General features: G+C 32.1%; 106 protein-coding genes and 2 pseudogenes (2 of these 108 only partly in view). 44 read left to right on the top strand and 64 right to left on the bottom strand.

Annotated features, from left to right (window positions below; all coding sequences use genetic code 11):
• Both Q0921_RS11735 and Q0921_RS11730 read right to left on the bottom strand, forming a co-directional pair.
• A protein-coding gene (locus Q0921_RS11735; protein ID WP_299256994.1) for a glycosyltransferase family 9 protein crosses the window boundary here: on the bottom strand, positions 1-657 show its 5' portion. 408 nt of this gene lie to the left of the window's left edge; only the first 657 of its 1,065 coding nucleotides appear in the window; it begins with the start codon at positions 655-657; its stop codon lies beyond the left edge, outside the window.
• A 78-nt stretch (positions 658-735) separates the two neighbouring features.
• Positions 736-1,551: a 2,3,4,5-tetrahydropyridine-2,6-dicarboxylate N-succinyltransferase gene (locus tag Q0921_RS11730; protein ID WP_299256992.1), complete on the bottom strand. Its 816-nt coding sequence runs from the start codon at positions 1,549-1,551 to the stop codon at positions 736-738.
• 126 nt (positions 1,552-1,677) lie between these two features.
• Between Q0921_RS11730 and ruvX the strand changes: the two genes are divergently transcribed.
• The 6 genes and pseudogenes from ruvX to Q0921_RS11700 form a co-directional block, all read left to right on the top strand.
• The gene (gene ruvX, locus Q0921_RS11725) at positions 1,678-2,088 is read left to right on the top strand and encodes a Holliday junction resolvase RuvX (RefSeq protein ID WP_299256990.1); all 411 of its coding nucleotides are present in this window, start codon (positions 1,678-1,680) and stop codon (positions 2,086-2,088) included.
• 47 nt (positions 2,089-2,135) lie between these two features.
• Positions 2,136-2,726 (top strand): peptide deformylase, encoded by a 591-nt coding sequence (def, locus tag Q0921_RS11720; RefSeq protein ID WP_299256988.1) that lies wholly within the window; start codon positions 2,136-2,138, stop codon positions 2,724-2,726.
• Between the two features lie 94 nt (positions 2,727-2,820).
• A complete protein-coding gene (locus Q0921_RS11715; RefSeq protein ID WP_299256986.1) occupies positions 2,821-3,240 on the top strand; it encodes a DUF5606 domain-containing protein in 420 nt (139 codons plus the stop codon).
• Positions 3,241-3,461: 221 nt separating this feature from the next.
• On the top strand, positions 3,462-5,105 hold the full coding sequence (locus tag Q0921_RS11710; protein ID WP_299256984.1) for a CTP synthase: 1,644 nt from the start codon (positions 3,462-3,464) through the stop codon (positions 5,103-5,105).
• Between the two features lie 89 nt (positions 5,106-5,194).
• Positions 5,195-7,075, top strand: coding sequence for a membrane protein insertase YidC (yidC, locus tag Q0921_RS11705; protein ID WP_299256982.1), 1,881 nt, complete (start codon positions 5,195-5,197; stop codon positions 7,073-7,075).
• A gap of 189 nt (positions 7,076-7,264) precedes the next feature.
• Positions 7,265-7,684: pseudogene (locus Q0921_RS11700) on the top strand (transposase); the annotation flags it as partial.
• A gap of 47 nt (positions 7,685-7,731) precedes the next feature.
• Here Q0921_RS11700 and Q0921_RS11695 read toward each other — a convergent pair.
• Positions 7,732-8,715: a fasciclin domain-containing protein gene (locus tag Q0921_RS11695; RefSeq protein ID WP_299256981.1), complete on the bottom strand. Its 984-nt coding sequence runs from the start codon at positions 8,713-8,715 to the stop codon at positions 7,732-7,734.
• 256 nt (positions 8,716-8,971) lie between these two features.
• Between Q0921_RS11695 and Q0921_RS11690 the strand changes: the two genes are divergently transcribed.
• The 13 genes from Q0921_RS11690 (at position 8,972) to Q0921_RS11630 (ending at position 29,971) form a co-directional block, all read left to right on the top strand.
• Positions 8,972-9,658 (top strand): hypothetical protein, encoded by a 687-nt coding sequence (locus Q0921_RS11690; RefSeq protein WP_299256979.1) that lies wholly within the window; start codon positions 8,972-8,974, stop codon positions 9,656-9,658.
• Between the two features lie 145 nt (positions 9,659-9,803).
• Entirely contained in the window at positions 9,804-11,000 is a 1,197-nt protein-coding gene (mnmA, locus tag Q0921_RS11685) for a tRNA 2-thiouridine(34) synthase MnmA (protein ID WP_367183343.1), read from the top strand.
• Between the two features lie 29 nt (positions 11,001-11,029).
• The gene (locus tag Q0921_RS11680; protein ID WP_299256977.1) at positions 11,030-12,655 is read left to right on the top strand and encodes a S8 family serine peptidase; all 1,626 of its coding nucleotides are present in this window, start codon (positions 11,030-11,032) and stop codon (positions 12,653-12,655) included.
• The gene (locus Q0921_RS11675; protein ID WP_299256975.1) at positions 12,655-13,599 is read left to right on the top strand and encodes a nitronate monooxygenase; all 945 of its coding nucleotides are present in this window, start codon (positions 12,655-12,657) and stop codon (positions 13,597-13,599) included. Before Q0921_RS11680 ends, Q0921_RS11675 begins: the two co-directional genes overlap by 1 nt.
• Before the next feature lie 38 nt (positions 13,600-13,637).
• Positions 13,638-14,381 carry a glycosyltransferase family 2 protein gene (locus tag Q0921_RS11670; protein WP_299256973.1) on the top strand — a complete coding sequence of 248 codons (744 nt, stop codon included), beginning with the start codon at positions 13,638-13,640 and terminating at the stop codon, positions 14,379-14,381.
• Positions 14,382-14,405: 24 nt separating this feature from the next.
• The gene (locus Q0921_RS11665) at positions 14,406-15,827 is read left to right on the top strand and encodes a hypothetical protein (RefSeq protein ID WP_299256971.1); all 1,422 of its coding nucleotides are present in this window, start codon (positions 14,406-14,408) and stop codon (positions 15,825-15,827) included.
• Positions 15,828-15,920: 93 nt separating this feature from the next.
• The gene (gene mazG, locus Q0921_RS11660; protein ID WP_299256969.1) at positions 15,921-16,694 is read left to right on the top strand and encodes a nucleoside triphosphate pyrophosphohydrolase; all 774 of its coding nucleotides are present in this window, start codon (positions 15,921-15,923) and stop codon (positions 16,692-16,694) included.
• Positions 16,695-16,970: 276 nt separating this feature from the next.
• Positions 16,971-18,488 carry a helix-turn-helix domain-containing protein gene (locus Q0921_RS11655; protein WP_299256967.1) on the top strand — a complete coding sequence of 506 codons (1,518 nt, stop codon included), beginning with the start codon at positions 16,971-16,973 and terminating at the stop codon, positions 18,486-18,488.
• A 190-nt stretch (positions 18,489-18,678) separates the two neighbouring features.
• The gene (locus Q0921_RS11650; protein ID WP_299256965.1) at positions 18,679-20,211 is read left to right on the top strand and encodes an AraC family transcriptional regulator; all 1,533 of its coding nucleotides are present in this window, start codon (positions 18,679-18,681) and stop codon (positions 20,209-20,211) included.
• 246 nt (positions 20,212-20,457) lie between these two features.
• Positions 20,458-23,490: a TonB-dependent receptor gene (locus tag Q0921_RS11645; RefSeq protein WP_299256963.1), complete on the top strand. Its 3,033-nt coding sequence runs from the start codon at positions 20,458-20,460 to the stop codon at positions 23,488-23,490.
• A 25-nt stretch (positions 23,491-23,515) separates the two neighbouring features.
• On the top strand, positions 23,516-24,922 hold the full coding sequence (locus tag Q0921_RS11640) for a RagB/SusD family nutrient uptake outer membrane protein (RefSeq protein ID WP_299256961.1): 1,407 nt from the start codon (positions 23,516-23,518) through the stop codon (positions 24,920-24,922).
• Between the two features lie 587 nt (positions 24,923-25,509).
• Complete coding sequence (locus Q0921_RS11635) at positions 25,510-28,542, top strand: TonB-dependent receptor (RefSeq protein ID WP_299256959.1); 3,033 nt, start codon at positions 25,510-25,512, stop codon at positions 28,540-28,542.
• Between the two features lie 25 nt (positions 28,543-28,567).
• Positions 28,568-29,971, top strand: a complete 1,404-nt coding sequence (locus Q0921_RS11630; protein ID WP_299256958.1) for a RagB/SusD family nutrient uptake outer membrane protein — start codon at positions 28,568-28,570, stop codon at positions 29,969-29,971.
• A gap of 1,019 nt (positions 29,972-30,990) precedes the next feature.
• On the opposite strand, the gene Q0921_RS11625 is transcribed toward Q0921_RS11630, so the two are convergent.
• From Q0921_RS11625 to Q0921_RS11560, 14 genes are all read right to left on the bottom strand, one after another.
• Positions 30,991-34,440: a starch-binding protein gene (locus Q0921_RS11625; RefSeq protein ID WP_299256956.1), complete on the bottom strand. Its 3,450-nt coding sequence runs from the start codon at positions 34,438-34,440 to the stop codon at positions 30,991-30,993.
• A gap of 268 nt (positions 34,441-34,708) precedes the next feature.
• A complete protein-coding gene (locus Q0921_RS11620; protein WP_299256954.1) occupies positions 34,709-35,335 on the bottom strand; it encodes a class I SAM-dependent methyltransferase in 627 nt (208 codons plus the stop codon).
• Positions 35,336-35,344: 9 nt separating this feature from the next.
• Entirely contained in the window at positions 35,345-37,402 is a 2,058-nt protein-coding gene (locus Q0921_RS11615; protein WP_299256952.1) for a DUF349 domain-containing protein, read from the bottom strand.
• A 141-nt stretch (positions 37,403-37,543) separates the two neighbouring features.
• On the bottom strand, positions 37,544-38,272 hold the full coding sequence (locus Q0921_RS11610) for a shikimate dehydrogenase (RefSeq protein WP_299256950.1): 729 nt from the start codon (positions 38,270-38,272) through the stop codon (positions 37,544-37,546).
• Positions 38,269-39,297, bottom strand: a complete 1,029-nt coding sequence (locus tag Q0921_RS11605) for a DUF368 domain-containing protein (RefSeq protein WP_299256948.1) — start codon at positions 39,295-39,297, stop codon at positions 38,269-38,271. Before Q0921_RS11605 ends, Q0921_RS11610 begins: the two co-directional genes overlap by 4 nt.
• Before the next feature lie 3 nt (positions 39,298-39,300).
• Positions 39,301-40,266, bottom strand: a complete 966-nt coding sequence (locus tag Q0921_RS11600; protein ID WP_299256946.1) for a DUF368 domain-containing protein — start codon at positions 40,264-40,266, stop codon at positions 39,301-39,303.
• A 135-nt stretch (positions 40,267-40,401) separates the two neighbouring features.
• Entirely contained in the window at positions 40,402-41,802 is a 1,401-nt protein-coding gene (locus Q0921_RS11595; RefSeq protein WP_299256944.1) for a tetratricopeptide repeat protein, read from the bottom strand.
• 414 nt (positions 41,803-42,216) lie between these two features.
• Positions 42,217-43,410, bottom strand: coding sequence for an aspartate aminotransferase family protein (locus tag Q0921_RS11590; protein WP_299256942.1), 1,194 nt, complete (start codon positions 43,408-43,410; stop codon positions 42,217-42,219).
• Between the two features lie 103 nt (positions 43,411-43,513).
• Positions 43,514-45,403, bottom strand: a complete 1,890-nt coding sequence (locus tag Q0921_RS11585; protein WP_299256940.1) for an OstA-like protein — start codon at positions 45,401-45,403, stop codon at positions 43,514-43,516.
• 239 nt (positions 45,404-45,642) lie between these two features.
• A complete protein-coding gene (locus Q0921_RS11580; protein WP_299256938.1) occupies positions 45,643-49,452 on the bottom strand; it encodes a M48 family metallopeptidase in 3,810 nt (1,269 codons plus the stop codon).
• 510 nt (positions 49,453-49,962) lie between these two features.
• Positions 49,963-50,481: a hypothetical protein gene (locus tag Q0921_RS11575; protein WP_299256936.1), complete on the bottom strand. Its 519-nt coding sequence runs from the start codon at positions 50,479-50,481 to the stop codon at positions 49,963-49,965.
• 434 nt (positions 50,482-50,915) lie between these two features.
• Positions 50,916-51,533: a hypothetical protein gene (locus tag Q0921_RS11570; RefSeq protein WP_299256934.1), complete on the bottom strand. Its 618-nt coding sequence runs from the start codon at positions 51,531-51,533 to the stop codon at positions 50,916-50,918.
• 136 nt (positions 51,534-51,669) lie between these two features.
• Positions 51,670-52,014 (bottom strand): 5-carboxymethyl-2-hydroxymuconate Delta-isomerase, encoded by a 345-nt coding sequence (locus tag Q0921_RS11565; RefSeq protein WP_299256932.1) that lies wholly within the window; start codon positions 52,012-52,014, stop codon positions 51,670-51,672.
• 139 nt (positions 52,015-52,153) lie between these two features.
• A complete protein-coding gene (locus Q0921_RS11560; protein ID WP_299256930.1) occupies positions 52,154-53,125 on the bottom strand; it encodes a nitronate monooxygenase family protein in 972 nt (323 codons plus the stop codon).
• Between the two features lie 751 nt (positions 53,126-53,876).
• Here Q0921_RS11560 and Q0921_RS11555 point away from each other — a divergent pair.
• From Q0921_RS11555 to Q0921_RS11520, 8 genes are all read left to right on the top strand, one after another.
• Positions 53,877-54,713: a phytoene/squalene synthase family protein gene (locus Q0921_RS11555; protein WP_299256928.1), complete on the top strand. Its 837-nt coding sequence runs from the start codon at positions 53,877-53,879 to the stop codon at positions 54,711-54,713.
• A gap of 21 nt (positions 54,714-54,734) precedes the next feature.
• Positions 54,735-55,433, top strand: a complete 699-nt coding sequence (locus Q0921_RS11550) for a lycopene cyclase domain-containing protein (protein ID WP_299256926.1) — start codon at positions 54,735-54,737, stop codon at positions 55,431-55,433.
• Complete coding sequence (locus Q0921_RS11545) at positions 55,430-55,600, top strand: hypothetical protein (protein WP_299256923.1); 171 nt, start codon at positions 55,430-55,432, stop codon at positions 55,598-55,600. Before Q0921_RS11550 ends, Q0921_RS11545 begins: the two co-directional genes overlap by 4 nt.
• Positions 55,597-56,256, top strand: coding sequence for a carotenoid biosynthesis protein (locus Q0921_RS11540; protein ID WP_299256919.1), 660 nt, complete (start codon positions 55,597-55,599; stop codon positions 56,254-56,256). The genes Q0921_RS11545 and Q0921_RS11540 overlap by 4 nt, the downstream gene beginning before the upstream one ends.
• A complete protein-coding gene (locus tag Q0921_RS11535) occupies positions 56,253-56,873 on the top strand; it encodes a 1-acyl-sn-glycerol-3-phosphate acyltransferase (RefSeq protein WP_299256917.1) in 621 nt (206 codons plus the stop codon). The genes Q0921_RS11540 and Q0921_RS11535 overlap by 4 nt, the downstream gene beginning before the upstream one ends.
• 107 nt (positions 56,874-56,980) lie before the next feature.
• Positions 56,981-57,973 (top strand): glycosyltransferase family 2 protein, encoded by a 993-nt coding sequence (locus tag Q0921_RS11530; RefSeq protein ID WP_299256914.1) that lies wholly within the window; start codon positions 56,981-56,983, stop codon positions 57,971-57,973.
• Between the two features lie 92 nt (positions 57,974-58,065).
• The gene (locus Q0921_RS11525; protein WP_299256912.1) at positions 58,066-58,695 is read left to right on the top strand and encodes a hypothetical protein; all 630 of its coding nucleotides are present in this window, start codon (positions 58,066-58,068) and stop codon (positions 58,693-58,695) included.
• A 17-nt stretch (positions 58,696-58,712) separates the two neighbouring features.
• Entirely contained in the window at positions 58,713-59,813 is a 1,101-nt protein-coding gene (locus tag Q0921_RS11520; RefSeq protein WP_299256910.1) for a DUF4056 domain-containing protein, read from the top strand.
• Between the two features lie 161 nt (positions 59,814-59,974).
• Here Q0921_RS11520 and Q0921_RS11515 read toward each other — a convergent pair whose 3' ends face one another.
• The 5 genes from Q0921_RS11515 to Q0921_RS11495 form a co-directional block, all read right to left on the bottom strand.
• On the bottom strand, positions 59,975-60,817 hold the full coding sequence (locus tag Q0921_RS11515) for a hypothetical protein (protein WP_299256908.1): 843 nt from the start codon (positions 60,815-60,817) through the stop codon (positions 59,975-59,977).
• Positions 60,818-60,997: 180 nt separating this feature from the next.
• On the bottom strand, positions 60,998-61,555 hold the full coding sequence (locus Q0921_RS11510) for a carboxymuconolactone decarboxylase family protein (protein ID WP_299256906.1): 558 nt from the start codon (positions 61,553-61,555) through the stop codon (positions 60,998-61,000).
• 57 nt (positions 61,556-61,612) lie between these two features.
• Positions 61,613-62,176 carry a TetR/AcrR family transcriptional regulator gene (locus Q0921_RS11505; protein WP_299256904.1) on the bottom strand — a complete coding sequence of 188 codons (564 nt, stop codon included), beginning with the start codon at positions 62,174-62,176 and terminating at the stop codon, positions 61,613-61,615.
• A 295-nt stretch (positions 62,177-62,471) separates the two neighbouring features.
• On the bottom strand, positions 62,472-63,665 hold the full coding sequence (gene fabV, locus Q0921_RS11500; protein ID WP_299256902.1) for an enoyl-ACP reductase FabV: 1,194 nt from the start codon (positions 63,663-63,665) through the stop codon (positions 62,472-62,474).
• Positions 63,666-64,456: 791 nt separating this feature from the next.
• Positions 64,457-65,077: a trimeric intracellular cation channel family protein gene (locus Q0921_RS11495; RefSeq protein ID WP_299256900.1), complete on the bottom strand. Its 621-nt coding sequence runs from the start codon at positions 65,075-65,077 to the stop codon at positions 64,457-64,459.
• Positions 65,078-65,272: 195 nt separating this feature from the next.
• On the opposite strand from Q0921_RS11495, the gene trxB reads away from it, so the two are divergent.
• Positions 65,273-66,241: a thioredoxin-disulfide reductase gene (gene trxB, locus Q0921_RS11490; RefSeq protein ID WP_299256898.1), complete on the top strand. Its 969-nt coding sequence runs from the start codon at positions 65,273-65,275 to the stop codon at positions 66,239-66,241.
• A gap of 74 nt (positions 66,242-66,315) precedes the next feature.
• On the opposite strand, the gene Q0921_RS11485 is transcribed toward trxB, so the two are convergent.
• The 7 genes from Q0921_RS11485 to Q0921_RS11455 all read right to left on the bottom strand — a co-directional run bounded on the left by Q0921_RS11485 (position 66,316) and on the right by Q0921_RS11455 (position 72,396).
• Positions 66,316-67,176, bottom strand: a complete 861-nt coding sequence (locus Q0921_RS11485) for a DUF2807 domain-containing protein (protein ID WP_299256896.1) — start codon at positions 67,174-67,176, stop codon at positions 66,316-66,318.
• 223 nt (positions 67,177-67,399) lie between these two features.
• The gene (locus tag Q0921_RS11480; protein ID WP_299256894.1) at positions 67,400-68,182 is read right to left on the bottom strand and encodes a DUF4440 domain-containing protein; all 783 of its coding nucleotides are present in this window, start codon (positions 68,180-68,182) and stop codon (positions 67,400-67,402) included.
• A 232-nt stretch (positions 68,183-68,414) separates the two neighbouring features.
• A complete protein-coding gene (locus Q0921_RS11475) occupies positions 68,415-69,134 on the bottom strand; it encodes a head GIN domain-containing protein (protein ID WP_299256893.1) in 720 nt (239 codons plus the stop codon).
• 62 nt (positions 69,135-69,196) lie between these two features.
• A complete protein-coding gene (locus tag Q0921_RS11470) occupies positions 69,197-71,008 on the bottom strand; it encodes a PspC domain-containing protein (protein ID WP_299256892.1) in 1,812 nt (603 codons plus the stop codon).
• Positions 71,005-71,346, bottom strand: coding sequence for a PadR family transcriptional regulator (locus tag Q0921_RS11465; protein WP_299256891.1), 342 nt, complete (start codon positions 71,344-71,346; stop codon positions 71,005-71,007). Before Q0921_RS11465 ends, Q0921_RS11470 begins: the two co-directional genes overlap by 4 nt.
• 57 nt (positions 71,347-71,403) lie before the next feature.
• Complete coding sequence (locus Q0921_RS11460; RefSeq protein WP_299256890.1) at positions 71,404-71,937, bottom strand: hypothetical protein; 534 nt, start codon at positions 71,935-71,937, stop codon at positions 71,404-71,406.
• A 6-nt stretch (positions 71,938-71,943) separates the two neighbouring features.
• Positions 71,944-72,396, bottom strand: coding sequence for a DUF4870 domain-containing protein (locus Q0921_RS11455; RefSeq protein WP_299256889.1), 453 nt, complete (start codon positions 72,394-72,396; stop codon positions 71,944-71,946).
• 154 nt (positions 72,397-72,550) lie between these two features.
• Between Q0921_RS11455 and Q0921_RS11450 the strand changes: the two genes are divergently transcribed.
• From Q0921_RS11450 to Q0921_RS11440, 3 genes are all read left to right on the top strand, one after another.
• On the top strand, positions 72,551-73,006 hold the full coding sequence (locus tag Q0921_RS11450; RefSeq protein ID WP_299257238.1) for a DUF4442 domain-containing protein: 456 nt from the start codon (positions 72,551-72,553) through the stop codon (positions 73,004-73,006).
• 127 nt (positions 73,007-73,133) lie between these two features.
• Complete coding sequence (locus tag Q0921_RS11445; protein WP_299256887.1) at positions 73,134-73,934, top strand: TIGR00266 family protein; 801 nt, start codon at positions 73,134-73,136, stop codon at positions 73,932-73,934.
• A 132-nt stretch (positions 73,935-74,066) separates the two neighbouring features.
• A complete protein-coding gene (locus Q0921_RS11440; protein WP_027392192.1) occupies positions 74,067-74,264 on the top strand; it encodes a hypothetical protein in 198 nt (65 codons plus the stop codon).
• Positions 74,265-74,280: 16 nt separating this feature from the next.
• Here the strand turns inward: Q0921_RS11440 and Q0921_RS11435 are convergent, their stop codons facing one another.
• Positions 74,281-75,231 (bottom strand): LysR substrate-binding domain-containing protein, encoded by a 951-nt coding sequence (locus tag Q0921_RS11435; RefSeq protein ID WP_299256885.1) that lies wholly within the window; start codon positions 75,229-75,231, stop codon positions 74,281-74,283.
• Between the two features lie 162 nt (positions 75,232-75,393).
• Here Q0921_RS11435 and Q0921_RS11430 point away from each other — a divergent pair, with 162 nt between their 5' ends.
• Positions 75,394-75,699, top strand: a complete 306-nt coding sequence (locus tag Q0921_RS11430) for a hypothetical protein (protein WP_299256883.1) — start codon at positions 75,394-75,396, stop codon at positions 75,697-75,699.
• Positions 75,700-75,775: 76 nt separating this feature from the next.
• Here Q0921_RS11430 and Q0921_RS11425 read toward each other — a convergent pair whose 3' ends face one another.
• From Q0921_RS11425 to Q0921_RS11395, 7 genes are all read right to left on the bottom strand, one after another.
• A complete protein-coding gene (locus Q0921_RS11425; protein ID WP_299256881.1) occupies positions 75,776-76,195 on the bottom strand; it encodes a DUF2141 domain-containing protein in 420 nt (139 codons plus the stop codon).
• 222 nt (positions 76,196-76,417) lie between these two features.
• Positions 76,418-77,749 carry a DUF58 domain-containing protein gene (locus Q0921_RS11420; RefSeq protein ID WP_299257237.1) on the bottom strand — a complete coding sequence of 444 codons (1,332 nt, stop codon included), beginning with the start codon at positions 77,747-77,749 and terminating at the stop codon, positions 76,418-76,420.
• A gap of 5 nt (positions 77,750-77,754) precedes the next feature.
• Positions 77,755-78,846, bottom strand: coding sequence for a MoxR family ATPase (locus tag Q0921_RS11415; RefSeq protein WP_299256879.1), 1,092 nt, complete (start codon positions 78,844-78,846; stop codon positions 77,755-77,757).
• A 43-nt stretch (positions 78,847-78,889) separates the two neighbouring features.
• Positions 78,890-80,107 carry a DUF4350 domain-containing protein gene (locus Q0921_RS11410; protein ID WP_299256876.1) on the bottom strand — a complete coding sequence of 406 codons (1,218 nt, stop codon included), beginning with the start codon at positions 80,105-80,107 and terminating at the stop codon, positions 78,890-78,892.
• 1 nt (position 80,108) lies between these two features.
• Complete coding sequence (locus Q0921_RS11405; protein WP_299256874.1) at positions 80,109-80,861, bottom strand: DUF4129 domain-containing protein; 753 nt, start codon at positions 80,859-80,861, stop codon at positions 80,109-80,111.
• A 1-nt stretch (position 80,862) separates the two neighbouring features.
• Positions 80,863-81,741 (bottom strand): hypothetical protein, encoded by an 879-nt coding sequence (locus Q0921_RS11400; protein ID WP_299256872.1) that lies wholly within the window; start codon positions 81,739-81,741, stop codon positions 80,863-80,865.
• Positions 81,731-82,702 (bottom strand): stage II sporulation protein M, encoded by a 972-nt coding sequence (locus Q0921_RS11395; RefSeq protein WP_299256870.1) that lies wholly within the window; start codon positions 82,700-82,702, stop codon positions 81,731-81,733. The genes Q0921_RS11400 and Q0921_RS11395 overlap by 11 nt, the downstream gene beginning before the upstream one ends.
• 36 nt (positions 82,703-82,738) lie before the next feature.
• On the opposite strand from Q0921_RS11395, the gene Q0921_RS11390 reads away from it, so the two are divergent.
• Both Q0921_RS11390 and Q0921_RS11385 read left to right on the top strand, forming a co-directional pair.
• A complete protein-coding gene (locus Q0921_RS11390) occupies positions 82,739-83,452 on the top strand; it encodes an RDD family protein (RefSeq protein WP_299256867.1) in 714 nt (237 codons plus the stop codon).
• 88 nt (positions 83,453-83,540) lie between these two features.
• Positions 83,541-83,702, top strand: coding sequence for a hypothetical protein (locus Q0921_RS11385; protein ID WP_299256865.1), 162 nt, complete (start codon positions 83,541-83,543; stop codon positions 83,700-83,702).
• 48 nt (positions 83,703-83,750) lie between these two features.
• On the opposite strand, the gene Q0921_RS11380 is transcribed toward Q0921_RS11385, so the two are convergent.
• On the bottom strand, positions 83,751-84,509 hold the full coding sequence (locus Q0921_RS11380) for a peptidylprolyl isomerase (RefSeq protein ID WP_299256864.1): 759 nt from the start codon (positions 84,507-84,509) through the stop codon (positions 83,751-83,753).
• 38 nt (positions 84,510-84,547) lie between these two features.
• On the opposite strand from Q0921_RS11380, the gene Q0921_RS11375 reads away from it, so the two are divergent.
• Both Q0921_RS11375 and Q0921_RS11370 read left to right on the top strand, forming a co-directional pair.
• Positions 84,548-85,147 (top strand): CoA pyrophosphatase, encoded by a 600-nt coding sequence (locus tag Q0921_RS11375; RefSeq protein WP_299256863.1) that lies wholly within the window; start codon positions 84,548-84,550, stop codon positions 85,145-85,147.
• 167 nt (positions 85,148-85,314) lie between these two features.
• Positions 85,315-86,118, top strand: coding sequence for a 1-acyl-sn-glycerol-3-phosphate acyltransferase (locus Q0921_RS11370; RefSeq protein WP_299256861.1), 804 nt, complete (start codon positions 85,315-85,317; stop codon positions 86,116-86,118).
• 112 nt (positions 86,119-86,230) lie between these two features.
• On the opposite strand, the gene Q0921_RS11365 is transcribed toward Q0921_RS11370, so the two are convergent.
• From Q0921_RS11365 to Q0921_RS11285, 17 genes are all read right to left on the bottom strand, one after another.
• Positions 86,231-86,413 (bottom strand): hypothetical protein, encoded by a 183-nt coding sequence (locus tag Q0921_RS11365; RefSeq protein WP_299256859.1) that lies wholly within the window; start codon positions 86,411-86,413, stop codon positions 86,231-86,233.
• 278 nt (positions 86,414-86,691) lie between these two features.
• On the bottom strand, positions 86,692-86,892 hold the full coding sequence (locus tag Q0921_RS11360) for a hypothetical protein (RefSeq protein WP_299256857.1): 201 nt from the start codon (positions 86,890-86,892) through the stop codon (positions 86,692-86,694).
• 134 nt (positions 86,893-87,026) lie between these two features.
• Positions 87,027-87,179, bottom strand: coding sequence for a hypothetical protein (locus Q0921_RS11355; RefSeq protein WP_299256855.1), 153 nt, complete (start codon positions 87,177-87,179; stop codon positions 87,027-87,029).
• A 205-nt stretch (positions 87,180-87,384) separates the two neighbouring features.
• Complete coding sequence (locus Q0921_RS11350) at positions 87,385-87,546, bottom strand: class I lanthipeptide (protein WP_299256853.1); 162 nt, start codon at positions 87,544-87,546, stop codon at positions 87,385-87,387.
• Positions 87,547-87,554: 8 nt separating this feature from the next.
• Positions 87,555-87,722 carry a class I lanthipeptide gene (locus Q0921_RS11345; protein WP_299256851.1) on the bottom strand — a complete coding sequence of 56 codons (168 nt, stop codon included), beginning with the start codon at positions 87,720-87,722 and terminating at the stop codon, positions 87,555-87,557.
• A 146-nt stretch (positions 87,723-87,868) separates the two neighbouring features.
• Positions 87,869-89,359: an AraC family transcriptional regulator gene (locus Q0921_RS11340; protein ID WP_299256849.1), complete on the bottom strand. Its 1,491-nt coding sequence runs from the start codon at positions 89,357-89,359 to the stop codon at positions 87,869-87,871.
• Between the two features lie 261 nt (positions 89,360-89,620).
• Entirely contained in the window at positions 89,621-90,376 is a 756-nt protein-coding gene (locus Q0921_RS11335; RefSeq protein WP_299256847.1) for a LytTR family DNA-binding domain-containing protein, read from the bottom strand.
• A 13-nt stretch (positions 90,377-90,389) separates the two neighbouring features.
• A complete protein-coding gene (locus Q0921_RS11330) occupies positions 90,390-91,529 on the bottom strand; it encodes an amidohydrolase family protein (RefSeq protein ID WP_299256845.1) in 1,140 nt (379 codons plus the stop codon).
• 123 nt (positions 91,530-91,652) lie between these two features.
• Positions 91,653-91,958, bottom strand: a complete 306-nt coding sequence (locus Q0921_RS11325; protein WP_299256843.1) for a 2TM domain-containing protein — start codon at positions 91,956-91,958, stop codon at positions 91,653-91,655.
• A 29-nt stretch (positions 91,959-91,987) separates the two neighbouring features.
• Complete coding sequence (locus Q0921_RS11320) at positions 91,988-92,302, bottom strand: 2TM domain-containing protein (protein WP_299256841.1); 315 nt, start codon at positions 92,300-92,302, stop codon at positions 91,988-91,990.
• 140 nt (positions 92,303-92,442) lie between these two features.
• Entirely contained in the window at positions 92,443-92,757 is a 315-nt protein-coding gene (locus tag Q0921_RS11315; protein WP_299256839.1) for a 2TM domain-containing protein, read from the bottom strand.
• Between the two features lie 12 nt (positions 92,758-92,769).
• A complete protein-coding gene (locus tag Q0921_RS11310) occupies positions 92,770-93,102 on the bottom strand; it encodes a 2TM domain-containing protein (protein WP_299256837.1) in 333 nt (110 codons plus the stop codon).
• Positions 93,103-93,114: 12 nt separating this feature from the next.
• Positions 93,115-93,459 (bottom strand): 2TM domain-containing protein, encoded by a 345-nt coding sequence (locus Q0921_RS11305; RefSeq protein ID WP_299256835.1) that lies wholly within the window; start codon positions 93,457-93,459, stop codon positions 93,115-93,117.
• Complete coding sequence (locus tag Q0921_RS11300; RefSeq protein WP_299256833.1) at positions 93,452-94,813, bottom strand: 2TM domain-containing protein; 1,362 nt, start codon at positions 94,811-94,813, stop codon at positions 93,452-93,454. The genes Q0921_RS11305 and Q0921_RS11300 overlap by 8 nt, the downstream gene beginning before the upstream one ends.
• A 46-nt stretch (positions 94,814-94,859) precedes the next feature.
• Positions 94,860-95,480, bottom strand: coding sequence for a hypothetical protein (locus Q0921_RS11295; protein WP_299256831.1), 621 nt, complete (start codon positions 95,478-95,480; stop codon positions 94,860-94,862).
• Positions 95,481-95,578: 98 nt separating this feature from the next.
• Positions 95,579-96,001 (bottom strand): DUF2141 domain-containing protein, encoded by a 423-nt coding sequence (locus Q0921_RS11290; RefSeq protein WP_299256829.1) that lies wholly within the window; start codon positions 95,999-96,001, stop codon positions 95,579-95,581.
• Positions 96,002-96,077: 76 nt separating this feature from the next.
• On the bottom strand, positions 96,078-98,231 hold the full coding sequence (locus Q0921_RS11285) for a TonB-dependent receptor (RefSeq protein WP_299256827.1): 2,154 nt from the start codon (positions 98,229-98,231) through the stop codon (positions 96,078-96,080).
• Between the two features lie 198 nt (positions 98,232-98,429).
• Between Q0921_RS11285 and Q0921_RS11280 the strand changes: the two genes are divergently transcribed.
• Both Q0921_RS11280 and Q0921_RS11275 read left to right on the top strand, forming a co-directional pair.
• Entirely contained in the window at positions 98,430-98,783 is a 354-nt protein-coding gene (locus tag Q0921_RS11280) for a hypothetical protein (RefSeq protein WP_299256825.1), read from the top strand.
• 88 nt (positions 98,784-98,871) lie between these two features.
• Positions 98,872-99,189, top strand: a complete 318-nt coding sequence (locus Q0921_RS11275) for a GLPGLI family protein (RefSeq protein ID WP_299256823.1) — start codon at positions 98,872-98,874, stop codon at positions 99,187-99,189.
• A 96-nt stretch (positions 99,190-99,285) separates the two neighbouring features.
• Here the strand turns inward: Q0921_RS11275 and Q0921_RS11270 are convergent, their stop codons facing one another.
• Positions 99,286-100,584, bottom strand: coding sequence for an NAD(P)/FAD-dependent oxidoreductase (locus Q0921_RS11270; RefSeq protein ID WP_299256822.1), 1,299 nt, complete (start codon positions 100,582-100,584; stop codon positions 99,286-99,288).
• 207 nt (positions 100,585-100,791) lie between these two features.
• Between Q0921_RS11270 and Q0921_RS11265 the strand changes: the two genes are divergently transcribed.
• Together Q0921_RS11265 and Q0921_RS11260 are read left to right on the top strand one after the other, a co-directional pair.
• The gene (locus Q0921_RS11265; protein ID WP_299256820.1) at positions 100,792-101,286 is read left to right on the top strand and encodes a sigma-70 family RNA polymerase sigma factor; all 495 of its coding nucleotides are present in this window, start codon (positions 100,792-100,794) and stop codon (positions 101,284-101,286) included.
• Positions 101,287-101,288: 2 nt separating this feature from the next.
• Positions 101,289-101,912: a hypothetical protein gene (locus Q0921_RS11260; protein WP_299256818.1), complete on the top strand. Its 624-nt coding sequence runs from the start codon at positions 101,289-101,291 to the stop codon at positions 101,910-101,912.
• Positions 101,913-101,956: 44 nt separating this feature from the next.
• On the opposite strand, the gene Q0921_RS11255 is transcribed toward Q0921_RS11260, so the two are convergent.
• Positions 101,957-103,138, bottom strand: a complete 1,182-nt coding sequence (locus tag Q0921_RS11255) for an LETM1-related biofilm-associated protein (RefSeq protein ID WP_299256816.1) — start codon at positions 103,136-103,138, stop codon at positions 101,957-101,959.
• A 172-nt stretch (positions 103,139-103,310) separates the two neighbouring features.
• Between Q0921_RS11255 and Q0921_RS25075 the strand changes: the two are divergent.
• The 4 genes and pseudogenes from Q0921_RS25075 (at position 103,311) to Q0921_RS11230 (ending at position 109,700) form a co-directional block, all read left to right on the top strand.
• A pseudogene (locus Q0921_RS25075) lies at positions 103,311-104,624 on the top strand (DUF4331 family protein).
• A 133-nt stretch (positions 104,625-104,757) separates the two neighbouring features.
• Positions 104,758-106,050 carry a tetratricopeptide repeat protein gene (locus Q0921_RS11240; RefSeq protein ID WP_299256812.1) on the top strand — a complete coding sequence of 431 codons (1,293 nt, stop codon included), beginning with the start codon at positions 104,758-104,760 and terminating at the stop codon, positions 106,048-106,050.
• Between the two features lie 38 nt (positions 106,051-106,088).
• On the top strand, positions 106,089-108,320 hold the full coding sequence (locus Q0921_RS11235; protein WP_299256809.1) for a TonB-dependent receptor: 2,232 nt from the start codon (positions 106,089-106,091) through the stop codon (positions 108,318-108,320).
• 378 nt (positions 108,321-108,698) lie between these two features.
• On the top strand, positions 108,699-109,700 hold the full coding sequence (locus Q0921_RS11230; RefSeq protein WP_299256807.1) for a hypothetical protein: 1,002 nt from the start codon (positions 108,699-108,701) through the stop codon (positions 109,698-109,700).
• Between the two features lie 130 nt (positions 109,701-109,830).
• Here the strand turns inward: Q0921_RS11230 and Q0921_RS11225 are convergent, their stop codons facing one another.
• From Q0921_RS11225 to Q0921_RS11195, 7 genes are all read right to left on the bottom strand, one after another.
• On the bottom strand, positions 109,831-111,423 hold the full coding sequence (locus tag Q0921_RS11225) for a hypothetical protein (RefSeq protein ID WP_299256805.1): 1,593 nt from the start codon (positions 111,421-111,423) through the stop codon (positions 109,831-109,833).
• A gap of 228 nt (positions 111,424-111,651) precedes the next feature.
• Positions 111,652-112,452, bottom strand: coding sequence for an anti-sigma factor (locus tag Q0921_RS11220; protein ID WP_299256803.1), 801 nt, complete (start codon positions 112,450-112,452; stop codon positions 111,652-111,654).
• 2 nt (positions 112,453-112,454) lie between these two features.
• Entirely contained in the window at positions 112,455-112,985 is a 531-nt protein-coding gene (locus tag Q0921_RS11215) for a sigma-70 family RNA polymerase sigma factor (RefSeq protein WP_299256801.1), read from the bottom strand.
• 88 nt (positions 112,986-113,073) lie between these two features.
• The gene (locus Q0921_RS11210) at positions 113,074-113,664 is read right to left on the bottom strand and encodes a superoxide dismutase family protein (RefSeq protein WP_299256799.1); all 591 of its coding nucleotides are present in this window, start codon (positions 113,662-113,664) and stop codon (positions 113,074-113,076) included.
• 86 nt (positions 113,665-113,750) lie between these two features.
• Positions 113,751-114,494 (bottom strand): hypothetical protein, encoded by a 744-nt coding sequence (locus Q0921_RS11205; RefSeq protein WP_299256797.1) that lies wholly within the window; start codon positions 114,492-114,494, stop codon positions 113,751-113,753.
• A gap of 10 nt (positions 114,495-114,504) precedes the next feature.
• Positions 114,505-115,017 carry a hypothetical protein gene (locus Q0921_RS11200; protein WP_299256795.1) on the bottom strand — a complete coding sequence of 171 codons (513 nt, stop codon included), beginning with the start codon at positions 115,015-115,017 and terminating at the stop codon, positions 114,505-114,507.
• 78 nt (positions 115,018-115,095) lie between these two features.
• A protein-coding gene (locus Q0921_RS11195; protein ID WP_299256793.1) for a YdeI/OmpD-associated family protein crosses the window boundary here: on the bottom strand, positions 115,096-115,343 show its 3' portion. Its footprint extends 235 nt past the window's final position; only the last 248 of its 483 coding nucleotides appear in the window; the start codon falls outside the window, past its right edge; the stop codon is at positions 115,096-115,098.

Below are 115,343 nucleotides of genomic sequence, written 5' to 3'. Positions count from 1 at the left end.
ATAATTAAATAGAATATTTGCAGAGGTGGTTGTTACAATTTCATCAATAACCTTTGCCATATAATTGAAAGGTAATGTTTTTCTCATTTCACTTCCCAAAACACTAATCATTATAAGAGGCGTTTCTGAAGTAATTCCATTGTTTTTTAGATATTGTTTTGATGTGTTTTTCTCCTCTTCTGTTAAGAATATTTTTGGACGAATAATATTTGCAGTAATTTTATTTTCAGAGTATACAAGTCTCAATCTATTTTCAATTGCTATAGAAGCATTGGTAATAGGTTCTGATTTTCTGTAAATAACTTCCGAATATAAAAATCTAGTGTACCATTTGTAAAAAGATATCTTTTTCGGAGCTTTGGAGAAATAGGAGATGAGATTGCTTTCTAATTTTCCATATGCGTCAATGACCAAATCATATTTTAACTTTTTGATTTCTTTTAAAAAAGAATAGAATTCTTTTTTACTGTCACGATATTTGTTCTTGAATTCTATAATATCATCGAAAAATGGATTTTCCTGAATAACAGGTTTTGTGCTAGAGTTTACAAGATAATCAATAGTGGCTTTTGGGTATTCTTTCTTTAGTGCTTCACAAATAATAGTGCTAGTAAGCACATCGCCTATCATTTTTTGCTGGATGACTAGTATTTTCATTTACTGAACTATTAATTAAAAAAGAATGAGCCTGTCTAAAAAAAAGACAAGCTCACAAGTATACATATTTATTTCTAATTATACAGCTACGTCGTGCTCTCTCAATGCATCATTAAGAGAAGTCTTTTTGTTAGTGCTTTCTTTTCGTTTACCAATAATTAGTGCGCAAGGAACGTTATACTCACCTGCAGCAAATTTCTTTGTGTAACTACCAGGAATAACAACCGATCTGGCAGGTACTACTCCTTTTCGTTCTACAGGAGTATCACCGGTAACATCTATAATTTTAGTCGAGGCGGTTAACACTACATTAGCGCCAAGTACAGCTTCAGTTTCTACGCGAACACCTTCAACGACGATACATCTGGATCCAATAAAAGCATTGTCTTCAATAATGACTGGAGCTGCTTGTAATGGTTCTAAAACACCACCAATTCCAACACCACCACTTAGGTGTACATTTTTTCCGATTTGAGCACAACTACCAACAGTTGCCCATGTATCAACCATGGTTCCTTCATCTACATAAGCACCAATGTTTACATAACTGGGCATTAAGATAGTTCCCGGAGAAATATAGGCCCCGTGACGCGCAACTGCATTAGGAACTACTCGAATTCCCTTTTCTTTGTATCCTTTTTTTAGAGGAATTTTATCATGATATTCAAAAATACCTGCTTCTAACGTTTCCATTTTTTGGATAGGAAAATAAAGTACGACTCCTTTTTTTACCCATTCGTTTACTTGCCATCCACCTTCTATTGGTTCTGCTACACGAAGTTCTCCAGCATCTAATAAGTCTACAACTTTTCTGATAGCATCCTGAGTACTTGATTCTTTTAAAAGCTCTCTATTATCCCAAGCTTTTTCTATGGTTTCTTTTAGTTGGTTCATTTATTAAAAAATTTTCGTAAAGATAACAGCTTCATCGGAAAAACATACGCTGATTACATATTTTAGGATACTCTTAATAATTCTTACTATTTTATAATAATGTCATACTTTTGCACAAAATAAATTATGGCAAGGATTTTAGCAATAGATTATGGAGGAAAGCGATGTGGGATTGCGGTTACAGACGAATCCAAGATCATTGCTTCTGGATTAACAACGGTAGATACTAAGGAGCTATTAGGTTGGTTGCAAAACTACGTAACGGAGGAAGAAGTAGAATTATTTGTAGTTGGCGAGCCAAAACGTTTGCACGGAGAAGCTTCAGAAAGCGAAAAGTTGATTAAACCGTTTTTAGAAAAACTAGTAAAATTGTTGCCTGATATTCCTGTAAAAAGGATGGATGAACGATTTACATCTAAAATGGCCTTTGATACTATGATTGCAAGTGGAATATCAAAAAAGAAAAGAAGAGATAAAGCATTAGTAGACCAGATTAGTGCTACTATTATACTACAGGATTATCTTTATAATTTATAAGGAAATTCAATAATAACAAAGAATAGAAAATATAGAATATTTATCAAATGATTTTACCAATTGTAGCATACGGTGATCCGGTATTGAAAAAAAAAGCAAAGGAGATTACAAAAGACTATCCTAAGCTATCAGAATTGCTCGAAAATATGTTTGAAACCATGTACAATGCACATGGTGTTGGGCTGGCTGCTCCACAAATAGGACTTCCAATACGCTTGTTTTTAGTAGACGCGGAACCTTTTGCAGATGATGAGGAACTTTCTGAAGAAGAAAGAGAAGTGCTTAAAGGATTTAAAAAAGTCTTTATTAATCCCACAATTGTAGAGGAAACTGGAGAAGAATGGTCTTTTTGTGAAGGATGCCTAAGTATTCCTGAAATTAGAGAAGATGTGTTTAGAAAAGAAACAATCAAGATTAATTATTTTGATGAGAACTTGGTAGAATATACTGAAACATATAGTGGTCTGGCAGCAAGGGTTATTCAACATGAATATGATCATATAGAGGGAGTTTTGTTTACTGACAAGCTATCCAGCCTTAAAAAACGTTTAATTAAAGGAAAACTTGCTAATATTTCTAAAGGTAAGATAAATGCAGAGTATCGAATGAGATTTCCGTTAGCTAAAAAAGGACGTTAAAAAGATCAGTAGCATTAATACAAATAATTATATTAGTTAATGTTTGATTTTTAAAAATGAACTACTGATATTTGCCAACTTTGAAAAGAAATTTATGAGCTTAGACAAAATATTATCAATTTCTGGAAAACCAGGTTTATACGAATTAAAAGCACAAACTCGTAACGGATTTGTAGCAGAATCACTTGCAGACGGAAAAAGATTATCTGTTAGTATACAAAACAATGTGAGTATTCTTAGTGAAATTGCTATTTATACTTTTACAGAAGAAGTTCCTTTAAGAGAAATTTTTAAAAGAATTCAGGAAAAAGAAAATGGTGGAAAATCTATCAATCATAAAGAATCTAAGAATAAATTAGAAGCATATTTTAGTGAAATATTGCCTGACTATGATGAGGATAGAGTGTATGTTAGTGATATGAAGAAAGTAATACAATGGTATAATATTTTACAAGCCAAAGAAATTACTGATTTCAGTGAGCCAGAAGAGGTAGCTTCTGAAGAAGAAGAATAAAATTTAATTATTGTTATCATAAAAAAATCCTGTCTTTTAGAGACGGGATTTTTTATTTACGACTTTAAGAATTCGTTTTCAGTTTTTTATGCTCTTATAGAATTATGAATAAGTTATGTAAATATTGCCTTATTTTCAATAAACTCAATGCCCTGTTTGGGTACTTCTTTGTATTTTTGCGCAAAATTTAAACACAACATAACAAATAGTTAAGTTTACACATGGCTAATACCAAATATGTTTTTGTAACTGGAGGGGTGTCTTCTTCATTAGGAAAAGGAATTATAGCAGCTTCTTTGGCAAAATTACTTCAGGCAAGAGGATACAGAGTTACGATTCAGAAATTGGATCCGTATATCAATGTTGATCCAGGAACATTAAACCCTTACGAGCACGGCGAGTGTTATGTGACTGATGATGGAGCAGAAACAGATCTTGATTTAGGACATTATGAGCGATTTCTTAATACTCCTACATCACAGGCTAATAATGTAACTACAGGTAGAATTTATCAGAGTGTTATTGAAAAAGAACGTCGTGGTGAATTTCTAGGAAAAACAGTTCAGGTCGTACCGCATATTACGAATGAGATTAAGGAAAGAATTCAGATTTTAGGAAAAAGTGGGGATTATGATATCGTAATTACTGAGATAGGAGGAACTGTTGGTGATATAGAATCTTTACCATACATAGAATCTGTTCGTCAGCTTAAATGGGAACTAGGAGATACAAATGCTCTAGTAATTCATCTTACATTGATACCTTATCTCTCTGCTGCCGGAGAATTAAAGACTAAGCCGACTCAACATAGTGTAAAAACCTTAATGGAAAGTGGTATCAAAGCTGATATTTTGGTATGTAGAACAGAACACGAGTTATCAGAAGATCTACGTAGAAAACTAGCTTTATTCTGTAATGTAAGACAAGAAGCTGTTATAGAATCTATAGATGCTTCTACTATCTATGACGTTCCTAATTTAATGTTAGAAGAAGGTTTGGATACAGTGGTGCTTAAACAGCTGGTTTTGAGGGATGATGATGCTCCTAATTTAGATAAATGGAATGATTTTCTTAAGCGACATAAAAACCCAAAATGCGAAATAACCATTGGTTTAATAGGTAAATATGTAGAATTACAGGATTCTTATAAATCCATTCTCGAAGCTTTTATACATGCTGGAGCTGAAAATGAGGTAAAGGTAAATGTAGAAAGTATACACTCAGAGTATATTGACGACAAGACGATCGCAAATAAAATTGCTCACTTAGACGGTATTCTAGTTGCTCCAGGATTCGGAGAACGAGGTATTGAAGGAAAGATAAAGGCGGTTCAATATGCTAGAGAAAATAAACTACCCTTTTTTGGTATTTGTTTAGGGATGCAAATGGCTGTAATAGAATATTCACGTAATGTTCTAGGATTAAAAGACGCGTGTTCTGTAGAAGTAGATGAAAACACAGCTAATCCAGTAATCAGTTTAATGGAAGAGCAAAAGAATATCACAGATATGGGTGGGACAATGAGACTTGGTGCCTGGGATTGCGAATTGACGGATTCTAGTAAAGTTTCTGAAGCTTATGGTAGACCTTTAATTACCGAACGTCATCGCCATCGTTATGAATATAATAATGAATATAAAGAACAGTTAGAAAAAGCAGGATTAAATACTACTGGGATCAACCCTAAGACAGGATTAGTAGAAATTATAGAAATTCCTGAACACCCTTGGTTTGTTGGAGTGCAATATCATCCAGAGTATAAAAGTACCGTAGCCAATCCTCATCCATTATTTGTTGCTTTTGTAAAAGCGGCTGTAGAATATTCTAATTGTAAGAAAGATGCCAAAGTGGCACAAGGATCTTAAGTGGCTAGATAATTGACAATAAAAAAAGTAATATAATTTTAGAAGGCCTTTCTGAATAATGAGATATAGGCTTTTTTATACACATATCAATGGAAGAAAAGAAATTTGACCTTAATACTGTAATTGGATTTGTACTGATATTTGGAATTTTTGCGTGGATGTTTTATGTAAATAAGCCTACTCCGGAAGAGATAGAGGCAGAAAAAGCAAAACAAGAGCAGGTTGAAGCTGAACAAAATACCGAAGAAAATAAAACAACTAATTTTATAAAAGAAAGTGAAGCTATTGTTGCTAACCCACAAGATTCGTTAGCGTTAGTAGCGGCGAAGTCTCAGTTAGGAGCATTTGCATATGCAGCAAGTTTACCTTCAGCTAAAGAAAACATTACAAAAATTGAAAACGAAGTTTTAAGTTTAAAAATTAATAATAGAGGAGGTTATATTGAAGAAGCTTTGCTTAAAAACTTCAAAACATATGATTCAGTTCCATTGTATCTTATCAAAGATGGAAAAAATGCTTCTTTTAATATTAATTTTGGAACAACAGACAATAGGATTCTGAATACAAAAGACCTATTTTTTGAACCTACTGTGACTAAAAACGGTGATAATACCGTTTTATCTATGAAATTGAAGGTTTCAGAATCTAAATTCCTAGAGTATCGCTATGAATTGAAGCCTAATGATTATATGTTAGACTTTTCAATTAAGTCTCAGGGATTACAGCAGGTAATTAATAGTAGCCAGGCTATCAATTTAGATTGGAAACTTCAAGCCATTAGACAAGCTAAAAGTGCTTCTTATGAGAACAGGTATACAGATATTCATTATGAATATGATAATGGTAAGGATGATTTTACTGGACAAGGAGAGTTCGATGAAGATCAAGAGGAGCAAGTAAGTTGGATAGGTTTTAAACAACATTTCTTTACTTCTGTTTTACTTTCAGATACACCTTTTAAAACGGCTACATTTGCATCAAAGAATGTTGCCAATACCAGTGAATTAGATGATAAGGATATAAAAGTAACTAAAGAGTTTGCTGCATCTGTACCATTAGAATTAACAGGAGGAGAGCTTAGTTATAATATGAATTGGTATTATGGTCCTACAGATTATAAAATATTAAGTTCTTATGAGCGTAACTTGGATGAGATTGTACCATTAGGTTGGGGGATATTTGGAGTAATAAATAGATATATATTTATCCCATTTTTTGGATTTTTAAGTGGTTTTCTTCCTTTTGGTATTGCAATTGTTGTAATGACGATTGTTGTAAGAATTGTATTGTCACCAGTTACTTATAAATCATATGTTTCTCAGGCAAAGATGAAAATATTAAAGCCTGAAATAGCAGAGATTACAGAGAAGTATAAAGATAATGCTATGAAAAAGCAGCAGGAAACTATGGCTTTATATAGCAAAGCAGGGGCGAGCCCAATGAGTGGTTGTTTGCCTGCATTGATGCAGATTCCTGTTTTTTATGCATTGTTTAATTTCTTTCCTAGTGCTTTTGATTTGAGGCAAAAGAGTTTCTTATGGGCTGATGATTTATCGAGTTATGATACCATAGCAAAATTACCTTTCGAAATTCCTTTCTACGGTGATCATATTAGTTTATTTCCAATTTTAGCTTCTATTGCGATATTCATTTATATGATGATGACAACTGGGCAAACTATGCAAACACAACAACCAGGTATGCCTAATATGAAATTTATTATGTATCTATCTCCGTTAATGATGTTAGTATTCTTTAATAACTATGCAAGTGGATTGTCATTATATTATTTCATTTCTAACCTAATTACAATTGGTATTATGCTAGTGATTAAGAATGTAATTATTGATGAAGATAAAATTCATGCTAAGATCCAGGAGAATAAGAAAAAACCAAAAAAACAAGGTAAATTTCAGAAGAAAATGAAAGAGTTAATGGAACAAGCAGAACAGCAAAAAGGAAAAAAATAAGTTTAAATCTTATTCATAAATAAAGCCTCGGTTTCTAATGAAACCGAGGCTTTTATTTTTTTAAAATTTGTCCCGTCCTGAAATAAGTTGACACAAAATCAACTTATTTATGAAGTATTCAGAAAATCCACAGAAGAAGCGTACTCAATGTGATTACAATTTGGGCTTTAAATTAGCTGTAATATCTCAAGTAGAAAAATAATGGGATATCATTTAAGTGATGATATGAGTGCTGAAAATGTAGTGATGGCAATGAAAATGGCCAATAAGAACAGAACAAACTCTAAAGGCCTTATATATCATTCTGATAGAGGTTTACTGTATTGTTCTTATGTATATCAAAGTGAATTGAAGAAATCCAATGTTATACCTTCAATGACTGATGGATATGACTGTTATCAAAATGCTTTGGCAGAGCGTATAAATGGTATTTTAAAAGCTGAGTTTCTTCTAAATAAATGTAACACAGGTCAAGAACTAAAACAACTAATCAAAGAATCAATAAGAACTTATAATGAGAAAAGACCACATTTGAGCCTTAACTATAAAATACCTAATTTTATACATAACAAAAAATCCAGCGAAGATAGCTTCGCTGGATTGATCTAATTATGTAATAACTGTCAACCTATTTTAGGACGACTCAATTCTTTGTTTTACCTATTTGGAACTATTGGAGATAATAAAACATTATCTATTTCGTGTATAATACCATTAGTCGCTTGTATATCTGTTGTGATTATAGTAGCTACATTAGCTGGATCAGCTCCATCAGAAACTGTTTTCGCAGTGGCATCTATAGTTACATTTCCACCTATTGTGTTTACTACTCCATCAGTTAAATCAGCTTCAGTTACATTAATATTTTCAATTACATGAAGATCTAAAGCCGTTTGTAGTATTGTTTCCGGAATATCACCAGTGGCAGTCCACATCGGGTCAGTTGCTAATAAAGTATCGAAAGCAGCATTATTAGGAGTAAATACAGTGAAAGGACCAGTTCCTTTTAATGTAGTTACATAGTCAAAACTATAAGCAGTTAATCCCTCTACAAGTCTTGATAAATTAGGATCAACAGTAGCAAATGTAGTTATATCAGGTAATCCAATTACAGCATCTATTTTATGTATAATACCGTTTGATGCAGCAATATCAGGAGTTGTAACAGTAGCTACTCCATTAAAAACTACTCCATTAGTAGTGTTATAGTACGTACTAATCGATGCTCCATCAGGACCAGCAGTAGAAGCAGTTGTTGCATAACCGGCACCATTGTTAGTTAATGCTGTAGAGGTAATTTCTCCAGGAATAACATGGTTTAATAAAAGTTGTTGTAGAGCGTCTGTTGGTACAGCAGCAATATCAGCATAATTGTTAGCAGCGAGATAAGCTTCTATAGCTGTATTTGTTGGAGCTAATAATGTAAAAGGTCCTGTTCCGTTTAGAACGGATACTAAATCTCCATCGGCTGCACCAAGTGCAGCGACAAGTAATGACAAATCTGTATCCGCAGTAGCAGTTACTACAATGTTTTCTGTTGGAATAATAATGTTCCCATCATCGTCATCGCCACAAGATGAAACGCCTAACACTAATGCTGCAATAATTACAGCGTTGGTGATTTTTGAAATAATTTTCATGTTTTTGAGTTTTAAAAGTTATAATTTGTTCGAGTGCTGTAACGCAGGATTAAATTTATATATTTCCAATATTTCGTTAAAGAAAAGTTAACAGTGTGTTGTTTTAATATAGATTGGTTGTTTTTTTGGAAGTTTTAATGTTTTTTTTGTAGGATTTACAAGAATAAAAAGAGCTGAGATTTTCTTTAGATTGTATTTTTGCTAAATATTGGTATACTTTTTGGATTATAAAGTTACCCTAAAATTAAATTAAACTATGCGAAGTAAATTTTTGTTTTTCTTTTTGGTTTCTAGCTTAGCGCTTGTAAATGCACAGGAATTTAATGCTTTTGATACAGAGGGAAAGCGACACGGAAAATGGCAGAAAAAATATGAGGGCAGTGACCAGATCCGATACGAGGGAACATTTGATCACGGAAAAGAAGTAGGTAAGTTTAAATTCTATAAGCCAAATAGTGGAAAATCACCTACAGCTATTAAAACATTTTCCAATAAAACCGATACAGTTAATGTGAAGTACTTTACTAATAAAGGAAAGGTAATTAGCGAAGGAAATATGATAGGTAAAGGAAGAGTTGATTTATGGACTTATTATCATAAAGGATCCTCTAAAGTAATGATGACTGAAGAGTATAATTCAGGAAAACTTCACGGAGAACAAAAAACATATTTTGAAAATGGTCAATTAACTGAAAGAATAATATATGTGCAAGGTAAAAAAGAAGGGAAACGTTTAGTGTATTCTGATAAAGGTATTATTATTAAAGAATTTACATACGTAAATGATAAACTGCACGGTATTACTAAATATTATGATGCTCAAGGAAAAGTAAAAATAGAAGGGAATTATAAGAAAGATCGTAAAGATGGATTATGGAGTTATTATGAAAATGGGAAGTTACTAGAGAGAAAACAATTTCCTATAAGCAAAAGAGGTTTCTAATATAAGTTTTTTGAATCCTTTCATAGAAAAAACCTTAAAGCAATGCATCGGCATTGCTTTTTTTATTTGCTATTTTTGCAAATAATTTTAAACGGAAGTTGTATTGTTTTCTTCCACTTAAATTATAACAAAGAATACAGACAAAATAGGAGTAATGAAAAGAGTTATTGTAGGTTTATCAGGAGGAGTGGATTCTAGTGTGGCAGCATATCTATTAAAAGAGCAGGGATATGAGGTAATAGGCCTTTTTATGAAAAATTGGCACGATGATTCAGTGACAATTTCTGATGAATGCCCTTGGTTAGATGATAGTAATGATGCATTGTTGGTTGCCGAAAAACTAGGTATTCCGTTTCAAACTGTTGACTTGAGTGAAGAATATAAGGAACGTATTGTAGATTATATGTTCAATGAGTATGAGAGAGGAAGAACGCCTAATCCAGATGTATTATGTAACCGAGAAATTAAGTTTGATGTTTTCTTGAAAATAGCATTATCGCTGGGTGCAGATTATGTAGCTACCGGACATTATTGCCGAAAAGATACAATTACTAAAGATGGTAAAGAAATCCATCGCTTACTGGCAGGAAAAGATCCTAATAAAGATCAGTCCTACTTTTTGTGTCAATTATCACAGGATCAATTAGCAAAAACACTTTTCCCTGTAGGTGAGTTGTTAAAACCAGAAGTTAGGGAAATAGCTAAAAAACAAGATCTTGTAACTGCTGATAAGAAGGATTCTCAAGGATTATGTTTTATAGGGAAGGTGAGATTACCAGAATTTCTTCAGCAAAAATTGAAACCTAAACAAGGAGATATTATTGAAATCCCAGCTATAGAAGAAATGTACAAAAAGGGTGTGCCTGATTTTAATTCTAAAAAGCAAGAATTAGAATTCCTTTCCTCGAAATTCATATATGACGTTAATGATGGTAAAGTAGTAGGAAAACATCAAGGAGCACATTATTTTACAAAAGGACAAAGAAAGGGGTTGGCTGTTGGCGGAACTCCAGAACCACTTTTTGTTATAGAAACTGATGTAGAAACGAATGTAATTTATACAGGGCAAGGTAAAAACCATCCTGGTTTATATAGAAAAGCACTTTTTATTAGTAATGAAGAATTGCACTGGGTAAGACAAGATCTAAAGTTACAGATTGATGAAGAATTAAATGTAATGGCTAGGATACGATATAGACAATCCTTAGATAAGGCTACTTTGCATCAAGTAGATTCCGGTATGTATATAGTTTTCGATAATGCTCAGAGTGCGATTACAGAAGGACAGTTTGTTGCTTGGTATATAGATGATGAATTAGTTGGATCTGGAGTAATTTCGTAACTTGTCAAGGTTACCAAACTACTGATGATATGAAAAATATAATTACTACTCTTTTGTTTTTTTGCATAACTCAATTAGGAACTGCCCAGACAGAAGAAGATGCTTGGGTTTATTTTACGGATAAAGAAAATGTGGCAAGTTCTATTGCTAATCCATTAATTATTCTTAGTCAAGAATCTATAGATCGAAAAAATCTTCACAATGTTGCTATTGATGAAAAAGATGTTCCTGTTAATGAAGCTTATATCGCGCAAGTTAAGAATACCACCGGAATAACTGTACTTGCAAAATCTAAATGGTTTAATTGTATATATGTTAGAGGAACTCAAGCAAATATTAGTGATCTGGTAAGTTTAAGTTTTGTGGATAGTATAGACTACGCAGATAATTCATTGGATTCTAGGAAATCTATATTTCATACAGAAGATCGTACCCCTATAGAAAAAAATAAGTTCGGAGTAAAAACCACGTTTAACTACGGAAGTGCTGCACAACAAATCCAACAGTTAAATGCTGATTATCTCCATGAACAAGATTATACAGGGTCAGGAATGACGATTGCGGTTATGGATTCGGGTTTTCCTGGAGTGAATACTATTGAAGGATTTAAACGTATAAGAGATGAAGGTAGATTACTGGATGGATATGATTTTGTAAGGAGAGATGATAATGAATTTGCTTTTTCAGGTAGCAGCCACGGAACTCAAACATTTAGTGATATTGCAGGATTTATTGATGGAGAATTTGTAGGAACTGCTCCAGATGCCAAATATTATTTATTTATAACAGAAGATGTGGCTACAGAGGGACCTAAAGAAGAAGCCTTGTGGGTAGAAGCTGCTGAACGAGCAGATAGTTTAGGAGTACATGTGATTAATACTTCTTTAGGGTATTCTAATGGTTTTGATAATCCAGCTTATGACTATACTACCTCTGATATGGATGGGCAAACAACTTTTATTTCCAAAGGAGCGAATATGGTTTTTGAGAAAGGAATGTTATTAGTTTCTTCTGCAGGAAATTCAGGAAACAGTAGTTGGGGTATTATTACGGCTCCTGGAGATGCTCCTGGAGCATTAACAGTAGGTGCTGTTGATGTTTTTGGTAGCTATGCTTCATTTAGTTCCAGAGGGCCTACAGCTGATAATAGAGTAAAGCCCGATGTCGTAGCCAAGGGATTAGGAGCCGCGGTTATACGTTCGAATAATGCAGTGTCTACTAGTAATGGTACATCTTTTAGTTCGCCAATAATGGCAGGTGCTGTTGCTTGTTTATGGCAAGCTTTTCCATCCATGACGAATGCAGAAATTATGCAATTGGTAAGAGAATCGGCATCATTATATAATAATCCAACAATTCAATTAGGTTATGGAATTCCTAATTTTAAGGCAATGTTCGAAAGTTTATCAATAGATGAAAATTCTGTCGAAAATATTAAAGTATATCCAAACCCAGTACGGGACAGATTATTTTTTGATTTAGCTACTAAAGAATTGCTTGAAATTCGCATTTTTACTACAGAAGGAAGAATTGTGAAATCTGAAACATTAAAAAATTTGAATTCTATCTCCTTAAACAGTTTGTCAAAAGGTTTATACCTGGTAGAATTGATTTCAGATACCTCACGTTACACATTGAAGATATCAAAATACTAATGAATAAAGTTAAAGAACTTTTTAAGATCCAATATCCTATTATACAAGGAGGGATGATTTGGGCAAGCGGCTGGAAATTGGCAAGCGCTGTAAGTAATTCAGGTGGTTTAGGACTTATAGGAGCTGGTTCTATGTATCCGGATGTTTTAAGAGAACATATTCAAAAATGTAAGGAAGCAACAAATCAACCTTTTGGTGTTAATGTTCCAATGCTATATCCTAATCTTCAGGAAATTATTGAAATTATTATCGAAGAAGGAGTAAAGATCGTCTTTACATCGGCAGGAAACCCTAAAACGTATACTTCTTATCTTAAGGAAAAAGGAATTACTGTTGTTCACGTGGTGAGTAGTCTAAAATTTGCTCTAAAAGCTCAGGATGCAGGTGTGGATGCTGTGGTTGCTGAAGGTTTTGAAGCTGGTGGACATAATGGAAGAGATGAAACAACCACTTTGGCTTTAATCCCTATAGTTAAAGAGAAAATAAATATACCACTAATTGCTGCAGGAGGTATAGCTACGGGTTCATCAATGTTTGCAGTTATGTCATTAGGAGCCGATGGAGTTCAGATAGGGAGTAGATTTGTCGCTAGTGAAGAAGCTTCTTCTCATATCAACTTTAAGAAAATGGTTGTGGATGCTAAAGAGGGGGATACGCATCTTACTTTAAAGGAATTAGCTCCGGTACGTTTGCTAAAAAATAAATTTTATCAGGATGTGGCAGAGTTGTATACTAAAGGCCCTACTGTAGAAGAACTTAAAACATTATTAGGGCGTGCAAGAGCAAAAAGAGGAATGTTTGAAGGAGATCTAGAAGAAGGTGAACTAGAAATAGGACAGGTATCGGGTTTGATTCATGAGATTAAACCAGTAGTAAAAATAATAGAAGATTTGATTACTGATTTCCAATCTACAAAACAAAAGATGAATGAAGTTAATTTTTAATTACATTTATAAGTTATCCATCCGTATAAAAATTAAAAGTGATATTTGAAAAAAAAGTAGTTGTAGTTTTACCGGCATATAATGCAGAAAAAACATTGCAAAAAACTTATAAGGAAATCCCATTTGACATTGTTGATGAGGTTATTTTAGTTGATGATAACAGTACAGATGAAACTTATGAAGTTGCAAGAAGCATAGGTGTTAATCACGTTATTAGACACGAAAAAAATTTAGGATACGGAGGAAATCAAAAAACTTGTTATAATAAGGCTTTAGAATTAGGAGCAGATATAGTGGTTATGTTGCATCCTGATTATCAATATACTCCGAAGCTAATACACTCTATGTGTTATTTGGTTGCTAACGATGTATATCCGGTGATTTTGGGTTCTAGGATACTTGGTAATGGTGCATTAAAAGGTGGAATGCCGCTTTATAAGTATTTTTTTAATCGAGTTTTGACATTGATTCAAAATATTTTGATGGGACAGAAATTATCAGAATATCATACAGGATATCGAACATTTTCTTCTTCGGTTCTAAGAGATATTTCTTTTGAAAGCAATTCTGATGATTTCGTATTTGATAACCAGATGATAGCACAAATATTTTATGAAGGCTATGAAGTGGCTGAAATAACTTGCCCAACAAAATACTTCGAAGAAGCCTCTTCTATAAATTTTAAACGCAGCGTGACGTATGGATTGGGGGTCGTGAAAACTTCTTTTCAGTATTATTTTGCTAAAAATATAGGATTTAAAAGTAAAATATTTAAAAAATAACATATTCAGAATTATATTTTAGATATGCGAAAAATTTTCACAATATACTGGCCAGTAGTACTTAGTAGCTTGATTTTTTTTATTGCGGTATTATTAAACGCCGATAATGCTTTTTTTTGGGATACCATACAATTAGGTTCACATCACGCTGATCATTATTTCAAAACTAACTTTTCTGTTCTATTGCTTCCTGATGATATAGACAGTGGACATATACCTGCTTTTGGTGCTTATATTGCTATGTTTTGGAAGTTGTTCGGAAGGAATCTATGTGTAAGTCATCTAGCTATGTTACCCTTTGGTTTTGGACTTATTTTTCAATTGTTTAGATTAACAAAAAGATTTATTCTTCCTAAATATTTGAGTATTGCTTTTGGATTAATAATAATAGATCCTTCGTTAATGAGTCAAATGCTTCTTGTTTCGCCTGATGTGCCGTTACTGTTTTTTTTCTTACTCGCTGTAAATTCGGTATTGGATAACAAGAAAATATTTTTGATGATTGCTATTGTTTTGTTGTTTCTGACGAGTATGAGGGGGATGATGTTATCCGTATGTGTTTTGATTTTTGATTTATGCTGTAATGTGTCATCTAGAGAAAATATCAAGGAATTATTTACGGCTCTTATGAAAAGAAGTCTTATTTATATTCCTGCATTTTTAATTTTTATTGTTTTTAGTTTGATCCATTTTCAAGAAAAGGGGTGGATTGGATTTCATCAGGACTCACCTTGGCAGGAAAGTTTCGAAAAAGTTGAATTCACTGGAGTTATTTTCAATATAGCAGTTTTGGGATGGAGGATATTAGATTTTGGTAGAATAGGTATTTGGATTGTACTTTTTATATTGTTTGCTAAATATAGAAAGCAAATAATTAAAGATCCTCGAATACGACAGATTTCATTCTTTTTTGCGTGTATTCTTTTTCTTTTACCTCTTAATATGTTGTGGGCAAAAGGGTTGTTAGGAAATAGGTATTTAATTCCGATATATCTTTTTTGTTCACTCTTATGTGCAACTATTTTATTTTCTGACTTTGTTACACGAAAGTTAAGGGTTGTATTGATTTTGACTTGGGCTACAATTATTATCTCTGGAAATTTTTGGATTTATCCGCCAAAAGTTTCTCAAGGATGGGATGCTACTTTGGCACATTTACCTTACTATAATCTTAGATTGAAAGCAAAGGAGTATCTAGATGATCATAAAATAGATTTTCATAGTGTTGCTTCGTTTTTCCCTAATGATGCAGGGATAGATGCGATAGAATTAAATGGAGAAAAACGATCTTTTGCAGTATTTGATGGGAATAATGATTTTGTGTTTTATTCGAATATCTTTAACATTAGTGATCAAGAATACGATGATATTATAAGTAATTACGAAATAATACAAAGTTTTGAGAAAAATGGTGTTTTTGTATGGATTTGTAAAATGAAAAATTAAAAGCACTACTGGAGATCTTCTTTAAATTTGTCTGAAGTAATCAAATTATAGGTTAGATCTTATTATCCTTACTTTTGATGTAAAATGATATTTATGAATTCCAGAGAAAACCAGCTAAAAGCTTTTGATCGGTTGCTTACAATTATGGATGAACTGCGAGAACAATGTCCTTGGGATAAAAAACAGACTTTGCAATCACTTCGCCATCTCACCATAGAAGAAACCTACGAATTAGGAGATGCTATTTTGGATGATGACCTTGAAGAAGTCAAAAAAGAACTTGGGGATTTATTACTACACATTGTTTTTTATGCCAAAATAGGAAGTGAAACTGGAGATTTTGATATTTCTGATGTATCCAATGAAATATGTGAAAAGCTTATTAATCGTCACCCGCATATTTATGGTGATGTAAAGGTTGCCGATGAAGAAGATGTAAAACGAAATTGGGAAAACTTAAAACTTAAAGAAGGTAAGAAAAGTGTTTTAGAAGGAGTTCCAAAATCCCTGCCTGCATTAGTAAAGGCTACTAGAATACAAGATAAAGTTGCCGGAGTTGGATTTGATTGGGAAGAACCACAACAAGTATTTGAGAAATTACAAGAAGAACTTGAGGAATTACAACATGAAATTAATGAACATAATCAAGATAAAATAGAAGCAGAATTTGGTGATGTGCTATTTTCAATGATCAATTATGCACGGTTTTTAAATGTAAACCCGGAAGATGCCTTAGAACGAACCAATAAAAAGTTTATAAAACGATTTCAGTATTTAGAAGAAAAAGCAAAAGAAAAAAGTAAGAGTTTGAAAGATATGACACTGGCTGAAATGGATGTGTTTTGGGAAGAAGCGAAAAAAATATGAGCATAGTAGGTTTTTGATATACTTCCTTGCTAAAATTATAAATATGATATTCTATATAGTTTTTTTCTTACTTTATTGATGATAAAGAGCTGTGATTTATTTGGTTTTTATCTAATTCTTATGGTTTAACCATATTTTTTTTAATTTATTTTATATTGAAGACCCCCTTGTTTTACTATGTTTTTTGGTAAGATATTATCGGGAAACCCATTGTTTCTCGGAATTTATGAAAAAGTTATCGTAAATTAGGAAGTGTAATTATTTAGTGATAATTGTGTGGCTAACTCAAAAAAAATAATATTAAAACCATTTTTTGGTGCCTTTATTTTTCTATTTATTTCATCATCTTTGTTTAGCAATTATGATAAAACAAATATTTTAAATAATTGGAATACCGAATCTGATGAACTCATAATTTCCGCGACGAAATATTATGATAGTAATCAGTATGCTTTAGCTATTACAAATTATCAAGAAGTTTTAAAACAAGGAACGGGAGATTCTATTGTCATATTTAAAAAATTAGCATTTTCATATGCTAAGAGTAATCAACCAGAACTTGCAAGTAAATACATCCATGAATATGTTATCGCAAGTTTAGATCCTTCTTTTGTAGGGCACAGTTACTTTGATGGAATCGTTGATTCTGAAGCATATCAATTACTAGCGGACACGTATCTCAAACAAGTTGGGTTATGGTCAATTTTCTGCTTTTATGTTGCATTTATAGGTTTTTTTATATCTATAGTTTTGAATTTTAGAGAAAAATCGGATAGAGTTGCTAATTTGTTGATGAGTGCCTTTATATTGATACATTCAGTTTTTATAATTCATATTGGCTTATATTTTTCTAATTATCAATACTATCTACCCCATGTATTTTATATATCTACATTATTTTCTTTCTTATATGGACCTCTTATATATTTTTATTTTAAAAGAGTTACGATAAATTATAGATTTAAACGTCTTGATTTATTGCATTTAGTACCATCTATAGTATTAATAGTGTTATTGTTTCCAATTTACAGTTTACCTTCGGATGAAAAACTAAAGATCATATTAAATAAAGAGCGACCTTATATAAATTTAATATCAATTTCTAAATTAATATCATTATTAATATATGGGGGATTAGTTATAAAAATGTATTTGAATTCTATTAAAATAAATACATATTTTTCCAAAATAGTATTTAACTGGCAAAGAAATATTGTTTATTTCTGTTCTATCTATATAATTTCCTATGGTATATATTCAATATTAATTCTAAAAAAAATATCAAGTGGTTTTTTGTTTTACATTCAGGTTGTATCTATGGCCTTACTCGTTTTATATGTAAGCTATACTGCTTTTGTTCAACCAAGTGTTTTTGGTGTTTTAAGGCTGATTAAAAATAATATACAACCAGAAATTGATAAGTATAAGAAATCAGGTCTTACAGAAAGTTTATCATTAGAGTTAAAAGAGAAGTTGCAATTTCTTCTAGAAGAAAAGAAGATTTATAAGCAAAATGATATTACCCTTCAGAAATTAGCACAGTATTTGGATACTACAAGACATAATACTTCTCAGATTATAAACGAACATTTTAATCTAAACTTCTTTGAATTAATAAATAAATCTAGAATTGAAGAAGCAAAAGAATTATTAAAAGAAGAAAAACATAAAAACTTTAATATTATCGATGTGGCCTATGAAGTAGGTTTTAATAACAAAGTTACTTTCAATAAATCTTTCAAAAAATATAATCAGACAACTCCGTCTGAATATGTTAAATCCTTGGTAGCTTAGTCTATATCTATGCATAATATTAATCTAAAATAGTATGTATTATTTAGCTATACAAGCTAATTATATGAATTTAAAAATATTTAAGAGAGCTGTAAACCTTTTTAATTAACATTTTTTTTTGTTAATATTTTGGTATATAAATAAAAAACATATTGTAAATTTGGAAATTAGGTATTTGTTTAACTCAACCATGTGGCTAACTCAACTAAACACTACCATATTAATATCATTATTTAGGGCTTTGTTTTTTCTATTAGTTTTAATTTCTTCATCAGCTTATGCTGAAAATGAAGAAAGTTTAAGATCGAAAAGTATAGAATCTAAGATTGATAGTTTGTTTTATTCTGCAGAAGATAATTTTCAGAATGAACGATTCCTTATGGCTATTTCGGAATATAAAAGAGTATTAAAAAGAGGAACAACTGATTCTTCGGTTGTCTATAAAAAAATAGCATTTGCCTTTACTAAATTAAATCAACCTGAACTGGCTTGTAAGTATATAGAAATATATATGAAAAGGAGTTTAGATGTAGGGTTTGTTGGACATAGTTATTTTAATGAAATAAGCTCTTCTAAGTCATATCAGACATTATCTAGTAAATATCTTAAAAAAATAAATTTTTGGGCTTTATTTTGTTTGTATGTAGGGTTTATAGGTGTGTTTATGTATACCGTTTTGAATTTAAGAAAGGGGCCAGATAAGATAGCGAACTTTTTGATAAGTACCTTTTTACTAATACATTCTTTTTTCATTATTCGGATTAGTATTTTAATAGCTAATTATGAATATTACTTACCTCATACGCTTTATTTATCTGCTTCATTTTCTTTTTTATATGGTCCACTTATTTATTTTTATTTTAAAAGAGTAGTAAAAAAGTATCAATTTAAGTTGCGGGATTTACTGCATTTAATACCAACTGTCATATTTTTTATCATTTTATTTCCTATTTATTCTTTACCCCAAGAAGAGAAATTGAGAATGATATTAAATAATGAAAGACCTTACTTAAGTGTATTAGTGATATTCAAAATAACATCACTAGTAGCATACATAACCTTGATGGTAATAATGTACGTTACTTCAATCAAGAAAAATGAAAATTTAGCCAAAAGAGAACGTAATTGGTTACGAAACATAGTAGTTTTATGTGCTGTTTATGTTGTTGCATACGCTGTTTATGCAGTTCATATAAACCAATTTATTTTAAGAGGTTTTTTGTTTTATTTGCAGATAATTTCTATGTCTCTATTGGCTTTGTACATAAGTTATACTTCATATGCTCGTTTACTTCTTTTTGAGAATTCAAAAGGAATAATAAAACGTAAAACTAAAATAAAGTTTGATAAGTACAGGAAATCAAACCTAACAGAGAGTTTATCTGTAGAGTTAAAAGAGAAATTGTTAGTACTTTTAGACGAAGAGAAAGTTTACCTCCAAAATGATATTACTCTTCAAAAGCTAGCAGATTATTTAAATACAACTCGTAATAATGCTTCTCAAATTATAAATGAACATTTTGGCCTTAATTTTTTCGAACTAATTAATACGTATAGAATAAGGGAAGCAAAAGAAATTTTGAAAAACGAGAAATCAAAAAATCTGAACCTTATTGAAGTTGCTTATGAGGTGGGTTTTAACAATAAAGTTACATTTAATCGATCTTTCAAGAAATATAATCACACCACTCCATCTGAGTATGTAAAATCACTTATCACTTAATATTTTACTTTCAAAAATGAAATGTTTTTAGGTAAACTTATGTAGGGTTTACCCTTTTTTAATGACATTATATGTTTTTTTATTAACATAATCATAACGTAAGGAAGGGAGAATATAGTTATAATTTCTACGGAAATTTTATTCTAGTTTTGTAATACATATACCTTGAGTTCGCCTTCTTTTATTCTAGCCTTCCTTCTTATGATTATACTAAGCTAATTTATTATAATCTTGAAAATTTTATTTATGAGAGTACGTCATTACAAATTGCTCATGTTCATGTTTTGGATGTCCAGCATTGCATTTGCTCAACAAAAAACAATCTCGGGTGTTGTAACCGATGACAAAGGTTTGCCATTGCCAGGTGTAAATGTATTAGTAAAAAACACTGATAATGGTACCCAAACTGATTTCGATGGTAATTATTCTATTAATGCAGCAAGAGGAGCTGTTTTATCATTTAGTTATGTAAGTTTTACTACTAAAAGTATCGTAGTGGGTGATTCTGATACTATCAATGTGCAACTAGTAGTCTCAGCAGCGGAGCTAGAGGAGGTTGTAGTAGTTGCTTATGGATCACAGGTTAAAAAGAAATTAGTAACTAGTATTAGTACAGTTTCAGGTGATGATCTCGAAAATATTATTGCAGATTCTCCGCAAAACATATTACAAGGACAAGCATCGGGGGTTCAGGTATTTTCTAGTTCGGGAGGTTTAGGCGCGGCACCCACTATTAATATAAGAGGTTCTGCCTCCATAACAAGTAATACTAGGCCATTATTTGTTATTGATGGGGTAACTCTTGGGGATAGTTTTACCACCTTTAATCAAGGTACTGGAGCAGGTATTAACCCTTTGGCTAGTATTAATCCTAATGATATTGAGAGTATATCCGTTTTAAAATCAGCAGCAGCTTCGGCATTGTATGGTTCTCGAGGTGCGAATGGAGTTGTACTTATTACAACCAAACGAGGAAATAAAAATGGAAAAGTAACGGTTGATATAGATATTAATACTTCCTTTTCTACCATTACAGATACACCAGACCTATTGAATGCTCAGGAATATATTGACTTCACAACAATCGTAAGAAATGGTTCTGCTGTATCAGCAAACCCATTAACTAGTGCAGGAGGGGAGTTTGATGCGTTAGATGCAATTTTGAGAACGGCTGTTAGTCAATCCTACAACTTTAGTATAAGAGGTGGTACCGAAAAAAGCAATTATTTTATTGGAGCTACCCGTGAGGATGTAGAAGGTATAAGAATAGGTGATAATCTTGAGAGAACTAGTTTTAGATCTAACATACAGGTCAAAGCTACTGATTGGTTAACAGCTACTTTGAATGCTAATGTATCACATAATCGATTCGATAGGGTTCCCAATGAAAATAGTTTTGCTTCTCCGTACACGATTGCTTTACTACAAAGGCCAGATGTAGAGCCATTTGATGATGAGGGTAATTTTACAACAGCCGGTAATGTAGGTGGAGGTAATGTAATAGCCCAAGAAGCATTAAATCTTAACCTAGCTACAACCACCCGTATTATTGCAAATGGATCTCTAGATTTCAATCTATCTTCTTTAATAGATGGTTTAAGTTTTAAACAAGATATAGGAATTGACAGAACGTTTACCGAAAACCAAACAAGAAATGTTGAGCTATTAACTCCTGGTGGATCGGCAGCAAACTCTGTTTTTCAACAAAATAGGTATATTCTCAACAGTTTACTTTCTTATAACAAAACTTTTGGAGATGCACATAACCTAAATCTTTTGGCAGGATATTCTTTTGAAGATAATCAATTAAGGAATGTTCAAACACAGGGTACAGGGTTTTTATCCGATGCACAATTAAATATTGAGTCGGCTTCAACATTCCCTCTGACTTCTTCAAGTGGTGACGCAACAAGGCTAGTGTCTGCATTAGGTAGAGCCATATATGATTACGCAGACGGTAGATATATTGTAGAAGGTTCCATAAGAAGAGATGGTTCATCTAGATTTGGTGCAAATAACAGATTTGGAATATTCTGGTCAGCGGCAGTGGGATGGAATATATCTGATGAAGCTTTTATGCAGAATGTAGATTGGATTCAGGGACTTAAACTAAACGCAAGTTATGGTACAACCGGAAACGATAGAATTGGAACTACTAATGTTTTCCCAGCATTGGGCCTTTTTGCAGGAAATAATTATAATGGTAATCCAGGTCTAACACCCTCAACATTAAGTAATCCAGATTTACAGTGGGAAAGTACTACAACTAGAGATATAGGATTAACAGCAGCTTTTTTTAATAGAAGGCTAACTTTTAACGTAGAATATTATAACAACGTAACGGATGATTTAATTTTAAATGTTCCTAGAGATCCAACGTTTAATAATGGGTTGAATTCGGTAAGTGAAAACATTGGAGAATTAGAAAATAGAGGTGTTGACTTCACGTTGGATGCTGTTATTTTTGATGGTGCAAACGATGGTTTTAAATGGACTTCAAGTTTAAATCTTGGATTTAATGAAAATGAAGTAACCAATCTTCCTGAAGGAACTAGTGTAGATGAGAATGGAAATAAATTTGTTGATCGTACTGGTGGATCTCTAGCCTTTTCAGGACAGAGAGCTGTAGAAGGTTTTTCTGTTAATACTTGGTATTTAATTCCATATTTAGGAGTTAACCCTCAAACAGGAGATGCGGAATGGTTAGATGCTGACGGTAACGCAACGACCACTCCAGTAGCTGCAGATAGACGTATAGTAGGTCAGGCAAATCCTGATCTAGTCGGAGGATTTACGAATGTGTTTACCTTTAAAAACTGGTCATTAAATACATTATTTAACTTTTCTTTTGGGAATGATATATTACTAACATCAAGAGCATTTAGTGAAAATCCGATAAGTGGATTTAACAAAACGACAAGAGTGTTAAATGTTTGGCAACAACCAGGTGATCAAGCTTTTATACCAAGTCCTGATAGCGCAACTATAAATACTTTTAGCCAAAATTCAACAGCTCAACTCGAGGATGGATCTTTTGTTAGATTAAAAAATGTAACGTTAGCGTACACACTTTCTAATGAACATTTAGAAAAAACTTTTATTAATAAAATTAGGTTATATGCTACAGCAACAAATTTATTAACTTTTAAAAGTGATGGATTAGATGGATATGATCCTGAAGTATCTAACGGTTCTGATGGTTTTGATGCGGCTGGTCAAGATTTCTTTACTTTGCCACAAGCATCAACATATACTTTTGGAATTAATGTTTCTTTCTAACAGTTTAACGAGATAATACATATATATGAAAACAAGTATAAATAAAAACAATAAATTTAGTGCACTAATACTTTTATTAGTAGTACTACTAACAACTTCTTGCGAAGATAAGATAGAGTTACTACCCGAAGATCTTACGGTTAGTGATGTTGTATTTTCTAATGGAGCCTTAGCTTTAGGAGCTGTAACAGGAATATATAATAGAGCACAACAGGATGATGTATTGAACGGGACATTACAATTTAGTTCAGAATGGCAAGCTGATAATGTAGATTTTATAGGTACGTTTACTACATTTGGAGAGATAAGAGATTACGCAACATTAGCTGCTAATACTTCAATTTTTGGTATGTGGGATGACAATTATGAAGTTATCGGAGCTGCAAATTTAGTTATTGATAATGTTCCTTTAATTGAAGATGTGAGTTTCACAACAGCGCAACGTAGTCAAGCGATAGCGGAAGCCAGGTTTTTAAGAGCCTTGGTATACTTTAATATCGCTACAGTCTTTGGTCAACCTTTACAGGTTGGAGCAGGTGAAAATAATTTAAGTGTTCCTCTTGTAACGTCGTCAGAACTTGGTCAAGAATTGCCAAGAGCAACGTTAGGCGAAGTATATGATTTTGTAGAATCTGAATTTTTAGCAATTATTCCTGATTTAGCTGCTGGCACTAGAATATTAGCTAATCCTGGAGCTTGTAGAGCATTTTTGGCTAAATTATATCTATACCAAGAGCGTTGGGATGATGCTGCAAATTTTGCAAACGACGTGATCAATGATTCTTTTTATAGTCTAGCCACAGATTATGCGTTCTATGATTCACCTGATGCAACAGAGCATATATTTACATTAATAAATGATGCGGTAAATGGTCAGGATAGTGGGCAAGGTTTTTCTGGATTAAGTAATCCTGTACCAGGAGGTAGAGGTGATGTTCCTTTTTCCCAAAATTTGTTAGATGCATTTGCGGAAGAAGCTGGAGATTTAAGGTTTGATTTAATTCAAACAGGGCCTGGAGCTGAAGGTGCGGATAGAATTTTTACCAATAAATTTCCTGAGGATGTTAATAATTCAGATGATGCCCCTGTGATGAGAGTTACCGAAATGTATCTAACCAGAGCAGAAGCTAATTTAAGAGGTAATACATCTATCGGTGCTACACCACTTGATGATATTAATGACCTTAGAAACAGAGCTGGATTATCTGATTTAGTTAGTGTTGATTTAGATATTATTCTAAATGAACGCAGAAAAGAGCTAGCCTTCGAAGGCCAAAGACGAATGGATCTTTTAAGAAATAACATGAGTTTGAGAAGACCTGGTCAAGTAAACGAAGCTAATTCAGCACCAGGTGCAGATAGAACTATATTTCCTATACCTCAAGGAGTTAGAGATTTATCTCCATTTCTTGATCAAAACCCTGGTTACTAATAACAATAAAATATTTCACAAAAGTAAAGGTCTACTGAAAAGTAGGCCTTTTTTATTCTCATATTTCAAGACTTATCTTTTTAGCAAGTGGTTAAATTTCGAAAGAAATGATCTTTTCCTATACTACAGAATGAATTAGATAATAATATAGCATTGTCAGGGAGTGATCAAAATGCGGGTTACTGAATTAATTAAATATTTTTGTGTCAGATAGAGCAACCACCTAATCTAAAAATTAGGTGGTTTTTTATATCAGATAGTAAAGGATACCTTCAATAAATATAATCAGGAAATTTTTACCTAAACGATATTAAATTCTTTACAACCTATTTTTTCTAGCCGTTTAAGTAAGTTTTCTTCGGAAAAAGTAAAGTTTCTTCGGAAAAAGTAAATACTGATAAGGGTTGCCTTACTTCATAAATTCTATTACTTCTTTTACAATGTAATCATAACAAGGGTGAGCAATTTCTACATAAACTTTGTTCAAGTTTTATGAAATGTAATATTTGAGTTAGCCATCAAGATATTCTAGCCATCCTTTTATGATTATACTAAGCTAATTTATTATAATCTTGAAAATTTTATTTATGAGAGTACATCATTACAAATTGCTTATGTTCATGTTTTGGATGTCCAGCATTGCATTTGCTCAACAAAAAACAATCTCGGGTGTTGTAACCGATGACAAAGGTTTGCCATTGCCAGGTGTAAATGTATTAGTAAAAAACACTGATAATGGTACCCAAACTGATTTCGATGGTAATTATTCTATTAATGCAGCAAGAGGAGCTGTTTTATCATTTAGTTATGTAAGTTTTACTACCAAAAGTATCGTAGTAGGCGATTCTGGTACTATCAATGTGCAACTAGTAGTCTCAGCAGCAGAGCTAGAGGAGGTTGTAGTAGTTGCTTATGGATCACAAATTAAAAAGAAATTAGTAACTAGTATTAGTACAGTTTCAGGTGATGATCTGGAAAATATTATTGCAGATTCTCCTCAAAATATATTGCAAGGGCAAGCATCTGGAGTTCAAGTGTTTTCTAGTTCGGGAGGTTTAGGAGCGTCACCTACCATTAATATAAGAGGTTCTAGTTCCATAACAAGTAATACCAGACCATTGTTTGTTATTGATGGAATAACTCTTGGGGACAGTTTTACGACCTTTAATCAAGGTACTGGAGCAGGTATTAACCCTTTGGCTAGTATCAATCCAAATGATATTGAGAGTATATCCGTTCTAAAATCGGCAGCGGCTTCGGGATTGTACGGTTCTCGAGGTGCTAATGGAGTTGTACTTATTACAACTAAGCGTGGAAATAAAAATGGAAAAGTAACCGTTGATATAGACGTCAATACTTCATTTGCTACGATTACGGATACACCCGACCTATTGAACGCTCAGCAGTTCATAGATTTCACAACACTGGTAAGAAATGGTTCTGCTGTATCAGCAAACCCATTAACTAGTGCAGGAGGTGAGTTCGACGCATTGGATGCAGTATTGAGAACGGCTGTTAGTCAATCCTACAACTTTAGTATAAGAGGTGGTACCGAAAAAAGTAATTATTTTATTGGAGCTACCCGTGAGGATGTAGAAGGTATAAGAATAGGTGATAATCTTGAGAGAACTAGTTTTAGATCTAACATACAGGTTAAAGCCACTGATTGGTTAACAGCGAGCTTAAATGCTAATGTATCACATAATCGATTTGATAGGGTTCCTAATGAAAATAGTTTTGCATCACCATATACCATAGCTATACTGCAAAGGCCAGATGTAGAGCCATTTGATGATGAGGGTAATTTTACAACAGCTGGTAATGTGGGCGGAGGTAATGTGATAGCCCAAGAAACATTAAATATTAACTTAGCTACAACCACCCGTATTATTGCAAATGGATCTCTAGATTTCAATCTATCTTCTTTAATAGATGGTTTAAGTTTTAAACAAGATATAGGAATTGACAGAACGTTTACAGAAAATCAACAAAGAAATGTTGAGTTGTTAACTCCAGGAGGATTCGCAGCAAACTCTGTTTTTCAACAAAATAGATATGTTCTTAACAGTTTACTCTCCTACAATAAAACTTTTGGAGATGCACATAATCTAAATCTTTTGGCAGGATATTCTTTTGAAGATAATCAATTAAGGAATGTTCAAACAACAGGTACAGGGTTTTTATCCGATGCACAATTAAATATTGAGTCAGCTTCAACATTTCCTATTACTTTTTCAAGTGGTGATGCAACTAGGTTAGTATCCTCTTTAGGTAGACTAACATACGATTATGCAGACGGTAGATATATTGTAGAAGGTTCCATAAGAAGAGATGGTTCATCAAGATTTGGTGCAAATAATAGGTTTGGAACATTCTGGTCAGTAGCAGTGGGATGGAATATATCTGATGAAGCTTTTATGCAGAACGTAGATTGGATTCAGGGACTCAAACTAAACGCAAGTTATGGTACAACTGGAAACAATAGAATAGGAGTTACTAATTTTTTCCCGGCATTAGGTCTTTTTGCAGGAAATAATTATAATGGTAATCCAGGTCTAACACCTTCAACATTAAGTAATCCAGATTTACAGTGGGAAAGTACCACAACTCGAGATATAGGATTAACGGCGGCCTTTTTTAATAGAAGGTTAACTTTTAATGTTGAATATTATAACAATGTGACAGATGATTTAATTTTAAATGTTCCTAGAGACCCAACATTTAACAATGGGTTGAATTCAGTAAGCGAAAACATTGGAGAATTAGAAAATAGAGGTGTTGACTTCACTTTGGACGCTGTGATTTTTGATAGTGTAAACGACGGTTTTAAATGGACTTCAAGTTTAAATCTTGGATTTAATGAAAATGAAGTAACTAATCTTCCTGAAGGAACTAGTGTAGATGAGCTTGGAAATAAATTTGTTGATCGTACTGGTGGATCTCTAGCATTTTCAGGACAGAGAGCTGTAGAAGGTTATTCTGTAAATACTTGGTATTTAATTCCATATTTAGGAGTTAACCCTCAAACAGGAGATGCGGAATGGTTAGATGCTGACGGTAATCCAACGACAACTCCAGTAGCTGCAGATAGACGTATAGTAGGTCAGGCAAATCCTGATCTAGTCGGAGGGTTTACTAATGTATTCACCTATAAAAATTGGTCATTAAATACATTATTCAATTTTTCTTTTGGTAATGATATATTACTAACATCAAGAGCATTTAATGAAAACCCAATAAGTGGATTCAACAAAACAACAAGAGTACTGAATGTTTGGCAACAACCAGGTGATCAAGCTTTTATACCAAGTCCTGATAGCGCAACTATAAATACTTTTAACCAAAACTCAGCTGCTCAGCTCGAGGATGGATCTTTTGTTAGATTAAAAAATGTAACGTTAGCTTATACACTTTCTAACAAACATTTAGAAAAAACTTTTATTAATAAAATTAGATTATATGCTACAGCAACAAATTTATTAACTTTTAAAAGTGATGGATTAGATGGATATGATCCTGAAGTATCCAATGGTTCTGATGGTTTTGATGCGGTTGGTCAAGATTTCTTTACGTTACCACAAGCATCAACATATACTTTTGGAGTTAATGTTTCTTTCTAACAGTTTAATGAGATAATATATACATATGAAAACAAGTATAAATACAAACAATAAATTTAGTGTACTAATACTTTTATTAGTAGTGCTATTAACAACTTCTTGCGAAGATAAAATAGAATTACTACCCGAAGATCTTACGGTTAACGAAGTTGTATTTTCTAATGGTGCTTTAGCTTTAGGAGCTGTAACGGGAATATATAATAGAGCACAACAGGATGATGTATTGAACGGGACATTACAATTTAGTTCAGAATGGCAAGCTGATAATGTAGATTTTATAGGTACGTTTACTACATTTGGAGAGATAAGAGATTACGCAACATTAGCTGCTAATACTTCAATTTTTGGTATGTGGGATGACAATTATGAAGTTATCGGAGCTGCAAATTTAGTTATTGATAATGTTCCTTTAATTGAAGATGTGAGTTTCACAACAGCGCAACGTAGTCAAGCGATAGCAGAAGCCAGATTTTTAAGAGCCTTGGTATACTTTAATATCGCTACAGTCTTTGGTCAACCTTTACAGGTTGGAGCAGGTGAAAATAATTTAAGTGTTCCTCTTGTAACGTCGTCAGAACTTGGTCAAGAATTGCCAAGAGCAACGTTAGGCGAAGTATATGATTTTGTAGAATCTGAATTTTTAGCAATTATTCCTGATTTAGCTGCTGGCACTAGAATATTAGCTAACCCTGGAGCTTGTAGAGCATTTTTGGCTAAATTATATCTATACCAAGAGCGTTGGGATGATGCTGCAAATTTTGCAAACGACGTGATCAATGATTCTTTTTATAGTCTAGCCACAGATTATGCGTTCTATGATTCACCTGATGCAACAGAGCATATATTTACACTGCTAAATGACCCAGTGGATGGCCAGGATTCAGGAGAAGGTTTTTCTGGATTGAGTAATCCTGTGCCAGAAGGTAGGGGAGATGTTCCTTTTTCCCAAAATTTATTAGATGCGTATGCAGAAGAAGCTGGAGATTTAAGATTTATAACTCAGACAGGACCTGGAGCTGAAGGTGCGGATAGAATTTTTACCAATAAATTTCCTGAGGGGGATAATAATTCAGATGACGCTCCTGTGATGAGAGTTACCGAAATGTATCTAACCAGAGCAGAAGCTAATTTAAGAGGTAATACATCTATCGGTGCTACACCACTTGATGATATTAATGACCTTAGAAACAGAGCTGGATTATCTGATTTAGTTAGTGTTGATTTAGATATTATTCTAAATGAACGCAGAAAAGAGTTAGCCTTCGAAGGCCAAAGACGAATGGATCTTTTAAGAAATAACATGAGCCTGAGAAGACCTGGTCAAGTAAATGATGCTAATTCGGCACCAGGAATGGACAGAACTATATTTCCTATACCTCAAGGAGTTAGAGATTTATCTCCATTTCTTGATCAAAACCCTGGTTATTAATCATAATAAAATATTTCACAAAAGTAAAGGTCTACTGAAAAGTAGGCCTTTTTATTCTCATATTTCAAGACTTACCTTTTTAGAAAGCGGTGGAGTTTAGAAATCATATTGTTATAATGTTTAAATACTTACCTAGAAGAAATCGACTTACACTTGATTTTATTATTCAGTTAAAGCTACTTGATTTAATTCTGGACACTTTGTTAGCTATAATTTTTATTATTGGGTTATTGTTCTATACCTGTTTTGATATCCATTTTGCTTGTTAAATAGATTTCTGACTGTTCAGAAATAACAATTTTATATTAGAAAGAACTGTTCGTTTTTGGCATCTAATCATTTATTGATTTCCTTTTAAAAAACTAGCTGTAAAACAATACAATAACACCTTTATAATTTATAAAATACTCTTCTATATTTCAATAGTGAAATATTGATCGGTAAAGGTAAATTTTGATCAGGTTTACCTCTTTTTTTAACTTCTATAACGTCCTTTGTAAAATCAATAATAAAAAAATAGGCAAGAGATCGCCGATGATAAGTGTATAGTTTATTCTTATTGGTGATGTTATTGTTGAGTTAGCCTTCAATATACTCTTGCCTTCATTTTAAGATATTATTAATGAACGTAAGCGTGAACTGGCTTTTCAAAGTTTTGGTTTACATCATATAAAAAACTCACAAAGCATAATGAGGCTATTCAATTATAATGATAACTTTTTGATGATGCCAATTTTTCGAAGAGAGCGAGATGTAAATCCTAATTTAATGCAAATTTTAGGTTACGGAAATTAATCAATTAAGGTTGTGTTTTTAAATTACCTAAAAAGTGGATTAGATTTCTTTTTATGATTGAAATCAAGAAACTTAATTTTTCTTCATAGTGAATTAAAAATTCAAAAGATATTATTGGTAGCATAAAGGTGTAATTCCTTTTAATATCACAAAAAAATTACCCACTTGAGTCGTTATCTTAAGTGGGTAATTATATTTTAATAGAAATATTATACTACTATAGTTTATTGCTTTATAATTTTTCTGGTAGAGGTTTTTCCATCGATATTGATTCTACAGAAGTAAATTCCGTTCGCTAAAGATTTTTCTCCTAGTGAATATTGGTGTTGTCCTTGATTGACTTTTTTATTAATGATGGTTTGTGATGCGCCATAAACATTAATAAGTTCAACTCTAAGATCACTAGTTAATTTTGTAGTGTACAATTGTAATACAGAATTTTCTGTTATTGGATTTGGAAATATTGTGATTTTCCCTTCAGAAATATCATCTTCTGAGGCAGTATTATTCAATCTCATAGTATCGGGATTTTGATCATACCAGGTGCCATTATAATACCATCCGTTTTGGCATCTGTTAAGGTCTGACGTTTTTGAAGTTCCATTATTACTAAATATAAGATTGGTACAAGATATATTCGACAGTGTATATCGATACCAACCATTTGTATCAACTGTCATAGATTCTCCAGGCCAAGAAGTCGTTACTCCTGATGGAGTAGTATTCCAAAAATAAATAACTGGCGAAGTATAAGAGTCAGTTTTAAAGTAAACTGTTAAATCTTGATTTTGACTTTCTTCAGGATTACTGTCATACCAAACTCCGTTATAATACCATCCGTCTCCACATCTTTGAAGATCTACAGTTTGATTCGCTCCATTACTGTTAAAAATTATGTTGGTGCAGTTAATACCACTAAATGTAGATGAATACCAGCCATTGCCAATATCGATCATGGCGGCTCCTGGCCAAGGAACTGTTGATGCTATTGGAGTTGTATTCCAATAATAAATATTTGGATTAGATAGTTGTCCTTTATAATAAACCGTCATTGAATCAGTTGCATTAGAAAAAGAGAATGAATTACTAATCATTGTTGATGATAAACCTTCTGTATCAAATGCAATGGCTTTTATCGTGGTGTCAGAAGAAAGTATTATTTCCGATGTATATCGTGTAGAAGATGTTGTCGGTTGGTCTCCATTCAAAGTATAATAAATCTCTATTCCTTGAGGAGAATTATCAGTTGCACTTAGTGATACGGTTACAGTTTCTCCTTCCACAAAGGATCCTCCCTCTGGTGACATTAATATTGTTGGAGGAGTATTTTCGGTATTTCTAGGATCTGTATCATACCAAATGCCATTATCAAACCACCCATCTCTATCTCTTGTTAAGTCATCAGTTTTTGTACCGCCGTTATCATTAAAGAGTAGATTAGTACTCTGAACTCCTTCAAAAATATATTCATACCAATCAGAGTTATTAATTTGGTTCATTTGTGGACCTGGCCAATCACTAGGTGGTAAAACATCAGGTGATTCATTCCAATAATGTACATTAGCTTGTGACCAAGAAGATGGTTTCTTAAAATAAACGTGTAACCCTTCTATTGGACCGATTTGATAATTTTTTGTAATGATGTCAGATGCTGTACCATCTTTATCAAAAGCAATAGCTTTGATAGTAGTAGATGTTGCAATAGTAAATGAACTCATATATTGAGAGCTGGAAGTACTTGGATTTGATCCATCGATAGTATAGTAAATATTGTAAGGAGCTCCAGCACCACCAATACCTTCCATTGTAACTTGAATTGGATCTTCAGAGTTTGTAGTGTTTGGGTTAATAATTACAACTGGATTACTTGGACCGTTCACACAATTTTCAAAGAATCCTTCTCCACAACCTCCGATAAGACCTGGTCCATTCAATACATAAATTCCGGCTGATCCAGACGTTACGGTAAAATTTAATACTCCGTTTTGCGTTGCAATTTCACGACCTGTTGCGGCGTCTCTATATAATCCATTGGTCATTCCTGAAATACTAAATGAGGCATTCCCATCTTTGGCTAACCCAACAGCAACTTCGCTACCTTGATGTACCCTGCGATAAGAAACGGCATTACCAGGAGCCTCTTTCCAATTCCAGCTTCCCTTTTGTAATGCCGGAACAGCTTTTCGTATTGCGTTTAATTTTTTAATATGTTGGTATATTTTATGGTTTGGAGCTTGATCCATTACATCGCCATAATATGCTCTTCCAGTATTATTAATTGACTCTCTAATTCCTGCTTCATTATGGATATCATTAAACTCACCAGCTTTAAATCGCATTTCGGTTCCATAATATACAGTTGGAATTCCTCTCCAGGTAAACATGAAATTCATACAGGCTGCTAAGTTTTCATCAGAACCTCCATAACGTCTATTCCAGTCATTATTAGGCCCAAAATCATGATTGTCCAACCATGTTACCAAGGTAGAGGGATCACTATATAAATTATCATACCTGGCCGCAGCTTTTACGGTTGGAAAGGATTGCCCTTCTTCAAACGTACCATGAAAAGTAGCTTCTCCAAAGAAATCTATTACAGCGAGATCTAAGGGAGCAGAATTATTAACGGCTCCTCTCCATGTATAATAATGAGGATTTGTTTCCTCTACAGGGTGTAATTCGTGACGTTTTTGTGCTACTTCACCAAAAATGAATAAGTCAGGATTTATAGCTTTAAAAGCATCATAGAAATAAATAATATCCTCTCTACTCATATGTTTTACTGTATCCCAACGGAACGCATCTACTCCCATATTGATATAGGTAGCATACGCATTAATAAGATAATCTCTAACAATTTGACTTTCTGTGTTAAGGTCCGGAGTGTCCCCCGCCAATGCCCGGTTTTGTAAATTTTCTACATCATCAAAACCTTGCGCAAAACCGTTTCCGGAATGATGATACCAATCTGGATCAGAAGTATCAACATAACTTTCTTTACTTGGAAAATTGTGCTGCGATAAATCTTGATTATAAGGAGGAGGCATTTTTGCTAAATTAGCTCTACTCCAAATTAATCCATCGTCTGGGTTAGGTGTTAAACCATCATATTCCCAATTGGGATTGTCAGGTGCAAACCAAGGTTTGGTAGGATCTGTATTATATTTTATTTCAGCTACATCTTTTATTCCAAAGCGACCAGCGTGATTTGTAACTACATCCAGTACAATTTTCATTCCACGCGCATGGATTTCATTAATTAAATCTTGGAACGTGGCTCCTGGAGATTCTAAACGTGGATCAACCTTAGTGAAATCCCAGGCGTGATAACCATGATAATCTAAAGGGCTACGATTATGTACTATAGGTGTAATCCAGATTGCTGTAAAACCAAGATCTTTTATGTAATCTAATTTTTGAATCAATCCTTTAAAATCACCTTTCCAGGTTACGTCATCAGAATCAGTAATGGTTGGATTTATTTCAGGATTAGGATTGTAAGAGGACCATTCTGTTGGTGCGTTATTGCTAGAGTCTCCATCAAAGAAACGAGTGGTCATTAAAAAATAGATAGTTTCTTCTCTGAAGTCCGTTTGTGCAGTTACTAGATAGGAATTTAGTAATAGACTCCATAGACATAATATGCCTAGGGTTTTAGGTAGTGAGTTTTTCATGAATTTTAGTGTTTGAATTGTGTCTTGTGTGATTTTTTTCTTCCTTAAGAAGTTAGTGTCTGAATTATCATATTCGAATAATATTTTATAGATTATTAATACAATCTTATTTTTTTAATAACAAATAAGATAAATACACAATTTAGGGTAATAATTATTCACTAAGGTGACCACCTAATTACTCAAACGTTTTCGTGTTGATAACATTTTGTATAGTAGTTTTTAGAGTAGCGTTAGATTAAAATTATTGGCAAATGCAATACAGAAATTATTTTTTGAAAATGATGAGTTTTTCGGATATAATTATTTCACTAAAACCATAGTGATTCTTAATCCAATTCAATGTTTTTTTTGTGTAGAAGAACACGTGAGTAGTATCATTCTTGTACCACCATGAATCAAAATCAATAGACTCATCATAAAGATATGTCTTACAATATAAACTTCCTTTATTTTTTAATAATGAATATAATAATTTGAACTCCTTATTAGGATGATAAAAATGTTCCATTACCTCGCAACAAGCAATATAGTGATAAGTTGATTGCAATGCCTTCGAATCAGGATCGAAGAACGGGTCAAACGTTGTGATAGTATATTTTTGATTTCTGAGCATGGTAGTAATAACAGGATTACTACCACTTCCAAAATCTAAACCTTTATGATTCTTACGATAGTTCTTTATAATAGCATTGACAATAGGAGAAACGAAATTTTGATAACCTAGATCTGTAACATCATTATTATGTATTTCATACCGTTTCCTTTCTTTATCATTAGAAAGGAAATAAGATGAATGTAGAGAGATTCCATCACAGTTCGGACAATGTTGGTATGCTCGTTTGTGTACAACAGAAAATTCTGAGGTTTTTGAGCCACAAAGAGCACAATTCATATTATAATATTAGAGTTGCTTTATTTTTTTTAATTTGTTTTTCCAAACTTCGAGATTTTCTTTATGCTTTTCGATGTTCTTTCGCACTTCGATTACCAATGGATTATTGTCATCTGCGTGTTTAAAGAATTGTAGATTATTTTCTAATTGACGTATTTCGCTATGAACTTCTTCAATCTTTTTACGTATGAAATTTTGCTCATTTCTAAGTGCTCTATCATCAGACTGATTTGCAAGTGAATTGAGTTTGTTTTCGTATTTAATCATTTCAGTCTCTTGTCGGCTTAAGTTTAATTGCCCAAAAAGACCATCTAATACTTTATTAAAATCAGATTCGATGTTGCGTTTTTTGTATGGAACTCTACCTATTGTTTTCCAAATACCAATATTTTCTTTAATGGCATCAAGATCGTTTTGAGTATCACCAGATAGCTTTAGCTCTTTTAACGCTTCAATATGGGCTAGCTTCTTCTCATAAGCTACAACTTCTTCCTTATTAGCTTCGTTTTTTTCAGCGTGGATACGATCAAAATAGGAATTACAAGCATCTTTAAATTTTTTCCAGATTCTATCACTATCCTTACGTGGTACGTGTCCAATTTTTTTCCAATCCGATTGAATTTTTTTCATCAATGGAGTGGTAACAGAAAAATCATCACTATCCTTATTATCTTCTGCAATTTTGATGAGTTCCATTTTCTTGTTCAGATTTTCGAACTGATCTTTTTTCAGACTCTTATAGAACGCATTTTTATTTCTATTAAAATCTCTTACAGCACCCTTAAAATGGCTCCACGTCTCTTCATTTGAACTAGAAGGTACTTTTCCAGCTTTAAAAAACTCTTCTCTTAGCGCTTCTATTTCTTTTATCTTTTGTTGCCAACCTCCATGGTTTTTTGGATGTTCGGTCGCAACTTCAATAATCTTAGTAATAATTTCTTGTTTTACCTCTAGATTTTTTTCATAAACTTTGTCTTGTACTTTAAAAAATTGTTGACGGTTTTCATGAATTTTTTTGGTAAGTTCACTAAACTTTTCCCAAATAGGCTCTCTATATTCTTTAGCAACGGGTCCTAAGTCTTCTTTCCACATTTTGTGGAGAATTTGCAATTCCCTAAATGCTCTATTCACATCTGTTTCCTGAGCTAACTCGGTTGCACGCTCTATAATTTTAAGTTTTTGTTCTAGATTGTGTTTAAAATCCAGATCCCTAAAATCTCTGTTGAGATGCAAAAAATCATAAAAATTTTCTGTGTGATGATGGTATGTATTCCAAACCGTATTGTATTTGTCTCTTGGGATTGAACCTGCATTATGCCATCGCTCTTTAATTTCCTTAAAATGATTGTAGGTAGTATTGATATTCTCTTCTACATTCAATAGACCTTTTAGTTCTTCAATGATATCTAATCTCTTTTGTAGATTTGCCTGAAGATCTTTTTTAAGGTTTTGATAGTATGCGTTTCTTTTCTCTTTATAATCAAAGTAAACGGAATTAAATTCTTTTTTTAGTGGAGTAGAGTAGTAGAAGTCTATTATATTTCCACCATCGGCTAAAAACTCATCTTTTTTCTGTTCTACTTCTTCGTTAAACTTGGCATTAAATTCGGTCTTAATTTCCTCTACATGTTCCTTGATAGCTTGAATTTTTTCGCTTTTTACCAAAAGACGTAATTCAGATATAAGTTCATCTTTATTCATTGCATGATAATCTTTCTTTTCGATATCATGACGCTCTAATTTGCTCTCATCCTCGCTATCCTTTGCCACTGCTTGGTCCATCTCATTTAAGATTTCATCATCAGGCGCTTCGGTAGATTCTCCACTTTCTTTTTCTACTTCGATATTTGAAGTGTTTTCAATGACTGGAGACTCTTCAGTAGATATACTATCCTCAATAGATTCTTCTACTTTAGTTATTTCTTCAGGTTTACTACCCAGTGATTCTTGAGTTTCAGTATCAGATTCCATTGCTTCAGAAACGGGATTTTCTAATTTCTCCTCTAAAGCCTTAGTCTTATTTTCTTCATTTCCATCTGCCTTAGGCAGGTTATCGTGTGTGGACATTATATAAAATGTTTTTGTTTGTCTGAGGTTAACGATTGACTAAGATACTAACATCTTCTATAAACTCAAAGCAAATGCTCGGTTTTAGGAATTACTTAGTTGAGATTGAAGGGGTAATTTTGTGCCTTAAAAAAGAGAATACTATTGATTCCAGATTTCCCAAGATTTTTCTGCTTGTAAAATTAGCATATTCAGGCCATTAGAAGTTGTGGCTCCTTTTTGTTTGCCTTTTTTTATAAAGGTTGTTTCCTCTGGATTGTAGATGAGATCATATAACACGTGATTGTCACCTAGGTACTCATAAGGGATATCTGGATAATTTTCTACGTCTGGGTGAGTGCCTAAAGGAGTACAATTAATAATTAGTTTAAAATCTTTTATGATATCCTCATCCAGATCATTGTAACTAAGTTCTTTAAAATCCGGATTCCGAGAAACAAAAACATATTCAATATTTAAGTTGTCTAATGCATATGCTATGGCTTTTGATGCTCCACCTGTTCCTAATATTAATGCCTTTTTAATAGCTGTATTAAGCAAAGGCTTTAGAGACTCTGTAAAACCATAGAAATCACTGTTATACCCTGTCAATTTCCCGTTACTTTCAAATTTAATTACGTTTACAGCTCCAATTTCTTTGGCAATAGGATCTAATTTATCTAAATATGGAATAACTTCTTGTTTATATGGAATAGTCACATTCATCCCTTTTACTTCTGCCTGCTGTATGATGGTTTTTAGCTTGTCAATTGTTTGAAGATCAAAATTCTTATACTGGCATTTTAGTTCTTCTTTGTTGAATTTATTAGAAAAATAGTTTTTAGAAAAAGAATAGCCTATGTCTCTACCCAGTAATCCGTATATGTTCATTTTGGTTTAGTTTTTAAGGTTCTTTCGCCGTACCATTCTAACCAAAGAACAATAGCAATACCTACTAAAACAAAAAAGAAGGCAATATATGTCGGTGCAATTGTTAGATCAGGTAGATAACGATCGTAATTATCAAGAATAGGATTTCCTTGTGCATCAATTAGGATTTTTCCTAAATCATTTTGTTTATACATCTTATATTTCCAGGGCCAAACAACACCTAGAGATCCAGTAATAAAACCAATAATTGCAGCAAAAGTAGCATTTTTGTAATGCTTTAATACATATCCTAAAAAATGTGATAATGTTACTAAACCGGTGATTGAGCCTAAACTAAATACTACAAGAACTTTAAGCAATCGTATTCTCTTAGTATTTTCCGTAAAGGACAAATCCCATTGTATCAGGTCGGCAATGGTATCATATAAAGCATTTACCGAGTCTACCAATAACAATACATAGTTTCCAAAAAGTATAAGGATAAATGAGCCAGATAATCCTGGTAATGTCATACCAGAAACACCCACAATACCACAGAAAAAAACAAAAAATAAATTATCATTTTCTTTGGCAGGTTCTAATAAACTGATGCTAATACCTACTATTATTCCAATAATAATAAAGCAAATATTGCGCTTGCTCCAATCATCAAAATCTTTTACGATATAATATATGGAGCCAATGATCATTCCGAAAAAAGCTGCCCAGACATATAGTTCATAATGGATAATTAGATAATCGAGAATTTTGGAAACACTGAAATAACTAATTAGCATTCCTAAAATAAGCAGTGCTAAAAAACGACCATTTATATATCTCCAGAAGCTTTTAAACCTAAAATCAATAAATAATTTAAGTGCCTTAAGATTTATTTTCTGTAGAGAATAAATAAATTCTTCATAAAAACCGGCGACAAAAGCCACAACTCCACCAGATACACCAGGAACTTTATTAGCAGCTCCCATAGCCAAACCTTTAATGACTAGAAAAAACTTATCGCTAAACGTTCTGGTATTTTCCGCCATCTATTAATTGTCTTTTTTTATTGCTAGGCGCTCTAACAAAAGAATTAGCAGAAAACCGATAGAGACAAAGAGAAGTGCCCAAATAATTCTAGGATCTCCATCAAAATTTGCGGGTAAGATACTTTTTTCAATAAAAGGAACTTCAAGACCTTCTGAGTTTGTTCTCCAAGAGATTACTTTTTTCCAAGGCCATATCTTATTCAAAGACCCAATCATAAATCCTGTAAGTAAAGCTAAGGTCATGTTTTTGTGGTTATTGAACATCCAGTTTAATACTTTAGAAAATAATTTTAAACCAGTAACAGCACCAATACCTATAATAACTATTTTATAAAAAGCTTGCCATAACATGTCAAAATCCATGGTGGTTAATCCTTCTCTAAACTGATTAAGTATACCTATAAACGTTTGATATGCACCAAGGATTAATAAGATAAAAGCTCCTGAAACACCCGGTAAAATCATTGCTATTATCGCAATAAATCCACAAAAAAGTAAATACCATAGACTTTCTGGGGATGCTATAGGTTCTGCTATAGTTACAAAATAAGAAATAACAGCAGCTAGTATTATGCTAAGAAAAATTTTTGGGTTCCAAGAGGTTATTTGTTTGCCAATATATAGTATACTTGCTAATACTAATCCAAAGAAAAATGACCATAACAATAATGGTTCATTATGTAAAAGCCATTTAATTGCTTTGGCCAATGAAAGAATACTTATAGCTATTCCCGTAAATAATGCTAATAAAAAAGAAAGGTTATATTTTTTCCAGGCATTACCAAAACTTTCACTTTTCCAGACTTTGAAAAAATTAAGATCTAACGTATTGATAGTGGAGATAAGTTCTTCATATATTCCTGAGATGAAAGCTATAGTTCCTCCAGAAACTCCCGGAACAACATCTGCAGCTCCCATAGCAATCCCTTTCAGTGAGATAACCAAGTAGTCCTTAAGACTTCGTCGCATTCTTTTTAGTTTAGCAATTGTTATACAAACAAATGTATGTAATTTTTGATTTAAAGTATGCCGTTATTTTAAGGAAATTACAAGGTGGAATTAGTTTTATTACCTTGTTTCGTTATACTTGTAATATATTAATTTCTATTCTGTTTTATACTCAGAAATAATATTTTGCACCAAAGTAAGTTTATATACACGTTCGAATAACTCTTCTAAAACAATAGTATATTCTATATCCAAGTCCAGTGCTTTTCTAAGATGAAATTCTCCTTTATCATATTCTTGCTTTTCATAATACAGTCCAGCTAGCCGATATTGAACTTCAGCATTTTCTGGATAAAACTCTATTGCCTGGTGCATGTTTTGAATAGCACCATCAGATTCACCAATAAATTTTAAAATATCCGATCTATTAAGCCAAGTTTCCAGTTCGTAATTACCTAATTCTAATGCTTTTCTGTATCCGCGTTCTGCTTCTTCAAAGAAAGCTAATCTGTTATTGATTTTAGCATAACGTTTCCAATACAATACATTTTCTGCATCAATGCTTATAGCTTTGTTGGTATAATATAATGCTTTCTGATAGTTGCGTTTTCGCATGTAGAAATCTGTAATTGCAATCCAACCTTTATCTAATAAAGGGTCTTCGTGTACAGTTTTAGAATAATGCTGTATAGCTAGATCATCACTTCCCAATTTCTCAAAGCACTTTCCTATTCTTAATAAGGCAAAAGAAGTAGGGTCATCTAATTCTAAGGTAATACGATAATTTTCTATGGCTTCGTTATAGCGTTTTAATTTTTCTAATACTTTTCCTTTTTCCAGATAAGCACCTATGAAATATTCATCACTAATAATTGCAAAATCAAATGCAGCTAAAGCTTTTTGATAATCCTTAAGGTCAAAATATTGTTTGCCTACCTGATGCCAAGCCACCTCACAATATGGATTTTTATCCAAAAACATATTAAGATATGTAATAGCTTCTTCGTGTTGTTCTAAGAAGTCAAAACAATATATTATATTATATAACGCAGAGTAATCTTGATTATCAGACTCTAAACATCTCATAAAATTTACTTTCGCATTTTCGAAATCATCCATAAAGAGATATTCCATTCCGATCAAGGAATATACATCAGCCTCATCTGCTGTGTACTCCAGTGCTGTACTTAATAATTCAATTGCTTTTATATGATCGTTTTGCTTAGAAAGGATATTTGCTTTTTGGATATATATTTCTTCATTTTCAGGTTCTAACGCGTGTAGTTGACCTAGAAGATTATCCGCTTTGTCTAATCTATCCTCGAAAACAAGTACTTCAACTTGTAATAGTTTTAAGTTTACAGAAGATGGGTGTTGTGAAAGACCTAAAGAAATTGCTTTTTTAGCCTTTGCTATTTTTCCGTTTTCCAGATAATGATGAATTATAGATTCAAACTCATCAGAATCAAAAAACTTAACATCATTAGATCTCAACATAGACTCATAGCGAGTGATTGAGAAATTATTTTCTTCGAATTCTTCGTGGTTAAATTTCATCCGTTGTCCTTATTTTTAATAAATGTCAGATGGAATTCGCATAATATTAATTTCGATATTTTTGAAATTCATAAGTATGCTCATTTCATACACGTTGATTAAGGGTGCTCTATAAATCAAAAATATGTTACAAACCTTTTTTGTCTTCCCCAACAAGCAAGAGTTGTAAAAACAACATTACTTAATTTATTTTTGCACTATTGATTTCTTCTGAATTAAATTTACAAATGAAATTGTACGATACTACTTCAGGAATCAATTGTTTTTAACAAACTAATTAACAAAATGTGTACCATTAATAATTAACGGTTTAGCATTTTTTATATTATAAGCCACTAGATAGTATAGAATGTATGATATGGTAAGATATTCTACTAAAGATAAGGGTTTTAAATCAGTTTAAAGGTATCGTTTTTAAAACTTTTTATGATTTTCAATCTCATTTAATATTTCAAGAATGATCTGGCAGCCTTCTTTGATTTCTTCTTCAGATATCGTCAAAGGGGGTGTAATGCGCACTGCTAGGGGTTCAAAAAGCAACCAAAAAAGAATTAATCCTTTGTCTTGACACCTCAAAACAATTTCATTTGTGATTTCCGCAGAAGGAGTCATAATGGTTAGCATTAATCCAATGCCTCTTATTTCCTTGATTAAAGGATGTATTAGTAATACTCGGAATAATTTTTCTTTTTGTAAGGCCTCTGCCATTAAGTCACTTTCTGTAATTTCTTGTAATGTTGCCAAAGCGGCAGCTGCAATTACAGGATTACCACCAAATGTTGTGATATGGCCAAGTTTAGGGTTGTCTTGTAGTTTATCCATCATACTAGAAGAAGCGGTAAAGGCGCCTATGGGTAATCCACCTCCCATACCTTTTCCCATAACAAGAATATCTGGAACCATTTCATAGTTTTGGAATCCAAATAATTTTCCAGTACGTCCAAATCCGGGTTGTATTTCATCTAGGATAAGTACAGCGCCAACTTCATCACAACGTTCGCGAACTTTTTTTAGATACTTATTTTTGGGGACAATAAAACCTGCCCCTCCTTGTATGGTTTCGAGTATTACTCCAGCTGTTTTTTCTGTAATGAATTGTAGATTTTCTTCTTTGTTAAATGTTATAAAAGATACATCTGGAATTAGTGGTCTAAAAGCTTGTTTCCGTTCTTCAAACCCCATCACACTCATAGACCCCATAGTATTGCCGTGATACGCGTGTTTAGCAGCTATGATTTGACTTCTTCCCGTCACTCGTCTTGCTAATTTAAGTGAACCTTCTATAGCTTCGGTCCCAGAGTTGGTTAAATATGTTTTTTCTAAAGTGTCGGGTAGAAGGGATGCTAAAAGTTTTGTGAGTTCTACTGCTGGTTTTTGGATATACTCTCCATATACCATTACGTGTAGATATTTGTCTAGCTGTTCTTTTACAGCGTTTATTACTCTTGGGTGTCTATGCCCAAGGCTGCAAGCAGATACTCCTGCCACAAAATCCAAATACTTTTTATTGTCGGTAGAAAAAATATAACTTCCTTCTGCATGAGAAATTTCCATAGCCAAAGGATGTGGTGTGGTTTGAGCCTGATATCTGTAGAAGTCTTTTTTCACCTTTACAAAGTTAAGTCAATCTATCGAAGTTTTAGTATCTTGATGTAAGAAACTCACCAATGTGTAATTTCTAAAACAACAATTTCGGTACTGATGTAGCTTGTTATTTTTCCTTTTTGATAGTATCAGCTGATTTTTGATTTTTTAAACTAGTTACAGTAATACTATCACGTTGTTTAGCAGTTCGATTAAGGTCAGGATCTATGAAAGAAGTTTTGTTAGATGTCTTCTTTTTTGAAGTAGTATCTTTTTTCTTTTTTAGTTTTACTCCTTCTTCTATTTTTTCTTTTATTATAGGTGTTGAATTCAGTTCTTTATTTGTTTCTTTTAGTTGAGCATCTTCTAGTTTTTGTTCTAATAAACGAGAGTCTTTGGATTTATTATCTTCTAAACGTTTTATAGTCTCTTCATCAAAGAAATCATCATCTTCTACAGGTAGTGGTATTCCTGTTATTTTAGTTAATTTAGGAGGTGCTTCACCTCTAAAAAGCTCTTTTTTGCTTAATATTTGTTCATCTCCACGCCACTTAAAGCCGGAGAGTTCTCTGGCATTTTCTGGTAAATCGATTTCTCGATATAAGGTTCCATCTACATTTTGATAATAAAATACATCCACAATTTCTCTTTGTTCTAATAGTAACTTAATAGAACTGGATAGGACTTTATTAATACCTATTAACTTAAGTTCCCCTTCGCTTTCTCTTTGATAAAATATTGTTTCTGTGTTCTTATCTATATCTACCTGATAAATTTCATTGTCTTTAAAAAGTCCATATAACGTCTGTCCCTTCACCTGATTATATCCGGCTTTTAGTGTGTCTTCTTGTATTAAAAAAGCATTTTGGTATACAATTAGCGAATCTAGTTTTTCTGTTTCGGTATTAGAGATAATCTTGATAGTGTCTCCGGTCATTTGATTGCGTTGCGTCCATATGATTGGTTTACCTATCATTTTTGTGTATCCGGTAGTCTGATCTACATTGATAGAATCACTTTTACCACTCATATTACTTTTAAAAATCCGAACATCATAAAAACCATTCATAATTCTACGTTCTGGTTTACCTGTTACCATTAACGTATCACTATGAATGTATATAGAATCTTTTTCTTGTAAAGTAGCTGCTAAAGCTCTTTTGGTAATAAAAAGAGAGTCTTTATCTTTAAAAACTTCAGCATAATGACCGGTAATTACAGAGTTATTAGCTGTATCCAGTACCTTAATATTGTTGGTCGCTGATGCAAATTGAATTGCGCTATTATAAAATATACTATCCCCATAAACAGTACGATTATCGTAATCAATCCGTGCATTTTTTATAGCATACCCGGTTTTTACCTTGGTATCATAAAAACCACGTTCGCAGTATAATGTGCTTTCTTCTCCTTTTACGGTTGATGGACCATATAAATATGCGTGACCATTATCTGTATAATAATCTAAACGATCAGAATCTACAGTGTTTTCTGGATTAACGATTTTTACTTCGGTATTAAATGAATACTGTTTTCTATCCATAAAATATCTACCAATTCTACTGGTAAGTATATTAGAAGAGTCTTTTACAGTTCCTCCACTTCGATAATATGCTTGCTGGCGTAGTCGGTCAAAAAATAATGTATCTGTTGTTAATGTGTTAGATGGAGTTTCTAAAAACACTTTTTCTCGCGCATAAGCAAACTTACTATTACCATTATACTCAGCATAAGCACTTGTCATTGTTAGCGTATCTCCTTGCTTCATTTTTACGTTACCAAGAGCTTTAATGAATTTATCTTCTCCATAATGTATCGCTCGGTCACACCAAATCTCAATACCATCATGTTCAATATAAACTTGTTTGTTTACTTTGGCTAAAATCGTTGCTCCAGGAAAACGTTCCTCATTTTTGATAGTACGATCTGATTGAACCTTGATTTTTTTACCTTCTTGAGCAAATGTGATGGTAGAAAAAAACAACATAAAAACTATATAGAAAAATGTATTTTTCAAGTATCTAATATTTGTTTGCAAAATAACGAAAATTGTATGTAATGATTGTGAGGGTTTACTTAAAATAAAAATTCTCAGTTATAAGTTCATGGATAAATACTTAAGTAATTCGGTTTTGTTGCATTTTAGAGCTTAAATCAATTGATCCATTATAATTTTCTATAATTTATTATTAAGTTTTACAGTACTGATTTACCATTTTTTTAATTATTCCTTATTAAATATTTTTAAGAGCTAAATTATAATTTTCCTAAGTAAGGTTTCTCGTGAGCCAGTAATAGATCGTTTGCGTTATTTTTCCAAGCTACAGGAGCATCCGATTTATTTACAATATAGCCTAGAGCATACATATGCCCTTTACAGTATAATTGTTGTTTTTTAATAATATTTTCAGCTTCAGTATAGTCTCCAGATGTAATGGATTTAATAAATTCATCTAGATCTGTTTTTGGAATTCCCAAGTTTTCTATATCTATTAAATTTTTAGTATAATCTTTCTTTTCTAACATATTAAGTGCTAGTGAATACCAAATAGTAGAGCTGTTAATTCCTTCTTGATCATTTAATGATTTTGCTTCATTTTTGATTTCGTCCGATATGTTATCCGATACCGCTAGAAAACGAAGTATATATGGCCTACTATCTTCGTAAGATTTTATAAAATCATATGCTTCGTTTAATTTGCCTTGTTGTAGTAATACGTAAGCATAGTTTGGGTCATTACTAAATTTAGTTAATTTTCGATTATCTATATCTAGGTAATATTCTAAATCACTAGTTGTAAAATTTAATTTCTCTTTTTTACCATTGCTGCTCATTTTTCTTCTAACTCTCTCTGCATTAATAGCTATAATTTCTTTTAAACTATTTATTTTACTGGCTGAATTAAAGGCAAATAAACTCTTTTCCCAATTTTCGTTTTTTCCATAAATATGAGCTGCGGCATATGCTAACCAAGGATGATCATTCCATTGCTCAAATCCTTTTATAAAAGTACTGTCTTGATAATTAGAATCCTCTAAACATCTTGTATTTAAATAGTATAAGTCGGGATTATCAGAGTCTTTTGTAAATGATTCTTTTATCTCATTACATATTTTATTTTTTCCATTAATATCGGCGAGATCCATTTTTGCTCTTCTGGAGACCATATCATTTCCTAAATTTTTTATTCTGTGATCAATTACATCTTGAGGGTTATCCGAAAATTGTAATAGACTTAGCCAATTTAGGATATTGGTACTTTCTGCAGTATCCCATTTTACGTGAGTATATATTAATTTTTTCAGTTCTGAAGAATCGCTAACAATAGAAATCATGTCATAGGGATTGATATCACTGTACGCTACTAGTACATCTTTTTTCGTGCCTATATCATCTCTTTCAGGAGGTGTTTTTAAAACATAATCGACGGTACTATTAAACCATCTTTTTGCACCAACATTTCTTTGTTTTGGAATAAAACTATTACCTGATCCGTAATATGCAGTATATTCAAAGAAAACACCTGCATTTGCTATATTGTAAATGGATTCTTGCCCTGGAGAACCGCTGGTTCCGATAAAACTTTCTATTTTTATTCCATTTGATCCATTCGTTACTATATCATAGTTTGTATTATAATCTATAGGAATAGATTCATTATTTTTTGCAGGTATTTCTATTTCTTCTTGTCCATTGATAATTACAGTTACGTCCATTTCTAACCCATTGTAAATGGTTAGATTAGTAGATTGAGAAAAACTTCCTAAAAAAAGAGCACCTCCAATTAGTACTGAGGATATAGCAAATTTTGCTGTTGCGCCAAAAATTCCTTCTCCCATTATAAATCGATCCCATAATTTTAATTTTCGTTGGATAGGTCTTTCTTTACCAGGAGTAAGTAATTTATAAGAATCTACTATGGTAACTTTATCAGGAATTATTCTGTCGATCGAAGTATTAGTAAGGAAAGCGTTTTTTACATCCTCTTCAATATCTAATAGGTGTTCAAGAGATGAATTTCTTAAGAAATTCAATCCAATTAACGCTTGATTAGCCCAGCCATCGACAACTTGAGACCATTTGTCAATATTATCTCCCGTTGGGGATGACAGCTTAAACTCTTCAAAAAAACTGGAATATCTTTCTTTATTTGAGTTTTCTAGAAGCTCTTTATTTAATTGTATTTCTTCACTCTTTTTAAAAGAAGAGCGAATGGATTTGTAATAATCATTTCCAGCATTTAATATACCGGTAAGTTCTTCGGAACTTACATTTCCATCTGCGAGTGCTATGGTAACTACATTATGATATTTTCTTGCTGCATCTTCAATATCGGCAATTGCGTGTTCTGCATAGTGGACTAAACTAGTTATAGATTTAAGATAATTTGCCCAATTATTATCTAAATAGGTAGCTGTCTTGTAATAGATAGATCTACATAGTATGTCGTGCTTTTTTAGGTCGTCTAATATGGATAATTCTTCTTGCGCTAATTTATTAAGAAGCTTCTTCACATCTTTTCTCTTAATTCTTTCTCCTCGATGCCATATTTCTCTTTTTTCAATTGTAATAGGGCCATTAAAAATAAGATTGATTGCAGCTACTTCTTCTTTTACTTCTTTTAAATTTTCTAATTTTTTGGCAAGTTTTTCTTGATATATCGATTCGAAATTTGAAATTACTTGGTCATCTGGAATATTTAGTGCATACATTTGCTCAACGTTTTCAAAATTGAGTGTAAAAAATCTGTTTAAAAAATTTGATTGATATTTTGGATCAAGGAAAGTCCAATTAAAATATTTTTTATTCTGAAAATCTAATGACTCTTCATCTGATATTACTTCAGTTTGGATTTTGCCAGTCGCTATTAGTTTGGCTGTCATTTCCACTTCATATTTTGTAGCATCAGAAAGTAAAATTTCTGCCGGTCTCTCATCTATTTCAGCCGAAATGTATGTCTTTTTTGCATTTTCTTCTCGATCTTGATCAGCGGGGTGTGTTGACCACATTTTCGGAGGGTTAAATACTCTGTCACCAAAGATTCGATTAGATTCAGGATGTATAGATACTATTTTTGGGGATTTACCATAGGTATTATCATTTAATACCCAGGACATTTTTTCAATATAATTGGTTTGTAACTTAAATAAGTTATGGATAGCTTTTTTATCTTCTAATTTAATATTGACAGCATTTAAAGCATGATCATAAGCCTCATCTGCAACCTGTAACTTTGATAAAGCATGGATGAGTGCATCACTACCTGTTAAAGAAACTGCTACTAAGTCTGCTTGAAACTCCATTTCTCTAGATAATGCTCGTTGCGCTATTATAACAATACTAAAACAAGTCTCAATTAATGAGCGAACTGCCCAAACAAGTATTGATAATATCCAACCTATCCAAGATATGCGGATATCTATACTGGATATTCCTGCCAAGAAATTATCAAAAATATCTCTCTTATTGATAATCTGTACAGCAATTTGTTGAGCAACATATACATATCTTCCTAATAACATAGAACGTTGAGCAAAATGGCCAAACTCGTGAGCTAATACTGCTTTAAATTCTCCTAAGCTTAGCACATTCATAAGTCCTAATCCTATTTCTAAATTTTTCTTAGAAGGGAAAATTAAGTTTATAATTGAAAGGTCATAAGATACACTTGCATTTACTCTAGGAGAGAGAAAAACTTTTTTAGGTCTTGGTGCACCCGTTTCATCCGCCAATTTATAGAGGTAATCAAAAAGAATCGGTTCCTCTTTCTCCGTTATATATTTATCTAATGGATTTTGTTCTTTTTTATTGAAAATAAAAAGAGATTTGATCATAAATAAACAAAGAAAAGCATAACCTCCTGCTAATACATAATTCCAAAAAGAACCTTCGTCTAAAAATGAATAATAGGCTAATCTTCCAAACCATATAATAAGGGTCAAATATATAATTATGAAAAGTAGCAACCCTAAAACTGAGAGCCATACATGTTTTCTGAATGAAGAAGATGGTTTAGTTAATCCTTCTGGAGTGATGTGAGAGCTTTTTATGTATAAGTCTTTCATAGTAAATATGTTGATGGTTAGTCAATTTAAAAAATAACATATTACATTTATTAGATATACAAAGAAATAAAAGATTTTAAAACAGTTAGATGCGATTTGACTTTTTGAAATACCTTTGTTCACTAATTAAAGTTAATGTTCTTAGGTAAGTGTCAAATCAATACAAAATGTTACCCCAGAATTTATTTTCTTTCTAAGAATCAAGACTATTATTTCGTCGATATTGTAATAAAAAATAATTCAATTCTTATAATAACAACATGCTTTTGAAAAACAATGGGCCTAACAGTCGTATTGAAATTGAATCTGAATCGCGACTATAATTTCCGGTGAATTATATTCAATATTGAGTGTTTTTTATTCGATATTGAATGTTTTTCATTCTATTTTGAGTCTTTTTCATTCAATTTCGAATGTTTTTTACTCAACATCGAGTATTTTTTATTCAAGTGCAAGTGAATTATACTCTTAAAAGAGTAAAAAAGACGCTGTAAAGAATCTTTTTTGTTGCTATTGCTGGATTTTTTCTATTTCATTTAATCTTTTATAATACATTTCTATAATCGCATTTTCGTCCCATTCTTCATTTTCTGTTTTTCCGTGTCCAAGAGACATTGTAGTAATTACCTTATTATGCTGGATGTAGAAATCACAATTCCATCTGATTTGTTCGAAACTATTGATAGGTGTATAATTTTGAGTTTCTCTTGCGTAGAGGAGTTTTCCTTTCTTTTCAAAATAAATTTCCTGAAAATAAGTAGCTTCAAAATGAGATTCTACCTGAATAATTCTATTCCCATTTTTTAATCCGCAAATTTTCCAAAACTCAGTTTTTCCATTAAAATTAGTGATGCCATTTTTGCTGTAAAACGAGCAGTCACTATAGTTTTTGATAAACTCTGTTTGGATAGAATCTCTAATTTTGTTTTCAATTTGCTCATGATTTTGAGAAAAACCATAGCTAATTGAGGATAAAACAAATAGTAATGTTAATCGTTTGGCAGTCAAAATAGGTTTTTGTTCAATCATATGGTCTAAAGATTAGGGTTGTTTTAGCATACTTATAGGTCAACTTTTGTTTTGGTTAAATATTCTTTTGGAATTAGATTTTTATCGGTTTCTTTTAAGGATTCAATAGCACTTTTTGTTACAGCCTTAATAATCTATGAGTATTGATGTCGTGCAAAGTGCTTGATTTTTAACGTTCCTCTATATTCTACTAAATTATAATTAAAGTATTTCTGGAAGTTTTTTGAGATACTAGTTGTATTGCAATTTCTTGTAACGATATTGTTTCATTCCAATTATCATTTAGTAATTGGTTAAGTAGTGTTGCCTATCTGGGTGGTTCGGTATACGTTTTTTGTTTTTAAGGAGTTTCGGATTGAAAAAAACTAAGATTGAGATGTGATTTTTTTTGACTAGGATTATAAATAGATGTTAATGATAATTGATTGCCTTATTTAATTATTATTACGGACGGTTTTTATGTTGTTTTCTGCTTTTTTTATGTTATCCAATAATTGCTTTTCATTAAGAAGTAGGTCAGTTGTTATTAATTTAATGGAACTAAAAATATCAATAATTTTTGTTGATGAATTAATATTTATCATTTTGTTAAATATAGAGGTTCCAAATTCAGTGTATTTTTTTTGTTGATTATAAATTTTCGAAATATTATGAATAAGTTCGATGTTATATCCTTGTATAATACCGCTAATTTTAGCACCTTCAAAAGCCGTGTCCTCTAAATTAGCCAGTCTAATTCCATTCCAACCTACTATTTGATTGTGTTTGAATTTTTTATTACCCCAATAAGCTTCATACAAGTCTTTCTCATTGAAAGTTGGAACGATGCTATCTATTTGAATTTTTATTAATTGGTGATAACTGATAGATTTTTCAAGACTATTTTTATTGTCATTTAATTCCTCAAGAATATAGTTTACGGACTTTTCTCTTTCGCCTTTTATTTTCTTTTTATTTTCTTGTTCACTAACATAGATTCCCAGGAAAACACCAAAGGCTACAATTAAAAATTCAAGTAAATACTTAAATACATTTTTAGTAGTTTTCTTCATGTTATAATTTACTTTTTTCTAGTGATGTGTCAACGGAGGACGTAAGAATTGCCAAAGCGCAAATATCTATAAACCAATTTGTTTATTCTTATCTGTTTATCGAGTTTGTTTTGTTTCGCTTGGCGTTTATTTCTTTTTATACCATTGATTTATTGCAATACGTTACTTTTTCAAAATCTCTAATATTGATAGAAATGATTGGAACGCTAGGGAACATTAATTTTAATTCAGTAATAATTTTTTCAGAAAGGTTCTTTTTTTGAGCTGAGGTTCGCCCTTCCATAATATTAGCAAAAATGTGAATAAAATCATCTTTAGTATTTCCAATGGTATAAAATTCAAAAGGATTAATTCTTACTTTGATATCTCCTTTATCAAAAAGGTCAGTTGACTCTGCTGTATCATATACTTTTTGAATAATGTTTTTTGGGGATTCTAATTTTATGATATTCTCTGAACAATCAATTACGAAATGTGGCATATTATTTTTTTATTCTAGTTTTACCGGTTCTATATACTATTTAGGAAGTAGACATAATTCAAATTTTTGTAGCTATGATAGCAACAGTCCAATTTTTATAATCCAAATTCATCCTTGTTAAATTGTGTACTTATTTGACTTAAAGTAAACCGTTCAATCTTTTGGTAATTAAGTTGTTTGTTTCTTTCATTATACGGTCAATTAACTCTTTGCACGTTGGTATATCATGAATCAATCCTACCACCATTCCGCAAGACCATGCTCCAACCTCCATATCTCCTTCTAGCATGATTTTAGGATATACGCCTGCCACTTCCTCAATGATATCCTTAAACTGGATATTCTTTCCTAATTTTTTTTCCTTTTCTAGCAATCGTTGCACGGCAGCATTGTTCATTACCCGTTCCGTGTTTTTTAGCGGTCGCATGACTAAGCGTGTATCTAATTCAGTAGCTTCTAAAATGGCTTGTTTTACATTTTCGTGGATAGGCGCTTCTTGAGTTGCCATAAATCGTGTTCCCATATTTATACCTTCAGCACCCATAGCTAACGAAGCTACTAAAGAGCGAGCATCTGCCATTCCGCCAGAAGCTAAAAATGGAATTTCTAGTTCTTCTTGAGCACGTGGTAGCAAGATCATGTTTGGAATATCATCCTCACCTGGATGGCCACCACACTCGAAACCATCAACAGAGACAGCATCGCAACCAATAGACTGTGCTTTTAGTGCGTGTCTTACAGAAGTGCATTTGTGAATAATCTTAATTCCAGCATCTTTTAGATATGGTAAAACCTCTTGAGGATTGCGCCCTGCAGTTTCTACAACGGTTACACCTCCTTCAATAATAGCTTTGACATAACCCGGATAATCTGGAGCGTTAACGGTAGGCAAAAATGTTAGATTTACTGCAAAAGGTTTATCTGTTAAATCTTTACATTTTGCAATTTCATTTGCTAAATCAGCTGGGGTTTTTTGGGTCAAACCTGTAATTGTTCCAATACCACCAGCATTAGAAACAGCAGCGGCTAATTCTGCAAATCCAACATAGTGCATTCCTCCTTGCATGATAGGATGTTCAATACCAAACAGTTCAGTTATCTTAGTTTTCATGATATTATTTTTTAATAGTCAAGTTTAATTTTTTGTTTTTCTTGTCAGAAACCTTTAGTTCAATGATTCTTCTGAGTTTGTTTTTTCTTTGCCCAATATTAATAGGTTTCCCTTGTTCTCTAAGGAAAATTGTTATTTCCCGTTTTTCTTTGAGAATTATTTGTGAAAATCTTAAATAAAGATAAATATTGTTAGATAATTTCTATCCGTTAATGTAATAATTTCTACATCATTTTTTATTCTTTTGTTATTACGAAATCAAATGATTTGAAGATAAACATAAGCTTTTAGATTAAATACCGCTGTCTTATTTGCTATAGTACTATCGGCTTTTTTTTGTTTTTCATGATGTTTTATAACAAGATTTTTAGGAAATTAATCTCTGAGATCGACTATTTTAATTTGGTTGTATTTATTATTCCAGTGAGAAATATTTTTTGCAGTAAGTAATTTCAATATTTTATTATTGAACTCTAAAGATGACCAAATCACACTTAGAGAGGTTTATAGGATAGTGTAATTGCTTATTTAAAAAGTAGGCGAGTTTGAAAAAGATGATTACTTTTGCAGACGATATTAACTTGTCTAAATGCAAAGTAAGAAGAATTAAATAGTTTTAATGCGTAACCGGCTCTTCAGACAGATGCTTCTTATACAATGAGATAGACTGAAGTAATGCTTTTGAATAGAGATGATTATGATATTATATCATCATCATCAAATTGCATTAAAAAAATTTAAAAATCAGTAAATGAAGGAATTATTTGATGATGTGTCATTTAAGTGTAGTAAAATTGTTACACAAAATTATAGTACTTCATTTTCAATGGGTATTAAACTGTTTGATAAATCAATAAGAGATAGTATCTATAGTATTTATGGTTTTGTGCGCTTTGCTGATGAGATTGTTGATACATTTCATGAGTATGATAAAGCCTCGTTGTTTTCGAACTTTGAAGAAGATTATTACCAAGCCTATGATCAAGGTATAAGTCTCAACCCTATACTTAATTCGTTTCAAATAACTGTTCGCAAATATAATATTGACGATGAGTTGATACAAGCTTTCTTAAAGAGTATGCATAGTGATTTATCAAAGAAAGAGTTCGATGATAATGAGATTAAAGCGTACATATATGGATCGGCTGATGTGGTTGGGTTAATGTGTCTTAAGGTTTTTGTTAATGGTGATGAAGAACGTTATCAGGCTTTAAAACCAGCTGCGATGCGTTTAGGTTCTGCTTTTCAGAAAGTAAATTTCTTACGCGATATTAACGATGACATCAATGAGTTACATCGCATCTACTTTCCAATTTTAAGGGATAACGAACTCACCGAAGATATCAAGAAAAAGATTATTGATGATATTAATGAAGATTTCAGAGTTGCTTTAGAGGGAATCAAAGAATTGCCTGATAATTCAAGAAAAGGAGTGTATGCAGCATATCTTTATTACACTAAACTTACCACTAAGATAGAGAATACTCCTGTAGAGAAATTACTAAATGAGCGAATTCGAATTCCTAATAGAGTTAAGATGTGGTCATTAGGATCTATTTACATCGCCAAGAAACTTAAGCTGGCATAGAACAGAATAAAATTGCTAACTATGTCACTCTATTTAATTATACTTGTTATTTCACTTGCTGGACCACTTGCTTTGAGTTTCGAGAAAAACCTTAGACTCTACAAGCGTTGGAAATACCTGCTTCCTGCAATCTTAATAACTATGTTTGTTTTTGTGGCTTGGGATATCATCTTTACGCATATGGGATGTTGGTTTTTCAATTCAAGATATAATTCAGGCATTTACATAAGTAAGCTTCCTTTGGAAGAATACTTGTTTTTTATTGCCATTCCATACGCTTGTGCATTCTCATTTTACGCAGTTAAATTTCATTTTCCAAAATTCAAGTTGAATGAAAAATGGACAAAAATTTTAACTTTTTTCATTGTAATAGTATCTGTTATAACTTCATTATTACATCAAGACCTTACTTATACTTTTGTTAATTTCCTTGTTTTGCCTGCTATACTTTTACTAAGTTATTATTTTAGTAGAGAAGTAGTACAGTACTATTTAGCAATATATCCGATTTTACTCATCCCGTTTTTTATTATAAATGGAATCTTAACAGGTACTGGGATTGAGCAAGCTGTTTTTGATTACAATCCTCAAGTAATATTGGGAATTCATATTTTCTCAATTCCGCTTGAAGACATGTTTTATAATTTTTCACTGCTGTTATCACCTTTGGCGTTAACTCATATTTTTGAAATGAGATCTAGAAAAACTAAAAAGGCATGAAGATTGTAGTAATTGATTTCGGAATCGTTGTATGGACTGCTTATTGCAGATTGATAGTCAAAGGAGATGAAATAATTGTATTTGAAAGAAATGCATCTAAGGGTAGAATACCGTTCTGTTTAGCTAATGCTAAAATTGCACCAATGAAATACCTGTATAGTAGATGAATCGGATAGTTAAGTATATTGTTAATGAGGGGCTTCCAATAACTTTTATAGTTTTTTACTGTGTGGGATTGGCTTTGTATTTCACACCTTTCACTCACAATTTATTTATACTAATTACACCTTATACGCTGGTTTTAGTTTCCGCAGCTGTTTTTTCACATCATAAAAAGTGGAATGTAAAAACGATTGCCGTTTTAGCTAGTATTTTTACAATAAGTATTGTAATCGAAATTATTGGTGTAGCAACCGGTAAATTATTTGGAGTGTATGAATACGGTAAAGGACTTGGGGTTAAAATAGCTGATGTGCCAGTTATTATTGGTCTTAATTGGGTTTTCTTAACGTATGCTTCTAATGGGATTATCTCTAGATATACATCCAAAAATATCCCTATTATTGTAGGTTCAGCATCACTGATGGTAATATATGATATCTTACTTGAAAAAGCCGCTCCTTTGATGGATATGTGGATGTTTTCAAAGAACGATCCTCCTATAAACAACTATGTAGTTTGGTTCTTATTGGCTTTAATCTTTAATTGGGTTATTCAGAGATTTAGAGTGAATACGAACAATGAATCTGCGCGTTGGTTATTTTTTGTTCAGTTTGTTTTTTTTACAATTTTAGTTATTTTCAATATTTATAGTAAAAAATGATACGAGCCAATCATAGTAAATTGTGGGTAAGATTTTCCAAGTATTTTACAAAAATACTATTAGGCTTTTTTTTTAGTAGTACTAAGTATGCTGGCGAGTATGAAGAAAAAGGACTACCTATTCTTATGATTAGCAATCATTTTTCGTTTTACGATGGTTTTATTCAAATTTTATTAAACTTCAAAGTCTTTAAACGAAGATTTAATTTTATGATGTTGGAAAAGGAGTTGCGTAAAAACATGCTATTAACCAAAATTGGTGCTAGTTCAATTAACAAAGGCAAGCGATCAAGTATAGCGAGCCTTAATTATGCGGTTGAAATGTTACAAAATAAAGAGAACTTATTTCTGTTTTTTCCACAGGGGAAGATTAAAAGCATATATACAAGAGAGTTTACTTTCGAAAAGGGCTTACTTTCTTATGTTTTAGAAAACACAAAAAATGATTTCCAGTTAGTTTATAATGTTAACCTTATTAATTATGGAATTAAACTTAGGCCCGATATGTGTGTATACTACGAAACACATACAATAAGTACAAATACAAATGCTGAAGATGTAGAACGAGAATTTAATCGTTTTGCAAAATCGTGTTTTACAAAACAAGGCTTAAGATGATATATTTCTGTTATTTCCTAATAACCCTTCTGATTATCAGATTGCTTGTAGCATTTGTTAATTATCTTTCGTTCGCTTATTTACCAAAGATAACTTCGTTAACATCAGTGCCACGTGTTTCAATTTTAATACCCGCACGTAATGAGGAAGAAAATATTGGAACCTTATTAGAGCAATTATCAACGTTTGAATACCATAAGCTTGAAATCATTGTCTATAATGATCACTCTACTGATGAAACAGAAAGTATTATCAAGCATTGGGTATCACTTAAACCTAATATTAAACTATTAAATGGAGATGCACTTCCGCAAGGTTGGTTGGGTAAGAATCATGCCTGCCACCAATTAGCACAAAAAGCTACTGGTGATTTATTACTTTTTTTAGATGCAGATGTAAGCGTAAAAAAAGATGTAATCGAGCGTAGTATTAGTTATCTTCAAAAACACGAACTTCATTTGTTATCGATATTTCCAAAGCAAATAGTTAAGTCTTTCGGAGAAAAAGTTTCTGTACCCTTAATGAACTGGATTTTGTTGAGCATACTTCCGATTTACCTAATTCGAAAGTCAAAGAACAAAATCTTTTCGGCAGCCAATGGGCAATTCATGATGTTCAAAGCAGCTACGTATAAAAAAATATGGCCTCACGAAAAATGTAAGTCTAATAAGGTAGAAGACATGGCTATCATAAGACTATTTAAACAAAAAGGCCTCGCCAGTGATACGCGCTTAGGAGATAGTGATATTTCTTGCCGAATGTATGTTGGACTAGATGATGCTATTGAGGGATTCATAAAAAATATATTTCAGTTTTTTGGGGATAGTATTTTAGTAACTATTTCTTTTGGAATTTTAACAACCATAGCTCCATTTGTAGTATACGCATACATGGGCTTTTGGTGGTTAACAGCATATCTTGCAGGGATTATCTGCATTCGATTTTTTGTAATGTTGGCGAGCCAACAATCAATAGTCCAAAACCTACTTTTAGTACTACCACAGCACATTATATTTCTTTTAATAATAATTAAAGGAATCATAAATAACAAACAGAAAAAACTAATATGGAAAGACCGAAATATATTACAAGATTTGTAATTGCAATCAGCGTTTTGTTACTTTCAATACAATTGGGCTTTTCTCAAAGCCCATACCGCGACCCGATTTATAAAGCTTATTCGCGAGGTAAAATGGATAAGTGGTATGGATTAATGCATTCTTGTGAAAAAAATGCAAACCCGAATAGTTATGATGAACAATTAGAGCTTATTAGTTATTACTACGGTTATACAGCTTGGTTAATTGGTGCAGAAAAGCATGATACTGCTGAAGATTATATAGAAAAATCAGAAAAAATTATTGATAAGTTATTAGATAAATCCCCCGAAAACGCAACCTTGCTGGCATATAAAGGAGCTTACATTGCGTTTACTATTGGTATCTCAAATTTTAAAGCTATTTACTTAGGCAGGAGGAGCATGAGATACATAGATAAATCTATCGAACTAGATCCAGAGAATATTCAAGGGAATATTGAAAAAGGTAACTCCATGTATTATCGTCCATCAGCATTTGGCGGAGATAAGAATGAAGCAATTGAATACTATGTAAAAGCAGTTAAAAGCTTTGAAAAACAAGGACTGATTGTTAATAACTGGATGTACATAAATACAATGACTGCTTTAGGACAGGCATACGAAGCTACTGATCAAATACAACTAGCCAAATTATGTTATGAAAAAATAATGCGGATATTTCCTAATTTCATGTGGGTTGAAGATGAACTTTACCCTGATATGATAAAACGTAACAATCTATAATATTATCATCTAGCTCCATGAAATTCGTCATTTACAGAACAACATTACATTATGTGAAACTTTTTATAGTTTTATGCCTTGTTGTTACCCCTTTAAACATAAGTGCTCAAAGTATAAAAGATGATCCTATTGATCTAAGTAAAACGCCTCCACGTATTATTAGAGCCTGTTGTGCTTTTGGCTACGATTTAAAAATATGGGGAGTGCCATTTGTTTCCATTGATCAAGTGATTAGTATTGATGATCTGAATGAACATCATTATATGGGAAATAAGAGTGAAGGTATTGGAACGATTTACACAAATAAAGGCGGTTTTATTGATTTTGGTCACTTACGAGATCAAATTGATTGGACTCGCTTTCTATACACTACCATTCTAAATAGCAGAGGGAAAGGAGAAGTAGTTTTGCCATTACGTAAAGAAGCAGGACGTAAAACTTTATATCTAAATGTACCAGAACAGCTTAGTAATAGCGATTGTATTCTATTAGCAGGAAAGATAACATATGATCTTTCTTTATGGCACGAAATTTCTACTTGGTATGGTGCGTCAACTATTCCTTTTATACCAGAAAAATTTTCTAGTTTTTCGGTTGAGGATGTGTATTCAAATTTACTTGGGATACACATAGGTATGAAAACTTTGCATTCGGAGCTCCCTTTTAATCAGGCGGCAACAATGATTATCGAATCCACATTAGATAGTTTAGATGTTGTAAAGACAGCAAAAGAAACGTATGATGCCTACGATGCAATTAATAGTAAGTGGTATACCAATAAAAAACGAATACCTAGTAAGAATATTACGCTAAGGCGTGATCCAGATGTTCTTACCTCTAGTCGTCCTTGGATAATTCCTAATATGGTAAATAATACTGTTGATTCAATTATTTTAGATGTTCCTCTTGTAAATGCTAAAGGAGAGTTACTTACCAGTTTTTATCAATTTACCATTGATCCTAATTATAGGATTCCTACAGAAGAAATTTTTCCAGGTCGTGAAAGTAATCTCATCAACCAGAATGATTTTGACGTATTACTGAGCAGAATTACTAATGAGTTACAAATCATGGAACAAAATACATTAGCAGAAAAGAAACAAAATATTCAGAAATAGGTATCTTTTCTAATTGATATAACTAAGTTCAATTGTTTGTCTAAAAACCTTAAAAAATGTTATGATTTGGGTTGAAGTAAATTAGAAGAGGTTGAACTATTATTGAAGTATAACAATTCATAAACGGCAAAAGGGAGAACATTTCCCTTCTGCCCGTTTTGTTATTTCGTGAAGTCTTCCTTTTTCAAACCATTATTAAAGTTAATGTTTGTCCAAGTTACGTCTATCCAAGGAGATTCAGTTATCGTTGCATCCCAAGTAGATTTTTTGTATTTACGTTTGTTAGGAATTAAAATGTCATCCACTTTTTCATATTCCATTTGCATTAAAAAAGGTGTTTCTATAACACCAAAATCAGCTACAGTAAATAAAAATTGATCTACTAATCCACTCTCTTTATTTATATAAAGTTGATAAATATCTGTAGGTTTCTCGTTTTGCGATTCAAAAGAAATTTTTACAACATCATAGTTTTTACTCTCTAGATTTTTTTTACCTAAATACTCGTATTTCAATCCTGGATCTAATAGTTTTTGAAACATTGCAAACCAATAGAAGTTAGTGGGTCTGCTAAATATTACTCGTTTTAATGCTAAGCTATCTTTTACTAATTTCCCATTATTTTTTAACCAATATTCATTACCATCATACGCCTGTTCTATTATACCTTCTAGATCAGGTAAAGTACGTTGGTGTTGTCTATATTCGCCATAAGATAGTTCGTTGTTAAAAATGTATTTTTCTGTTGAAATATCGCTTTTGCCATCGGGTGTTGTATAGGTATAAGTATATACTACATCCTTTTTATTTCTAAGTGTATTATAATCTCCTACTTTTTTTACGAAATTATAGATTAATTCATGCCCTTTATTTTGAAACGTTGGTGTAGTTTCTTTTACGATTTTTGATTCAGGAGTTACTATCTCAGTCTTTGGTTGATTTTTATCATTACAGGAGATCAAAATCAGACCCATGACCAAAAAAACTATTTGTTTAAAATTCATTTTATAAGTGATTAGTTGTTATTGTAAATTAAATATTAAGCCTCAAAAATAATGGGATAGTGTCAATCTGAGCTTGTCGAAGTTTTTTAATTAGTAATTTAAAACACCTTTGGCAAGCTCAGAAAGACAATTTATCATTTCTATTGCTTTTCAAATTTCATATTCGTTCTAACGTTTATGTTAAACAGTTTCCTTTTTCCAAGCAAATTTTTGAAAAGATTCATCGACAGGCGTGTTAGCTATATGATTTGTATAGTTGCTAATTATTTTTTGAGAAAGTCCTAGTATAATTTCTAGAACTTGTTGCTGGCCATATCCTGCATCATAGAATGCTTGTAAATCTTCTTCCGTTACATAACCATGATTACGAACAATCTTTAATGTCATGTCCTGTAGTGCTTGTAACTTATCATTATTCAAAGGTGTTCCGTTTCTCAATGATTCGATTAACGTTTCATCAACCTTCATCATATGAGCAATACCAGTATGTGCTGGTACACAATAGTGACACTCGTTCTCTACATTAATGGTTTGCCAAACTACGGTAAGTTCTTCTGCATTAAAAGATGTATTTGAAAACAAACTATGTAAATTTTTATATGCTTCTAATGTTTCTGGTGATGATGCTAAAACGCCGTGCAAACCAGGTAACATACCAAAACTTTTTACAGATGCCTCTAGTTGGGATTTACTTGCTTCTGGAGCTGTTTCGATAGTGTGAACTTTTAATGTTGTCATAATATTTTATTGTTATTTTAGCTAAACAATCGTTTAGTTATTGATTAAAAAAAGGGTTTATAAATTATTGAAAGTTATTTCAATATAATCTTTAATTTCTTTTTGGCTATTTACTCTTGAGGCAGCAGCTAATCCATGTTTTGCCAATAATAAATAATTAGCTTGTTTCAGAATAGTATCCTCATCTTTAGAAGTATCCTTTTTCAATTTTTCAATGATTAAACTTTTCAGGTTATCCATGAAAGTTTCCATTTCCTCTTTAATGATTTTATCTTCACTTTCAGAAAATTCATTATAAGTGTTCGTGATGAAACAACCTTTTTGATTCCCTTCTTGAGAACATAGCATCACTGAGTCATAAAAGAATTGTTTAATATCTTCTATTCCTTTGGAGGCGTTTTTAAATTTTTCAAAAATCGAATTAACTTTGAACTTATAGCTTTTTAAACTTTCAACAAAAACTCCGTGTTTATTTCCAAAGCTAGAGTATATAGAGAATTTGTTTATACCCATTTCTTTCTCAAGCATTTGCATAGATGTGTTTTCATAACCATTACGCCAAAATACATTCATTGCTTTCTGGATTACCTCTCCTTCTATATATTCTTTTTTTCTTGCCATTTTTGCTTATACAAAACTAAATAATCGTTTAGAAATAAAAAATAGTTTAACCTTTATTTATAATTTTGATGTGTTTAACTGAATGATTCCGAAGATAACGTTGTCGTTTTTTAATTTTTAGATGTTATTTACAATGGAACACAATTACTACATAGCAGCAATTGTGCTTATTTATATTTTATAGACTTTATGATAGTCGTTTATAAACGCATAATAATTTTTTAATTCTAAATACAAAAGAAACATCCCCTAAATGAATTATAAAGGGGATGTTGTTCTATATATAAAATGAATATTAAGCTTGCAATCCAGGAATTTCTACTACTTCGTTTACATCCTGATCATAATCAACTCCAGTTACTTTGAAACCGAATAAATTAAAGAAATCATTACTATATCCTTCTAGATCACCAATTGCTGCCAAGGTTTCTGTAGTGGCATTATCCCATAATTCTTTTATTTTAGCTTGAATATCTTCACGCATTTCCCAATCATCAACGCGTATTCTACCTTGATCATCTGTAGGTGTTTCTTGATTGTTATATACTCTATCCGCAAATAAACGTTGGATTTGTTCTATACACCCTTCGTGAATATCATTTTCTTTCATGATTTTATACAAAAGAGAAATATATAATGGGATTACCGGGATTGCCGAACTAGCCTGTGTTACCAAGGCTTTGTTTACAGAAACATACGCTTTTCCATTAATACTATCAAGTGATTTGGTGATATCGAACGCTGTAGCTTCTAAATGATCTTTGGCGCTACCTATAGTTCCTTTTCGGTAAACAGGTTCTGTAAGTTTTGGACCGATATAAGAGTAAGCAATAGTTTTAGCTTCTGGAGCTAATAAATCTTCTTTTTGCAAAGCATCTATCCAGAATTTCCAATCCTCTCCACCCATTACCGTTACAGTGTTTTCTATATCCTCTTCTGTAGCAGGTTCTATAGATACCTGAGAGATGTTCCCTGTATGAAAGTCTACCGTTTTATTGGTATATGGATCACCTATAGGCTTCAGAACAGATTTATGTTTTACTCCAGTTTCTGGATGTACACGTACTGGTGATGCTAAACTATAAATTATTAGATCTATTTGTCCTAGGTCTTGTTTGATGAGTGCTATAGTTTGCTGTTTAATTTCATTAGAAAAAGCGTCCCCGTTAATACTTTTCGCATATAAACCGGCTTGCTGTGCCTGTGTTTCAAAAGCAGCGGTATTATACCATCCTGGAGAAGCAGGTCTATTAGGCTTAGGTGGTTTTTCTAAAAACACACCAATCGTAGCAGCATCAGAACCAAATGCACTAGTAATTCTGGAGGCTAGACCAAAACCCGTAGAAGCACCAATAATAAGTACTTTTTTAGGTCCGTTTATGGCTCCTTTTGATTTGATATAATCTATTTGGTTTATTACATTTTGTTCGCACCCTTTTGGATGTGCAGTTAGGCAAATGAATCCGCGAGTTCTAGGTTCTATGATCATTGTGTAAATTCTTTTCTGAATATACGAACATAGCCTAAAAAGTATCGATTTCCAAAGAAATTATTCGGTTATTTTTAGCAATAGATAAACGAGTAAACAACCGGATAATTAAAATAGTAAAAACGACTTAAACTAGCATTAAATTAAGTGTTTTGTTTTTATAAGGTGCCCTGTGTTAGAATAATCTAACTTATCAATCCTCTTTATAGATTCTGAGGCTATGTAGGTTGATAAAAATATAATTATTAGTAACTAAATTTTATCTACACATTTTACGTAACTCAGATTAATTTGATTTCTTTTAAACAAATATGGATGTTACTTGTTGTGTAATTTCATTAAAAGAGTGATATATCTGGTTCTAAATATTGCGTCTTGGCCTCTTCGGAATTAAAAATATGAAATCCATAGTGAGAACCTAATAATTCTTTAAGATTATATTTCAGTCTAGGGAATTCAGTAATAAAACCCTAAAAGGTATTTGATTTTTGTACAAAATGATTCACAGTTTTAACGGTAGTAGTGGTAAAGGCTTATTAAATTTATCCGTTTTACCTAATTGAGTCACAAAAGCTAAAATTTGATTAGAAATTCCTCCTACAAGCAGTATCAACACCATATTTAAGTATCCACGCTAATCTCAAGTGAGCTTCGTGAATAAACAAAGAAGGGTTAAGATAACCATCTCTAAACTGTTTTTCAAATTTTGAATTATTGAGATCTAGATTGATTTTCTTGATGTTGAATATTAGATAGTTGAAACATAACAATCATTTTTTTGACGAATACCATTAATTATTCTGATTTCTAACCGGAAACATAGGCAGCGAAACTTTAAATTTCACGACTAATAAACGTATAATAATAATCAATAATGTGGTAGAAATATATATGATATTTATAGGTATGTTTAGTGAATACAAGATCATAAAACAAATTCCTCCGGCGATTGATGCTGTAGCATAAACTTCTTTTCTGAAAATCACCGGAATTTCATTACATAAAATATCTCTAATCACTCCTCCGAAACATCCGGTCATGGTTCCTAATGCAACAGATACAATAGGATCAAGCTCCGTATGTATTCCAGTTTCTACTCCTATAATTGTAAAAATCCCTAATCCTATAGTATCGAATAAGAAAAGTGATTTCTTGAGATAATCTAGTTTATTTCTAAAAATAATTGATAAACCAGTAACGCCACCGATAATATATAGGTTTAATGTATTTTGCATCCATGCAACAGGAGTTGCTCCAATAAGAACATCTCTCAGTGTTCCTCCACCAACCGCAGTGACAAAAGCAATAATAAAAATTCCGAAAAGATCTAATCTTCTGTTCATAGCACTCAATGCTCCTGAAATGGCAAAGGCAATTGTTCCCAAAATATCCAAAGTATCGAAAAGTGTCATTTTTCTATATTTTGGAATAAATGTAGAATATCTAATCCGAATTTTAATTTTTCGACTGACATTTAGTGTTTTTTATTAATATTTTATTCTAGTATTTATTTAGGATGTCTATAATCTTATAACAATTCTTAATAACTTTAATGTAAGGTTTCTGTTCAAATTGCTACTTTTACATCAGATAAACCGAAAAAGATTATGTCAGATACAATAGAAAGAATAAAATGCCTAATTGTAGGTTCAGGACCAGCAGGATATACTGCAGCAATTTATGCAGCGCGAGCAGATCTTAAACCTATTATGTATACCGGTATGGAGCCAGGGGGACAGTTAACTACTACTACAGAGGTGGATAATTTTCCTGGATATCCTGAAGGTATTGATGGCCCAACAATGATGGTACAATTACAGCAGCAAGCAGAACGTTTTGGTACAGAAGTACGAATTGGAATGGTTACTGCCGTAGAATTTAGCAAAGAAGTAGGAGGGATTCATAAAGTTACTGTAGATAATACAAAACAAATTGAAGCCGAAGCTGTAATTATTTCTACAGGGGCTACTGCTAAATATTTAGGATTACCTAGCGAACAGAAATTACGTGGAGGTGGAGTTTCCGCCTGTGCAGTTTGTGATGGATTTTTTTATAAAGGTCAAGATGTTGCTATTGTTGGTGCTGGAGATACAGCTGCGGAAGAAGCTACATACTTATCTAACATCTGTTCTAGTGTAACTATGTTAGTTCGTAAAGATTTTATGAGAGCGTCTAAAGCTATGCAGCATCGTGTAAATAATACGCCTAATCTTAAAGTATTATATAATACAGAAGTTGATGAGGTTATTGGTGATCAGGTAGTTGAAGGTTTACGTATGGTGAACAACCAAACAGGAGAGAAATCAGAGATTTCTATTACTGGATTGTTTATTGCGATTGGTCATAAGCCAAATACAGATATTTTTAAGAGTCAGATCGATATGGATGATACCGGATATATCATCACAGAAGGTAAATCTACTAAAACGAATATTCCAGGAGTATTTGCATCAGGTGATGTTCAGGATAAAGAATATAGACAAGCAGTTACTGCAGCTGGTACTGGTTGTATGGCGGCATTAGATGCAGAAAGATATCTAGCGACTGTAGAAACTAGTGAAGAAGTTTCTGCTTAATAAGATTAAATAGAAAATATTTTTAGACCTGACTATTTTTTAAAATTAGTCAGGTCTAATATTTTTAAGAATTTCTATTTTAATTTGAGTCTACTCGGACTGTAGTCAATTTTTTTCTTGTATAAAGTAGCTTCGTTGGCAAACATCGTCATATTAATTGTAGGTTCCCCTAATAAATATATTTCTGTCTCGTCCTTAGCTTCAATAGTAATTTCTTCATTGGCCAATACGTAGCAATCACTAGAACCTTCAGCAATAATAGAGATTTTGCCTGATGTCAATTTTTCACCATAAAAATCAGTACCTCCATCAGCTCTTACCAGCATTGATTTAACCTCTCCTTCTAATTTAGCATATCCTTTTTGATATAAATCAATCTTTAGACTATCTGCGGTTATGATCCCTTTTAATTCTGAATTTTCGTTTACCTGATAAAAGGCTTCTTCTGATTTGGTATGTAATTCGAGATCAGCTTTTCCATTAGATATACCCGTTAATTTACCTGTGTCTACAGACAGAAATACTTCAGAATTATCGTTGGCTTCAATACGTAGTTTTGGTGATTTGATAGATGATAAAGATTTTAGCTCCACTTTATCGTAGATTACAATTTTTTGTAAATTTTGAGCATATAATATTTTAATATTCAATGCTTTTGATCTTTTGATCGTTTTGTCAGATTTTATTTTTAGGATACTATCTTGTACTTCTATATTGATGTGTTCTTGAAGATTACTATCTGCTTCTATAGTGACAATATTATCACTATCTTCCTGAAGGCTCACTTCAAAATTGTCATAAAGTAATATCGTATGAAAAGCATCTAATATTTTCTGCTCAATCATCACAATTTTATTACCTTTTATTTTTTCTTTTTGTGCATATAGGTTTCCAAAAATAACTGTGCAAAATATCGAAAGCACTAATGTTCTCATAATATGAAAGTTTTTATGTTTAAAACAGTTTTTTTTTAATTTCAGTATAATTATGGTTTTAAATTATCATCTTAAAATCGGTTCATAGCTTAAATATAACTATACTAAAGAGTATATTTCAAAAGGCATACCAAAAAAAACAGCCTCTTTTTGATAAGAGGCTGTTTTTTTCTTTAAAGTGCAAATACCGATTATACATTTTCTGCTAGAAAGTATTTTCATACTACATTTTTGTTGCTTCTTCTACTAATTTTCCATTTTCACGGATAAGCATCTTTAATACTTTTTCATTAGATGTTTTTATAAATTCAAAAGTAAGTGGGTTTTGTTTATGGAAAAATAATTTTTCGGATTGAGGGTAGACTATGAGCTCCATTTTTCCTGCTTTTATTTTTAGAAGTTTTTCTTTTTTAGTAATAATAACGGTTCCTGTTTGAGGTGCTTGGTATGTTCCTACGTATTGATTTAAGGTTTTGTCAGATAAAGAGATTTCTTTTTTATCTGTGTTCTGAGGAGCGGCTTGATGATCATAGCTTAATACTCTGGTCATTTTCCATTGCTCATTTTTATGCTGCCAAACGTGAGTGAATTTTGCTATCTCAGCAAGTCGTTCTGCTTTACCGTTTTCTGAAACATAAAAGACGTGTTCGCCAGTAATGATGGCTCCGTAATTATTAAGAGGAAATACATCTACACTTCCTTCTACAACTTCTCTACGAACCCTTGGGTTTTCTGGATTGCATAATCCGTTTTCTATGCTAGACATCATTTTAGTAAGACCAGAAGTTAAACCACCTTTATCGTGATAAAACTCAAAATCTTCTACGAAAAAAGTTTTAAATGTAGGAATATCACAAGTGTTATAAGATTTCCAGAATTCTCCATCTAATTTAAGGATAGTATTAGTTAGATTTTTTGCGGTTTCTGATTTTTGGGCATAGCTGTTATATCCAGAAGCGGCTAGGATACATATGAATAGGATTAAATCCTTTAATTTTAATATCATTTTTTAGTTTTTTGATTTACCTGGATCAGGCAGATTGATGAATATTGATATGATTGATAATCCATCTATAGAATAAGATGGTGATAATAGATTAGAGATAGTTAAAACATAAGAACCACCCGAAAAGCACAATATCTAAATAACTTGTCTGTCAACAATGGGAGCTTTTCAGGCGATTCTATTTTTTTGGTTGGTAGTGGTTGGTTGAATTTATTGGTTAAGTTGTTGGATTTTAATGCCTCTTTACATTACCGCCGGAGTTTTCTACTTCATCAACTTTTCCTGGTTCTCCATAATAGTTGATATTGGCTCCACTTGTTGCTTTTCCTGTAAATTGATCTTTGGCATGAATTCTGATCATTGCACCACTAGTTGCCTTAGCACTAGATACTAGACTTAATAAGTCATCAGCTCTTATGTCTGCTCCACTTGTCGCGCTGGCTTTATGGTTGTTTACTTTTCCTGATAAATTCATCATAGCACCACTTGTTACTGATGTGGTAAGTGTTTCTGCTTTTACCTTGAGTTCAATATCTGCACCACTTGTAGCACTAATAGAAAGATCTTTCTGAACAACGGCTCCCTGAGACGTAACTCTAGCACCACTAGTTGCCGATATTTTTCCTAATTTATCGTAGGATACATAGACTGTCTTCTCATCAGCTCGATAGATATTTTTGTCAGAAGTAATATACAGTGTTTCTCCTTCCACATATACTTCTATGTGTTCGTGTAGATTTTCATTTGCTTCAATAATTACTTTTTTATCTTGTTTATTGGTTAGTACTACATCTAAACCTCGACTTGATTTTATAGTATCAAAGTTTTCGTTAATGGTTTTTTCTTTTCGGATTACTTCTCCTTCGCCTCTGATTCCGTCAAAAGCTATGTTACAAGAACAACATAAAGCTGAAAGAATTAATGTTGCTATAATTTTAGTTAGTGTTGTCATAATAGTGTGATTTAATTTATTAAACTGTTCGTTTTTTGATCGGCCTAAGGCAGATAGATTGATTAATTATCGGTTTTGATTTTTATCCCGTTCTCGTCTATTTTTATATCTACTTCTTCACTTTTGATTTGTACTCCATCTTCATCAATTTTAAGATTAGCATCATCGTCATTAGAGTTGATTTTGATTCTTACTCCATCTTCATCAATTTTGAGATTGGCATCATCATCATCAGAGTTGATATTTATTTTTACTCCATCAGTATCATTATCTTCCCATTCATTATATTGCCACTCATCATTAGGGCAATCTTGGCAAGTAAACTTACCATCAATTAATTTCAGATACTTTTCTTCCTTTCCATCTATGGTGAGATAATCATTGTATTTCCAAGAGTTATTGTATCCAGATGTATTATCATCTGCCAATATGGTCATTCCTTCTGGTATAGAAATTATAATTTCAACTTCTTGATCGTTGTATTTATTTGCGTAATCAGTAATTGCATATCCATTTAATAATAAAGTATTACCTTTTATATCGTAGTCGTACTTTATGGCAGCAGCTCTTTCTTTAGCTTCATCGTAGCTGCTTCCTTCAGCATTCCTTCTAACCATAATTTTAGGAATAGAATCTTCTTTGTTTTCTTTGATAAAAACTTCGATATCCTGAATTACGATTATTTTATTATCGTTTTGGTCTCTTTTAATTTTAAAATCATTTCTATGGTGTAGGTTTCTTACATATCTACTATTTCCAATCATCTTTAACTTTAAAGTGTCGTTAGATTGAAGGTACAAGTTTCGGGAATCTTCAATTACTTCTGCGTCATAGGCTTCTTGAGTAGCCTGACGGATACCTATAATTGTTAATCCTATCACAGATAGAATCCAAACTGCCAATAATGCTAACTTAGCTGGTGTACCAATTGATTTTAAATTATTGATAACAATCTTTAATCCTAAAATAAATAAAAAGAAAAAAGGGATGCCTACAGCGAACAATGCAAGTAATGAAACTAACCATAGAGGTACATTTGGATGATTAATTACATCAATGTATTCTGTAAAAGGTGTTTCGATTAATCCAAAAGTTCCTACAGTAAATAAACTAATAAATAAACTTATTAAAGTGATTCCTGATACAAGGATTAATAGTACTCCTATGAATTTCACAAATATTTTCAATACCACTAGTAATACATCTCCAAGTGCATCAAAAAAGCTAGTAGAACCACTTTTTACTTTATCACTGTATTTCTGATAATCTACATCTTTTACCTTATCCGCAACATCATTAAATCCTTCCTTGATTTTTTTTTCGATGTTGCTAATATTTACAGCTTCTCCTTTCATTGCTAAATAGTCTGCTGTACTTTTTGCTTCTGGAACAAAAATCCAAAATGCGATATAGATAAGGATAAATGCCCCACTAGAAAATACAGTAAAAAGAATCCATGCAATTCTTAACCAGATAGGGTCTATACCAAGGTAATGGCTTAATCCAGAACTTACACCTCCTACATACGAGTTAGAAGTATCTCTAAATAATTGTTTAGATTTTGGAGTTCTTTGGTAAGAAGCTTTTGGTTCGTCTTCAAAAATCTCTTCATCCAATCTATAATCTTCGGGTTGCCCCATAACCTCGATTACTTCTTCGACTTCTTTAGTGCCGATTACTTGTCTTTCATCTTTTATTTTTTCACTGAAAAGCTCTGCAATTCGAGCTTCAATATCAGCGATAATTTCATCTCTACCTTGAGAGTCGGTAAATGAACGTTTTATCGCCTGAATATAACGCTGCAGCTTTAAATAAGCGTCTTCATCTATGTGAAAAAATATGCCTGCTAAATTTATATTGACTGTTTTGTTCATTTTTGTTTCTTTTTTTGTTTAGTAACTATAGTTACTGCATTTTGTAATTCATCCCAAGTGTTATTTAATTCTTTCAGAAAAAGTTTTCCTGTTTCTGTAAGTCCATAATATTTACGTGGTGGTCCGGATGTCGATTCTTCCCAGCGATAACTGAGCAGACCTGCATTCTTAAGTCTAGTTAGTAAAGGATATATTGTGCCTTCTACAACTAGCATCTTTGCATCTTTAAGGGTTCCCAAAATCTCTGCTACATAAGCGTCGTCATCCCTAAGAATTGAAAGTATGCAATATTCCAGAACACCTTTGCGCATTTGCGCTTTTGTGTTTTCGATCTTCATAAAACTGGTTTTTTAAAAAATTAAACTGTTCATTTTTTGATTGATTGATTGATGATGTTATTTAAATAGATATTGATCAGAGAATACAACTCCAGCAATAAAGACTGATGTTAAAAGATAATTGATTAGGTTAAATTTTAAATTATACCTCTGTTCTTTTGATGTTTTGATCAGTAATACTAGTAATGTAAAGCCTACTAATAATGGTAAAATCCAATATCCAAGTCCAAGCCAAGCACTAATACGGGCTTCATCATTAGGATTAAAAATTGATATAATCATTGCTAATACTCTAGAGTAAAATGCAAAGAATAAAAAAGGGTACCAATACTTATTATTCGTTTTTTTGATGAAACAAAAAATTACAAAAGCCTGAAGGATTGTAAATAAAGGTCCAGCGGCACTAACCAGTTGTTGATGCCAAGCTGATTGGTATTCTCCTTCTAATAAGAATGCAGAATTAAGTGTCATTCCCATTTCGTATCCTAAAAGTTTCCCAGTGATGAAGTGAGCCAACTCGTGAAAAAAGAAGGAGGATACCACAGCTATAGCAGTAATTAGAATGTATTTTATGTTGATTGATGCGTTCATTCTAATTTACTTTATGAATCTGATTGTTAACGGATATCTATATAACTCTCCTTTATTTCCTTTTAATGCTGCAGAGATGATAAAAATGATTTCTAAAAAGAATCCCATTAACGCAAGTACACCTACAAATGAGGCACCTATTAGTGTTCTAAATCCTCCATCACTAGAAAAGTTAATATCTAATCCGTTGTGATTAAAAATATCGAATAAAGAAGCATCTCCAAGGATGTTAAACATAAAAAATGGAACGGATATCATCCCTAATATTATTGTATAAAGTAATACGCTTAACTGAAAATTGATGGCTTCTTTACCATGATTGTCTATAAATACGGATTTATCCTTATTGGTAGTCCATAGTAATATGGGAACTATAAAATTTCCAAATGGTATAAAGTATTTAGTGAACACTCCTAAGTGCATAAATGTTGCGATATTTTTGTGGTTGTTATTGGACATTTCTAAAAGTATATAATAGTTTCTTATACAAATATATGGTTAAAAGAAGGTATTATGCAAAACATAGTACCATATTTTAACATAAATTTATGATTTAATACTATTTTGTATGTCCATTCTTTTTCAATACTTTAGGGCGACTAAATCCTATATTATGACGATTACTCCTAGAAAAATTAACACCTTCACAATGTTTAAGTTACCTTCTGCTTGGCTCTGCGGAGTTCGTGTAAGAACGATTAATGAAGCCAGTTGCACTGTTAGTGTTACCCATAGATGGATGAATCAAAACCCCTTTAATTCTATGTTTTGGGCTGTACAGGGAATGGCTGCAGAAATGAGTACAGGAGCAATGGTATCTGGTCAGATTCATGATAGTGGTAAGAAAATATCCATGTTGGTAGCAAATAACAATGCTACATTTACTAAAAAGGCAACAGGTAGGATTACATTTATATGTAATGATGGAAATTTGATTAAAGAAGCTATCCAAAAAACTATTGACACAGGAGAAGGGCAAACGGTCTGGATGAAATCTGTGGGAACTAATAAAGATGGGGTAGAGGTTTCTACGTTTAATTTTGAGTGGACTATTAAATTGAAAAATTAATGGAGTTTAAGTATTAGAAAGGATACTAAAGTCTAAAGTATTTAGAAATGAATTTGTAACAATTTGCGAAAATTTATTACCTATATATTGAAATATTCATTAATCGATAAAATTAAATAGTAATAATATGACAGCACACGAAATTGACTACACCATTTATGGTGAAGAAATGCAATATGTAGAAATAGAATTGGATCCTCAAGAAGGAGTAATTGCAGAGGCAGGAAGTTTTATGATGATGGATGATGGTATTAAGATGGATACCATTTTTGGTGATGGTTCGCAGAAGGATCAGGGATTCATGGGTAAGATTTTTGGAGCAGGAAAAAGGTTGCTTACTGGAGAGAGTTTGTTTATGACAGCTTTTTATAACGAAGTTGTTGGTAAGAAAAAAGTGAGTTTTGCATCACCATATCCCGGAAAAATTATCCCTATTGATCTTACAGAATATGGAGGAAAGTTTGTTTGTCAGAAAGATGCGTTTCTATGCGCAGCAAAGGGTGTTTCCGTTGGAATAGAGTTTTCCAAAAAATTAGGAAGAGGTTTGTTTGGTGGAGAAGGGTTTATTATGCAAAAACTCGAAGGAGATGGGATGGCCTTTGTGCATGCAGGAGGAACTACCGCAAGAAAAGAATTAAAATTGGGAGAGAAACTAAAGATAGATACTGGATGTATTATAGGGTTCTCTAAAGGGGTTAATTATGATATAGAGTTTGTAGGAGGTATTAAAAATACCATTTTTGGAGGAGAAGGATTATTTTTTGCAAATCTAACAGGACCTGGAGTGGTGTATATACAATCATTACCTTTTAGTAGATTGGCAAATAGAGTATTAGCTTTGGCTCCTAGAAGTGGCGGTAAAAGTAGAGGGGAAGGTAGTATTTTAGGTGGATTAGGTGATCTTTTGGATGGCGATAATAATTTTTAATAAAGTTAAATAAGGGTTAAAAGACAGTTTTTTAGTTTTATTTGGCTATATTAGATTCAACAACTTTAAAATAGTAAGTATAATCCTACAATTACTTGTATTAAACCTAACATTTTAAACCCCTATTAATTTATGGCGAGAGCAATGTTTGATTACACCAAAACTGTATTAAAAAAAGTTAGTTTTGATGTAAATCTATTTACAAAGGAGGTAATTAAAGCACTAAACAGATTACTACCTCACGAGATTGAAGAATTAAAACTTTGGATTCAATCTTTGGCACTAAACAAACCAGAGTTAGAACCTTGTTTAATCTATTTAAAATCATAAATATAAAAGCGACTAATTAGTCGCTTTTTATTTTAGGTAAAGGACTTATAATTTGTACATTCTGAAAAGTAATTGCACCTTTTACTACTCCTGCAATAGTTGTATGTAGCGCTTCTATTATTTGCATTTTTAATTCACTTTTATGATAAATAAGGCTTACTTCCCTAGCTGGAGACGGCTCATTGAAATGATGCAAGTTTCTTTTCTCTTTATCATTAATGTCTAGTGTATGCAGATATGGTAATAATGTCATACCAAGTCCTTCATTAGATAACTTAACTAACGTTTCGAAACTTCCACTTTCTAATTGAAAGTGATCATCATCATAGCTTTTTTGAGTTTTACAAAGATTAACAATACCATCTTTAAAGCAGTGTCCATCTTCTAGTAATAGCATGTCATCTATATCAAGATCAGAAACATCAATTTTATTTTTTTGATTCAACCTGTGACTAGGAGGGATATATCCAACAAAAGGCTCATAATACAATACCCGTTCTTTTATGTTTTCATTTTGCAAAGGTGTTGCGGCAATAGCAGCATCGAGATGTCCATCTTGTAAACGTTCTATAATTGCTTCTGTAGTAAGCTCTTCAATTTTAAGTTTTACTTTAGGATATTTCTTTATGAAATTATTTAGGAACATTGGTAATAATGTAGGCATCACCGTTGGTATCACCCCTAATTTAAATTCACCTCCTATAAAACCTTTTTGTTGGTCTACAATATCTTGGATACGCTCACTTTCGTTAACAATATTTCTAGCCTGTTGCACTAATTTTCTACCTACTTCAGTAAGTTCAATTGGTTTTTTACTTCGATCAAAAATAAGGATGTCTAACTCTTCCTCTAGTTTTTGAATTTGCATACTTAAGGTAGGTTGAGTAACAAAGGTTTTTTCGGCTGCTTTTGTAAAGTTTTGGTGTTCAGCTACTGCAAGAACGTATCGTAATTGTGTAATGGTCATGTTGTTAATTTTGGATGACAAAAATAGAAAAGCTATTGATAAAACTTATTAAGTATATGCTAAAAATTTCTTTTTTCTATAGAAGATTTCTCAGAAAATGTTTACCTCTCTTTCTTTAATAACACTAAACAATAAAACTTATAATAATTAAAAATCAAAAAAATGAAAACAGTAAGTAAGTCTATTGTAGTATTGGGGTTAAGTATGAGTGCTTTATTAATTTCTTGTTCTGAAGAAGATATTCTTGATGAGCTTACCGGAGGTTGTATTGCTATTAATGCCATTGAGAATTATAGCGCTGCTCTGGATCGATATGGGAATGACCCTAGTATAGAAAATTGTGAATCATTAAAAGCTGCATCGATTGCATATTTAAGAGCATTGGATGATTGTCCACTTATCGAAGATGCCGATTTAGAAGAAGCATTACGTGATGCTAGTGAGTCAAGCTGTGAGGATAATGGTTAAAATTATATTATAAAAAAAGGGTTTTGCTTATGAAAGAGGCAAAACCCTTTTTTTGATTGATGAATATGTTAGTTGATTAAAATCTAATTTCTAAATCCAAATCTTCAGTACCTACTTCGAATTTAGCATCTGACCACATAGGTGGTCCGTAGCTCATGTTATTATTGGACACTCCATAATTTTCTTTTGGCATTCCATTTTCTTCAAAATCCATTCTCTCATTATTATTAGCATCGTGTACACAAGAGATTCCATATTCTCCAGCAGGGATATTCGTAAATGTGATTTTAGCTACACCATCCTTTATTTCACCTTTTGCTGATTTAACAGGAGCAGCTTTCATAAAAGTAGCTTCGTCATATAGTCCAAAAAGTACTGCGCCATCAGAGCTTGACACATTGGGTATGGTTACGGTGATGGTGATTCCTTTAGTGTCTTGTGCTTTGGTAACAAAATTTACGGCTGTCATTGCTAAAAATAAAATTAGAGTTTTCATAAGAGTTTAGTTTTTTGATTTTTATTATTTCGTTTTGATGATTCAAAAGTCTATAAATCTTATGTGCATTTATAAAGTATCTAACTCAATTGTAGAATTTATAGGATGAAATGTAGTTTAGTATTTGAGTAGGGTAGTATGAGAATTTTTTAGTAGATGAATGTTTTGAGTAGCGTAGATATCTAAATATTAAACCCGTAAATCTAAAACCTAAAATACTGACTAAAGAAGTCCTCTAGCTTTTATCTCCAGATACTTATTAATGGTGTTTACCGTTAGATCTTTAGGAGATGTTAAAACAGTTTGAATTCCATGTCTTTGTAATTCTTTCACCATTATCTTTTTATCATAAGCGAATTGTTGTGCAATCGTTTGGTCATAGATTCCTTCTAAATCTTCTGCGTTATTATTTATTAGTTGATGTAGCTCTGTATTTTCAAAGAAAATTACAACCAAAAGATGTTTTTTCGCTAGTGCTTGTAAATAGGGAAGTTGTCTTTTTAAAGCAGAAATATGTTCAAAGTTGGTATATAATAATAGAAGACTGCGATGATTTATTTGTCTTTTTGCGTGTGCATATAATAATCCGAAATCAGAATCAAAAAATTGTGTCTTTACATTATATAAAGTTTCAGATATATTATTAATGTATGTTTTCTTTCTACTAGCAGGTAAAAAATTACTTACCGTATTAGAAAAAGTAAGCATCCCCACTTTGTCATTTTTTTTAAGTGCTATGTTAGAAAAAGCAAGCGTACTGTTTACGGCATAATCCAATAAACTCAGATCGTCAAAAGGCATTTTCATCACACGGCTTTCATCAATAATGGAGTAAATTGGTTGTGATTTTTCATCTTGAAATTGATTAATCATCAAATTTCCGTGCTTAGCAGTCGCTTTCCAATTGATGGTTCGCACATCATCACCAATAACGTATTCTTTGATTTGTTCAAACTCCATAGTATGACCTATTCGTCTTATTTTTTTAAGACCGAACTGAGTTAATTTGTTATCGATGGCTAGAAAGTCGTATTTCTTCATTTGAATAAAAGATGGATATACTTTTACCATAGCCGATTTATCAAAACTATAACGTCTTTTGACTAAGTTGATTTTAGTCATAGCATATACGTGTAAATAACCAAATATATATTCCCCTCTTTTAACAGGTCTTATCGAATATTCAAAATCGAACGTTGATTTTGGGTTAATTACACCTGTTTTTAAAAAGTCACGCTTTTGAAACTGAACAGGAATCTCATCAATTATTTCTGTATAGGTAGTAAATGAATAGTTGTTTTTGACTCTAATCGGAATCGCATTAAAGTCACTGTTCGAAAATTTTTCTGGAAGTAATCTATTTGCTTCAATACCATTTCTGGTGTTGAACAAAATAACAATGTCGAATAAAAAAGTAATCATCAATCCCCATACTAATAACCAAGCTAATGGATATACTGCTTGAAACCAATACGAAACTAAAAATAGTACCGATAGGATGGCGAGTATATAAAAAACTCTAGAACTTATATATAAGGATTTATAGAATTTAATCACAATTAGCGAGGTATTTCTACTGATTGTAAAATCATCTCAATGACATTTTCTGTAGTCATTCCTTCCATTTCGCGCTCTGGAGATAGTATAATACGATGACGTAGTACAGGATATAATGACTTCTTAATATCTTCTGGAGTGACAAAATCTCGACCATTAATAGCAGCAAATGCTTTTGAAGCATTCATAACTGCAATAGAAGCACGTGGAGACCCACCAAGATAAAGATGTGGATGTGTTCTCGTTTTGGTAACGATCTCTGCTATATATCCTAGAATTTTTTCTTCTATAATAATTCCCTGAGTTTTTTTCTTATACTCAATTAGTTTTTCTGGTGTCATCACGGCATTTACCATTTCTAATGGTTTTTGGGCTTTTCTTTGGTGATGTGTTTTAAGAATGTCTACTTCCTCTTCTAAGGATGGATAGTCTACTTTGATTTTAAATAAGAAACGGTCTAGTTGTGCTTCTGGTAATGCGTAGGTTCCTTCTTGTTCGATTGGATTTTGCGTGGCCAAAACCATAAAAGGAGGTTCCATAACATATCGTATTCCATCAATGGTTACCTGGCGTTCTTCCATAACCTCAAATAAGGCTGCTTGTGTTTTTGCAGGTGCACGGTTAATTTCATCAATTAATACCATGTTAGAAAATATAGGACCTTTCTTAAATTCGAAATCACTAGTTTTCATATTCAGTATAGAGGTTCCTAAGACATCGCTAGGCATGAGATCAGGAGTAAACTGAATTCTGTTAAATGCGGTTTCTAATGTTTTAGCAAATAACTTTGCCGTAACTGTTTTAGCGATTCCAGGAACTCCTTCAATAAGTACGTGGCCGTTAGATAATAGCGAAACAATAAGTAGTTCTATAAAATCCTTTTGACCAACAATTACTTTTGCTAATTCGGTTTTTAGTTTCTCTATCGCCTGCTGTAATTCACTAAGATCAATACGGTTCTCAAAGTTTATCTTTTCCGAAGTAGCTTCGGCAGTCGTCGTAGCTTCTTTCGGAGTATCAATAGGAGCTGTATTTTCCTCCGTCTTCTGAGGAGTGTTTTCTAAAGCATCATTTTGTAACTCTTCGTTTTCCATATGATTATATTTATTCTCAGTACGAGATTGTTCTATATCTTTATTAATATGATTTATTTTTAAATTCGCTTATCATATTATATAATCGAATTAATTCTTCTTTCGATAGAACTCTTTTTCGATTAAGTTCTTCAAAATATTTAAATAAAATTTTAGTATCTTCTATGTCATTATTACTTCTAGCAGAAATATCTAACAAGGTTTTTTCATCTAGCACGTTAGTCTGTATTCTAAGATCATGATGAACATAGTCTAAAAAGAGAAGATTTTGTTTTTCTACAATTTCTTTATGTTTTTCCTTTTCATAATACATTGCGCTAATTGTTCTAGTAAAGGCTAGTGTCTGGTTTTTAAGAGGTGCTATAATTGGAATACTTCTCTGTTTTCGTTTTCCTTCAAAAATAACAAAAAGCAATACTCCGATTATTAATGTATAGTATGCCCATTTTAGATATCTATTTTGTAATAAGAAAAATAAAGGAGATGTATAGAATGTTTTTCCTGATTTATAATGATTGTCCCAGAGAATTTTTTTAGTTGGATCTACATATGATAAGATATTCTGAGTGTACTCATAATTTTCATCCGTTAGCATAAAGTAGTTTCCAAAAGCCTCAGGAAAAGAGTGAAGTAATATTTCTCCTTCTCCAAAGGATTGTTTGATATAATTTAGTTGCGGGTTTTTAATCTGTAAAGTGTCATTATATAGTTGTGTAACTCCGAGAACTGTTGTGTTAATAGTATCTATTTCACTAAAATAAGGGTTGTATACGTCACGATCATAATGATACGGTTTTTCTGCTTTTAGGTTTTTATTAACCAATTCGACCATTGGTTGCGTAGAAATATCATCAAGGGATATCAGATTATCCGTATCTATTAGCAGGGTATCTAGGAGATTACTACTAATTGTTTTTGAAGATACAAATAAGGTATTACCTTTTCCTACCCAGTCCAATATTCTATCTAATTCGCTATCATCGAAACTAATAGATCCATTTACGAAAAAATAGGTTCCAGATACCGTATCATTATCCAATAAAAACTCATAAGGAGGTTGGTTAATGTCTTTTAATTTAGGATCCCCAAAAGTCTCTTTCATTATAGAATAAGAGACAAATGTCCCTAAAGGAATTTTGTCGGTTTTTGCATAGCTCGGAAACCAATTAATAGGCTCTGGTTCACTTGCCTCTAAAAAAGTAAGCAGGCCGATAATAGCTATGATTATAATGATAAATATTTTAGACTTTTTACTTAACAAATTATGAGGGTATGCTATTAGTTATTGATTTAAATTTTTGTTGAACCTGATGAAAGGATTTTTCATCGACTTCAAAACTTCCGTACCAGATAAAGTCATATAACCGGGTAATATTTTGAAACTTGCTTTTTAAGGAATCATCTTTTAGTTCTTTTAAATAATCGGTATTTGTTTTTTGAGATTCCCAGTTGATTAATTCGGTATCTGATAATTTTTTTAGTACAGAAAGGTAGTAATACCTGATTGCTAGCCTATAATTGTCCTCTTTTAGTGCTAATGCTATCAATTGTTGAATATCTTTATTCTGAATAATATCTTCATCCTCAGTAAGTATAATTTGTGGGGCTTCTTGTTTTTCGAACAGCATATCTCTTGGATTCACTCTCATAAATAGCCACCCTAGTAAAAATAATACACCAACAATGATAAGATAAGGTAACAGTCTAAGCAAAATTGCCCAAAATCCTGTAACTTCTCCTACTCCGAATAGCCATTGAGTAAACCTACTCCATAATTGTCCTAGCCATTTTTTAAACTTTGTCCAGATATTATCAGGCTCCTCATATTCCGTATAATTAAAGTCATCATTATTTGATAATTCCTGAATTTTATCAGAATTAAATTTTTTGATTTCTTTAGTAGCATCAAGATCGTATATGATTTCTTGAGGTTCGGATACAGTTGTGCTATCTTGAACCTTTGAAGACACAAAAAAAGATGCAGTTATTAATAAAAAGTAAATTACTATTTTCAAATTATTCCGATTTACCTAAAGAGTCAATTTGTTCTAAAGTTCCAGTATGATGTTTTCTTTCATTTAGATTGAAATAAATGAAAGCACTACATATCGCGGTAAATAGATATATAATTATATACTGTATAACCGATGCTAATGTATTTAATACAATAAATACCCAGTCAAACATACTTGATGGATCCGAAAAAGATCCTTCTGCAGCAGCCGTAAATGTTTTAAATAAAGTGTACACTATTGCTGGGATTGAAAATATCATACTAATAATGTATGATAATATTCCAATAACGAGTAGCGTAGCAAAAGTGATCCACCATTCATTTTTTACTAACTCGAAGCTTTCTCCTATGCAATCAAATACCCCAGGTTTTCTAAAAATAAGAATTGGATAAATAAGACTTAAGGGGACATAAAGATATATTGCCGGAATGACACATAACATGAATCCAACTATCATCATAATTGTAGAAAGTATAGATAGTCCAATAATGTTTCCTAGATCCTTTTTTACTCCATCTACAACAGTTTGTTGATTAATTATACCTACGTTATCAATATATACTTTTATGTAATGTAAAACAGTACCAAAAACTAACCCATAAAAAAGTAGTACACTTATTAGCATAACCAATGCAGCTATTATTACTGTTCCAGAATTAAATATTTGTGAATTACCTCCAATATTAAAAGGATCCATAATATGAGAAGATGCGTGAGTATAGTAGCCTATAGCAAGGAGCATTACAATAAAAACGATACCAGATGTTTTAACTAAAACAGAAAATAGAGGTTTAATGTTGGTTCTTAAAAATGCAAAAACATCTGTGAGAATTTCTCCTAGTTCTCTTTTCTTTTTAAATTCTACGTAATTATTGTTCATCTGTCAAAATTGATTTTTTGTATAATTGTCTAGGATATAAAACGTAATAAAATAGAATTAAACCTAAAGATCCTATTATAATAAAAATGGCCAGCCAATCTGGCATTTCTGTATGTCTGGTCACAAACCCTTCTAGGAAACCTGCAATAATAAAGAAAGGAACTGTACTTATCACAATTTTTAATCCTGCTTTAACACCTCTAACAAAAGAAGTAAGACGTGTATATGTTTTTGGGAACAAGATAGAATTACCAACTACTAATCCCGCACATCCTGCAATAATAATAACTGAAATCTCTATAGTTCCGTGTATCCATATGGTACGGGCGCTTTCCCAGAGTAATCCCTTTTCATAAAAGAAATACTGAAAAGAACCTAACATAATAAAGTTTTGCATCAACATATATATGGTACCAATTCCTAGCATTATGCCTAATATGAAGCAGTTTAGTGCTACTCTTATGTTATTTATAGTAATACCAAGAAACATATTGGTTTCTTCCATTTTTTTATACACAGCCATAGGATCATCTTTCTCGATATTCTCTAATGTCATATTAACATAACCATCTCCTAGAATAGATCTAACAAATGCTCCATCTGTAGCCGAAGAATAAACGCCTATAGCCGTAAAAAGAGCAGAAACTAAAAATGCAATAAGAAGTTGTCGTTGGTATTTATAAAATTCTAATGGAAACTCTTTTACCCAAAAGGAATAAAAACGATTTTTCTTTTCTTTTTTTGTTTTGTATATTTTTTGATGCGCGTTAGAAGCAAGTCCGTTTAAGTAGTTGAATGTTTGGCTATTAGGGTAGAAAGTTCTTGCGTAACTCAAATGGTCAGTAATCTCAATATATAAACTGGAAAGCTCATCTGGAGTTATTTGTGCATTATTAAGCAGAACACTTTCAAATTTTAACCATTTATCTTTATTTTGCTTCACAAAAGCCGCCTCACGCATGGATTAAAAATTAGGAGCTTCAAAGAAACATAATTAATGGATAATTTTCAAATAGAAACTGCTCAAAATGTAAGTATACAGCAAAATGCAGCTGGAATAGGGGAACGGATCTTGGCATACTTGATCGATCTCTTGATTATTATAGCCTATTTTATCGTTGCGATATTTTTTATAGGAGTATTGGACTTAGGTGGTGGAGATCAATGGTCATTTTGGCTGATAATAGGGCTTCCTCCTTTTCTTTACTTTTTATTATGGGAAACTTTTTGGGACGGAAAAACTCCTGGAAAGGCTACTATGAAGCTTAGAGTTGTAAGATTAGATGGTTCCAGACCTGCTTTTTCGGGTTACCTTATTAGGTGGTTACTTAGACTCCTTGATATTACCTTAGCATCTGGAGGAATCGCTGTAGTGGCAATTCTTTTTAAAGGAACCGGACAACGACTTGGCGATATGGCTGCGGGAACTACTGTAATAAGCGAGAAGCAAAAAGTGAAATTTCATCAAACAATTCTAGTAGATATCCCTGAAGATTATAAACCGGTATATCCACAGGTCACTGTTTTTAGTGATGTAGAGATGCGCAAAATAAAAGGTATATACCAAGATGCCAGAAGGAATGGAGATCACAATATCATTTTACAACTCTCGACTAAAGTGAGTGGTCTTATGCAAATTACACCTCAAGAAAAACCAGTACAATTTCTTTCTAAGGTATTAGAGGATTATAATTACTATACTCAGAAATAGCAAAGTAGAATTTTTTATTTTTCCTTTTTGAGGTAACATTTTTTTATGCAGATTGATATACTGATATAAATCATAAATCATTAATATCATGAAAACAAAGAATTTTAAGCATTTAGAATTACGTAAAGAAACTATTTCAAAGCTAAAAGGTGGGTTAGCACATCCTATGGGACCTTATAAGGAACGAGTAAAGGATGCAGTTGGTACTCATAATACGTGTCAATGCGAAACAATAGCTGATCCTTGCTAAATTATCAATGATGGCTGTCTATAAAATTATATTTTTTTAGGCAGCTAATTATTTAGTAACCTCTGCTTTAATAAAGATATTTTCTTTTGGCCACTCACTACCATCTACAGGTACATTCGATATTTTATCGGCTATGTTCATTCCCTTGATCACCTTACCGAATATAGTATGTTCTCCATCCAGATGATGAGCTCCCTGTTTTGCAATAACAATAAAAAATTCATAAGGAGTAGAACGATTAGAAGGATTATCAACCCACTGTTTCGATAAAGCTACAGAGCCACGATTGTGTTTTAGTCCTTTAATGGGTTCCTGAGGTAGGGTATAATCCCCAATGTCGTGACGTTTTTGAGCCATTTGAGTACGATCACTATTTCCACCTTGAATCACGAATCCTTTGGCTACTCGATAAAAAAAAGTTTCATCAAAATATTTTTGTTTTACTAAGTAAATAAAGTTAGCTCTATGTAAAGGAGATTCTTTATAAAGTCGAATATGGATATCTCCAAATTTAGTATTAATACGCACCAAGGTTTCGGGATTTTCCTTGCCATATTCGAGTAAGAAGCTCTTCATGTTTTTGTTAGTAAGCTTAAAAGGCTCATCCTCTGAAACAGAAGTGTCATCAGTTTTTACTTTTATTTCAGTTTTTAATGTATCATTCTGGTAACCAGATTTTTCTGTAGAAATACGCTTTTCGTTTTCTATAATACGCTGCTTAGTTTTTTTAGAATGTGTATCTTCACAACTACAGAAGCCAAAAAAAACAATACAACTATACACTAAAATTACTCTGTTAAATGACATTCGAAACGTTTAAAAGTTTGATTCCAAAAATACAGAAAATGTCAGTACCTGGAGAATCTTCTCATTTTATTATGGCTCCCGCAATGAGGATGCGAGAGCTTTATAAAATTAAAATAGAAGAAAAGAATCCAAGAAATGCAGCTGTACTCATGCTTTTTTATCCTAAAGAACATCATACACATCTGGCGTTAATATTACGTCCTACCTATGAAGGAGTGCATTCTGGTCAAGTTGCGTTACCAGGTGGTAAAGTAGAAGAATTTGATGAAAATTATGAATCTGCAGCGTTAAGAGAAACTTGGGAGGAAATAGGTGTAAAGTCGAATTCTGTAGATGTATTGAAGCATCTTACCAAAGTGTATATTCCTCCATCTAATTTTTGGGTACACCCTTTTCTTGGCGTGACTCATAAAACACCAAATTTTGTTCGTCAAGAGGAAGAAGTAGCAGAAGTTATTGAGGTTTCATTAGAACAATTATTAGATGAAAATCGTGTAATTTCTAAAAAATTATCAACTTCTTACGCCGAAAATATCGAAGTACCGTCCTTTGAATTAAATGGTTACGTAGTTTGGGGAGCAACTGCAATGATGCTTAGTGAACTTAAAGTACACTTAAAATCTGCGTTGGAGGCATGATTTTGTATATTTGGCTCCCATTTTCTTCTTAATATTTAGAAGAATTTAACTGAAATGTTATCTGTTATTTAATTAATAGTGATTAGTTTTAAATAGAACTGATTGATAGTCAGATGTTTTTGTCTGTTTTGTTAAATAAAAGAAATACTGATAAATTAAAATTATTTATGGGATTATTTAAAAGAAATCCTTTTGGACATATATTACTTCTAAAAAAATGGTTGATTCGTATCATGGGTGGTCTAACACATAGACGGTATCGTGGTTTTAATGAATTGCAAATAGAAGGTAGCGAGATCTTCAAAAACTTACCTGATAATAATGTATTGTTTGTATCTAATCATCAGACTTATTTTGCCGATGTAGTAGCAATGTTTCATGTTTTTAATGCAAGTTTAAGTGGACGTACAGATTCTATAAAAAATGTAGGATATTTGTGGCAGCCAAAAATGAACTTGTATTATGTAGCGGCCAAAGAAACTATGAAAGCTGGTTTATTAGCCAGAATATTAGCCTATGCTGGAGCTATTACTGTAGAAAGAACTTGGAGGGATAAAGGTCAGGATGTTAATCGTCAGGTAAAGATGAGTGACATTACGAACATCAAAAGAGCTCTAGAAGATGGATGGGTAATTACATTCCCACAAGGAACTACTAAACCGTTTAAACCTATTCGTAAAGGAACCGCACATATTATTAGACAGTATAAGCCAATTGTGATTCCTATTGTAATAGATGGGTTCAGAAGATCTTTTGATAAAAAAGGGATTAGAATCAAAAAACGAGGTATTCTTCAGTCAATGGTCATTAAAGAACCACTACAATTTGATTACGATAATGATTCTGTAGATGATATTGTCAGTAAATTGGAGTTTGCGATAGAGCAACATTCTTCTTTTCTTAAAGTAATTCCACAAGAAGAATTAGATGCAGAAGAAGAATTAAACAAAAAAAGAAAGTGGGAATATTAAATGCCTTAATAGTATGTTTTTCTAAATATATAGGTTCAAAAAATATGTAAAACCAAAAGATCCTCCGATCCTTTGGTTTTTTTATAGTATCTCAATAGTTATGAAAACTCTCTTACATAATTTGACAATACCCCCAATAACAAAAGAATTCTTCATATTCATAGCCCGGAATTCCGTTTAAAGCACTGCAATCCACGTGACTATTGCATTGCATACCTGTGTTACCTCCATTAATAGTTTTTTGCTCTTTTTTATTTAAAATTTGAGCTCCTTTTAACTTCATTAATTTTTTCATGTTCTTGGAAATTAATTGATTTAATTGTAACAACAAACATTTTAAGACAGTTGCTGTTTTCTGTCTGTGATTCGAATTACCGTTTGTCTTTTAATTTAGCTTTAGTTGTTCAAAAAATGACATCTACTATTTAGCGAAACTCTAATTCGATTAAAAATACCCTCCTTAATCGTCCTTTTAGGGAGAAAATTTTACATATTTATAATATCCCTTTGAGTAAATTATACAGGTGTTTTTTTATTTAGATAATTAGTGAGAGAATATGAATCAAACTCCAGTTAATTAAATGAACAGATAGAAAGTGTCACAATGTTTCCGTTGATTATTTTTTCTACTCCACAACTTCCAGAACAACAATCGTTATCATCAAAGCATTTTCTTGCTACATTTTGACATCCGTGGATTCCACCTTTAATTGATTTCTGATGTTTTTTTTTAAGTACTGTTACTCCGTTTACTTTTAGGATTTTTTTGATCATCGCGCACTATTTTTGAATTAGGAAATATTTGAAAAAAATGAGGCTGTCGAAATTTTTAATATTGAAATTGTCTTCGACGAACTCAGACTAACAAGTTTTTGTTTTTAAGTCTTTTAGACAGCCCCAAATTATTATTAGTCTATCTGTTCGAAACAACGTCCAAAAGAGCAACTTCCGCTGCAAAGACGAAGACATAAATCTCCGTAATATGTTCCTGCTTTGATTGTTTGTTGTTCTTTTTTGTTTAATGTACTTACCCCTTTTAAATTTAAAATGTTATTAAGCATGATTCTATGTTTTATTTACCTACTCTATATTTAAGGTTTTCGGTTACCCCTTGATCAAAATTATTTAATATTGTTATTTTGATATCTAAACTAAAGTAGCAGATAATGAGAGGTATAAAAAGGTAAGGTTGGCTAGATTAAACAAAATAGCCATAAAAAAACCTGCAGAATTTGCAGGTTAATTAAGATATTAAAAAAACAATATTTATTTTTCGTTATAACAAAAATCGATCATAACTCCATTAACTTCTGCAAGCTCACTTGTTAAAACGCTAGTTCCTCCTGCTATTTTCTTCATAGAATCTATGTTAATCCTAGCTATTGTCAACTTTTTGATACTAATTTTTTGTGTTCCGTCTTTTTTCATTTCTAAAATTATTGAGCGTAATAACAACCACCTTCTTCTATCACTCCATAATGATCAACTCGAATTGTCTCTGTAGGAACACTAGTTCCTCCTTCTATTTTTCTCATAGAATCTATGTTAATTCTAGCTATTGTTAACTTTTTGATACTAATTTTTTGTTGTTCTTCTTTTTTCATTTCCTATGTTTTAATGATTAGTTACATTTCTCTTTTTTTTCAGAAAATAATCTGAGATTAAGGAAAATGTATTTCATTAGAAATATATTCGATTTACAAGTGTTTTAACAATTATATATAGCTAAATTGTTTAAAATAGCCATCAATTATACCCTAATTTTAGGGTTTGTATTTTGTTTATCAAGGTTCTTGATATAGTAGGATGGATTGATGCCTGTTTTTGCTTTAAAGTGTTTAACTAGTGAATAACTACTTTTATACCCAATGTCCCCAGCAATAGATTGAATAGAAAAAGATCTAAATTTTTTATCATCTTTTAATCTTTTTAAAACATACTCGATTCTTAGATCATTTATATAATCCGTAAAGTTTTTTTCTTTGTGAATATTTATGATCTTGGATAAATAGGTGGCATTGGTTTTTAACTTTTTTGCAATAGATCGTAAATTACATTCGGGTTTTAAAAAATATTCCTGACTTTCTAATTTTTCGAGCCCTTTAATAATTTCAGCTACTTTACGATCATCAATGATAATTTCTTTGGGTGATTCGTTTTTATTAATCAAAGCCTGTTTGTTTGACGCTAAATCATTAATTTCTTTCATTAATTTGTGATAGAGCTCTTTATTAGATCGTTGCTTTTTGATATACATAAAAACGATACAAATCAATGCGATTGAAGTAAATAAAAGAATCCAGAATATTCGATTTTTAGCTTGCTTCTCTTCTGTTTGTTTAGCTTCAAGAGTTGCTATTTCTTTTTGAAATTTATCCGTTTCTTTTTGATGAATTTTATCGATTGATTGATCTTTATCTTTTAGATAATATTCATTTAGTTTAGTATATTTATTGTTCCAAAACATTGCCTGCTTATAATCTGCTTTTTGGTTATAACAATTTGCTAATAACAGATGAGATCGAATGGCAGGAGGTTTGAACTTATCGCTTTCTTCAAAAGAATCGATACTATTGATTAATATGTTAATAGCTTTGTCATAAGACTGTTTTTTATAATAACAATTAGCAATGAAATAATTAGTTTTGATCGTTGGATACGACTTATTATTAATTTGCTTGTTGTATAGGATTTCTTTTGCTTCGTATAAGTGCTCTAAGGATATGTCATATTCTTTTCTGTAATAAAAAACAACCCCTTTTTTGATCAAGAAATCCAAGTGCAATTGATCTAATTTAAGAGATTTGCTCATCTCAATACCTCGTTTAACATAGTGTAATACTGAGTCATATTCCTCTGCATCTAGATATATATCACTAAGGGTGGTTAAGAATCTTACATGATTTTCTTTATTATGATATGTAGTATTTGGGATAGCTTTTAACGAACGAAGTGCAATTTCCTGTGCTTTGGTATTTTTATTCATTCTCGATAGAACTATAATAAGCCCAGAATTAATTATGATCTCCTTTTTTAGATCTCCCGTTTTTTCAATAATATCGAGTGCATTATAGTAATTATCCAAAGCTTCTTTATTGTTTCCATTCCTACAGTATATATGCCCTTTCATTGTGTAGGCAGTACATGCTAATGTATCATTTTTCAATTTTTCAGCTATAATTTCTAACTTATTATAAGATGCTATGCTTTTTTCATATTCTTCTGTCTTATAGAATATCATTCCAAGCTTTTTTAACTCTCGAGCGTCTTTTATATCATTATTTTGAGCAGAAAGACTAAAGGGGATTACTAAAAGAATACATAGAGGTAAAAGGAGGGATGTACCTAATAAAGATATGTTGCGAATTCTCATTATGACGGATGTGTGTAGTGTCAAAAATAAGTAATCCTTTTATTTTATAGGAAATTATTGATAACTATGACTAAGTAGAAAATAATAGTGTCACTTTTATGTCAAAACAAAAAAGCAATGTGGGTTTAATTACTCCAACCAATCTTTAAAATCCTTAACGCGTTCTCTAGCAACAATAATTTCTTGCTCATCAAAATGATGTAGCTTTATTTGTAACCTAGAGTTGGTATAGGAGATGATATCCTTAATCGCATTGATATTAATATAGAACTTGCGGCTTACCCGATAGAATTGTTGTGGATTTAATTCTTCTTCGAGAGACTCGAGTGTAGTATCAATAAGATAATTTCTATTTTCATTGGTATGAAGATACGTACCTTTATTTTCAGAATAAAAACATTCAATATCCTCTACGGAGAATATTTTAAGATGTTGCCCCACTCGAGCTGTAAAACGTTTTTTATACACTCGATCCATAGGATTGACAAGCAATTTTTTGATATCCTCAAAATCAACCTTTAAGGATTGGGGGGAAGGGAGTTGGTTTTTAAATTTTTTTACGGCAGCTTCTAATTCCTCATCATCAATAGGTTTCAGAAGGTAATCAATACTATTTAGCTTAAAGGCTTTTAATGCATATTCGTCGTAAGCAGTTGTGAAAATAATAGAACTTTTGATGGTAATAGTATCAAATATTTCGAATGATAATCCATCACTTAATTGAATATCGAGAAATATAAGATCTGGATGTTCATTATTACTAAACCATTCTATTGATTCGCTCACTGAATGTAGCATCGTATTGACCTTAATGTCTAGATCATCTAGCATGCGACTTAATCTTCTAGCGGCAGGTTTTTCGTCTTCGATTATTATTACATTCATGTGTTAATTCTGTTTATTTTTGTTGTTGCACTTTTTTCCCAGCTTTCCAGATAGATTCAATAGTGCCTATATGCTTAATATCTTTTAAAGGATTTTTACTAAGTAATAAAATATCTGCAATATATCCTTCTTTTATATATCCTATTTTGTTAAGTTTAAATTGGTCTGCAGGATAAGAGGTAGCACCTTTTAGAACTTCTAAGTTAGGTATTCCAGCTTCTGATACCAATAGTAGTTCTTTATAGAGATCTGTACCATGATTGATATTCGCGTTTGGAGGATCTGTGCCCATTAGTATTGGTACACCTGCTTTATATAGTTTTTGTATTTCTGCGAATAAGAATTCAGTTTTGATAGCGATTTCTTCTTCGCTCTTTTTTTTAATTACTTTTAATACCTCAATATTAGTAAGTAGGGTAGGTATAACAAAAAAGTCTTTATCTGCTGATAACTGTTTAAGTTTATCATTTGCTAATGGTTTATCAGTCCAGATATGCACTAAACCATCGGCATTATTATTTAATACGTTGTATGCATCTTCAACTTTAGAAATATGAACTACTGCTTTTTTGTTGTTTTTATGAGCTTCGTCAATGACAGCTTTTACTGTTTCGTGAGATAGTGTGGGTTTCCAAGGTTCTACAATGATTTTTATATGATCTACTTCTGCATTAACTCGATCTTCCACAAACTTTGTAGCATCTTCTGGTTTGGTTAGTGTTGGTACAGGGAATCCATATTGTGTTCCGTGTCCTCCTGGAGCTGTAGCAGCATATCCAGCTACATAAAACCGTGCATAGTTAGTAGAATCTTTCATTGATTTCATCATTCCTTGATATGGTTCTACTCCATGCATGTCTAATAAATTTAATACACCAGCTTGTGCAGCTTGTTCTAATGCGTTTGGGGCCCACGCGTGAACATGGCAATTAGTCATTCCAGGCATTATGAACTTTCCTGTTCCATCAATTATAGTAACTTCCTTTTTTATAATCGGAGCAATTTTAGAAATTTTTCCATTTTCTATTAAGATTGATATTTTTTCAGTTACTTTTTCACCATCAAAAAGCATTACATCTTTAATGACAAAAGATTCCTGAGCAGTAAGCACACCAATAAAAAATACTATAATGAGATTGATCAGTGTTTTCATTTTAATTGATGTTTTAGATTCGTTAGATTTTAGGCTTTTTTTAATACAAGTTTAGAAGTATAGTGGATATCATAGGGATTATAATTCCTCAATTCTAAATATCTATAAACCCAAAAATCCGGTTTATTCCCAAAGTTGTTTTTCATTGTCTTCTTCATCCATATATTTTCGGATTCTGCGTTCTTCCCAATCTTTATCAAACATGGGATTAATTCTATAGGCTTTTACTGCATGGAAAGCTAAACCGATTCCCCAGCCAAAAGCAGCCCATAAAAACCAGGCGTAGCGCCATTCATTGGTGTAATAATTTATTCCAGCGAGAAGCCCAATAATAATGATGTATGAAAAAAGGTTATTATAAAACTTCTTTAGTTCGTCTACACGTTCTTTTGCTCGTTCGTATCTTTTTTGTTCTTCGAAATCTTTCATGATGGTTAGTTTTTTTAGTTTTGATTGATTTATAATACATCTAGTGTATCATCCTTATCCATTAGTTCTTTAATTTTTCGTTCTTCCCAGCTTTTACGAAAAATGAAATTATTTTTAAAAACCTTTAACCCATGGAATAACAACCCTATTCCCCAAAGTATTGGAGTAATGTATAAGTGTGGTTGAGACCAATCTCTGAATCCTTGGTTTTCAGAATGAGTATTGATAAAAAGAATAATTAGGTTGATTACAATGTAAAAGCTTAGATGTGTGTAAAAACCTCTTTCATTATCCACTCTTTTTTTTGCTAGTTTATATCTGTCTTTTTCTTCAAAATCTTGCACGATGATTAGTTTTTTTAATTCTTTTTTTTGGTTGTAACTTGTGCTAGAAATACACAATACACTTGTTTTCTTGTTTTTTCGTCATTCCGGCGCAGGCCAAAATCCATTTCTTTTGGAATAAATTTTATTGAATTTGATATCTATAGATAATCCATAGTATTATCTTCATCCATAATTTCTTTAATTTTTCGTTTCTCCCACTGTCTACTGAAAATTATATTTGGGTTAAAAACCTTTACCCAATGAAAGAATAAACCAATTCCCCAGAAAAACGGAGTGATATATAAATTCCAGTTTAGCCAGTTGTTAAAGCCATCATCTATAAAATCAGAGTTGATAAACAGCAAGAAAATGTTTACAATAACATATGCCGTGAGGTGGCTATAAAATCCTTTTTCTTCCTGAACGCGTTTTTTGGCTATTCTATATTTTTTTTGTTTTTCAAAATTTTCCATTTTCTGTTTTTTTTAAAGATCATCGATCTTGTTTATTATCTCATTAATTTTTCGTTCTTCCCATTTTTTACTAAAAACGGATTTGCTAAACTTCTTTCTTAGTCCATTTTTTTCTCTAAATGTCCATAGTCCATGTCCTAGTAAGAAGATACCCCACAATATTGGAGAGATAATTAAATTTATAATTAAGTAACCATCATAGAAATAATCTTTTAGATAGAGAATAACTGCGAAAAGTATTATGTTAATAATTATATATACCGCTATGTGTGTATAAAAAGCTCTCTCTTCAGTAACTCTTTTTTTGGCTCGTTTATATGTTTTTTGTAATTCAAAATTTTCCATTTTTCTATTGTTTTAGATATCATTCTTCTCTTCCATAAACTCCTTAATCTTTTTATCTTCCCATTTTTCACTAAAAATAGATTGATTAAGTAGTTTTCCTAATCCGTTTTTTTCTCTAAACGTCCATAGTCCATGTCCTAGTAATCCTAATCCCCAGAATAGTGGTGTACTAATTAAGTTCCAAGGTAAAAAGTCATTATAGTCTTCACTATTCACATAGTCTCCAACCTTTATTTTGAAAATAAAAATGATAATATTCATAACAACGTACACTGTAGCGTGTCCGTAAAAGGATCTTTCTTCTTTTACTCTTTTTTTAGCTTTTTTATAAGCTTTTCTTTTATCAAAATCATTCATAATTTCTTCTATTAGATTCGTCCATATATTTTCTGATTTTTTTCTTCTCCCAATCCTTTCCAAATATCGGATGATGGTCAAATGCTTCTGCGTAATGAAAAAGTAAACCTAATCCCCATCCCGCCATTGGGAAAACAAACCAGGGTAGACTAAAACCGGTAGTTCTATAATTGATGAATATCAAGAAGGGAATCACAATACAGTAAGCAGTTAAACTGCCATAAAACTCTTTCATCTTCTTTACTCTATCTTTTGCTCTTTTATATTTTAAATCTTTTACGATTTCTATGTTTTGTAATGTTGTCATATCGATTGATGTTATTCTTTTAGTTAATGTTGGAAGCTTTGCAATAAAAGCTGTTTCTGTTTTAAATACGGAGAACTCTCTTTTGGTAAGCAATTCGTATCGTTGTTTTACATTTCCCAATCCTACACCGCTACTTTGTTTAACTACTTGTTTAGGCTTTAGGTTGTTTTCTACAATTAGAAAACCTTCATCTTCGTAAATTTTAATATGCAATGGCCTGTTAGGCATGACCACGTTATGTTTTATTGTGTTTTCTAACAGAATCTGTAAAGACAGTGGTACTACTTTTGCTTCAGGATTAGATGAGTGTTCGGGCATTTCAAAAATAATACTGTCTTCAAACCTTAATTTTAACAAGGTCATATACGTTTTAGCAAATTTTAATTCCTCATCAATAGTTACTAATTCTTTATCCTTTTGTTCTAAAACATACCTGTAAACCTTAGATAAAGAAGTGGTAAATTTCTGTGCCATTCTAGGATTTTCATCAATTAAAGAAGCCAATACATTTAGACTGTTAAACAAAAAGTGCGGATCTAGTTGGTTTTTTAAAGCTGCAAATTTTGCTGAAGCTGTTCCTGCTATTATTTTTTGTTCAGTAACCTTTTTTTCTTGTAGCGCTTTGTAGAAATACATGGCGTGAAAGAACAATGATAATGCTGTTGTAAATAATAACGGAAAAATATAATCTTTAAAGGATTGGTTGATGATAAATTCTTCCGGAGTTTGCTTTTTTAAAATAATAACGGCAGTCGCAAAATCGCATAAAACATATCCAATAATAGTAATAATAATAGATCCTCCCGCACCAACAAGTATTCTCTTTAGTCCTTTGTTTTTCCATTCGAATCTATAATTTATAAACCTAAAGTAAACAGTGTTAATAAAGGTTAAAAAAAATGAATACATAAAGTTTATACCCCACCAGCTTGGTGTGGCTATTCTTTCGACTTCAAATCCATTGCTGAGTAAGCTTAATATTGCTATCACTATAGAGACTCCTAAGGATACGACTACGATAAATTTTATGTCTTTTACTGTTTTCATTTTATTAATCAATATATTCTTAAATATACTAAGATACTACCATTTATTATTTACAGTTTTGTTTGATTCGTTCAATTTGATCTTTACCCCAAGATGGATAGAAAGGTACAGTTGATTTTTCGAGGTCAAAAAGAGAAATTGCTTTTTCTATTTCAGGACAAAAAGCTTTTGGATCTTTACCCCAGAATTTTGCTGCTCCCATTTGCCATTCTGCGTGATATAATATTGCTCTTGGATTTTCGGGCTCAATAATCTTTGCTTTTTGATATAATTCTTCCACTTTAGCAGAATGTGTCATCCCGTATTTTGCACCGTCATATACTACGTAAGCTGTATTTAGCATGGCTTCCATAATCATAATTTCTGCATTTCCCTTAGAAAAAGTTTTAGCTTCATTCAGGTAATTCTGTGCTTTCGTTAAACGAGATTCTATTTGCTCTGCATCTTTAATACCAAAAGTGGTAACAATATGTATTTGCGCAGCATAGTAAAATGGTAGCCAGTTATCTTTTTCAGCTTTGCCAATACGTTCAAATAAATTGGCAGCTTCGTCATTTTTTTGATTTCCCCATAATTCAAAAGCTTTACCCATTCCTTTTTCGTAAGCTGCTTGAGAATTGACAGAGGTTATTGCAAAAATGCTAAGTATGATGATAATTGTTTTCATAGTTATAGTTGTTTTGTTTTACAGTGTAAAGATCCTTTAATACTGTCTGTTTTGGAATTAGATCTTACCGAATTGTAGTTTATTGAGGATGAATTGTATTAAATTTTAATAGACTGATAGACTACGTGTTCTGAAACTGAAAATTTAGCATCTATCCATTTAGGAGGACCAAAGTTTCCTTTAGCATTGTTACTAGTTCCATAGGGCTCGTTAGGTATTTTAAAAAAATTAGTATCTAATTTTTTATTATCATTTTCGTCGTGAAATAATGAGATTGCATAGGTTCCATCTGGTATGTCATCTAATGTAACAGTTAGGGAACCTTTTTTAGCCTTTATAGCTATTGATTTGTATGTTTTCTTATAAAAATTATCTTCACCGCTATATAAACCGATCCTAATGTTTCCTTCATCCGATTTTATATTGGTTATACTGATTTGAATACTGTTAGTATTGTTTTGAGCAAAGATTACTATGGGTAATAAAAGTGTTATAATAAATGTAATACATTTAGTTTTCATATTTTTTGTTTTAAAATTAAACTGAATTTGTGGTTAAGAAATAATAGGATTTGTATTTATGTCTTTACCTTAAAAATCATAAATTATCCAATTGATTATCTGTTTTATTATCACTGATAGTCCAGAAGAATCCAACGATAAAAAAGCGATCTGCCGTTGGTCTAATTGCCCGTCTAGCAAAATCTCCATTTATGTTTGGTGTATTGGCATATTGATAATTAAACACATTATCAAAACCTAGTACGTTAGATACAGATACAAACAGGATTTTTTGTTGACTGATTAAATAGGCCCAACTCATATCCAAAGAATTAAAAGTCCTTGTTTTCTCGCCTAAAAAGTTAATCGTGTTTGGATCCGTATATGGACGTCCCGAAGCAAAATTATAGGTAGCACTGATTAATGATTTCCAATCCTTAGCCCAATATTTTCCTACAACTGAGAGATTATGGCTTGTCGCAAAATTAGGAGTAGCACGCTCGGGATAGTTTCTATAATCTCTCTCTGTATCCAGATAGGAATAACTAGCCCAATACTCCAAGTTTTTGATAGACTTATTATCTCTCCAAAACAAATCTAACCCTGCAGCATATCCATCTCCATTGCTATTATAATTACTACCAAACTGTGGCATTTCGGTATCAAATTTTGCCAAACGATCATAGCTTTTGTAGTATGCTTCAGCTCTCAATGTTCTACCATTGTTTTGATAGAGGTAATTAAAAATATAATGCGATGACTTTTCTGGATCTAGCGAACTATTATATTTAAGGATATCTTGCTGTGGAGCTTGATAAAAATCTCCATATGCTAGAGAGATTTGTGATTTCTCGGCAATTTTATAAGCTAAAGAGGCTCTTGGTGATATTTTAGTAAAGTCTAGTAGTGCATTATGAGTTGCTCGTATCCCTAATTGCATTGCCAATTTTTTATTAAAAAATATATTCGCTTCAGAAAAAGCAGCGGTGCTATTATTTTTAAAACTGCTCTGGAAATTTCCAAAAGAAATATCACTAGCTTCTTCTTTAAAGTTTCCAAGAAATTGTTCTGCACCAAAACTTAATTTGAAACGATTGCTGAATCTCTTTCTTAGTTTTACCTTTAGGTGAGCTGCATTGTCATCATTATCAACATTTGTTTCTACAATTTTTATAGTATTATGATCATTGGCAAAACTAGCTCCTGTTGCCACTGTCCAATCATTTCCTAAATCACCTTTATAAGATGCGTTGATGTATAGATTTCTGTTTTTAAGTCCAAAGTTAATCCCTTCTGGTACGTTAATATCTTCTTGGATTAATTCGAAATCTGTATAATTTAATCCTCCGTATAGTTTAAATAGCCCCTTATCGAATTGATGCCTGTATACCGCTTCTCCGGATAAAGATTCAAAAGGTTTAATCCAATCTACACGTTGAGAAATGATTTCCTGATATGGTTTTAGATTCAAATAGAATGCATTAACACTAAGAGAGTTTTTTTTCCATTTTTGAGTATTTCCAACTCCGAGACCAACACTAATAAAAGATAAGTCTGTTTTTTCTTGTTCTGGCTCATCAATCGTATTCAATAATAAAACACTGGATAAGGCATCACCATATTCTGCCGAATATCCACCTGTTGAAAAATTAGTTCCTTTAAACAAGAAAGGAGAGAAGCGACCACGAGTTGGAATATTATTAGCTGTTGCTGCAAAAGGTTGAAAAACACGAAGTCCATCGATATATACATTGGCTTCATTAGCGTCACCACCTCTTACAAATAGTCTTCCATCTTCTGCAACAGTTGAGGTGCCGGGAAGCGTCTGGAAAGCCCCAATATAATCCCCGGCAGCTCCGGCAGTGGTAACAATATCTAAAGGAGTTAATACAGATGCTTTGCTATTATCACCAGCAGAGAAGGTACCAGCATTAAGAATAACACTACCTAGTGAATTGACATCTTCTTTTAATGCTATTTTTAGATTTTTCATTTCGCTAACGGAAACATTTAATGAATAGGTCTCAAAAGAAAGAAAAGAAACTACCAAAATTTGTTCACCAGTTTCGGTAGTAGTAAAAGAAAAAGTACCATCATCTGCTGATGATGAACCGTCATAAGTTCCATCTAAGTATATGTTGGCACCTGGAATTGGAACTCCTGATGGTTCTGTAACAGTTCCAGAAATTGTAGTTTGAGCCTGTAAAAATGCTAAGGTAAGTAATAGAATTGTGGTTAGTAGTGATTTCATCTGTTCGTTTATTGGTTATGATTGATGCCTCAAAATTGAGGCAAACCATGAGATAATAAAATTGAATACTACCGAACTGTAGAAATAGTAGGATGGATTGTGATGTTGGTTAAAAATGGGATATTTGAAATAAACTAAGAAATTAGTTGAATCATTTAGCTAATTTCTTGGTTTTATTAATCATAACCGATTAGAAAAATGAAAACGCAACTAATAGTCATTATTACCTTGATTTTATTTGCAGCAAAAAGTCAAGAAATCACAGTTTTTTATAAAGAAAAAAGACAACCTGCTCAGGTTTCTAACCGACATGAATCTATTGATTTAGAAGAATTTTCAGAATACAGAATAGAAATTAGGAAAATAACGGCTGCAATGAGAGCAGATAAGGATTCTACAGAAATTTTTAGAAAAATGATACAAGATGAAGCATGTAAAATGTCAGCTCATTCTAAGAAATTGGTTAGAGAACCATTAAAAATCCCGGCATATGATTATATCACAGTTTTAAAAATTAATCATGAAAAATCGTTGTATTACCCGCAAGAGTAGGTTAGTAATGATACCGTTTCGGAAATGAGGACTAATAGAAAAGGTAAGGAGTTTACTAGAGAACGTATTAATTGTAATAACTCCGAAGTTGTTTATACAGATCAATCTCAGGAAAAAAATAAGTTCTTTAGAAGCATACGAGTTTGATCTTAGAGTCAGAAAATTTTTGATAGATGAAGCGTTAGACAATCTACAATGGACATTGACTAAAGAAACAAAAAAAATCGATCAATATTTGTGTTATAAAGCCAGACTGAATAATCCAGACAGGTATACCAATACTATTAAATCAATTCATGGCCCTAAAGGGGATTATGGACTTCCTGGACTCATACTTGATCTACAAGAAGGTGAAAGAACAGTTAATTTTTATAAAACATATGTGCTCCCCCGAAGAAGGTTTTGAAGTAAAACTTCCAACTGAGGGGAATAAAATAACTAGAGAAGAGTTAAAGCATTTGCCGTCAAAACTATTTAATCAGTATTAATAGGTCGCTGGTTGCTATACTCGCTCTATAGAATTCTCTTCTTTATTCTTAAAAGGTCTTACAATAAGTCTTGCCGCTTTATCATAATTAATATAATTATAGGTCCAGTTAAAGAAGGTAACAAAGCGGTTTCTAAACCCAACTAAAAACCATAAGTGGATAAACATCCATATAAACCAGGCAAAAAATCCTCCAAAACGAAATTTACCTATATCTACAACTGCTTTGTTACGACCTATGGTAGCCATTGATCCTTTGTCAAAATATTTAAAAGGAGTCATTGGTTTTCCTTTTAAATGTCTTTTTAGGTTTTTCACTAAGTGATTTCCTTGTTGGATAGCTGGTTGTGCTACCATTGGATGTCCTTTCGGATAATCCTCCGTTTGCATCAAAGCGATATCGCCTAAAGCATAAACATCATCATATCCTTCAATTTGATTATAATGGTTTACCTTATATCGATTAGCTCTTGGTATAATAGCATCTGCTTGCAACCCTTCTATCGGAGCTCCTGTAACACCAGCAGACCAAATAAAAGTAGCCGTTTTTAGGGATAAATCTGTATTGGTAGATACCAGATTAGATTCATAATTTGTTACCTGCGTATTTGTATGAATATGAACTCCCATTTTTTCTAAGAATTTGCTAGCCTTTTCCGACGCATTTTCGCTCATTGGCGGTAATACTCGGGCAGCACCTTCTATTAGATGAATTTCCATAGCATTAAAATCCATATCAGGATAATCACGAGGCAGTACATTAAGTTTTAGTTCTGCAATTCCTCCTGCTAACTCTACACCAGTAGGACCTGCACCTGCTAATACAAAACGTAATAATTCTTTTCTCTTTTCTTTATCCGTAGTAATTACTGCTTGTTCTAGGTTTTCTAGTATTAGACTTCGTAAATTCAAAGCTTGAGGTAAGTTTTTCATTCGCATTGAATTTTTCTCTATGGCTTCATTTCCAAAGAAATTGGTTCGCGCTCCCGTGGCAATTACTAAATAATCATAAGTAATGCTACCTATTGCTGTATGAACCTCTTTACTCTTTGGGTCGACAGCAGTTACTTCTGTCATCCTGAAATATGTGTTCTTACCACGTTTTACGATTTTTCGTAACGGATATGCAATAGAATCAGGTTCTAAAGAAGCTGTAGAAACTTGATATAATAAAGGCTGAAATGTATGGTAATTATGTCTGTCTAATAAAACGAGTTGTACATTTTCTTTTACCATTTTTCTAGCAAGTGCAACTCCAGCAAAACCACCTCCGATAATCACTAATCTTGGTAAATTAGTATAAGGAATATTCATAAATATAATCTTGTATTACAAAGATAAATGATAATATCATATACACTATAGAATATTTATTTTTGTTAAACTTTAAGAATAAAATTACTGATTATCAGTTGATAAAGATGGTTTTTTTTTAAAAGAAACTGTAATAGATAGAAAAATTAATCTTTAATGTGTAACGGATTTGTTTTAATGTCTACATATAAGATGTAACTAACTAAAGTGAATAAAGAATTAGAACATAGTTTTGTAACCAATCTTGAGCAAAATCAAAATATTGTGCACAAGGTCTGTAGGATATATACCAATGATGCAGACTCACATAATGATTTGTTTCAGGAAATAACTATTCAGTTATGGAAAGCATATCCAAAGTTTAGAGGAGATTCTAAGTTCAGTACTTGGATGTACAGAGTTTCTTTGAATACGGCTATTACTTTATATCGTAAGTCTAAAAGAAGTATAAAAACTACGGATTTTGATGCTGTAGATTTTAGAATAAAGGCAGAAGAGTATGATGATGCAATAGAACAACAGCTTAAGTTAATGTATGCAGCAGTAAAACAACTTAATGATATAGAGAAAGCTTTGGTTTTCTTATATCTAGAAGATAAATCATATAAAGAAATTGCAGAGACTATGGGGATCTCTGAAGTAAATGCGAGAGTGAAGATGAATCGAGTGAAAACGAAGTTGAAAAAAATATTAAACCCATAATTATGGATGAATTAGAATTATTAAAAAAAGACTGGAAGAATCAAGAAGGAGGGCTTCCTAAGTTATCATATAATGAAATCTATAAGATGATTTTAAAGAAATCATCTTCAATGGTAAAATGGATTTTTGTCATTAGTGTTTTAGAATTTATTTTATGGTCTTCGATTGATATTATAGTACGGTTAAGCGGGCACTATGATGAACTTGAGGTTCATGGATTAGAAGGTTTTTCTATTTTTAGTACAATACTGTCTTATAGTATCTTGATATATTTTATGGTTCGATTTTACCTGAATTATAGAACTATCCAAACTACAGATTCAGCTGTTGTATTGATGAAAAATATACTCAATACTAGAAAAACGGTGAAACAATATATATGTATCAATATTGGTTTTTTAGCATTGACAACTTTAGTAATTACGAGTTATATGGCATTTTATACAGATGCATATACCAGTAAATCAATAGATCAAGAAGTGCCGACTTATTTAATTATAGTTACTACCCTAATCGTAGTAGCAGTTTTTCTAGTACTTTTAGCATTATTATATAGATTGATATATGGTATCTTGACAAGGAAACTTAAGAAAAATTACGAAGAACTTCAAAAATTAGAAGTTTAAAAACAAATAAAAAATCCCTGATACATTCGCTGAAAAGGGATTTTTTATTTATTCTCGTTAAAAGCCGAAGGTAACAGCTGAGGAATGAACTTAATTAATAAAGGCATTAATAAACTTCCACCAGGTAGAATAAAAATAGCTAAAGACGGAATAGTTTTACAAACATCCAATAATTGCTGTTTTACTTTTTGCTTTTCTTCTTTAGATAAATCTCTAACGGCGGATTGACCCAATAAAATCATTAAATCTTTACTTTCTGAAATTTCTTTAATTAACCTTTTCTTATTTCTAAGAATTAATACACTCACCGTTCTAGAGGTTTGTTTATAAAAGTGATGTGCGGGATTAGAATAATTAAAAAAGGAAATATCTTCTTTATGTTCTTTTACAAATGACTGTACAGAATATAGAGATTCTTTTACCCATTGATTTGGTAATCCTAGTTCTAGTCCTAGTGTGCGAATAAAATCCTGTTCTCCAAAATCAATTTCTTTATCATTCCATACCGCTAAACTGGTAAGGTCCAAAATATATCTTTTCTCTAGATCATCGGTATACTCATCCAGATCGATCTGATCAAAACTGGCATCTTCATCGGTATTAACTTTTGTATATCTTACAGATGAAGCAAATAGTTTGACCAATAACTCATCGTAATTATCTTTTTCGATTTTAGAGTTTAAAGCTAGAAAAACAATATTAGTCAAGGTTTCTTCCAGTGCAGCTGCATATTCAATAGGGTTCTTATCATGAATCAAGAAATGCTCAAAAGCCAATACATCAATAAATAATAGTGCATTTGTTAATAAGTGGCTAAAATTTTTCTTAAAAATAGATTCATTGGTTTGGATACGCGTGTGCATAATCTTCTCCAGCTTTTCACTCTTACTGGTAGTCAATGTATTGATGAAAGAGAAGAAAGATTTTTTAGTATCCAAGTATTCATAAAATTCTATAAGCGCTTTTATACAATCTTTTGGGTCACCATTATCAATGGTTTCAAAGTAGGTTATTACTAAGGCTGCAAAAAGGTTGATTTTTGTTTTCTCTTCTTCAGAATAAATAATTTCCGAATCATTAGGCAAGACTATTTCTACCGATGTACCGTAAATAAAACCTACGTTCCTAAGTCTTGAATATAACATATCCAAAGAAGACTGAGAAAGAGTGTAAACATCAAAATCTCTTAGAAATTTATCTATCCAACCAGTAGTTGAAGGGTTCATTGGTTAATTAGTTTACTGCAAAGTTAATTTTTTTTTATCTAAACGAGACGCTATGATCATTAAGATGAGTAATAAGTTAGTTAACAAACCTTTAACATTGTATAGAGAACCGAGACTTTTTTTTCCTCGTATGTATTGACGTAAACATTTAAAATTAAATAAAATGAACAAGATTAGAAAAACAAATTTATTCATCCTTGGTGGGCTTTTCAGTTTAGGAGTTGCACTTATGGCAGCGGATCATATTGATGCCCCAGCAGTCGTAGGAAACACAGCAGATATTACAGATCTTTATGCTTTTGAAGGTGCAAATCCAGATAATACTGTATTTGTAGCAAATGTTCAAGGACTATTAGCACCTGGAAGTTCAGCTACTTTTGATGAAAACGTATTGGTAGAAATTAACATCGATAATGATGGTGATTTAGTAGAAGATCTAGTTATACAAGCAATACCTAGAGATGGTATCATGTATTTTTTTGGGCCATACCAACCTTCACAAACGGGACTTAACAGCACGATTGATGAAGATACCCAATATCTAGGTCAGGTAGCGATCAGTTCAGGATCTGGCGGAACTACATCAGAAGCAAATGGAATTTCATATTTCGCAGGGTTAAGAGAAGACCCTTTCTTTTTTGATTCCAATCAATTCAATGCAATTATTGGAGGAATGGCTTCTGGAGGTTTCAATAATCCTGGTAATGATGATTTCGATGGTACCAATGTATTATCATTAGTTGTAGAAGTTCCTAATGCACTTCTAGGAGGAACATTTAGTCATCCAGCAGGAACGGGAGTTGAAGTATTTAATACTTGGGCAGAAGCAAAAAGAAAACAATAATTAGAAATTTTTAAAACAATACATATTATGAAACTTAAGAAATTAAAAAATTTATCAGCTGCTTTGATAGTTCTAGCAGGATTAGCAAGTTGTAGTAGTGATGATGACACGATAGTAATTAATCCGCCCGTTGCTTTGGATTTTTCCGGAACTTTCACACAAGAAGATCAAATGGGGCGCCCAGGAATCAATACCGTTTTTAGTGCAACACCAGATATCGAAAATAGCTTTAATGTTACTATTCCTTCTGAACAAGGAGCAAATTTTCAGTCTTTATTCGAAACTCAATTAGTAGGATTACATGATGCATTTGGAGCAACATATGAAAATAATATTTTAGGTTTAGACATTACAACCCTAACTACTGTTTTAGCATCAGATGTTTTACAAGTGGCTCCTGGAGTGCCCACAACATATTTTGATGGAACGAATGTGTTAACAGGAAGAAAATTAACAGATGATGTAATCGATGTATCCTTAATACTATTGTTTGGTGGACAAACGGGAGATCGCTTTAATGGACAGGATTTAGATAATGATGGAACTCCAGATTTACCAATACTTGTTACTGATGGAGTTAGTAATGCCGGAGAAACACCATCAAATACATTCCCGTATTTAGAGTCTCCTCATGGTTCATAAATAACGATTAAATACTTACTTCAAACTGAGTCTGTCTATTGATTAAAATCAGCCCTCAAATGATTTTATACTCTTTAATACAGGTAAATACGATAGACTCAGAATGATAGTTGAAACTCAAAAAACAAAACAAATGAAAATATCAAATAACATAATAGGTTGCATAATAGGAATGCTTATTATTTCTTGTCAAAAACAAGAAACTAGCATTACGAATCCGGAAGATTATACAGTGTATCTTACCGAGAAAAATAATCAAATAGTTGAAGAATCGAAAGGAAGGTTACAGTTTTGGAATTCTAGAATAAAGGAAGATAGTCTTCAGATTACGGCTTTAGGACCTGCAGCAGCAGCTTATACAGAATTATTTCAAGCTACCGGAGATATAGACTATCTTAAATTAGCTGAGAAAGCATTAACAAAATCTGCAGAGATAGCAGTCATTGGAAAATCAGGACATCTTTTGGCACTAGCTCATAATTATATATCACAACATAGATTTATTGAAGCAAAAGAAGCTGCTCAAGGAGCTTATCTTTCAAAAACAGATAGTAAAGCTACAGAGATGGTATTGTTTGATATCTCTATGGAATTGGGAGAATATGAAAATGCAGCCAAGTATTTAGAAAGAATAGCAAATCAGAGTGATTACGATTTTCTAATCCGTTTAGCTAAATGGAATGACTATAAAGGAAATTTGGATGCTACCATTAGGAATATGGAAAAAGCACTAAAGATTGCAGAAAGCAGCAAAAATCAAGGGTTACAATTATGGTCCTATACGAATTTAGCCGACTATTATGGTCATGCTGGTAGGATAAGAGAATCTTATGATCATTATTTAAAAGCATTAGCAATTGATCCTTCTAATGCATATGCAAAGAAGGGAATTGCTTGGATTGTATATTCCTATGAACATAAGCCAGAAGAAGCATTAAGAATTTTAGACGTACTTACTAGGAGTCATCAAAGTCCTGATTATTTTTTATTAAAAGCAGAAATAGCAGAGTTCCAAAAAGAAGATATAACTAAAAGAGTGCATCTTAAGAGATACGAGCACGCTGTTAAAGACAAACAATATGGATCTATGTATAATACACATACTGCATTACTTCTTGCCGAAGAATACCAAGCTTTTGAACAAGCTTTGGAGATAGCAGAAGAAGAAATACGGAACCGTCCAACTCCACAATCATATGACCTAAAAGCATATATACTAAATTTAAAAGGAGATCATAAAGAAGCATTATCAATTGCTGAGAATTATATAGTTCATAAGACGTTCGAGCCTTTAGCAAGTTTCCATATTGCTCAGATTTATAAAGCAAATAATTTATCAAAGAAAGCAAGTTCAATTATCGAAGAATTGATTGGAAGTAGTTATGAGTTAGGCCCTGTTATTTCTCAGAAAATAATAAATTTGTAGGTGCCTATTTTCTCCAAATTACTAAAATAAAAATCTACATGAAAAACATACTTGTGATACTTTCGCTGATATTCGGCTTGAACACTTATGCTCAAAATCAAACTTTAAAAGGAAAAGTTGTTGATACATTTGATACTCCTCTGTCTGAAGCTTACGTATATAATAACCAGGCCGAGAAACATACACATACTTTAGAAAACGGAACTTTTTTACTTCCTAAAGTAGCAACTAATGATACACTAACGATACGTCTCTTAGGTTTTGAGACCAAAAACTTGATTATTAAAAAAACTGATTTTGAAGAAGGCATCAAAATAGTATTAGAAAATAAAATTTTTCAGTTAGATGAGTTAGTTTTAAAGCAAGAAATAAATCCATTACAGTTGATAAACAAAATAGATATGAAAGTGAATCCGGTAAACTCTTCTCAGGAGTTATTGCAAAAAGTACCTGGTTTATTTATAGGTCAGCATGCTGGAGGAGGTAAGGCAGAACAAATTTTTCTTAGAGGATTTGATGTTGATCACGGAACTGATGTGTCGATTTCTGTGGATGGTATGCCTGTGAATATGGTTTCTCATGCGCACGGACAAGGTTATGCCGATTTACATTTTATAATTCCGGAAACTATTGATAAAATAAGCTTTGGTAAAGGTTCCTATACTGCCGATCAAGGAAATTTTAATACAGCTGGGTATGTAGCATTTAGAACAAAAGAGAGTTTTATTAATAATGAGATTAAAGTAGAAGCTGGGGATTTTAACACATTACGGACAGTAGGGTTATTTAATCTTCTAGAAACTTCTCCGAAAGAAAATGCTACGTTAGCATTAGAATATGTAGAGAGTGACGGTCCTTTTGAATCTCCACAGAATTTTAATAGAATTAATATAGCAGGTAAGTTTATCAAGCAATTATCGGATAACAATAAGATAGCTGTTGCCGCTTCACATTTTACTAGTCGTTGGGATGCCTCTGGACAAATACCAAACAGAGCTGTAGATCAGGGAATTATTTCGAGGTTTGGAGCTATTGATGATACAGAAGGTGGAACTACATCCAGAACTAACTTTAATCTAACATACGATAAGTTTATTGCGGATAATTCTACGTTTAAAACCAATGTGTTTTATACAATGTATGATTTTGAACTGTATTCTAATTTCACCTTTTTTCTTAATGACCCAATAAACGGAGATCAGATAAGACAAAAAGAAAGTAGAGAACTGTTTGGTTTTAATAGTGTTTTTAGTTCTACAAAGTATTGGGATCAAGTCGAATTGAAATTTAATGGAGGAATCGGGTTGCGAAATGATGCGATTGATAATAACGAATTATCCAGAACAGCTAATAGGAATGAAACACTCGAAAACGTAAGTTTTGGAAATGTAAATGAAACAAATGCATATGCTTTTGCAGATGTTACTTTTGATTTCGGGAAATTTAAAATAACGCCTGTCGTCCGCTTGGATTATTTTAAATATATCTATGAGGATGCGTTATTGGCTCCTTTTACTGTTCAATCTGAAACAAAATCTATTATAACACCAAAATTGAGAGTTTCTTATGATCCAACTGATAACCTACATTTTTTTGCAAAATCAGGAATTGGATTTCACGGTAATGATACTAGAGTAGTAACTGCCCAAAATGGGGAAGAAATTTTGCCTAAATCATATGGTGTAGATCTTGGGATGAATTGGAAACCTTTCTCAAAAGTATTTTTGAACACGACGCTGTGGTATTTAGGACTGGAACAAGAGTTTGTATATGTGGGTGATGAAGGAGTAGTAGAACCTAGTGGAAAAACAAGAAGAACCGGGATTGATATTAGTGGAAGATATCAGCTAAATGATTGGCTATTTTTAGACTCTGATGCCACGTATACCTATGCCAGAAGTATAGAAGAGCAAGATGGTAATGATTATATTCCTTTAGCACCAAAATTTACCGCAGCAGGAGGAATTAGTGTAGAGAATTTACATAATTTCTCTGGCGGAATACGTTACAGACACTTAGGAGACCGATCGGCAACAGAAGACAACAGTATTTTAGCAGAAGGATATACCGTAGTCGATGTATCACTAAATTATGAATGGAAGCAATTTGACTTTTCAGTAAGTATTGAAAATCTATTTGATACAGAATGGAATGAAACACAATTTGCTACAGAATCCAGGTTAGCAAACGAAGCCCAATCGGAAGAAGAAATTCACTTTACACCTGGTACACCATTTTTTGTAAAAACAGGAATAACCTATAGATTTTAGACTATTATGATTAATAAAATAAAGTATTGCAAAGGTAATTGAGTTAGTCGGTTTTGTTTTTTGATGTTGTTACGGAGAAAGTTTGCTTGCTGGGGGGCAGGCAGGCTTTTTCTTTGTTTAATATAAAAACTAACCGTAGATTTATTTTTTGTAATACGTTTGTATCTTAATTATGTGTATGTGTTTATAATGAAGTGTTATCGAAGTGATAGAGTAGATATTTCAATATAATTTTAAAATACATGCTAACGGATTAGTACTGCCTTTAGATATTAGTGAATCTGAAAAGAAACTTTTTTTTTGTTATTCACGGAAAATTAAAATAACAAACGAAGTTTAGCGATTAATAGGATAAAAATTAAATAGATAATATAACTAATGACGAAATATTCAATTGTAAAATTTAGTAGTATCATTTTACTCTGTGTGTTTGCTTCTTGCAATTTTTTAAATGATAAAAAAAACGAAGCAGCAGAGGAAACTGGAGATAAAGAAAAAGATAATAGGCCTTATTTCGAAGGAGAAATAAAACTATCCGAGTCCAGAGGTCTTTATGGATCTTTAACAAAAGTACATACTACTTATTTTATTTCAGAAAATAGAATAAAAAGAGAACAGCGATGGGGAGGAGTTTATAGTGTGTTGGATAATTATGCAGGTATTATTATTGACTTAAAAAAAGATAGTGTAGTAATGTACTATGCGGATAAATTTAGTGATAAAAGAAATAAACATACACTTAGTATCAAAGATTATAAATCTCAATTAGAAAATAAAGTAATGCCTAAAGGTATTCCTTCTCCTGTAGATCATACCTTTAAATTACTACCAGAATATAAATTAATAGAACAAATAAAAGATTCTACAATAATTAAAGAGTTTAGCTGTGATTTTACGAGATATCACAATGATACCGATTTTCTAAAACAAGATATATTTGATTCTAAAGAAATAAAGATAAAACGAGAATTATTAGATATGGTATTTTTAAACCTTCCCGATGAGATTAATTTTCCTTTAAAATCAGATGTGAAAACAACTTTTTCTGAAATTAGTAATGATTCGATAATTAAAGGAAAACAAACAAAAGCAATTGATCAATTGGCAAGAAACATATTGCGCAAAAAAGATTCTACTGTTAAGAAAGAAACAGATTTAGAGAAGTTATCTAAAAACAAATGGCTTAATATGGGATTACAAATTCTGAAAAAAGGAGTAGATCTAAATATTCATATTACTTCAGATGTTTCAGATTTTTCTGTTAGAGCATTATCAAGTGTAGATATTTCTATACCATCTGGCGATTTTTCTGAGATTTCGGATTTCGATGAGTTTTTAAACACTCTGCCTAGTGGTGGAGATATAGATTTTGATGATTAAGAACCAATATAGAAACATTGAAGTATTTGACTTTATAAAAGAGGATGTAATTATTTCATCATAAAAAAAGTTTACCATTCTAATTTAGAATGGTAAACTTTTTTTATGATGCTTATATAACAATCTTGTTTTAAGGAGTTTTGGTAGCTTTCTTCGGTACGATACCTGCCATTATTTCTTTATATACATGACTTAAATCTGTTGGTAATAAACCATCGTTTTTAGAATGACAAGAAAAACAGGTGCCATATTGAGAATATGCAGATCCATTTTGCGCATATGTTTCCATCGTACTATTAGCTAATTGACTTGTTCCTATTGCAACTCCAGAAGCTGTTAACGTATCTTTTACCGAATAACTTTTTCCGGTAGGAGCCGCACCGTCATTAGTCCAGGTAGCACCAATAAAAATATAATTTTTACGCATATCTCCATTTGCTAACTGTCCGAGAACGCTATTGTTTGTTGATATAATCTGACTATTAGATGCTGCAACTGAAGCATTTTCAGGATTTGGTACACCAGCATCTGCAACTCCCCATGGCTTGGTCATCTTGGTATTACTGGCAGTTATTGTTTGTTCAGGGTTTGTCTTTGTATTGGCTACAATATCCCCGCTTTCATATTTCATATGTGATTGATTATAAGTGCTACTTGCGCTATCATCGTTTAGTAACCAATCATTTCCGGTATCGGCAGCTACAGTTATGGTTTCAGGAGGAGTAGAATTGTTAAGGTATTTATAGGATAGATTAGGAGCATTATTAACGTGTTCAAAAGTTGCCCATACCATTTCAGGATGACCAGCGGTACTACCTACTATATGAATTCCTATTAAAGCAAGTTTGGCCTTTCTGGTAGGTTTTGTAGTGTTTGGCGTCCAGAGAGTATCTGTTTTTGTGTAGTTAGGTACGATCGCATCCATAGTAATATAATCATTACTATCAGATAAACCAGTTACATCTACCCAAGATGTTTTTATTTCTATAGCCAATGTTTCTGGATCTTTTAATGGTTTACCTATACTGGTAGCAAAAGTTTCAATGCTATCCAATGTAGTCTGAGTAGTTGGAAATTCATTATCAAAAAGTTTTCCAGTTTTAGCACCAAGCACAAACTTTGCGTATACATCGTTTACCATAGTAATATAATATAAGATAGAATCATTTTTTTGCGCGATCAATACATCATCAGTTGCTTGACCTTCTTCAGAATCAATTGGTAAATCGTTTTTTTGAGTGTTGGCTACCGCAGTTATCATTTGACCAGATACATGAGGTATTAATGTTCTTTCTTTTACATTATTTACAACATTAATTGGAGAAACTGTATAAAAAGCAGGAGTTTCTATTACAGTTCCACTTTTATAATCTCCTTCTTGTTTAGGAGATGTCATCCAAAGAAACATTTGTTCTGACCATTTATAAAAATCACAATTGTTTTGATGTGTAAATGTCACACTATTAGCAGGTGTTACAATTCCATTTTTGGAAACACTTTTAGACTTAAACCATGAACTGAAATCAGTAGGTGTTACGACACAAGATTTTAAAACGTCTGCCGGGAGTTTCGAATTTATTGGAGTTATTGCCGCAATTAATGTTTCGGTATCTTCACTTGGAGGATTCGTAACATATTCCTTTTTATTATTTTTATTACACGCTACAATGGTAATTACCATTAGAGTAAGCATCAATAAAGCTTGAAAAGATGATTTTTTCATTTGTTAGTTGTTTAGTTAGTATGATTTTATTCTATTAGAAATATATAGACTAAAATTACCCCAAAAAAAACAACTATAACAGCGTATTTATACGGGTTTTTGGCAGTGTTAGTTTTCGATAAATAAACAGGTAAAAACCTTACTGATGTTTAATAGAGTTCAGTTATTTATAATGTTTTACGCACAAAACAAGATTAAAAATGAAGTAAATATTATTTTAATTATTTATTAGGACTCTACTACACCAAGAGTATATAATTGCTCTAGAGTTGGAGATTCACTTCCTCCTTCTGGTTCTAATGTTATACCAAAAGCTTCCGATTTATTAGGGTTTGTAAGTGAGAAAATTTTTGTTTCCTCTTCTGTAAACTTATCAAGTATTCCTAAGCTAGTAGGAGTAAGCGGATCTAATTTTAAGGACCAAACCTGATATACTTTTCCAGGAGGAGGAGTAGGCAGTCCAGCTACATCTATGTAAGCTGTTTGCTTTTCTTTATCCCAGTAAACGGCAGCATATGCAGTAGGATCTATTTTTTGAGCTCGCAGTGGAATTTGAAGTATGTCTTTATCACGTAAGACACTTAATAACTTTTTTACTTTTGATATATCTTCTTCTGCTACATTAATTTTTCCTTCTAATAAATTTTGTTCTATCTGTGACTCTACTACTTGTTGGCGTAAATTTTTATTCTTATTAAACTGTATAAACAAACCAATTAATAAAGCTACAGAAGCTGCCCAACCAATATACGCCGGCCAGTTATTACGTTTTGTAGCAATTGGAATAACATTTACATCATCATCTGTAAAACTTAACTTTTCTTTAATACGATTAAATACAGATTCTGGATTATAAGGAGCAGTTGCTGCAGATAGCTTCATAAGAGACTTTTCAATTTCTTTTATCTCTTCTTCGATTTCGGGATGTTCTTTTAGTACTTTATATACTTCAGCATTTTCTTTTTCGGATAATGCACCGTATACATAGAGTTCTAATATTCCGGATGATATAAATTGTTTGATATCCATAATTATTCTGCCAAGACTTCTCTTAATTTATTAATGCAAATTCTGTTCCGAGTTTTAATAGTTCCAAGCGGAATGTCTAATTCTTCTGAAGCTTCTTTTTGTGTGAATCCTTTAAAAAATAATAAATCAATGACTTTTTTACAAATAGGTTCTAATATATCGATGTACTTTTTTATACCTATAGCATCCATCTTACTGGAGAAATTACTTTTCTCTTCTAGTATATCTACGAAATAATCTGCAGTTTGGTTTTGTTGAGAGTTTTTAAAAGCTACTGATCTTGTTTTATCTATAGCTGCATTACGGGCAATATTAAGTATCCAAGTAAAAAAACGACCTTTTTTTTCTGAGTAAGAATCAGCTTTATTCCAAACTTTCACAAACACATCTTGTAACACTTCTTCTGATAGAGTCTCATCTCTAAGAATAGTGTAAATCACGCCAAATATGTTCTCTGCATACATTTCATAAATTCGCTGAAAAGCTTTTTCATTTTTTTGTTGCAGCTGAATAATCAGTTCATTGGGTTGCATAGGCCGGTAAGAGAGATTGTTTTCTAGGAAGAAGTATTCAATTTTAAAAAAAGAAAAAGGCTGTTATTAACAGCCTCTTTTATGCATGTTATTCTATAATTCCTCCGCAGCTTACTCTACTTCCTGCAGCACCTGATGGTTGAGATTTATAATCATCAATACCCTGATGCACTATGATAGCTTTACCAACAATATCTTTTTTATCATCCCCACATCCGATACACCATTCGTTAGTTGCAAAAGTGATAGAACCTTTACCATCTGCAGAAGTATTAAAATTACCTATATCTCCTTTATGATATCCTTCTGATGCTCCCCATTTTCCGTGTGGCTCAATAGTCGGATTCCAATGTCCTCCAGTTGATTTACCATCTGCAGAAGAACAGTCGGCTTTTTCATGAATATGGATAGCATGTTCACCTTCAGATAACCCGCTTAAATATGCTACCATAGTGACCATGCCACTTTCTTCTGTAAAAGTAACATTTCCAGATACTTCACTATCGCTTTTTGGTGTCAAAGACATTGCTAGAGTCTTTGAAGTAGTAGTTTCTTCTTTTTCCTCAGTAATTTCTTCATTTACCTTGTTTTCATATTCCTTTCCTTCTTTCTTATCACCTTTACAGCTAAGAATAACGATAGATAGAAAAGCAATTACCAATAGGTTTAGAGTTTTCATAATTTAATGATTTGTTACGTTTTGTTTAAACTAATATAGGGCAGTTTTACCTTACAGCAAAGGATTTAAGAGGTTTTTAGATTTTGTTATATACTAATTGTACTTAATTCTGTAATACTAACTCCAGAATTAGTATCAAGTGCTAGTTTGTATTGATACAATCCAGTTTCTCCAATAGCTATTAGGAGATCTCCAAAAATAATTACATCAAATGCATTTTGATTAATAGATGTAACCAAGTTAGATGTTGCAGGATTGGATATGTCAAATACTTTAATCTCATTATCACAAACAATTAAAAAATCATCATATAACCCTAATCCTCTTGGAAAAGCGAGATTTCTGGAATTAATCAAAATAGGTTCAGTTATGGTGGTAATGTCATATACCTGTAAGACATTGATATTATTACCACAAAATGTATCAGAGTGTAGCGTAACAAAAGCATGTGTGTCATTAGCAATAACTGGATCACAGGCAGTAAAATGTTCTACTTGAGATAATTTTTCTGGGTATTCAGGATTTGTTAATCCATATATAAACATTCCATTTCTGGATCCTATATATAAATAGTCCTTATAACTAAAAAGAGTTTCAATATTAAACCCAATTGGGATCGTATTTACTTGTACGGGATCTGTAATATCTGTGATGTTAAATACAGTAAGATCAGTATTGTCTACAGTATATAAATAATTTCCTTTTAGTGTAAATGTTGCTAAAGATCCTCCGGTACCATCAGCTACAGGAGAGAATGAATCATTTGAAGAGTCAGAGTCGCAACTAAATATTATAAAAGAAGTGAGTATTATATAGATATATTTTTTCATAATGTTTGTTTTAGTTAATTAGTGTCCAACCGATCACTACATTATTTTCGGGAATACTATATGGAAGAAACCCATCTGGCGAACGCAATTCTGGAAATACATTGATCACTCTTTTTGTAAGGGTGATTCCGTTATTGGTATCATATTCTACAGAAATTAAATCTGTTGCTTGGTTTATATAGATTATATTATCCCGTATGGCAAGATCTGTGGATCCAGGAGCTTCTAAAAATTTTATAGGAGTAGGTAATGTAGGGTCAGAATTATCGTATATATGAAACCCCTTATGTACTTCATTGATAAAAAGTAGATTGTCCTTGATATAGATTTTTCCAGAAGTACTAATGGATATAGGATTCTTCAGAGACACTGAATTTTCGAAATCGGTGCGATCTAGTAGTACAGGTTCATATCTAGAGAAAACGGGATCATCATCGCTATTTTCGCAATCTACCATAAAGGGACAGCAACTCTGCAAGGATATCAGGAACAAGCCTAATACTAATAATTTTGTTTTTTTCATCTTTTGACTGTTTGACTAAAAGATGGAATTTTACTGGAATGGTTGCGTTAAGAATAAGACTTTAGATATAAATAGGTTTTATAACTTCTTTATTAATTCTCTGGGATTTTTAATGCCTAACCTTATGTTTTCTGTAATGATTAAAGCTTTATCAATACGAGTTTGAGAATTTTTAAAACCTAGTACATAATAAATTAGACTTCTTTTTTTACCAGCTGTAAAAGATTCAAAAATCTCAGAAGCTTCTGGATCACTTTGTAATACGGCTTCTAGTTCTTCGGGCATCTCTACACCATATTTAGAAGTATCTTCAAGCAATTGAACCT

This window comes from uncultured Aquimarina sp. (assembly GCF_947496855.1).
GTDB lineage: Bacteria > Bacteroidota > Bacteroidia > Flavobacteriales > Flavobacteriaceae > Aquimarina.
The sequence above is the reverse complement of the archived record's forward strand: the minus strand, read 5'-3'. Positions and strand labels throughout refer to the sequence as shown.

Excerpts from the sequence above, each read along its gene's own strand:
- Q0921_RS11730 (WP_299256992.1), bottom strand. The coding sequence starts at position 1,551 with ATGAACCAACTAAAAGAAACCATAGAAAAAGCTTGGGATAATAGAGAG.
- ruvX (WP_299256990.1), top strand. The coding sequence starts at position 1,678 with ATGGCAAGGATTTTAGCAATAGATTATGGAGGAAAGCGATGTGGGATT.
- def (WP_299256988.1), top strand. The coding sequence starts at position 2,136 with ATGATTTTACCAATTGTAGCATACGGTGATCCGGTATTGAAAAAAAAA.
- Q0921_RS11715 (WP_299256986.1), top strand. The coding sequence starts at position 2,821 with ATGAGCTTAGACAAAATATTATCAATTTCTGGAAAACCAGGTTTATAC.
- Q0921_RS11710 (WP_299256984.1), top strand. The coding sequence starts at position 3,462 with ATGGCTAATACCAAATATGTTTTTGTAACTGGAGGGGTGTCTTCTTCA.
- yidC (WP_299256982.1), top strand. The coding sequence starts at position 5,195 with ATGGAAGAAAAGAAATTTGACCTTAATACTGTAATTGGATTTGTACTG.
- Q0921_RS11695 (WP_299256981.1), bottom strand. The coding sequence starts at position 8,715 with ATGAAAATTATTTCAAAAATCACCAACGCTGTAATTATTGCAGCATTA.
- Q0921_RS11690 (WP_299256979.1), top strand. The coding sequence starts at position 8,972 with ATGCGAAGTAAATTTTTGTTTTTCTTTTTGGTTTCTAGCTTAGCGCTT.
- Q0921_RS11680 (WP_299256977.1), top strand. The coding sequence starts at position 11,030 with ATGAAAAATATAATTACTACTCTTTTGTTTTTTTGCATAACTCAATTA.
- Q0921_RS11675 (WP_299256975.1), top strand. The coding sequence starts at position 12,655 with ATGAATAAAGTTAAAGAACTTTTTAAGATCCAATATCCTATTATACAA.
- Q0921_RS11665 (WP_299256971.1), top strand. The coding sequence starts at position 14,406 with ATGCGAAAAATTTTCACAATATACTGGCCAGTAGTACTTAGTAGCTTG.
- mazG (WP_299256969.1), top strand. The coding sequence starts at position 15,921 with ATGAATTCCAGAGAAAACCAGCTAAAAGCTTTTGATCGGTTGCTTACA.
- Q0921_RS11650 (WP_299256965.1), top strand. The coding sequence starts at position 18,679 with ATGTGGCTAACTCAACTAAACACTACCATATTAATATCATTATTTAGG.
- Q0921_RS11645 (WP_299256963.1), top strand. The coding sequence starts at position 20,458 with ATGAGAGTACGTCATTACAAATTGCTCATGTTCATGTTTTGGATGTCC.
- Q0921_RS11640 (WP_299256961.1), top strand. The coding sequence starts at position 23,516 with ATGAAAACAAGTATAAATAAAAACAATAAATTTAGTGCACTAATACTT.
- Q0921_RS11635 (WP_299256959.1), top strand. The coding sequence starts at position 25,510 with ATGAGAGTACATCATTACAAATTGCTTATGTTCATGTTTTGGATGTCC.
- Q0921_RS11630 (WP_299256958.1), top strand. The coding sequence starts at position 28,568 with ATGAAAACAAGTATAAATACAAACAATAAATTTAGTGTACTAATACTT.
- Q0921_RS11625 (WP_299256956.1), bottom strand. The coding sequence starts at position 34,440 with ATGAAAAACTCACTACCTAAAACCCTAGGCATATTATGTCTATGGAGT.
- Q0921_RS11620 (WP_299256954.1), bottom strand. The coding sequence starts at position 35,335 with ATGAATTGTGCTCTTTGTGGCTCAAAAACCTCAGAATTTTCTGTTGTA.
- Q0921_RS11615 (WP_299256952.1), bottom strand. The coding sequence starts at position 37,402 with ATGTCCACACACGATAACCTGCCTAAGGCAGATGGAAATGAAGAAAAT.
- Q0921_RS11610 (WP_299256950.1), bottom strand. The coding sequence starts at position 38,272 with ATGAACATATACGGATTACTGGGTAGAGACATAGGCTATTCTTTTTCT.
- Q0921_RS11605 (WP_299256948.1), bottom strand. The coding sequence starts at position 39,297 with ATGGCGGAAAATACCAGAACGTTTAGCGATAAGTTTTTTCTAGTCATT.
- Q0921_RS11600 (WP_299256946.1), bottom strand. The coding sequence starts at position 40,266 with ATGCGACGAAGTCTTAAGGACTACTTGGTTATCTCACTGAAAGGGATT.
- Q0921_RS11595 (WP_299256944.1), bottom strand. The coding sequence starts at position 41,802 with ATGAAATTTAACCACGAAGAATTCGAAGAAAATAATTTCTCAATCACT.
- Q0921_RS11580 (WP_299256938.1), bottom strand. The coding sequence starts at position 49,452 with ATGAAAGACTTATACATAAAAAGCTCTCACATCACTCCAGAAGGATTA.
- Q0921_RS11575 (WP_299256936.1), bottom strand. The coding sequence starts at position 50,481 with ATGATTGAACAAAAACCTATTTTGACTGCCAAACGATTAACATTACTA.
- Q0921_RS11570 (WP_299256934.1), bottom strand. The coding sequence starts at position 51,533 with ATGAAGAAAACTACTAAAAATGTATTTAAGTATTTACTTGAATTTTTA.
- Q0921_RS11565 (WP_299256932.1), bottom strand. The coding sequence starts at position 52,014 with ATGCCACATTTCGTAATTGATTGTTCAGAGAATATCATAAAATTAGAA.
- Q0921_RS11560 (WP_299256930.1), bottom strand. The coding sequence starts at position 53,125 with ATGAAAACTAAGATAACTGAACTGTTTGGTATTGAACATCCTATCATG.
- Q0921_RS11555 (WP_299256928.1), top strand. The coding sequence starts at position 53,877 with ATGAAGGAATTATTTGATGATGTGTCATTTAAGTGTAGTAAAATTGTT.
- Q0921_RS11550 (WP_299256926.1), top strand. The coding sequence starts at position 54,735 with ATGTCACTCTATTTAATTATACTTGTTATTTCACTTGCTGGACCACTT.
- Q0921_RS11545 (WP_299256923.1), top strand. The coding sequence starts at position 55,430 with ATGAAGATTGTAGTAATTGATTTCGGAATCGTTGTATGGACTGCTTAT.
- Q0921_RS11540 (WP_299256919.1), top strand. The coding sequence starts at position 55,597 with ATGAATCGGATAGTTAAGTATATTGTTAATGAGGGGCTTCCAATAACT.
- Q0921_RS11535 (WP_299256917.1), top strand. The coding sequence starts at position 56,253 with ATGATACGAGCCAATCATAGTAAATTGTGGGTAAGATTTTCCAAGTAT.
- Q0921_RS11525 (WP_299256912.1), top strand. The coding sequence starts at position 58,066 with ATGGATAAGTGGTATGGATTAATGCATTCTTGTGAAAAAAATGCAAAC.
- Q0921_RS11520 (WP_299256910.1), top strand. The coding sequence starts at position 58,713 with ATGAAATTCGTCATTTACAGAACAACATTACATTATGTGAAACTTTTT.
- Q0921_RS11515 (WP_299256908.1), bottom strand. The coding sequence starts at position 60,817 with ATGAATTTTAAACAAATAGTTTTTTTGGTCATGGGTCTGATTTTGATC.
- Q0921_RS11510 (WP_299256906.1), bottom strand. The coding sequence starts at position 61,555 with ATGACAACATTAAAAGTTCACACTATCGAAACAGCTCCAGAAGCAAGT.
- Q0921_RS11505 (WP_299256904.1), bottom strand. The coding sequence starts at position 62,176 with ATGGCAAGAAAAAAAGAATATATAGAAGGAGAGGTAATCCAGAAAGCA.
- fabV (WP_299256902.1), bottom strand. The coding sequence starts at position 63,665 with ATGATCATAGAACCTAGAACTCGCGGATTCATTTGCCTAACTGCACAT.
- Q0921_RS11495 (WP_299256900.1), bottom strand. The coding sequence starts at position 65,077 with ATGACACTTTTCGATACTTTGGATATTTTGGGAACAATTGCCTTTGCC.
- trxB (WP_299256898.1), top strand. The coding sequence starts at position 65,273 with ATGTCAGATACAATAGAAAGAATAAAATGCCTAATTGTAGGTTCAGGA.
- Q0921_RS11485 (WP_299256896.1), bottom strand. The coding sequence starts at position 67,176 with ATGAGAACATTAGTGCTTTCGATATTTTGCACAGTTATTTTTGGAAAC.
- Q0921_RS11480 (WP_299256894.1), bottom strand. The coding sequence starts at position 68,182 with ATGATATTAAAATTAAAGGATTTAATCCTATTCATATGTATCCTAGCC.
- Q0921_RS11475 (WP_299256893.1), bottom strand. The coding sequence starts at position 69,134 with ATGACAACACTAACTAAAATTATAGCAACATTAATTCTTTCAGCTTTA.
- Q0921_RS11470 (WP_299256892.1), bottom strand. The coding sequence starts at position 71,008 with ATGAACAAAACAGTCAATATAAATTTAGCAGGCATATTTTTTCACATA.
- Q0921_RS11465 (WP_299256891.1), bottom strand. The coding sequence starts at position 71,346 with ATGAAGATCGAAAACACAAAAGCGCAAATGCGCAAAGGTGTTCTGGAA.
- Q0921_RS11460 (WP_299256890.1), bottom strand. The coding sequence starts at position 71,937 with ATGAACGCATCAATCAACATAAAATACATTCTAATTACTGCTATAGCT.
- Q0921_RS11455 (WP_299256889.1), bottom strand. The coding sequence starts at position 72,396 with ATGTCCAATAACAACCACAAAAATATCGCAACATTTATGCACTTAGGA.
- Q0921_RS11450 (WP_299257238.1), top strand. The coding sequence starts at position 72,551 with ATGACGATTACTCCTAGAAAAATTAACACCTTCACAATGTTTAAGTTA.
- Q0921_RS11445 (WP_299256887.1), top strand. The coding sequence starts at position 73,134 with ATGACAGCACACGAAATTGACTACACCATTTATGGTGAAGAAATGCAA.
- Q0921_RS11440 (WP_027392192.1), top strand. The coding sequence starts at position 74,067 with ATGGCGAGAGCAATGTTTGATTACACCAAAACTGTATTAAAAAAAGTT.
- Q0921_RS11435 (WP_299256885.1), bottom strand. The coding sequence starts at position 75,231 with ATGACCATTACACAATTACGATACGTTCTTGCAGTAGCTGAACACCAA.
- Q0921_RS11430 (WP_299256883.1), top strand. The coding sequence starts at position 75,394 with ATGAAAACAGTAAGTAAGTCTATTGTAGTATTGGGGTTAAGTATGAGT.
- Q0921_RS11425 (WP_299256881.1), bottom strand. The coding sequence starts at position 76,195 with ATGAAAACTCTAATTTTATTTTTAGCAATGACAGCCGTAAATTTTGTT.
- Q0921_RS11415 (WP_299256879.1), bottom strand. The coding sequence starts at position 78,846 with ATGGAAAACGAAGAGTTACAAAATGATGCTTTAGAAAACACTCCTCAG.
- Q0921_RS11400 (WP_299256872.1), bottom strand. The coding sequence starts at position 81,741 with ATGAACAATAATTACGTAGAATTTAAAAAGAAAAGAGAACTAGGAGAA.
- Q0921_RS11395 (WP_299256870.1), bottom strand. The coding sequence starts at position 82,702 with ATGCGTGAGGCGGCTTTTGTGAAGCAAAATAAAGATAAATGGTTAAAA.
- Q0921_RS11390 (WP_299256867.1), top strand. The coding sequence starts at position 82,739 with ATGGATAATTTTCAAATAGAAACTGCTCAAAATGTAAGTATACAGCAA.
- Q0921_RS11385 (WP_299256865.1), top strand. The coding sequence starts at position 83,541 with ATGAAAACAAAGAATTTTAAGCATTTAGAATTACGTAAAGAAACTATT.
- Q0921_RS11380 (WP_299256864.1), bottom strand. The coding sequence starts at position 84,509 with ATGTCATTTAACAGAGTAATTTTAGTGTATAGTTGTATTGTTTTTTTT.
- Q0921_RS11375 (WP_299256863.1), top strand. The coding sequence starts at position 84,548 with ATGTCAGTACCTGGAGAATCTTCTCATTTTATTATGGCTCCCGCAATG.
- Q0921_RS11370 (WP_299256861.1), top strand. The coding sequence starts at position 85,315 with ATGGGATTATTTAAAAGAAATCCTTTTGGACATATATTACTTCTAAAA.
- Q0921_RS11365 (WP_299256859.1), bottom strand. The coding sequence starts at position 86,413 with ATGAAAAAATTAATGAAGTTAAAAGGAGCTCAAATTTTAAATAAAAAA.
- Q0921_RS11360 (WP_299256857.1), bottom strand. The coding sequence starts at position 86,892 with ATGATCAAAAAAATCCTAAAAGTAAACGGAGTAACAGTACTTAAAAAA.
- Q0921_RS11355 (WP_299256855.1), bottom strand. The coding sequence starts at position 87,179 with ATGCTTAATAACATTTTAAATTTAAAAGGGGTAAGTACATTAAACAAA.
- Q0921_RS11350 (WP_299256853.1), bottom strand. The coding sequence starts at position 87,546 with ATGAAAAAAGACGGAACACAAAAAATTAGTATCAAAAAGTTGACAATA.
- Q0921_RS11345 (WP_299256851.1), bottom strand. The coding sequence starts at position 87,722 with ATGAAAAAAGAAGAACAACAAAAAATTAGTATCAAAAAGTTAACAATA.
- Q0921_RS11340 (WP_299256849.1), bottom strand. The coding sequence starts at position 89,359 with ATGATATTCTATAAGACAGAAGAATATGAAAAAAGCATAGCATCTTAT.
- Q0921_RS11335 (WP_299256847.1), bottom strand. The coding sequence starts at position 90,376 with ATGAATGTAATAATAATCGAAGACGAAAAACCTGCCGCTAGAAGATTA.
- Q0921_RS11330 (WP_299256845.1), bottom strand. The coding sequence starts at position 91,529 with ATGAAAACACTGATCAATCTCATTATAGTATTTTTTATTGGTGTGCTT.
- Q0921_RS11325 (WP_299256843.1), bottom strand. The coding sequence starts at position 91,958 with ATGAAAGATTTCGAAGAACAAAAAAGATACGAACGAGCAAAAGAACGT.
- Q0921_RS11315 (WP_299256839.1), bottom strand. The coding sequence starts at position 92,757 with ATGGAAAATTTTGAAAAACAAAAAAAATATAGAATAGCCAAAAAACGC.
- Q0921_RS11310 (WP_299256837.1), bottom strand. The coding sequence starts at position 93,102 with ATGGAAAATTTTGAATTACAAAAAACATATAAACGAGCCAAAAAAAGA.
- Q0921_RS11305 (WP_299256835.1), bottom strand. The coding sequence starts at position 93,459 with ATGAATGATTTTGATAAAAGAAAAGCTTATAAAAAAGCTAAAAAAAGA.
- Q0921_RS11300 (WP_299256833.1), bottom strand. The coding sequence starts at position 94,813 with ATGAAAACAGTAAAAGACATAAAATTTATCGTAGTCGTATCCTTAGGA.
- Q0921_RS11295 (WP_299256831.1), bottom strand. The coding sequence starts at position 95,480 with ATGAAAACAATTATCATCATACTTAGCATTTTTGCAATAACCTCTGTC.
- Q0921_RS11290 (WP_299256829.1), bottom strand. The coding sequence starts at position 96,001 with ATGAAAACTAAATGTATTACATTTATTATAACACTTTTATTACCCATA.
- Q0921_RS11285 (WP_299256827.1), bottom strand. The coding sequence starts at position 98,231 with ATGAAATCACTACTAACCACAATTCTATTACTTACCTTAGCATTTTTA.
- Q0921_RS11280 (WP_299256825.1), top strand. The coding sequence starts at position 98,430 with ATGAAAACGCAACTAATAGTCATTATTACCTTGATTTTATTTGCAGCA.
- Q0921_RS11270 (WP_299256822.1), bottom strand. The coding sequence starts at position 100,584 with ATGAATATTCCTTATACTAATTTACCAAGATTAGTGATTATCGGAGGT.
- Q0921_RS11260 (WP_299256818.1), top strand. The coding sequence starts at position 101,289 with ATGGATGAATTAGAATTATTAAAAAAAGACTGGAAGAATCAAGAAGGA.
- Q0921_RS11255 (WP_299256816.1), bottom strand. The coding sequence starts at position 103,138 with ATGAACCCTTCAACTACTGGTTGGATAGATAAATTTCTAAGAGATTTT.
- Q0921_RS11240 (WP_299256812.1), top strand. The coding sequence starts at position 104,758 with ATGAAAATATCAAATAACATAATAGGTTGCATAATAGGAATGCTTATT.
- Q0921_RS11235 (WP_299256809.1), top strand. The coding sequence starts at position 106,089 with ATGAAAAACATACTTGTGATACTTTCGCTGATATTCGGCTTGAACACT.
- Q0921_RS11230 (WP_299256807.1), top strand. The coding sequence starts at position 108,699 with ATGACGAAATATTCAATTGTAAAATTTAGTAGTATCATTTTACTCTGT.
- Q0921_RS11225 (WP_299256805.1), bottom strand. The coding sequence starts at position 111,423 with ATGAAAAAATCATCTTTTCAAGCTTTATTGATGCTTACTCTAATGGTA.
- Q0921_RS11220 (WP_299256803.1), bottom strand. The coding sequence starts at position 112,452 with ATGGATATCAAACAATTTATATCATCCGGAATATTAGAACTCTATGTA.
- Q0921_RS11215 (WP_299256801.1), bottom strand. The coding sequence starts at position 112,985 with ATGCAACCCAATGAACTGATTATTCAGCTGCAACAAAAAAATGAAAAA.
- Q0921_RS11210 (WP_299256799.1), bottom strand. The coding sequence starts at position 113,664 with ATGAAAACTCTAAACCTATTGGTAATTGCTTTTCTATCTATCGTTATT.
- Q0921_RS11205 (WP_299256797.1), bottom strand. The coding sequence starts at position 114,494 with ATGAAAAAATATATCTATATAATACTCACTTCTTTTATAATATTTAGT.
- Q0921_RS11200 (WP_299256795.1), bottom strand. The coding sequence starts at position 115,017 with ATGAAAAAAACAAAATTATTAGTATTAGGCTTGTTCCTGATATCCTTG.